The organism is Flavobacterium chilense (genome assembly GCF_001602525.1).
GTDB classification, from domain to species: Bacteria; Bacteroidota; Bacteroidia; order Flavobacteriales; family Flavobacteriaceae; genus Flavobacterium; species Flavobacterium chilense.
In genome coordinates this window covers 57,672-146,025 of the sequence record NZ_LSYT01000012.1, presented here as the reverse complement: position 1 = coordinate 146,025, position 88,354 = coordinate 57,672, and the positions used below count along the sequence as shown (strand labels likewise).

The 88,354-nt window shown below is 32.7% G+C and carries 89 protein-coding genes, 6 tRNA genes and 1 riboswitch; of the genes, 63 read left to right on the top strand and 32 right to left on the bottom strand.

What is annotated here, in order from left to right:
- Positions 1-727 precede the first annotated feature (727 nt).
- From thrS to A4F88_RS23170, 12 genes are all read left to right on the top strand, one after another.
- Entirely contained in the window at positions 728-2,674 is a 1,947-nt protein-coding gene (gene thrS / locus A4F88_RS23225) for a threonine--tRNA ligase (RefSeq protein ID WP_068845241.1), read from the top strand.
- A gap of 22 nt (positions 2,675-2,696) precedes the next feature.
- Entirely contained in the window at positions 2,697-3,248 is a 552-nt protein-coding gene (infC, locus tag A4F88_RS25265) for a translation initiation factor IF-3 (protein WP_073075437.1), read from the top strand.
- A 116-nt stretch (positions 3,249-3,364) separates the two neighbouring features.
- Positions 3,365-3,562, top strand: coding sequence for a 50S ribosomal protein L35 (gene rpmI, locus A4F88_RS23215; RefSeq protein ID WP_007810722.1), 198 nt, complete (start codon positions 3,365-3,367; stop codon positions 3,560-3,562).
- Between the two features lie 101 nt (positions 3,563-3,663).
- The gene (rplT, locus tag A4F88_RS23210; protein WP_008464948.1) at positions 3,664-4,008 is read left to right on the top strand and encodes a 50S ribosomal protein L20; all 345 of its coding nucleotides are present in this window, start codon (positions 3,664-3,666) and stop codon (positions 4,006-4,008) included.
- Between the two features lie 149 nt (positions 4,009-4,157).
- Positions 4,158-4,730 carry a Crp/Fnr family transcriptional regulator gene (locus tag A4F88_RS23205; RefSeq protein ID WP_068845238.1) on the top strand — a complete coding sequence of 191 codons (573 nt, stop codon included), beginning with the start codon at positions 4,158-4,160 and terminating at the stop codon, positions 4,728-4,730.
- A 78-nt stretch (positions 4,731-4,808) separates the two neighbouring features.
- Entirely contained in the window at positions 4,809-5,243 is a 435-nt protein-coding gene (locus A4F88_RS23200) for a carboxymuconolactone decarboxylase family protein (protein ID WP_068845235.1), read from the top strand.
- 151 nt (positions 5,244-5,394) lie between these two features.
- Positions 5,395-7,116: a tetratricopeptide repeat-containing sensor histidine kinase gene (locus A4F88_RS23195; RefSeq protein ID WP_068845233.1), complete on the top strand. Its 1,722-nt coding sequence runs from the start codon at positions 5,395-5,397 to the stop codon at positions 7,114-7,116.
- A 2-nt stretch (positions 7,117-7,118) separates the two neighbouring features.
- Positions 7,119-8,891, top strand: coding sequence for a tetratricopeptide repeat-containing sensor histidine kinase (locus tag A4F88_RS23190; RefSeq protein ID WP_068845231.1), 1,773 nt, complete (start codon positions 7,119-7,121; stop codon positions 8,889-8,891).
- Between the two features lie 95 nt (positions 8,892-8,986).
- Positions 8,987-10,669 carry a tetratricopeptide repeat-containing sensor histidine kinase gene (locus tag A4F88_RS23185; RefSeq protein WP_068845266.1) on the top strand — a complete coding sequence of 561 codons (1,683 nt, stop codon included), beginning with the start codon at positions 8,987-8,989 and terminating at the stop codon, positions 10,667-10,669.
- 10 nt (positions 10,670-10,679) lie between these two features.
- Entirely contained in the window at positions 10,680-11,348 is a 669-nt protein-coding gene (locus A4F88_RS23180; protein ID WP_068845229.1) for a DNA-binding transcriptional response regulator, read from the top strand.
- A gap of 167 nt (positions 11,349-11,515) precedes the next feature.
- Complete coding sequence (locus tag A4F88_RS23175; protein ID WP_162268808.1) at positions 11,516-11,683, top strand: hypothetical protein; 168 nt, start codon at positions 11,516-11,518, stop codon at positions 11,681-11,683.
- A 175-nt stretch (positions 11,684-11,858) separates the two neighbouring features.
- Positions 11,859-12,662 (top strand): endonuclease/exonuclease/phosphatase family protein, encoded by an 804-nt coding sequence (locus A4F88_RS23170; RefSeq protein WP_068845225.1) that lies wholly within the window; start codon positions 11,859-11,861, stop codon positions 12,660-12,662.
- Position 12,663: 1 nt separating this feature from the next.
- Here A4F88_RS23170 and A4F88_RS23165 read toward each other — a convergent pair whose 3' ends face one another.
- The 10 genes from A4F88_RS23165 to tgt all read right to left on the bottom strand — a co-directional run bounded on the left by A4F88_RS23165 (position 12,664) and on the right by tgt (position 22,916).
- The gene (locus A4F88_RS23165) at positions 12,664-13,923 is read right to left on the bottom strand and encodes an asparagine synthetase B (protein WP_068845223.1); all 1,260 of its coding nucleotides are present in this window, start codon (positions 13,921-13,923) and stop codon (positions 12,664-12,666) included.
- 342 nt (positions 13,924-14,265) lie between these two features.
- Entirely contained in the window at positions 14,266-14,931 is a 666-nt protein-coding gene (locus A4F88_RS23160; RefSeq protein WP_068845221.1) for a response regulator transcription factor, read from the bottom strand.
- A 111-nt stretch (positions 14,932-15,042) separates the two neighbouring features.
- The gene (locus tag A4F88_RS23155; RefSeq protein ID WP_068845219.1) at positions 15,043-15,834 is read right to left on the bottom strand and encodes a sensor histidine kinase; all 792 of its coding nucleotides are present in this window, start codon (positions 15,832-15,834) and stop codon (positions 15,043-15,045) included.
- 2 nt (positions 15,835-15,836) lie between these two features.
- Positions 15,837-16,349, bottom strand: coding sequence for a hypothetical protein (locus tag A4F88_RS23150; protein ID WP_245179204.1), 513 nt, complete (start codon positions 16,347-16,349; stop codon positions 15,837-15,839).
- A 135-nt stretch (positions 16,350-16,484) separates the two neighbouring features.
- Positions 16,485-16,850, bottom strand: coding sequence for a hypothetical protein (locus A4F88_RS23145; protein ID WP_068845217.1), 366 nt, complete (start codon positions 16,848-16,850; stop codon positions 16,485-16,487).
- 134 nt (positions 16,851-16,984) lie between these two features.
- Positions 16,985-18,529 carry a replicative DNA helicase gene (gene dnaB / locus A4F88_RS23140; protein ID WP_068845215.1) on the bottom strand — a complete coding sequence of 515 codons (1,545 nt, stop codon included), beginning with the start codon at positions 18,527-18,529 and terminating at the stop codon, positions 16,985-16,987.
- A 140-nt stretch (positions 18,530-18,669) separates the two neighbouring features.
- Positions 18,670-19,623, bottom strand: coding sequence for an acetyl-CoA carboxylase carboxyltransferase subunit alpha (locus tag A4F88_RS23135; protein WP_068845213.1), 954 nt, complete (start codon positions 19,621-19,623; stop codon positions 18,670-18,672).
- 112 nt (positions 19,624-19,735) lie between these two features.
- Positions 19,736-20,623: a DMT family transporter gene (locus A4F88_RS23130; protein WP_068845212.1), complete on the bottom strand. Its 888-nt coding sequence runs from the start codon at positions 20,621-20,623 to the stop codon at positions 19,736-19,738.
- Positions 20,610-21,698 carry an LptF/LptG family permease gene (locus tag A4F88_RS23125; protein ID WP_068845262.1) on the bottom strand — a complete coding sequence of 363 codons (1,089 nt, stop codon included), beginning with the start codon at positions 21,696-21,698 and terminating at the stop codon, positions 20,610-20,612. Before A4F88_RS23125 ends, A4F88_RS23130 begins: the two co-directional genes overlap by 14 nt.
- A gap of 87 nt (positions 21,699-21,785) precedes the next feature.
- Positions 21,786-22,916, bottom strand: a complete 1,131-nt coding sequence (tgt, locus tag A4F88_RS23120) for a tRNA guanosine(34) transglycosylase Tgt (RefSeq protein ID WP_068845210.1) — start codon at positions 22,914-22,916, stop codon at positions 21,786-21,788.
- Between the two features lie 421 nt (positions 22,917-23,337).
- On the opposite strand from tgt, the gene A4F88_RS23115 reads away from it, so the two are divergent.
- From A4F88_RS23115 to A4F88_RS23100, 4 genes are all read left to right on the top strand, one after another.
- Positions 23,338-24,198 (top strand): polysaccharide deacetylase family protein, encoded by an 861-nt coding sequence (locus tag A4F88_RS23115; protein WP_068845208.1) that lies wholly within the window; start codon positions 23,338-23,340, stop codon positions 24,196-24,198.
- Positions 24,199-24,327: 129 nt separating this feature from the next.
- Positions 24,328-24,627, top strand: coding sequence for a hypothetical protein (locus tag A4F88_RS23110; RefSeq protein WP_068845206.1), 300 nt, complete (start codon positions 24,328-24,330; stop codon positions 24,625-24,627).
- 249 nt (positions 24,628-24,876) lie between these two features.
- Positions 24,877-25,725 (top strand): transketolase, encoded by an 849-nt coding sequence (locus tag A4F88_RS23105; protein ID WP_068845204.1) that lies wholly within the window; start codon positions 24,877-24,879, stop codon positions 25,723-25,725.
- Positions 25,726-25,800: 75 nt separating this feature from the next.
- The gene (locus A4F88_RS23100) at positions 25,801-26,754 is read left to right on the top strand and encodes a transketolase family protein (RefSeq protein WP_068845202.1); all 954 of its coding nucleotides are present in this window, start codon (positions 25,801-25,803) and stop codon (positions 26,752-26,754) included.
- A gap of 214 nt (positions 26,755-26,968) precedes the next feature.
- Here the strand turns inward: A4F88_RS23100 and bamM are convergent, their stop codons facing one another.
- Positions 26,969-28,144 (bottom strand): BamM family beta-barrel-assembly machinery protein, encoded by a 1,176-nt coding sequence (bamM, locus tag A4F88_RS23095; RefSeq protein WP_068845200.1) that lies wholly within the window; start codon positions 28,142-28,144, stop codon positions 26,969-26,971.
- Positions 28,145-28,223: 79 nt separating this feature from the next.
- Between bamM and A4F88_RS23090 the strand changes: the two genes are divergently transcribed.
- Complete coding sequence (locus A4F88_RS23090; protein WP_068845198.1) at positions 28,224-28,613, top strand: RNA-binding S4 domain-containing protein; 390 nt, start codon at positions 28,224-28,226, stop codon at positions 28,611-28,613.
- Between the two features lie 154 nt (positions 28,614-28,767).
- Positions 28,768-29,268 carry a phosphoribosyltransferase domain-containing protein gene (locus A4F88_RS23085; protein ID WP_068845196.1) on the top strand — a complete coding sequence of 167 codons (501 nt, stop codon included), beginning with the start codon at positions 28,768-28,770 and terminating at the stop codon, positions 29,266-29,268.
- On the opposite strand, the gene A4F88_RS23080 is transcribed toward A4F88_RS23085, so the two are convergent.
- A complete protein-coding gene (locus tag A4F88_RS23080) occupies positions 29,260-29,778 on the bottom strand; it encodes a shikimate kinase (RefSeq protein WP_068845194.1) in 519 nt (172 codons plus the stop codon). The two genes, A4F88_RS23085 and A4F88_RS23080, sit on opposite strands and share 9 nt — an antisense overlap.
- 127 nt (positions 29,779-29,905) lie before the next feature.
- Between A4F88_RS23080 and A4F88_RS23075 the strand changes: the two genes are divergently transcribed.
- The 7 genes from A4F88_RS23075 (at position 29,906) to A4F88_RS23045 (ending at position 31,326) form a co-directional block, all read left to right on the top strand.
- Positions 29,906-29,978 (top strand) — tRNA-Lys (locus A4F88_RS23075).
- A 40-nt stretch (positions 29,979-30,018) separates the two neighbouring features.
- Positions 30,019-30,091 (top strand) — tRNA-Lys (locus A4F88_RS23070).
- A gap of 45 nt (positions 30,092-30,136) precedes the next feature.
- Positions 30,137-30,219: transfer RNA gene (locus A4F88_RS23065), tRNA-Leu, on the top strand.
- Between the two features lie 147 nt (positions 30,220-30,366).
- A tRNA-Lys gene (locus A4F88_RS23060) sits at positions 30,367-30,439 on the top strand.
- Between the two features lie 41 nt (positions 30,440-30,480).
- A tRNA-Leu gene (locus A4F88_RS23055) sits at positions 30,481-30,563 on the top strand.
- Between the two features lie 44 nt (positions 30,564-30,607).
- A tRNA-Arg gene (locus A4F88_RS23050) sits at positions 30,608-30,681 on the top strand.
- Between the two features lie 180 nt (positions 30,682-30,861).
- Positions 30,862-31,326: a GNAT family N-acetyltransferase gene (locus A4F88_RS23045; protein WP_068845192.1), complete on the top strand. Its 465-nt coding sequence runs from the start codon at positions 30,862-30,864 to the stop codon at positions 31,324-31,326.
- A gap of 41 nt (positions 31,327-31,367) precedes the next feature.
- On the opposite strand, the gene A4F88_RS23040 is transcribed toward A4F88_RS23045, so the two are convergent.
- The 3 genes from A4F88_RS23040 to A4F88_RS23030 form a co-directional block, all read right to left on the bottom strand.
- Positions 31,368-32,066 carry a hypothetical protein gene (locus A4F88_RS23040; RefSeq protein ID WP_068845190.1) on the bottom strand — a complete coding sequence of 233 codons (699 nt, stop codon included), beginning with the start codon at positions 32,064-32,066 and terminating at the stop codon, positions 31,368-31,370.
- A gap of 2 nt (positions 32,067-32,068) precedes the next feature.
- Positions 32,069-33,055 carry a hypothetical protein gene (locus A4F88_RS23035; protein WP_068845188.1) on the bottom strand — a complete coding sequence of 329 codons (987 nt, stop codon included), beginning with the start codon at positions 33,053-33,055 and terminating at the stop codon, positions 32,069-32,071.
- Positions 33,056-33,173: 118 nt separating this feature from the next.
- Complete coding sequence (locus A4F88_RS23030) at positions 33,174-34,496, bottom strand: serine hydrolase domain-containing protein (RefSeq protein ID WP_068845186.1); 1,323 nt, start codon at positions 34,494-34,496, stop codon at positions 33,174-33,176.
- Between the two features lie 211 nt (positions 34,497-34,707).
- On the opposite strand from A4F88_RS23030, the gene A4F88_RS23025 reads away from it, so the two are divergent.
- The 14 genes from A4F88_RS23025 (at position 34,708) to A4F88_RS22960 (ending at position 48,692) form a co-directional block, all read left to right on the top strand.
- Positions 34,708-35,463 carry a response regulator transcription factor gene (locus A4F88_RS23025; protein ID WP_082815836.1) on the top strand — a complete coding sequence of 252 codons (756 nt, stop codon included), beginning with the start codon at positions 34,708-34,710 and terminating at the stop codon, positions 35,461-35,463.
- A gap of 123 nt (positions 35,464-35,586) precedes the next feature.
- The gene (locus tag A4F88_RS23020) at positions 35,587-36,300 is read left to right on the top strand and encodes a hypothetical protein (RefSeq protein ID WP_068845182.1); all 714 of its coding nucleotides are present in this window, start codon (positions 35,587-35,589) and stop codon (positions 36,298-36,300) included.
- A 46-nt stretch (positions 36,301-36,346) separates the two neighbouring features.
- Positions 36,347-37,087, top strand: coding sequence for a hypothetical protein (locus A4F88_RS23015; RefSeq protein WP_073075438.1), 741 nt, complete (start codon positions 36,347-36,349; stop codon positions 37,085-37,087).
- 43 nt (positions 37,088-37,130) lie between these two features.
- A complete protein-coding gene (locus tag A4F88_RS23010) occupies positions 37,131-37,862 on the top strand; it encodes a hypothetical protein (RefSeq protein WP_068845178.1) in 732 nt (243 codons plus the stop codon).
- Positions 37,863-37,896: 34 nt separating this feature from the next.
- Positions 37,897-38,220, top strand: a complete 324-nt coding sequence (locus tag A4F88_RS23005; protein ID WP_068845176.1) for a carbohydrate-binding module family 14 protein — start codon at positions 37,897-37,899, stop codon at positions 38,218-38,220.
- Between the two features lie 100 nt (positions 38,221-38,320).
- Positions 38,321-41,080, top strand: a complete 2,760-nt coding sequence (locus A4F88_RS23000; protein ID WP_068845174.1) for a TonB-dependent receptor — start codon at positions 38,321-38,323, stop codon at positions 41,078-41,080.
- Between the two features lie 230 nt (positions 41,081-41,310).
- Positions 41,311-41,811, top strand: a complete 501-nt coding sequence (locus A4F88_RS22995; RefSeq protein WP_245179203.1) for a tetratricopeptide repeat protein — start codon at positions 41,311-41,313, stop codon at positions 41,809-41,811.
- Between the two features lie 130 nt (positions 41,812-41,941).
- A complete protein-coding gene (locus A4F88_RS22990; protein ID WP_068845172.1) occupies positions 41,942-42,901 on the top strand; it encodes an ion channel in 960 nt (319 codons plus the stop codon).
- A gap of 74 nt (positions 42,902-42,975) precedes the next feature.
- Complete coding sequence (locus tag A4F88_RS22985) at positions 42,976-43,875, top strand: MerR family transcriptional regulator (protein ID WP_068845170.1); 900 nt, start codon at positions 42,976-42,978, stop codon at positions 43,873-43,875.
- A gap of 37 nt (positions 43,876-43,912) precedes the next feature.
- Positions 43,913-45,379 (top strand): phytoene desaturase family protein, encoded by a 1,467-nt coding sequence (locus A4F88_RS22980; protein WP_068845168.1) that lies wholly within the window; start codon positions 43,913-43,915, stop codon positions 45,377-45,379.
- A gap of 3 nt (positions 45,380-45,382) precedes the next feature.
- A complete protein-coding gene (locus A4F88_RS22975) occupies positions 45,383-46,225 on the top strand; it encodes a phytoene/squalene synthase family protein (RefSeq protein ID WP_068845166.1) in 843 nt (280 codons plus the stop codon).
- A gap of 61 nt (positions 46,226-46,286) precedes the next feature.
- Positions 46,287-46,727: a sterol desaturase family protein gene (locus A4F88_RS22970; RefSeq protein WP_068845164.1), complete on the top strand. Its 441-nt coding sequence runs from the start codon at positions 46,287-46,289 to the stop codon at positions 46,725-46,727.
- A gap of 138 nt (positions 46,728-46,865) precedes the next feature.
- Complete coding sequence (locus A4F88_RS22965; protein ID WP_068845162.1) at positions 46,866-47,327, top strand: SRPBCC family protein; 462 nt, start codon at positions 46,866-46,868, stop codon at positions 47,325-47,327.
- 72 nt (positions 47,328-47,399) lie between these two features.
- Positions 47,400-48,692 (top strand): cryptochrome/photolyase family protein, encoded by a 1,293-nt coding sequence (locus A4F88_RS22960; protein ID WP_068845160.1) that lies wholly within the window; start codon positions 47,400-47,402, stop codon positions 48,690-48,692.
- Between the two features lie 282 nt (positions 48,693-48,974).
- Here A4F88_RS22960 and A4F88_RS22955 read toward each other — a convergent pair whose 3' ends face one another.
- Positions 48,975-50,279: an ABC1 kinase family protein gene (locus A4F88_RS22955; RefSeq protein ID WP_068845158.1), complete on the bottom strand. Its 1,305-nt coding sequence runs from the start codon at positions 50,277-50,279 to the stop codon at positions 48,975-48,977.
- The gene (locus A4F88_RS22950) at positions 50,276-50,938 is read right to left on the bottom strand and encodes a TetR family transcriptional regulator C-terminal domain-containing protein (protein WP_068845156.1); all 663 of its coding nucleotides are present in this window, start codon (positions 50,936-50,938) and stop codon (positions 50,276-50,278) included. The genes A4F88_RS22955 and A4F88_RS22950 overlap by 4 nt, the downstream gene beginning before the upstream one ends.
- 98 nt (positions 50,939-51,036) lie before the next feature.
- Between A4F88_RS22950 and A4F88_RS22945 the strand changes: the two genes are divergently transcribed.
- Positions 51,037-51,948 carry a TIGR01777 family oxidoreductase gene (locus tag A4F88_RS22945; RefSeq protein WP_068845154.1) on the top strand — a complete coding sequence of 304 codons (912 nt, stop codon included), beginning with the start codon at positions 51,037-51,039 and terminating at the stop codon, positions 51,946-51,948.
- 2 nt (positions 51,949-51,950) lie between these two features.
- Here the strand turns inward: A4F88_RS22945 and A4F88_RS22940 are convergent, their stop codons facing one another.
- The 4 genes from A4F88_RS22940 to A4F88_RS22925 form a co-directional block, all read right to left on the bottom strand.
- Entirely contained in the window at positions 51,951-52,520 is a 570-nt protein-coding gene (locus A4F88_RS22940) for a YceI family protein (RefSeq protein ID WP_068845152.1), read from the bottom strand.
- A gap of 261 nt (positions 52,521-52,781) precedes the next feature.
- The gene (locus A4F88_RS22935; RefSeq protein WP_068845150.1) at positions 52,782-53,177 is read right to left on the bottom strand and encodes a VOC family protein; all 396 of its coding nucleotides are present in this window, start codon (positions 53,175-53,177) and stop codon (positions 52,782-52,784) included.
- A 29-nt stretch (positions 53,178-53,206) separates the two neighbouring features.
- Positions 53,207-53,755, bottom strand: coding sequence for an acyl-CoA thioesterase (locus A4F88_RS22930; RefSeq protein WP_068845148.1), 549 nt, complete (start codon positions 53,753-53,755; stop codon positions 53,207-53,209).
- A gap of 30 nt (positions 53,756-53,785) precedes the next feature.
- A complete protein-coding gene (locus A4F88_RS22925; RefSeq protein WP_068845257.1) occupies positions 53,786-55,159 on the bottom strand; it encodes a DNA recombination protein RmuC in 1,374 nt (457 codons plus the stop codon).
- A gap of 180 nt (positions 55,160-55,339) precedes the next feature.
- Here A4F88_RS22925 and A4F88_RS22920 point away from each other — a divergent pair, with 180 nt between their 5' ends.
- From A4F88_RS22920 to A4F88_RS22900, 5 genes are read left to right on the top strand one after another with little or no spacing between them, the layout of a single operon-like run.
- Positions 55,340-56,215, top strand: a complete 876-nt coding sequence (locus A4F88_RS22920) for a protease complex subunit PrcB family protein (RefSeq protein WP_068845146.1) — start codon at positions 55,340-55,342, stop codon at positions 56,213-56,215.
- A 7-nt stretch (positions 56,216-56,222) separates the two neighbouring features.
- Positions 56,223-56,624 (top strand): hypothetical protein, encoded by a 402-nt coding sequence (locus A4F88_RS22915; RefSeq protein ID WP_068845144.1) that lies wholly within the window; start codon positions 56,223-56,225, stop codon positions 56,622-56,624.
- 51 nt (positions 56,625-56,675) lie between these two features.
- A complete protein-coding gene (locus A4F88_RS22910) occupies positions 56,676-57,227 on the top strand; it encodes an RNA polymerase sigma factor (protein ID WP_068845143.1) in 552 nt (183 codons plus the stop codon).
- The gene (locus A4F88_RS22905; protein WP_068845141.1) at positions 57,224-59,218 is read left to right on the top strand and encodes a hypothetical protein; all 1,995 of its coding nucleotides are present in this window, start codon (positions 57,224-57,226) and stop codon (positions 59,216-59,218) included. The genes A4F88_RS22910 and A4F88_RS22905 overlap by 4 nt, the downstream gene beginning before the upstream one ends.
- Positions 59,219-59,269: 51 nt before the next feature.
- Positions 59,270-59,791 carry a MepB family protein gene (locus A4F88_RS22900; protein ID WP_068845139.1) on the top strand — a complete coding sequence of 174 codons (522 nt, stop codon included), beginning with the start codon at positions 59,270-59,272 and terminating at the stop codon, positions 59,789-59,791.
- 63 nt (positions 59,792-59,854) lie between these two features.
- Here the strand turns inward: A4F88_RS22900 and A4F88_RS22895 are convergent, their stop codons facing one another.
- From A4F88_RS22895 to A4F88_RS22885, 3 genes are all read right to left on the bottom strand, one after another.
- Entirely contained in the window at positions 59,855-63,292 is a 3,438-nt protein-coding gene (locus tag A4F88_RS22895; protein ID WP_068845137.1) for a T9SS type A sorting domain-containing protein, read from the bottom strand.
- A 301-nt stretch (positions 63,293-63,593) separates the two neighbouring features.
- Positions 63,594-64,346 carry an SDR family NAD(P)-dependent oxidoreductase gene (locus tag A4F88_RS22890; protein ID WP_068845135.1) on the bottom strand — a complete coding sequence of 251 codons (753 nt, stop codon included), beginning with the start codon at positions 64,344-64,346 and terminating at the stop codon, positions 63,594-63,596.
- Positions 64,347-64,510: 164 nt separating this feature from the next.
- Positions 64,511-64,879, bottom strand: coding sequence for a hypothetical protein (locus tag A4F88_RS22885; protein WP_068845133.1), 369 nt, complete (start codon positions 64,877-64,879; stop codon positions 64,511-64,513).
- Between the two features lie 242 nt (positions 64,880-65,121).
- Between A4F88_RS22885 and A4F88_RS22880 the strand changes: the two genes are divergently transcribed.
- The 3 genes from A4F88_RS22880 to A4F88_RS22870 all read left to right on the top strand — a co-directional run bounded on the left by A4F88_RS22880 (position 65,122) and on the right by A4F88_RS22870 (position 66,496).
- Positions 65,122-65,331: a hypothetical protein gene (locus A4F88_RS22880; protein ID WP_068845131.1), complete on the top strand. Its 210-nt coding sequence runs from the start codon at positions 65,122-65,124 to the stop codon at positions 65,329-65,331.
- A gap of 71 nt (positions 65,332-65,402) precedes the next feature.
- Positions 65,403-65,984, top strand: coding sequence for a pseudouridine synthase (locus tag A4F88_RS22875; protein ID WP_068845128.1), 582 nt, complete (start codon positions 65,403-65,405; stop codon positions 65,982-65,984).
- A 53-nt stretch (positions 65,985-66,037) separates the two neighbouring features.
- Positions 66,038-66,496: a tRNA (cytidine(34)-2'-O)-methyltransferase gene (locus A4F88_RS22870; RefSeq protein WP_068845125.1), complete on the top strand. Its 459-nt coding sequence runs from the start codon at positions 66,038-66,040 to the stop codon at positions 66,494-66,496.
- Between the two features lie 130 nt (positions 66,497-66,626).
- Here A4F88_RS22870 and A4F88_RS22865 read toward each other — a convergent pair whose 3' ends face one another.
- The 4 genes from A4F88_RS22865 to A4F88_RS22850 form a co-directional block, all read right to left on the bottom strand.
- Positions 66,627-67,403 (bottom strand): ABC transporter ATP-binding protein, encoded by a 777-nt coding sequence (locus A4F88_RS22865; protein WP_068845123.1) that lies wholly within the window; start codon positions 67,401-67,403, stop codon positions 66,627-66,629.
- 96 nt (positions 67,404-67,499) lie between these two features.
- Positions 67,500-67,913 carry a GxxExxY protein gene (locus A4F88_RS22860; protein ID WP_068845119.1) on the bottom strand — a complete coding sequence of 138 codons (414 nt, stop codon included), beginning with the start codon at positions 67,911-67,913 and terminating at the stop codon, positions 67,500-67,502.
- Positions 67,914-67,988: 75 nt separating this feature from the next.
- The gene (locus A4F88_RS22855) at positions 67,989-69,017 is read right to left on the bottom strand and encodes an iron ABC transporter permease (protein WP_068845117.1); all 1,029 of its coding nucleotides are present in this window, start codon (positions 69,015-69,017) and stop codon (positions 67,989-67,991) included.
- Between the two features lie 5 nt (positions 69,018-69,022).
- On the bottom strand, positions 69,023-70,165 hold the full coding sequence (locus tag A4F88_RS22850; protein WP_068845114.1) for an ABC transporter substrate-binding protein: 1,143 nt from the start codon (positions 70,163-70,165) through the stop codon (positions 69,023-69,025).
- A gap of 174 nt (positions 70,166-70,339) precedes the next feature.
- Between A4F88_RS22850 and A4F88_RS25260 the strand changes: the two genes are divergently transcribed.
- From A4F88_RS25260 to A4F88_RS22810, 8 genes are all read left to right on the top strand, one after another.
- Complete coding sequence (locus A4F88_RS25260) at positions 70,340-70,702, top strand: C1orf53 family protein (protein WP_073075439.1); 363 nt, start codon at positions 70,340-70,342, stop codon at positions 70,700-70,702.
- 149 nt (positions 70,703-70,851) lie between these two features.
- Positions 70,852-71,361 carry a bifunctional adenosylcobinamide kinase/adenosylcobinamide-phosphate guanylyltransferase gene (cobU, locus tag A4F88_RS22840; protein ID WP_068845110.1) on the top strand — a complete coding sequence of 170 codons (510 nt, stop codon included), beginning with the start codon at positions 70,852-70,854 and terminating at the stop codon, positions 71,359-71,361.
- A 160-nt stretch (positions 71,362-71,521) separates the two neighbouring features.
- Positions 71,522-73,201 (top strand): nicotinate-nucleotide--dimethylbenzimidazole phosphoribosyltransferase, encoded by a 1,680-nt coding sequence (gene cobT, locus A4F88_RS25255; protein ID WP_073075440.1) that lies wholly within the window; start codon positions 71,522-71,524, stop codon positions 73,199-73,201.
- A 42-nt stretch (positions 73,202-73,243) separates the two neighbouring features.
- Positions 73,244-73,681, top strand: coding sequence for an IS200/IS605 family transposase (gene tnpA / locus A4F88_RS22830; RefSeq protein ID WP_068845108.1), 438 nt, complete (start codon positions 73,244-73,246; stop codon positions 73,679-73,681).
- Between the two features lie 194 nt (positions 73,682-73,875).
- Entirely contained in the window at positions 73,876-74,673 is a 798-nt protein-coding gene (locus tag A4F88_RS22825; protein ID WP_068845106.1) for an adenosylcobinamide-GDP ribazoletransferase, read from the top strand.
- Entirely contained in the window at positions 74,658-75,194 is a 537-nt protein-coding gene (gene cobC, locus A4F88_RS22820) for an alpha-ribazole phosphatase (protein ID WP_068845104.1), read from the top strand. The genes A4F88_RS22825 and cobC overlap by 16 nt, the downstream gene beginning before the upstream one ends.
- 68 nt (positions 75,195-75,262) lie before the next feature.
- Positions 75,263-75,472: riboswitch (cobalamin riboswitch) on the top strand.
- A 27-nt stretch (positions 75,473-75,499) separates the two neighbouring features.
- Positions 75,500-77,353 carry a TonB-dependent receptor plug domain-containing protein gene (locus A4F88_RS22815; protein ID WP_068845252.1) on the top strand — a complete coding sequence of 618 codons (1,854 nt, stop codon included), beginning with the start codon at positions 75,500-75,502 and terminating at the stop codon, positions 77,351-77,353.
- 1 nt (position 77,354) lies between these two features.
- Positions 77,355-78,392, top strand: a complete 1,038-nt coding sequence (locus A4F88_RS22810; protein WP_245179201.1) for a YncE family protein — start codon at positions 77,355-77,357, stop codon at positions 78,390-78,392.
- Between the two features lie 85 nt (positions 78,393-78,477).
- Here A4F88_RS22810 and A4F88_RS22805 read toward each other — a convergent pair whose 3' ends face one another.
- A complete protein-coding gene (locus A4F88_RS22805; protein ID WP_068845102.1) occupies positions 78,478-79,950 on the bottom strand; it encodes a S41 family peptidase in 1,473 nt (490 codons plus the stop codon).
- A gap of 161 nt (positions 79,951-80,111) precedes the next feature.
- On the opposite strand from A4F88_RS22805, the gene A4F88_RS22800 reads away from it, so the two are divergent.
- The 6 genes from A4F88_RS22800 (at position 80,112) to yiaA (ending at position 83,473) form a co-directional block, all read left to right on the top strand.
- Positions 80,112-80,621 carry an RNA polymerase sigma factor gene (locus tag A4F88_RS22800; protein ID WP_068845099.1) on the top strand — a complete coding sequence of 170 codons (510 nt, stop codon included), beginning with the start codon at positions 80,112-80,114 and terminating at the stop codon, positions 80,619-80,621.
- A complete protein-coding gene (locus tag A4F88_RS22795; protein WP_068845098.1) occupies positions 80,608-81,066 on the top strand; it encodes a hypothetical protein in 459 nt (152 codons plus the stop codon). The genes A4F88_RS22800 and A4F88_RS22795 overlap by 14 nt, the downstream gene beginning before the upstream one ends.
- 16 nt (positions 81,067-81,082) lie before the next feature.
- A complete protein-coding gene (locus tag A4F88_RS22790) occupies positions 81,083-81,610 on the top strand; it encodes a DUF4252 domain-containing protein (RefSeq protein WP_068845096.1) in 528 nt (175 codons plus the stop codon).
- Between the two features lies 1 nt (position 81,611).
- Positions 81,612-82,151 (top strand): DUF4252 domain-containing protein, encoded by a 540-nt coding sequence (locus A4F88_RS22785; RefSeq protein ID WP_068845094.1) that lies wholly within the window; start codon positions 81,612-81,614, stop codon positions 82,149-82,151.
- A 237-nt stretch (positions 82,152-82,388) separates the two neighbouring features.
- Positions 82,389-83,063, top strand: a complete 675-nt coding sequence (locus A4F88_RS22780; RefSeq protein ID WP_068845091.1) for a TIGR02117 family protein — start codon at positions 82,389-82,391, stop codon at positions 83,061-83,063.
- 11 nt (positions 83,064-83,074) lie between these two features.
- The gene (gene yiaA / locus A4F88_RS22775; RefSeq protein WP_068845090.1) at positions 83,075-83,473 is read left to right on the top strand and encodes an inner membrane protein YiaA; all 399 of its coding nucleotides are present in this window, start codon (positions 83,075-83,077) and stop codon (positions 83,471-83,473) included.
- A gap of 99 nt (positions 83,474-83,572) precedes the next feature.
- On the opposite strand, the gene carB is transcribed toward yiaA, so the two are convergent.
- Both carB and rpmH read right to left on the bottom strand, forming a co-directional pair.
- On the bottom strand, positions 83,573-86,428 hold the full coding sequence (carB, locus tag A4F88_RS22770) for a carbamoyl-phosphate synthase large subunit (protein WP_068845087.1): 2,856 nt from the start codon (positions 86,426-86,428) through the stop codon (positions 83,573-83,575).
- A gap of 145 nt (positions 86,429-86,573) precedes the next feature.
- Positions 86,574-86,735 (bottom strand): 50S ribosomal protein L34, encoded by a 162-nt coding sequence (rpmH, locus tag A4F88_RS22765; protein WP_008464848.1) that lies wholly within the window; start codon positions 86,733-86,735, stop codon positions 86,574-86,576.
- 166 nt (positions 86,736-86,901) lie between these two features.
- On the opposite strand from rpmH, the gene A4F88_RS22760 reads away from it, so the two are divergent.
- Positions 86,902-87,417 carry a hypothetical protein gene (locus A4F88_RS22760; RefSeq protein WP_068845085.1) on the top strand — a complete coding sequence of 172 codons (516 nt, stop codon included), beginning with the start codon at positions 86,902-86,904 and terminating at the stop codon, positions 87,415-87,417.
- A gap of 252 nt (positions 87,418-87,669) precedes the next feature.
- Here A4F88_RS22760 and A4F88_RS22755 read toward each other — a convergent pair whose 3' ends face one another.
- Positions 87,670-88,329 carry an alpha/beta hydrolase family protein gene (locus tag A4F88_RS22755; protein ID WP_068845082.1) on the bottom strand — a complete coding sequence of 220 codons (660 nt, stop codon included), beginning with the start codon at positions 88,327-88,329 and terminating at the stop codon, positions 87,670-87,672.
- Positions 88,330-88,354: the final 25 nt, after the last annotated feature.

Sequence of the window (88,354 nt, the reverse complement as noted above, 5' to 3'; positions counted from 1 at the left end):
TTTTTTTTCGAAATTTTATTTCCGTTTGATTAAAACATCTTGCCAGTATATCAGTGAACTTATTCGTTGTTGCGGGTGCAAAAGTAGCACCTTTATTCAGTTCTACAATACCTTTCCCAAACTATTTTTACTCTTTTTTAAAACTTTTTCTTAACACTCTGATAACACCAAACTTAGCATAACAACTTTTTTAACAATTCTCAGAATTTTCCGTAGTCAAGTGGATTTGTTCTAATTTCATACCAGTAAAACCTGCCAGTTTTAGCAAATTTGCATCTTTTAACTCTCTTTATCCAGATCTCTATACCTTATATATAAGTAAGACTCGTCACCTTTTTAGATGATTGAAAGCATAAATCCTTCAAACGAGACGCTTTTAAACATTAAATTGATTCGAATACTTGATAAAACGCTCATAAAAACATACCAACCCAATCTAGACAATAATAAAAATCCTTTTCTAACAAGGCTTGACACAGGTTCAAAACAGATAACAGGAGTAAACGCCTAATTAAGCAACCTGAATTCCTAAAAAGCTTTAACTTCTTATTCAGGTAAAGATTCTACACTTGATATATTATATAGACATAAAAGCAAATTTCACAGTTTTAACAAGAGTTCACAAACCACAACAAGTTTATACATATATATAACTATGTAAAGTTGTACTTATATATTGTATGTATTTTTGTAATACGCTATATTTGCATTCACAAAATTATAAACAATGATCAAGATTACTTTACCCGATGGGTCAATTAGAGAGTTCGCTTCGGGCGTAACTCCAATGGAGGTCGCTAAAAACATTAGCGAAGGTTTTGCACGAAATGTTATTTCTGCATCTTTTAATGGCACAACTATTGAAACCGAAACTCCATTGACGACCGATGGTAATCTTATACTATATACATGGAATGATGCTGAAGGTAAAAAAGCTTTCTGGCATTCGACTTCGCACGTAATGGCTCAAGCTCTTGAAGAATTGTACCCAGGAATCAAATTAACTCTTGGACCTGCAATTGCTAATGGGTTTTATTATGATGTGGATTTTGAAGATCAAAAGATCTCTGAGGCTGATTTTAAAAAAATCGAAGATCGTGTTCTTGAAATTTCAAGAGGAAAACATGAATTTAAAATGCGTCCGGTTAGCAAAGCTGATGCATTAGAAATGTATAAAGACAATGTTTACAAAACTGAATTGATTTCTAACCTTGAAGACGGAACAATTACTTTTTGCGACCATTCTACTTTTACTGATTTATGCCGTGGTGGTCATATTCCGAATACAGGAATTATTAAGGCCATGAAAGTGATGAGTGTTGCCGGTGCTTATTGGAGAGGTGATGAGAAAAACAAACAGCTAACACGTGTTTATGGAACTTCTTTCCCTAAACAGAAGGATTTAACTGAATATCTTGAACTTCTTGAAGAAGCCAAACGTCGTGATCACCGCAAATTAGGAAAAGAACTTGAGTTGTTTGCTTTCTCTCAGAAAGTAGGACAAGGATTGCCACTATGGTTACCAAAAGGCGCTGCACTTAGAGATCGTTTAGAACAATTTTTAAAGAGAGCTCAAAAGAAAGCAGGTTACGAACAAGTTGTTACTCCTCATATTGGTCAAAAAGAACTTTATGTTACTTCTGGGCATTATGCTAAATATGGTGCAGATAGTTTTCAGCCTATACATACTCCTGCTGAAGGTGAAGAGTTTTTATTAAAACCTATGAACTGCCCTCACCACTGCGAGATCTATAACGTTAGACCTTGGTCATACAAAGACTTACCTAAGCGTTATGCTGAATTCGGCACTGTATACAGATACGAACAATCTGGTGAATTACATGGCTTGACTCGTGTTAGAGGTTTCACTCAGGATGATGCACATATCTTTTGTACTCCGGAGCAACTAGATGAAGAATTCAAAAAAGTAATTGATCTGGTACTTTATGTATTTGGCTCATTAGGTTTTGAAAACTTTACAGCTCAAATTTCATTGAGAGACCAGGAAAACAGAGACAAGTACATTGGTACTGATGAAAATTGGGAAAAAGCTGAAAACGCGATTATTAACGCTGCCAAAGACAAAGGTCTAAATACTGTTGTAGAATATGGCGAAGCTGCATTCTACGGTCCTAAGCTTGACTTCATGGTTAAGGATGCTTTAGGAAGACAATGGCAATTAGGTACAATTCAGGTAGATTACAACTTACCTGAGCGTTTTGAACTAACATACAAAGGTGCTGATAACGAATTACACCGACCAGTAATGATTCACAGAGCTCCTTTTGGATCTATGGAACGTTTTATAGCAATTTTACTTGAGCATACAGCAGGAAATTTCCCACTTTGGCTAATGCCTGAACAAGCTATTATCTTGTCTTTGAGCGAGAAATACGAAAATTATGCTAAAAAAGTTTTAGATTTGCTAGAAAATCACGAAATTCGCGCCCTAATTGATAATCGAAACGAAACAATTGGCAAGAAAATCAGAGATGCGGAAATGCAAAAAATCCCATTTATGCTGATTGTAGGCGAAGAAGAAGAGAAAAACGGTACAATTTCTATTCGTCGCCATGGACAAGAAGGAAAAGGTAATATCACCGTTTCTATTGAAGAGTTTGCTTCGATTGTAAACGAAGAAATAAAAAAGACATTAAAAGTTTTTACAGTTTAACTTAAATTATAAAGTCATAGCAATAAGAAGCAACAGAGGTTTTCAACCTCGAGTAGAAAAAAAAGATGCACACAGAATAAATAACAATATTCGTGGTGTACAAGAAGTAAGATTAGTAGGCGAGAACATCGAACCAGGTGTATTTAAGCTTGCAGAAGCTTTACGCCTAGCAGATCAATTCGAATTGGATTTGGTTGAAATTTCACCAAATGCCGAGCCGCCGGTTTGTAAAATCATGGATTACAAGAAATTTGTTTACGAGCAAAAGAAACGTGATAAGGTTTTAAAAGCAAAATCTACACAAGTTGTAGTAAAAGAAATTAGATTTGGTCCTCAGACGGATGAGCATGATTACGAATTTAAAAGAAAAAATGCTGAGAAGTTCCTAAAGGAAGGTGCTAAATTAAAAGCATTCGTTTTCTTTAAAGGACGTTCTATCATTTATAAGGATCAAGGACAAATTCTATTGTTACGTTTGGCTACAGACTTAGAAGAACATGGTAAAGTAGAAGCGATGCCTGTTTTAGAAGGTAAGAGAATGATTATGTTCATTGCGCCAAAGAAAAAGAAATAAGCCTTAAAGTCGAAAGTCATAAAGCCGAAAGTCAAAGAAGACTTTCAAACTTTAGACTTTTAAACTTTCAGACTCAAAATATAAGTAAGTAAGAATAAATTAAAACACTAGGAAAAATGCCTAAAATGAAAACTAAATCTAGCGCTAAGAAACGTTTTAAAGTTACTGGTTCTGGAAAGATTAAAAGAAAGCATGCTTTTAAAAGTCACATCTTGACTAAAAAATCTAAAAAACGTAAATTAGCTTTGACACACTCAGCGCTAGTTCACTCAACAGATATGAAAAGCATCAAACAACAATTAAGAATTATCTAATAATTCTTTAGGTTAAAAAATTATTTATATAACCTTGGAGTACGGCTTGTAAGTTCCTTTGATTTAATTCAGGACGCCTGCTACAAAAACACATTAAAATTATGCCAAGATCGGTAAATTCAGTTGCTAAAAGAGCAAGAAGAAAAAAAATAATGAAGCAAGCCAAAGGTTTCTTTGGTAGACGTAAAAACGTTTGGACAGTTGCTAAGAATGCGGTAGAGAAAGCGATGAGCTACGCTTACCGTGACAGAAAACAGAACAAAAGAAATTTCCGTTCATTATGGATTCAACGTATCAACGCTGGAGCTAGATTAGAAGGAATGTCTTATTCTCAATTCATGGGGAAAGTTAAAGCTAACGGAATCGAATTGAACCGTAAAGTTCTTGCAGATTTAGCTATGAACCACCCAGAAGCTTTCAAAGCAATACTTAATAAAGTAAAATAAACGTTTTATAAACTCAATTTAGATTTACTTACTTATCATAAAAAGACCATTCGTTTAAACGAATGGTCTTTTGCTTTTGAACCAATTTGTAATCTCCTCTTATTTAGAAATTAATTTTTTAAAACTACATTTGTACCAAAGACACATCAATGTACAACACGCTTTTTCGACATATAGAGAAATTTGTATTATTAGAACCTTCTGAAATTGACATTTTAGAATCCTGTTTAAGTTTGTCTAATATCAAAAAGAAAGAACATGTATTAAAAGAAGGACAGATTTGTAATACCATGTACTTTATCTCAAAAGGATGTATGCGACAATACATTATCAACTCTAAAGGAACTGAGCAAACACTTCAGTTTGGAATTGAGAACTGGTGGATTACCGATTACCTGAGTTACCATAATCATGTCCCGTCACATTTCTATATTCAGGCTGTTGAAAACACAGAAGTTATCGCGATCGACAAATCTGTTCTTGAATCTGTATTAATTCAGATTCCTAAGCTGGAACGCTATTTTAGAATTGTTTCTCAAAAATCATTTGGCGCAGCACAAATGCGGATCAAATTTTTGTTTACCATGTCGGCAGAAGAAAGATATCATCATTTTAACGATCTCAATCCTGAATTTGTACAGCGTGTTCCGCAATACATGCTTGCCTCCTATCTTGATTTCTCAGCAGAATTTATGAGCAAAATCCGGGCAGGAAAACTATAAACTGATTTCTTGAAGTAGTTCAAGTTTTTTAAAGCAGATATCCCTGAACTTTGTATCAAACTTTAAAAAACAATCAAAATGAAATCAAGAATCGTGATCCCAACAGTTGCTCCGGAAGCATATCAGGCTTTAATGAATTTAGAGAAATATATTTCTACTACTTCATTAACTCCAGTTCATAAAGAACTTATTAAAATTCGTGCATCTCAAATAAATGGCTGTGCTTACTGCATCAACATGCATACAACTGATGGCAGAAAATATGGTATATCAGAACAAAAAATATATCTGTTAAATGCCTGGCGTGAAGCCGATATTTATACCGAAGAAGAAAAAGCAATTTTAGCCTTAACAGAACAGGTAACATTAATTAGCAACCATGTTTCTGATGAAGTATATCAAAATGCAGCAAATCTCTTTGACGAAAAATATCTTGCCGAAATTATACTATTGATCATTACTATAAATTCATGGAACAGACTTGCGATAGCAACTGGCATGAGAGCAGTATAATCTATAAAAACATATTAAAAACTATTTATGAAAAACCCTCTGAACCGAGGGTTTTTCTTGTATTTATCAACAAGAAACAATCAAGAAATAAATAAACAAAATACGGTATTTACATTCTTTTTTTTATGCTAAAATTCTTTATTTTTGGTTTATGATACTACCAAGAATACATTTATCCCTATATATAGTTTTTATCTTTCTATTGCTTTTATCGTGTCAAAAAAAAGATATCCAAACAGTAAAATACAAAAACAGCAATATTCAAATTGACAAGTTCATTAGTAAAGCAAATCGTTTTTATGATAACAACGAATTAGATAGTGCTTTTTTATACTACAACAAAGCAAAGTTTATTTGTAGCCCTGTAAGAAATACTGAAACTTATGTACATGCTTTAAATCAAATGGCATATATTCAACAAAATCAAGGAGATTTTGTTGGTAGTGAATCTACAGCTATAGAAGTTATTTCATATTTAAAATACATCAAAAATCCTGAGCATGTCTGGAATACCTACATTATTCTAGGGATTAATTATTTGAATACCTATGATTTTAAGAATGCTCTACTTTATTTCAACAAAGCTTTAGTTTTAAAAACACCCGAATGGAAAAAAGTTACAGCGAAAAGTAACATTGCTTTAGTCTATATTGAACAACAGAAGTACAACAGAGCAATTCAGGTATTCGATAATTTATTGGCTCATGAAGACATCAAAAAAAATCCTGAAGATTATGCTCAAGCACTCGATAACTTAGGATTTTGCTATTATAAAATCGGAGATGTAAAAGCAGAAGCTTATCTTCAGAAAGCTCTAAATATAAGACTTCAGACAAATGATAATACAGGTCAGGCCAAAAGTCATCTGCACCTTGCCTATTTGCAAAAAGATAAAAATCCTTCATTATCAAAAAAACACCTAATACTTAGCTATGAAAAATATACTTTAGTTAATCATATTGATGGGCGTTTGACTTCTTTAAAACAATTAATAGAAGATAGTTCAGGTAAAGAATTAAAAAAATATTCTGTGAGGTATGTAGAGTTGATAGATAGTATTTTTGAAATCAGACAAAAGGCAAAAAATCAGTTTGCAAAAATGAAGTATGATTCTAAGAAAGAGAAAGATGAAAATTTAATACTAAAAACTTACAGAGCACAAAACGAATTACAATTAGAAAAACAAAAAAACCGAAATATTGTTTCGTACATTCTCATTTTTCTGAGTTTAAGCTTAATTTTAGTTCTTTATTTTTATCTCACTTCAAGAGGAAATAGAGAAAAAATTGAAGCTACTTATCAAAGTGAAACACGAATCTCAAAAAAGTTACATGATGAACTTGCTAACGATATTTATCACACTATGGCCTTTGCAGAAAACAAAAATCTTTCTGTAATAGAAAACAAGGAGCAATTACTAAATAATCTGGATACCATATATTCAAGAACCCGGGATATTTCAAAGGAAAATAGTCCAATTATTACAGATGAAAACTATTGTCTTTACTTAAAAGATATGATAATAAGATTTAATACTGCGCAAATTTCTGTTTTAGCAACAAACATTGATGGTATTAACTGGAACCAAATTGACACAAACAAAAAAATAACAGTTTACAGAGTACTACAGGAACTACTTGTAAACATGAAGAAACACAGTAATTCTTCTTTGGTTAATATAGACTTCGTAAAAACAGACAGGAATGTAATTATCAATTACATCGACAATGGGAAAGGTATTGACATTAACAACATAACTTTAAAAAATGGACTTTATAATATCGAAAACAGAGTTTTAAGTATTAAAGGTACAATCGATATTGACTCTGCTCCCGGAAAAGGATTTAAAGCTTTTTTTAAATTCCCTGTATAGTTATGAAAAGACCATTATATTTTTTTCATAATAAAGTACTTTTAAAATACCTCATAATACTATTACTGTTATTATTAGGAAGTGCACTGTTTCTATTTAATTTTTACAAAAGCGAAAATCTTTTGAAAAAAGATAAAAAAGATGCATCCTATGAAATTAACAGACTTACAGATATTGGCGACGTTTTTTACGACCACTTTCAATATGATAGTGCTTTTTATTATTACAATAAAGCACAATTAATTTGTGATCCTAAAATCAATTCTACTGAATATGTTTACACATTATCAAGTATAGCCGAGTTGCAACAGGAACAAGGTAATTATATTGCCAGCGAAGCAACAGTTACAGAAACATTGCCTTATTTAAAATATATAAAAGACCCTAAGTACTCCTGGAATATATATAATACACAAGGAATAAATTATACCAATAATGAGGATTATAATAATGCCATTCGCTATTTCAGGAAAGCTATTCAATTAAAGGTAAGTTCCTGGAGAAAATCTATGTCTTTAAACAATCTTGCAGTTGCCTATATACATCAGAAAGAATACAAAAAAGCGCAACAATTACTGGAAATATTAGCGTCACAAAAGAACATTTCAAAATTTGATGCCGAAAACAATATTGAATATGCTTACACTATAGATAATTTAGGATATTGCTATTATAAATTAGGTGATTCGAGAGCACTGAATTCTTTTAATGAAGGATTAAAAATAAGAGCACAGCTTAAAAGCACAGATGGACTTACAGCAAATTACATCCATCTTTCATTCTTTTTTCAAAAAAACAATCCAGTATTAGCAAAAGATTATGCCCTTAAAGGATATGAAACGGCAAGAAAAATCAAATCAGTATCCGGACAAATTAATACTTTAAATCTTGTAATTAAATCCAGTGAAGGAAACGTTTTAAAAAAACATATACTGCGGTACATTCATCTCATTGATAGTTCAGACAATGCAAGAAAAAAAACAAAGAATCAATTTGCAGATATCAAATATGCTTTTAACAAAGATAAAGAAGAGAATTTACAGCTTAGAGCACAAAAAGCACAAAACGAATTAAAACTCGAAAGACAAACTACACAAACAATTATTTGCTATATTATAATTGCATGCATAATTATATTAATTACATCACTTTGTTTTTATCTAATCTCAAAAAGTGAAAAAGAAAAAAAAGAAGCTGTCTATAAAAGTGAAATACGAATATCTAAAAAATTACATGATGAACTCGCTAATGATGTATATCAAACTTTGACTTTGGCTAAAAATAAGGACCTTGGAGTAAATGAAAACAAAGAGCAATTATTAAATAATTTACAGATCATATACTCAAGAACCAGAAACATTTCAAAAGAAAATAGTGAAATTCCAACTAATGAAAATTATATAATTGCCTTAAAAGATTTGATTTCGGGATTTCAAACTCAAAATAATACTACTATTCTAAATGGTATAGAAAGTATTTCGTGGAACAAAATTGATAAGAACAAAAAGATAACGATTTACCGAATAATACAAGAGTTACTCGTTAACATGAAAAAACACAGTGAAGCGAATCTGGTGATTATTGCTTTCAGAAAAACCGATAAAACTGTAATCATTAATTATACCGATAATGGAAAAGGAATTGACCTTACATATTTTGCATTTCGAAGTGGGTTACAAAATATAGAATATAGAATTCTCGCAATTAAAGGAAGTGTTGATATTAGTTCTGCAATTGGTAAAGGATTTAAAGTATTTATAGAATTTCCTGTATAGTTATGAAAAAAATAACATACATATCAAAGAATAGAATCCTTTTTAAATACATCTTATTAGTACTGACACTCTTACTAATAGTTATGATGTTTCTTTTGAAATTAAAAAAAAACAAAACAAGCTTAGTAGCAAAAAGAGACAACTATACTATTCAAATTAAGGAATACAGAGATAAAGCAGATAATTTTTATTTTGAAAGCAATTACGACAGTTCCTTTTATTATTATAAAAAAGGTTTATCAATATGTAACCCTGAGATAAACTGCGTTGACTATGTATATTTCTTATCTAGCGTTGCAGATCTTTACACCATATACAGCAATTATATAGAGAGCGAAGCAATTTTAACACAAACACTCCCTTATTTACATAAAATTAAAGAACCAATATATGCCAGAAATGTCTATACTTACATAGCCTTTAATTATTATAACACCTACGATTATAATAATGCCATTTATTATCACCGAAAAGCATTAAAATTGCCCGGCACTCCATATAAAAAAGCAATTATACTTGTTAATGTAGCTATTGTTTATGTTCAACAAAAAAGATATCAGGAAGCTATCGATTTATTACAGCCCTTAGCAGTGAGAAAAGTAGTTTATAAAAGGGAACCAGCGGAAAGCGATAAATTATATGCTCAAATTTTAGACAATCTTGGATTTTGTTACTTTAATCTCAATAAACCAAATGCTTTAAAGTATTTTAGAAAAAGTTTGGGACTAAATACAAGATTAAAGGATGAGTTTCCTATCATACATAATTATAAAAATCTGGCACTATATTATGAAAAGTACAATCATTACTTAGCTATAAACTATGCAAAAAAATCATATGCCCAAGCCTGCAAAATAAATTCTGCATCTAATAAAGCTAATTGTCTTGGTTTATTAATAAAGTTATGCGAAGGAAAAGAATTAAAAAATTATTCACAGGACTATGTAAAAATAATTGACAGCATTATTATTGGGAGGAAAAAATCTAAAAATCAATTTAGTACTATAAAATATTTTTCTAAACAGGATAAAAACGAGAATCTCCAACTTAAAGCTGAAAAAGCTGAAAATGATTTACAAATAGAAAGACAAGTAAATCAAAATATTATTCTTTCGATAATTATAGCTTTAATTTTGGGAGTAATTGGTTTTATTTATTTCTATTTAACGCTTAAAACAAAAAAAGAAAAAAAAGAAGTTATATATAAAAAGGAAACAGAATTATCCGGCAAACTTCGTGACAAGCTTGCAGATGATGTTTATAGAATAATCACTTTTGCCAGAAACAGTAATCTTGAATCAAGCGAAAATAAAACATATTTGCTAAATATTTTAGACAACATTTATTCACAAACCAGAAATATCTCTAAAGAAAACAGCAAAATTATAACAAATGAAAATTATCTAAACGAACTAAAAGAAATGATATCAGGTTTTAAAACTCAAAACCTGAATTTAATAATAAATGGTTTAGATGCTATTAGCTGGAACAAAATAGATAAAAACAAAAAAATAATTCTATATAGGACTGTATATGAACTATTTCAGACCATGAAAAAACACCATAACGCAACTTTAATTATACTTTCATTTAAAATAATCAATAAGAACATTGAGATTACTTACGTTGATAACGGAGCAGGAATTCATAATAATATGATCTTTTTAAAAAATAGTCTCCAAAATGTGGAAAACCGTATTAAAACAATAAACGGAACTCTTAATTTTGACCTTAATATTGAAAAAGGCTATAAATTAAGTTTCACTTTTCCTGTATAAATAAGACAATATGTTTAAAAAAGTTTTAGTTGCCGAAGATCTGGACAGCATCAGCATTGCTGTTATTCAAGTACTTGAAGACTTGAAAGTACCAGTAATTGATCATGTTAAATATTGCGACGATGGATTATTGAAAATTAAAAAAGGATTAGTTGACAATGAACCCTATGATTTATTAATTAGCGATTTATCTTTTAAATCAGATCATCGAAAAGTAAATCTAACCTGTGGAGAAGATCTTATAGAAGCAGTAAATAAAGTCCAGCCTCAATTAAAAAAGGTCATTTTTTCGATAGAAGATAAATCTTATCGTATAAAATCTCTTTTTTCTGATTTGAAAGTTAATGCTTATGTCTCTAAAGGAAGAAACAGTATTAATGAATTACGAAAAGCAGTTGAAAGAACTTACAATAACGAAGAAAAAATACTTTCTTCTGATCTTGCTTTTAGCTTTAACGACAAAACTTTGATCGAAATTGAATCTTATGATATTTCAATTTTAAAATTATTAGCGCAAGGTTACATTTTAGAAAACATTTCGAGTGAGTTTAAAGCTTCTTCTATAACTCCAAACGGAACAAGCAGCATCGAAAAAAGGATTAATAAACTAAAAATATATTTTAAAGCGAACAATAATGTGCATTTAATTGCGATTGCAAAAGATTTTGGGTTAGTTTAATATTTAGATCATTTTACGGTTTCCCGTAAGGAATTGCCTTATTATAGATTTATGTTTGTATAGAATCTATTAACCAGCTAATGAAATCCAATAACAAAATTAGTTCTGAGAAAAATTTAGCCCAAAAAATTTTTTCCAAAATTAATACAACCAATAATAAAATTATCATGAAAACAATGTTGCTATGCATTTTTCTTTCCTTAAGCTTTGCTTTTGTTTCAGAAAAAACCGGATGGCTTGAAGTTGACTGGAAGATTATTTTTATTCCGGCACTTCTTGTCCTGCAAATCATAATTATAGGAACTGCTTTAAAGAACAGATATAAAAAGCATTAATTCTTTTTTTACTTATACATCACTCCAATAGAAATAAAAAAGACAACTATTGTCTTATTATCTCTACTGTTTTTATATTTTAAATACAGTAAAAATATGCCGTTAAATAAAAATAGAAAGTAGCCTGACAATTGCTGAATTCTAAAATACTTATATTTGAATTTTTAAACACAGCATGAAATACATTTTAAGTTTTACCCTTCTTTTTTTCACCTTACTTTCTTTCTCACAAACTAAAATCCTCTCCTGGAATTTAGAAAACTTTGGAAAATCAAAATCTGATACTGAATTAAGTTTTATCGCAAATACGATACTTGATTATGATATTATTGCTATTCAGGAAGTTGTTGCCGGATATGGCGGTGCACAGGCTGTAGCAAAACTTGCTTCGGTTTTAAATACAAAAGGATCGAAATGGGACTATTCTGTAAGTGATCCCACAAGTGGTACCAGCCATAAAACTGAACGATATGCTTTTATTTGGAAAACCAGTAAAGTAAAACTAAAAGGTAATACCTGGCTTGAAAAAAAATATCATCTGGAAATAGATCGCGAACCCTATTTTGCAACATTCGAAATCAATAAAAAAACGATAACTCTTGTAAACTTTCATGCTATTACTAAAAAGAAACAGCCAGAAACAGAGATAAAATATTTTAAATTCCTGCCTCAGGAATATCCCAATTTAAACTTAGTTTTTATGGGCGATTTTAATTGTCCGCAATCTCATACAGTATTTAATCCGATAAAGAAAATGGGATACAACCCTATTTTACAAAATCAGAAAACTACTTTAAAAAAACAATGTAAAGGAACAGATTGTTTTGCTTCTGAATTTGATAATATTTTTTATCAATCAGACTCTTTAAAACATATAGATTCGGGAATCATTTCGTTTCATACAAAGTTCAATTCTTTAGAAGAAGCACGAAAAATATCAGACCATATTCCAATCTGGTTTCAATTTTCTTTAAATTAAACTATGTTTTAAGTTTTTTCTTTCTTGCAGCAGGAAACAATACATTGTTCAGAATTAAACGATATCCTGGTGAATTTGGATGTAAATCCAAAACCGTTGGCGGATCCCCTACCTGATGTTGAAAATCTTCAGGATCATGTCCGCCAAAAAACGTGAACATTCCTTTTCCTTTTTCTCCATGAATATATCTGGACTCACCGTTTAGTTCGCATGTTCCCATTATCAATACATTACTCTTGATTAGGTTTGTATCAAATGAAGTGGTTTGCCCCATAAAACCTTTAACTAATTGTGTATGATTCTGGCATAGCATACTTGGAATTGGGTCCCATTTTGCAGAAAACTCCATCAAGGTAAAATAATCTTTTTCCATGGGAACTTTACGTTTTCCTGTCATATCAATATCTGAGAACTCATATACTTCAGGTCTGCGCTCCAATGTAAAGTCTTTAAAAGCAAATGAATTTCCGTAATTCAATTTAGATTGATAATTAGATTCGCTTGCATCTCCATCAAACATGGCTTCACAAATATCGACTCCATCTGCTGCTAGTGCGATATCAAAACTATCTGTTGCAGAACACATTGCAAACATAAATCCGCCTCCAATAACAAAATCCCTGATTTTTTTAGCTACTGCCCCTTTTTCCTGCGAAACTTTTGCATAACCTAATTTTGCAGCCAAAGCTTCGGCATCTCTTTTTTGCTCTATGTACCAGGGTGTATTTTTGTAAGCCGAATAAAATTTACCATATTGTCCTGTAAAATCTTCGTGATGTAAATGCAACCAATCATAAAGAAGTAATTGATCACTAAGAACTTCTTCGTCATAAATGGGTGTAAAAGGAATTTCAGCATAAGTGAGTACTAATGTCACAGCATCATCCCAGGGTTGTTTGCCTTTTGGAGTATAAACTGCAATTTTAGGTGCTTTTTCAAGAATAACTGATTCCATATTTTGTGAAGGGCTTGAAATTTCATTCAAAATTGAAGCTTCTTCACTATCTGAAATAATTTCAAAACTCACGCCTCTAATTTTACATTCTTTACGAATTTCATCCGCATCAGGAAGCAAGAATGAGCCTCCACGATAATTAAGCAGCCAACTCGCTTTATAATCTTTGCTCAAACACCAATAAGTTATTCCGTAAGCTTTAAGATGATTTTGCTGAGTTGTTTCATCCATAGGAAGAAGAATGAAAGAAGCCTTTGCTGTTAATGAAAGTAGAAAGATGAAAATATAAACCAGATACTTGTTCATTATAAAATTTATTTTAGTAAAGATATAAAGGAACCTTTAAAAAACACAATAGAAGCTTCTGTTTTATAACAGTATAAATGTTAAATAAAATCTGATCTTATCTACCAAATCTTATCAGTAAAATCAGGTATAAACACGTATCTCACAAATGCAATAAATACCTACATTTGTCCTCCCAGATCATCGAACTAATCAATGAAAAACCAAAGCCATGAAGTTTAATGATAGCAATAACCAGCCAAAGGGACTTAATATGATGCAAAAGATAGCTTTATGTGTACTTGTACTAACTATTATTTTGTACTATGTATTATCAATACAATTTTTAACCAGTTAAAAATTTTAAATTGTTAAAACCGCAATTTCATTCTGAATTGCATACACCACTAATCCGGCAATATTTCGGGACTCTGTTTTAAGCAACAGATTATTACGATGCCCTTCAACAGTTCTGGGGCTTAAATAAAGATGTTCAGCAATTTCTAAAGTTGTTTTTTGCTGACAAATAAGTTGAAGAATTTCTATTTCGCGTGGAGAAAGAAAACCTGTTTCTAAATTCCCTTTTGAATTTTTAGCCGAAATAATGGTTTCCTGTATAGTTTGAAGGACATTCTGATTATAATGAAATCCTTTTTTTTCGACCTGATTGATTGTATAAATCAGATCTTTAGGAGTTGTATTTTTTATTAAGTAGGCCACCGCTCCTACCTGAATCATATTTGCAATAAACGATTTTGTATCGTAACTTGTTAATGCTATGATTTTTATTTCCGGAAATGATTTCCGTATAATTTTGGTAGCCTCGACACCATTCAAAACCGGCATCTTCAAATCCATAATGATTATATCCGGTTTGATTTCATCATTATTTAAATGAGTCAGAAGTTCTTCTCCATTTGAAGCTTCGAAAAGAATATCCATATTATCTTCTCTTTGCAATAAAAAAGATATTCCTTTCCGGAATAAGACTTCGTCATCGACTAAAGCAATTTTAATAGCGGCATTCATTTGTTTTATTTTTGGTCGTTTGGTTCGCCGAAATTACAAAATATGAAATGAAAAATAGCCGAAGAACGTTATTATATTGATCAAAAAGTGGTTTTATTGTTCAATTTTAACTTAAAAAGTAAAAATAACAGCAACACCTTGCCCAATTTCAGAGTTAATTTCAAGGTTTCCATTTAAAAAAGAAATACGGCTATCAATGTTTTTCATTCCAAGTCCTTTTTGATTTTCAGCATTTTTGCTATCAAAACCAACTCCATTATCTTTATAATAACACACTTTTGAGTTTTCTTCATCTTTAAAATTAACCCAGATTTCAGTTGCTTTTCCGTGGCGTAGTGAATTATTCATCAATTCCTGTAAAACTCTAAAAACATGCAAATGGCGATCTATATCTTTCCCATCAAAATCAATCTCGTTTTTATAATGCACTTTTACAGATTTGCTACTTTCAAACTCATCACATAATTCTTCGACACCAGCATTCAATCCAAATTTTTCAAAAACCGGAGGCAATAAATTATGGGCAATTTTTCTTGAATTTTCTAAAGCCTTTGCGGTCAGGTTAATAATATTCCCGGTAATCTCATTTGTTTCTGCTTCTGTTAAATTTGGGGCAGAAAGCAAATGTGTGTTTAATGAAACAATATTGAGTTTAGAACTAATATCGTCGTGCAAATCCTGAGCAATTCTTTTACGTTCTTCTTCTTGTGCAACCAAAACTGCATGCAGCTGCTCTTTTTGGAGATAAATTTCCAGATCTCTTTTTTCAACTTCTTTCTGAATAATTTTCTTTCTGGAGAAATAAAAGAAAGCGACCAGAAATACTGCCACAATCATAAAAAAACATGATGTGTATAAAATTATGGCTACGATTTCTTTTTCATAAACTTTACTTACATCCATTTCTAATTATTTATTTTCTTGTTAGAACTAAAACTCACTTTCCATTCATACAAAACAAATAGTTGATTAACAACCACAAAAAAAGCATTTAGGTTCCATGTTAGAAATTTAAATTCATTACTTAAACCAATAGTCAGATTACCTACAAAAAATAAAACGGTACTGGCTAGTAAATAAACAATCAGGCCAACTGTAATATAATAGTACTTTTTAGTACCTATTAACATATTGTACAAATAGATCAGGGCGAAAAATACCACCAATAATGATGTTATGGTAATTTCGAGTAAGTTAAATTTAAAAAACAACTGGGGTTCAAGTAGATACTGAACAGCCAATACGGATAAACCTGCAAAAATTGAAATAGTTACTGTTTTTTTTTGCAAAGGATTCTGCAAAAGATTTCTATAAAAAAATCCTAATAAAACAAATTGACCAACAAAATACAAATGAACCAAATAAAGATTATTTTGTTTAAAGAAAACCAGAACTTCCATTGCAAACTGTACAATCACTAATAAAAAAAGGTAATAATTGTAAGTCTGAAAGGCTTTTCCAAATTTGGAAAAGCCTCTTGAATATAATATAAAGTTGACTATTAAAATTAAATAACCTAGGTATGTAAAAAATAGATACAACATTTAATTCTGTTAAAGTGGGCTTTCAGGATCTCCGTTTGGAGGACATGGACGAGTAGCATCATAAGCTACTTCATCGTTTTCTAATTCGTTTCCTGGTTTAAAAACATCTCTGTAAATACCTGTTTCCTTATCTAATTTAGTACCAACGAATAATAAAACCTGCTCACCGGCATTATTAATACCTTTGTAAGCACGAACAGCATCAATATCCTGATCTAATACCAGTTTTAATGTTTGCAAAGGAATCAAATAAGCATTTGTCCTGTTTTTTCTGTTTTCTTCATTTTCAACTGGAGCTTTACGGTATTTATCTACCCATACTTTAGCTTCTTTTAGAGCGACTTCAACACTCCCTAATTTTGTTTCTTTAGACATAATTTAAATTTGTTTTTGGGTTAAAGGTTGACAATATTGTTTCCAATAATTGTTTAGCTAAACTACAGAATTTTATAAAGAAAACACTACTTTTTAAACATAAAAAAAACCTCATAAGAGGTTTAATTGTTTTATTAAAACGGAACGTCACTGTCGTCATCGTCATCATTTAAATTACTGCCAAAGGCTTCATTAGCAGAAGGTAAATTATTTGTTATGAATGGATTATCATCATGATTCATTTTTGACGGCAAATCGTCATAGCTTCCCGAAAATTCATCAAGATTATCAAATTTTCCTAAATGTCCTAAAAATTTCAAACGAATGTTTTCAATACCACCATTACGATGCTTTGCGATCATAATTTCAGCCTGACCTGCAGTTGGAGAAGCCTCTTCATCATCCCATTCCTCAATTTTATAATATTCCGGTCGGTATAAAAACGAAACGATATCGGCATCCTGCTCAATTGCTCCAGATTCACGAAGATCCGAAAGTAAAGGTCTTTTACTTGATCCACGCGTCTCCACGGCACGCGATAGCTGCGAAAGTGCAATTACCGGAACATTAAGTTCTTTTGCTAAAGCCTTTAAGTTTCGGGAAATAGTCGAGATTTCCTGTTCACGATTTCCTCCGCCTTTAGCATTTCCTCCGGCAGTCATTAACTGTAAATAATCAATAATGATGATTTTAATACCATGCTGGGATGCCAAACGACGGCATTTTGCTCTTAAATCAAAAATAGAAAGTGACGGCGTATCATCAATATACAAAGGAGCTTTTTCTAAGTCTTTTACTTTGGTACTCAACATTGTCCATTCATGCGGTTCTAATTTACCTGTACGTAATTTCTCTGATGACAATCCTGTTTCCGACGAAATTAACCTCGTAATCAACTGAACCGAAGCCATCTCTAATGAGAACAATGCTACTCCATGTCCAAATTGGATTGCGATATTTCTGGCCATCGAAAGTACAAACGCCGTTTTTCCCATCGCAGGTCTCGCTGCGATAATAATTAAATCACTCGGCTGCCATCCAGAAGTTAGTTTATCTAAATTAGTAAAACCCGTTTCTACACCACTTAATCCCTCTTTTTTAGAAATTTCTTCAATTTTCTTTTTAGCTTGTAACACTAAACTCTGAGCGGTTTCAGAACTACGCTTGATATTTCCCTGAGTAACTTCGTATAATTTTGATTCAGCTTGGTCTAATAACTCAAAAACATCTGTAGTTTCATCATATGCCTCTTCAATAATTTCCGAAGAAATTCTAATCAAACTTCTTTGAATGAATTTTTGCAGAATAATACGCGAGTGAAACTCGATATGTGCAGAAGAAGCAATTTTTTGTGTAAGCTGAATTAAATAAAAATCTCCACCTGCTATTTCAAGCTTTCCGTTTTTCTTTAACTGACTCGAAACTGTCAATAAATCTATTGGCTGTGTTTCGGTAAAAAGCTGTAAAATCGCTTCAAAAATATGTTTGTGAGCATCTTTATAAAAAGCATCAGCCTGTAAAATATCAATTACATCATCTACCCCTTTTTTATCAATCATCATCGCACCCAAAACTGCCTCTTCTAAATCGATAACTTGCGGAGGGAGTTTACCTTTTTCAAGATTAATAATACTGGTTTTATCTACCTTTTTAGGGTTTACATTTTTGAAATTTTCCATACAGCGAAAGTAACAAAATTTAAAAAAAAATTGTTATCTAGTTATAACTATTAATTGTTTATAAATAAGTTTTATTTGTTCATAACCAAAAAAAAATCCGAAACGGTAAGGCTTCGGATTTTAATTCATATTGTAAGAATTTACTCTTTATACTCACCCATATTACTGTATTTGTCCATTCTTTGGGCAATCAGGTCAGCTGTTGATAAGTCTTTCAATTCATTATATCCTTTAGTAATGTATTCAGCAACCGTTTTAAAAGTAGTTTCGCGGTCATAGTGCGCTCCTCCTAGTGGTTCCGGTATAACATCATCAACTAATTTTTGTTTTTTCATATCTGATGAAGTCAATTTTAATGCATCGGCAGCACGTTCTTTGTACTCCCAGCTTTTCCATAAAATTGAAGAACATGATTCTGGCGAGATTACAGAATACCAGGTATTTTCCAGCATGTATACTTTATCACCAACACCAATTCCTAAAGCTCCTCCAGAAGCTCCTTCACCAACAATAATCGTAATAATTGGCACTTTTAAACGAACCATTTCAAAAATGTTTCTGGCAATTGCTTCACCTTGTCCTCTTTCTTCTGCTTCAAGTCCAGGATATGCACCCGGAGTATCTACAAGGGTTAAAACCGGAATCCCGAATTTTTCTGCCATTTTCATTAAACGCAAAGCTTTACGGTATCCTTCAGGGTTTGCCATACCAAAATTACGATATTGACGTGTTTTTGTATTAAACCCTTTTTGCTGACCAACAATCATAAACGACTGACCGTTTATTTTTCCTAATCCGCCAACCATAGCTTTATCATCTTTAAAGCTTCTGTCTCCGTGAAGTTCTAAAAAAGTATCTCCACAAATCGCTCTGATATAATCCAGCGTATAAGGTCTGTTTGGATGTCTTGACAGCTGAACACGTTGCCATGCCGTAAGGTTTTTGTATATTTCTTTTTTAGTTTGCTCTAATTTCTTGTTGATTTCCTTGCAGGTAGGTGTTACATCAACATCAGATTCTTTTCCAATTATAACACATTTTTGTAATTGTTCTTCAAGTTCTTTTATTGGAAGCTCAAAATCTAAATATTCCATGGATTTTTGAATTTTGTTTGTAAATCGAACCGCAAATATAAAAATATTATATCATTGGTATGATTAAATCGTATTTAAAATGTAAAAATGTAATTTAAAAATAAGGAAATTATTACACTTCCTTCTTGTTTTTATAGTGTTTAAAAACGCCATTCAGGATAACTGTAATTACAATTATTAAGGCGCCAATATAAAATTCAGTGCTCATTTTTTCTTTTCCGCCCAAAATAAAATAAGCCAGCATAATTCCATAAACAGGCTCTAAATTAGTCGTTAACATTACCGTATAAGGTGTTAGCTTTTGCATGACTTTTACCGAAGCAGTAAAAGCATAAGCTGTACAAACTGATGCCAAAACCAATAGTAAAATCCAGTTATTTAATGACATTGTAAAAAAATCTGCAGTGAACTTTCCTTGTATTAAAAAATAAATAGAAATAAAGAAAACTCCTGCTCCAAACTCATAAAATGTAATTACTGAGGGATCATGTTCTGTAATTAATTTCCCATTCATTAAGGTAAATAAAACCCCCAGAATGATTGCTGCCAGCGCATAATACATCCCATGCAGGTATTTAACTTCGACCTGCATAATCAGCGCTAAACCGGCAATGATGACCAACCCGAAGAAAACTTCGTACCACAATATTTTTCTTCCATAAAAAAGTGGTTCTAACAAAGAAGCAAAAAAAGCTCCTAATGAAAATATAGAAAGTGTTATAGACACATTAGAAACATGAATCGCCCGAAAAAAGAAAATCCAGTGAAGTGCAATTAGTAATCCAACAAAAATTAATTTGGCAAAAGATGTTGCTGATATTATAAAAGATTGTTTTTTATAAACTATAAAAGCTGCCAGAAAAACACCTGCAAGAAGCATTCTGAACCAAACCAAATTTTCGGCGTCTATTGTTATTAAAGCGCCAAGAATTGCCGTAAATCCCCATATAAAAACAATTAAATGAAGATTTAAGTAACTTTTTAAATTATCGTTTCGCATTGCGTAATAAGTAAACTGCCAGAATTCCAAAAACAATATTTGGAAACCAAACAGCTAATAAAGGTGAGAATGTAGATTTTTCGGCAAGTGTACCGAATATTTTATCAAAAAACACAAATGAAAAGGCAATAGCAATACCAATGGCAAGATTAGTTCCCATACCACCACGACGTTTCATAGCCGAAACTGCTACCGCAATAATTGTTAGAATAAAAGCAGAAACCGGTACGCTGTACTTTTTATAAAGTACCACTAAATACGTATTGATATTTCCTGAACCTCTCTTGCGTTCTTTATCAATGAAATCAATCAATTTTCCAAGTGGAAGCGTTTCTGCAATATAAACCACTGGTGTTAAATCAGCCAATTCGAATTTGAAAGGAATATTCTTTTCAGGTACTTTTTCTATTTTATCATTGAGTTCCCCAAGCGTTCTTTTATTGTAATCATACAATATGTATGTTTTCTTTTTAGGATCCCATTTTATACGGCTGGCAGTAATTTTATACGTCAACTTTTCTCCTTCAAAATGTTCCAGCGTAAAATTAAAAGCCGTTTTAGACTCTTCATTAAAACTGTTTACAAAAATAAAATCGTTGTCGTTAATTTGTCTGTATACATTGGTATTGTTACCAAGCATCTCTGCTTTTCCATTACCTTTTAAATAAGTATACCTAAAATTATTGAATCCTTCGCTGGCGGCAGGAACAATAAAGAACCCCATTAAAAGCACAAATACAGAAACGATACTCGCACCAATAATATAGGGACGTAAAAATCGTGTAAATGAAATTCCGGAACTTAAAACTGCAATAATCTCTGTATTATTAGCCAGTTTTGAGGTAAACCAAATTACCGATAAAAATAAAAATATCGGAAACAAAGAGTTCGCAAAGTAAACGGTAAAATTATAATAATAGATTGCAATTGCAGTAAAAGGAATCTTATTTTCCAGCATTTTATTCACTTTTTCAGAAACGTCGATTACAATTCCAATCGGAATAAATAATAAAATCATCACCGAAAAAGTGGCTAAATATCTTTTTAAAATATACTTATCTATTATCGTCAGCATATATAAATTTGTTTGTTTTGTTTCAGGTTCCAAGTTTCAGGTTCTGCTGAGAACTTGAAACTTGGAACCTCAAACTTGAAACTATTTTTAAAGTCTTTGACTCATATTTTTAACCATCATTTCTTTCCATGGTCTAAAATCGCCTGCTAAGATATGTTTTCTAGCCTCACGAACCAACCACATATAGAATCCAAGGTTATGAATTGTAGCAATTTGTTTTCCTAAATACTCATTGGCTGCAAATAAATGACGCAGATAAGCTTTTGTATATTCTGTATCTACAAAAGTATGCCCCATCTCGTCGATTGGAGAAAAATCAGCTTCCCATTTTTTATTCTTGATATTGATCGTTCCGTTTGCAGTAAACAACATACCATTTCTGGCATTACGGGTTGGCATCACACAATCGAACATATCAATTCCTAATGCAATATTTTCTAATATATTTATAGGAGTTCCCACTCCCATTAAATAACGAGGTTTATCTTCAGGCAGGATCTCGCAAACCACTTCAGTCATGGCGTACATTTCTTCAGCAGGTTCCCCTACTGATAATCCACCAATTGCATTTCCTTGTTGACCTGCATTAGCAATATATTCAGCTGACTGACGACGCAAATCTTTATAAGTACTTCCCTGAACAATTGGAAAAAACGTTTGTTCATAGCCATATTTATAAGGAACTTTATCCAAATGATTAATACAACGATCTAACCAGCGGTGTGTCATGTGCATTGAACGCTGTGCATATCGGTAATCACAAGGATATGGTGTACACTCATCAAAAGCCATAATAATATCAGCCCCAATAGTACGCTGAATTTCCATTACATTTTCTGGCGTAAAAAAGTGATACGATCCGTCAATATGCGACTTAAACTTTACTCCTTCTTCTTTAATTTTTCGATTGCTCGAAAGAGAATATACCTGATATCCTCCAGAATCAGTCAAAATATTACGATCCCAATTCATGAATTTATGCAATCCACCTGCTTTTTCAAGAATTTCAGTCTGTGGACGTAAATATAAATGATAGGTATTTCCAAGAATAATATCCGGATTAATATCATTCTTTAACTCGCGTTGGTGTACACCTTTTACAGATGCTACCGTTCCAACAGGCATAAAAATAGGCGTTTCGATTACGCCGTGATCTGTATTAATACTTCCCGCTCTTGCTTTAGATTGCGGATCTTTTTGTAATAAATCAAACTTCATCTGTGTCTTTTTTCAGTCGGCAAAGATAAGCTAATTTCAGGAAAACTAATTAGATAATTTGTCAATTAGAAAATTAGATCATAACCCAAAAGCCTAATACAAAAAACTCATAACTCATAACTTTTTTTGGGCGTTTCCCAAGGGCCGGGCTATCCACTGTATTCCCGATCAACAAAAACTACGGCTAAAAGCCTTGTTTTTCTAAATCGGGAGATGCCGCTTCTATCCCTAACGCAAAAAAGACATGACATTTACACTAGAAATTTTTAATTTTGAATACATCAATTAGAATTTCAAAAAGAAACTGGAACATTTACAGGTTAAACAAAATCGAAGCCCGCACAAAGCAAAATCATCTCAGTAATAAAAATTCCGTTTAGATTCGTAAAAATCCACATTACATTAACACAAACAAAAAGACATGACCTTAGCTCAAAAACTCGGATATCCTGAAAACACTAAACTACTAATGATTCATGCCGATGATGCCGGATTATCACATTCCGAAAATCAAGCTACTATAAAAGCGCTCCAAAACGGATCTGTTAACTCTTATAGTATAATGGTACCTTGTCCGTGGTTTTTTGAAATGGCAACATTTGCAAAAAACAATCCAAATTATGATTGCGGAATTCATTTAACACTGACTTGTGAATGGGAAAATTATAAATTCGGTCCTGTTTTGCCCCTTTCTGAAGTTTCAAGTTTAACAGATCACAACGGTCATTTCTATAAAACCAGAAAAGATTTCAAAAACAATGCAAAACCATCCGAGATCAAAAAAGAACTAACTGCTCAAATCGAAAGAGCTTTACAATTTGGTATTCAGCCTACGCACCTTGATTCTCACATGTGCAGTGTTGGTGTAACTCCCGAAATTTTAGAAATCTATAAAGAACTTGGAAAAACCTATAAACTGCCTGTTTTTATCAACAAAGAATTCGTTAAATCAATTAGCTTATCTGATGAAAAATACAACTTTGAAGATACGCTTTTAGCTGATAATCTTTTGATTGGAAATTTTACTGATTTCGAAAAAGGAGAACTACAAAATGCCTACTCCAAAGCCTTAGATCATATTCAGCCGGGATTTAATGTTTTTTTACTTCATCCTGCTTTTGATGATTTTGAAATGCAGGGCATCACAGTCAATCATCCCAATTTTGGTTCAGCATGGCGTCAAATTGATTTTGATTTTTTTACAAGTGACGAATGTAAATTAAAACTCAAAGAAAACAACATTCAATTAGTTACATGGAAAGAAATTGGACAATCAGAATAATTTGTTAATTAGAAAATGAGATGATTTTCTTTTTTAATGTGAATACTATAACATACTGATTTAAAAAACATAACAATTAAAAAATAATGATTTTGTAACTTTACGTAACACTTAAAAAAAGACAAAATCATGATAAACTCAGAAGATAAAAATCCGGCAAAGGAAGATCAAATTAAAAAAAATCTCGAAGAATTAGATTATCCGTCAAATGAAGATATTTATAATCAGGAAGACAAACTCGAAGATATCGATCCAGAAGACATTTCAACTGATAAAATTATCAATCAGGACAATCACGAATGGAAGCAAAACAGCGATAAACTTGGAAATGATTTAGATGTTCCGGGTTCTGAACTTGATGATGATCAGGAAGAAATTGGCTCTGAAGATGAAGAAAACAATTATTACAGCGAAGGCGATACGAATTAACCCTTTTCTCAAATTTCTTCACTTTTTTGCCACAGATTAAATAGGTTAAATTGATTTTAAAAATCATTATAAACTGTTTAATCCGTGGCAAAATTTTTATATGTAATTATCAATTTCCAGCACTTCTTTCAATTTTAATAAAAAAAGTGCAAAAAAATTTAACAATTGAAACCAACTAAAGCAAAAAATCATTTGTCTCCCCACAAAATATCAGTTACTTTTGCCTCAGTTTAAAATTTTACATATAAAATGAAGCCTAACACACAACAATTAAGCGATTTAACGATCCAAGTAAGAAGAGATATTCTTAGAATGGTACATGCTGTAAACTCTGGACACCCAGGTGGTTCATTAGGTTGTACTGAATTTTTGGTAACACTATATCAAAATATTATGGACCGCAAAGAAGGTTTTGATATGGACGGAATTGGAGAAGATTTATTTTTCCTTTCAAATGGACATATTTCCCCTGTCTTTTACAGCGTTTTAGCACGCAGCGGTTATTTTCCAGTTTCAGAATTGGCTACCTTTAGATTATTAAATTCTCGTTTACAAGGACACCCAACAACTCACGAAGGTTTACCTGGAGTTCGCATTGCTTCTGGTTCATTAGGACAAGGTTTATCTGTAGCTCTTGGAGCAGCACAAGCTAAAAAATTAAACAATGATAACCATATAATTTATAGCTTACACGGAGACGGAGAATTACAGGAAGGTCAAAACTGGGAAGCCATCATGTATGCTTCTGCAAAAAAAGTTGACAATATTATTGCAACTATTGACCTTAACGGAAAACAAATCGACGGAACAACTGACGAAGTTTTACCAATGGGAAGCATTCGTGCGAAATTTGAAGCTTTTGACTGGGACGTTCTTGAAATCAAAGAAGGTAACAATATTGATGCTATTCTTGCTGGTTTAACTGATGCAAAATCAAGAACAGGAAAAGGAAAACCGGTTTGTATTTTATTACACACAGAAATGGGTAATGGCGTTGACTTCATGATGCATACACATGCCTGGCATGGTAAAGCGCCAAACAATGATCAGTTAGCAAGTGCTTTGGCTCAAAACATTTCAACTTTAGCAGACTATTAAAAATAAGCTTTAAGCAGCAAGCATTAAGCTTTAAGCCTATTGCCTGCAGCCTATTGCATATAGCAAAAAAACAAAATGAAAAAATACGAAAATACAGGAAGTAAAGATACTCGTTCTGGTTTTGGAGCGGGAATGACTGAACTAGGTCAAAAAAACGAAAACGTTGTGGCATTATGTGCCGATTTAATTGGATCATTAAAATTTGATGATTTCAAAAAAAATCACCCGGAACGTTTTTTCCAAATTGGAATCGCAGAAGCTAACATGATTGGAATTGCAGCTGGTTTAACAATTGGAGGAAAAATTCCGTTTACAGGAACTTTCGCTAACTTCTCAACAGGAAGAGTTTATGACCAAATTCGTCAGTCTGTTGCTTACTCAGATAAAAACGTAAAAATCTGTGCTTCTCACGCTGGTTTAACACTAGGAGAAGACGGTGCAACTCACCAGATCTTAGAAGACATCGGATTAATGAAAATGTTACCTGGAATGACTGTAATCAATACTTGCGATTACAACCAGACTAAAGCAGCTACTATAGCTTTAGCAGAACACCACGGTCCAGCTTACCTACGTTTCGGACGTCCGGTTGTAGCTAACTTTACTCCTGCTGACGAACCATTCGTAATTGGAAAAGCAATTTTATTAAACGAAGGAAATGATGTTACAATTATAGCTACAGGACACTTAGTTTGGGAAGCTCTTATTGCTGCTGAAGCTCTTGAAGCAAAAGGAATTTCTGCTGAAGTAATCAACATTCACACTATTAAACCACTTGACGAAGAAGCTATTCTAAAATCATTGGCAAAAACAGGATGTGTTGTAACTGCAGAAGAGCACAACATTCTTGGAGGTCTTGGAGAAAGCGTTTCGAGAGTACTTGCTTTACACCACCCGGCTCCACAAGAATTTGTAGCTGTAAACGATAGTTTTGGTGAATCTGGAACTCCTGAGCAATTAATGGATAAATACAAATTGAACAATCAGGCAATTGTTGAAGCTGTAGAAAGAGTAATCAAAAGAAAATAATTTTCAGATCCTCTTACTTATTATATACAAAACCTCGAAAAATGATTTTCGAGGTTTTTTTATACCTAAATTATATTTAGAGAAAATCGCAATTGCATCACTCTATATTTCATTTAAACTTTTAAGCTCCCTATTTCTTGCAATTAAAAAAGCCCATAAAAAAACCTCGAAAAGTGATTTTCGAGGTTTTTTATTATTTCTATATTCGTGAATTTTAATTCTGTTTTATCGGATATGTTTTATCCAGATGAATTCTTAATCTTGGAACATCTGTATAATCAGCTTCTATATATTTTCTAACATTAGTAGCCGATTCCGGTTTACTTGGATCTGTTAAATCACCTGTTGGTCTTCTAGGAATTCCTCTAGGCTCAGTTTCATCTGTATTTGGAGTTAGAGGATTATCCGAAACCGGGCTCCAAGGATAATATTTACTAATCCCGTAATTAACTCCGTTTATAATTCCAATTTGATCTGTTGGTTTTGTTACTTCAAATCGGGTTGTAAAACCATCTCCATCATCATCAAAATCTACAAAGTCTGCTATTCCGTCACCATCCGTATCATCAATCAAATTAGCCGGTGGGTTTGGATATTTAGTTTTGTCTCTAAAATCATACAAATAACCATCGCCATTAATGTCTTCTAAATAATCAGGAACACCATCACCTAAAAACACTCTTCCTCCCGTAGTACTGGAAATAGAATATTCATTATCCATTCTCTGAAGATCAAATAATTTAAAACTAAATATTATTGGCGAATAAGCAGGAATAGTTCCTTTTGCTGCCTCATAATACCCTAATCCAGAAGGCAGAAACATTACTCCGGCACCATAATCACTATAAGTAATTACACCACTATTAGGATCTGTTTTAGAAGTACCTGCTTTAAATTTAGGAAATATCTCTGACCATCCTTGTATTACCGTACTTTCATTAGCATAAGGAAATAAATTATAAGATCCCGGATATCCGTAAGATGAATCGAAAACAGTATTATTTAACAAAGTACCTTTATAAGAAGCTACAATTTTATCTGTATTAGTAGGCGAATCGCCAGAACCTTTTCTTAAAGTTAAGTAATATACCTTATAAGTAATATCATCACTATAAACATCTCTGGATGCTAAAGGATAAGTCGTTTGATCCCAAATCGAAGTCTGAGTACCGCCAGCAGGGATTTTTTCAAACGTCACATCAAAATCAGCAGTAACTTCTTTAATATAATTAGTCTTTAAATATTTAATAATAGAATCATTATCCGCTTTATATTGTACAGCGTAATCTCTTAAAGGAACAGTTACTACATCATCATCTCCACTTTTATTACAAGAAACCAAAGAAATACCTGCAAGCAATAAAATAAAATAATATTTAAATTTATTCATTATTGTTAATTTTTTAAGTGCGCAAGATACAATATTGATTTATTTTTGTAAAGAATTTAACTTTGATTTTAGAAAAATTATGAGAATAGATAAATACCTCTGGTGCGTACGTTATTATAAAACCAGAAACATGGTAACTGAGGCTTGCAAAAAAAATCATGTTACTGTAAATGGACAGGTTGCAAAACCATCTAAAGAGGTTTTTCCTACTGACAAAATCACCTTTAGAAAAGATCAGATCACACAAATTATAACTGTACTCGATATTCCTGAAAATCGTGTAGGAGCAAAACTGGTTGACATATACAGGAAAAACGAAACTCCTCCGGAAGCATATGCTCATTTAGAATTATTAAAATTATCGAAAGAGCATTATCGTAAAAGCGGAACCGGAAGACCAACCAAAAAAGACCGAAGAGATATCGATGAATACGGTAATGATATTATTGATGAAGATGAGGAAGTTTAATTCCCATTTTTTTTTCACCCCTAGAGCCTTAACTTAAAAATAAAACCTCAGCATTAAAATTTCGAATTAAAAAATCTTAAATTCCTTTTCAAAATTGGAATTTGGATTTTTAGCATTGGAGTTTAAAATTTGTATTTTAGCAAAAAAATAAATCATGAGCAAAAACATCATCTTAACGAATCAGGAAATCGAACACAAAATAAAACGTATCGCATATCAGATATATGAGACATTTGTGGATGAGGAAGAAGTTGTAATCGCAGGAATCGCTTCAAACGGATCTGTTTTTGCCGAAAAAATTGCTTTAGCACTCAGCAACATCTCTACATTAAAAGTATCGCTTTGCGAAGTTAAGGTTAACAAACAAAATCCACAATCGCCAATACAGACTTCGCTAACACCTGAAGAATACAAAAACAAAGGTTTAGTACTTGTCGATGATGTTTTAAATTCAGGCACAACCTTAATATATGCTGTTCGTCATTTCTTAGACGTTCCGTTAAAGAAATTCAAAACAGCAGTACTTGTAGACAGAAATCACAAAAAATATCCTGTAAAAGCTGATTTTAAAGGAATCTCTCTGTCTACATCATTATTAGAACATGTGCAGGTTGTTTTTGATGATAATGGGGACAATTACGCTTTTTTAAGCTAGAATCTCTAAAATATCCTGAACCGTTTCTTCGACAGTTTTATTATCGACTGACACTTTATGTTGCGCATGGTTATAATAAAAACTTCTGTCGAATAAATGTTTTGCGATAAACTCTTTCATCTCCTCTTCATTCATATTCGCAATTAAAGGGCGCTTACTCTTATTATGAACTAATCTGCTGAATAAAGTTTCGATTGACGCTTTTAAATATATAGAAACAACATCATCTCGCTTTAATAATTCATGATTATTGGCATAACAAGGTGTTCCTCCACCTAATCCTATGATGTTTTTTTCTGAAGATTGAAGTAATTCTACAAACATTTCGTGTTCTAATTTCCTAAAATAGATCTCTCCATGTTGTTCAAAAATCTCATTTATCGATAAATTTGCCTTTTTTTCGATGCATTTGTCTAAATCCAAAAACGGAATTTCTGTAATTTTTGATAAGTTTTGGGCAATTGTTGACTTTCCGCAGCCCATATATCCTAATAATATTATATTTTTCATTTTAATAATAACCTATAAACTAAGGCGTTGTAAATTTTGATTAAAAAAAGACAAATTTATAATAAATAAGCTTGGAAATAATAAAAAAAACTCCTTATATTTGCACCCGCATTCAAGGAAAGAATATGACTCGATAGCTCAGTCGGTAGAGCACATCACTTTTAATGATGGGGTCCTGGGTTCGAGCCCCAGTCGGGTCACAAATTTTGTGATTTAACAAATACTTTTCTTGATAGCAATGACTCGATAGCTCAGTCGGTAGAGCACATCACTTTTAATGATGGGGTCCTGGGTTCGAGCCCCAGTCGGGTCACAAAAAGGTCGAGTATTAATTTACTTGACCTTTTTTTTTATTTTAGGCCATGTGGAGAAACGGTAGACTCGCCATCTTGAGGGGGTGGTGCTCGAAAGGGCGTGAGGGTTCAAATCCCTCCATGGTCACAAAAAAGGTAAAATACATCAAATGTATTTTACCTTTTTTTTACTGGTACTCACTACTTTAAATATTTATTAAATTTTACTTAAGAAAAGGTATTGTTATATCAAAAATAACTTCTTATATTTGCACCCGCGTTCAGGAAATGCAATGACTCGATAGCTCAGTCGGTAGAGCACATCACTTTTAATGATGGGGTCCTGGGTTCGAGCCCCAGTCGGGTCACAAAAGGTCGGGTATTAATTTACTTGGCCTTTTTTATTTTAGGCCATGTGGAGAAACGGTAGACTCGCCATCTTGAGGGGGTGGTGCCTGAAAGGGCGTGAGGGTTCAAATCCCTCCATGGTCACATAACAAACCATTCTGTCGAATGGACTTTGTTTTATAAAGAATGGACGCATAGCTCAGCTGGATAGAGCACCTGCCTTCTAAGCAGGCGGTCGAAGGTTCGAATCCTTCTGTGTTCACAAAAGGCAAAATACATTTTGATGTGTTTTGCTTTTTTTGTTTCTCATCTTCTCTACTTTATTTAGTATTTTTATTTTTTCATTGACATCCAAAAAAACACGCTATTTCGCCTTTAAGATTACGAGGTTTAATCGCAAAAACACTTTATATTTACTTTATCAGAATAAACCATTTTAGATATGAGTACCAATATTACATTCCGACTTGCAACAATTGAAGATTTACCTGAAATTATAAACATGCTGGCAGATGATACTTATGGATCTGTCAGAGAAAATAAAAGTATTCAGGCTTTTGATAAATACCTTAATGCGTTTAAAAAAATCCAGGAAGATCCAAACCAGGAGCTTACGGTTGGTGAAATGAACGGAAACAAAGTAGCCACTTTTCAGTTAACCTTTATCCAATATCTAAATTTTGAAGGAAACTTAAGAGCACAAGTAGAAGCTGTAAGAACACATTCTGATTATCGAGGTCAGGGAATAGGCACTCAGGCTTTAAATTATGCCATTAACAGAGCAAAAGAAAAAGGTTGTCAAATCATTCAGCTAACATCTGACAAAAGAAGACTAAAAGCCATTAAATTCTATGAAAAACTTGGTTTCAAAGCCAGTCATGAAGGTTTCAAATTAAAACTGGACTGACCAGAATATTTTCAAAGCCAATTTCAATTTCACCAGAAACCCTAATCCTGTTTAAATGACTTCAAAGTTCCATCATCATTAAATTCTATGGAATATCTTTCTCTGCTTCCATTAATATTGGATGGATACCAACGCATCTTATTATCCCAAATAGAAACATAAGCACTTGTAAGAGGTTTTGCGCCTTCTACTCCTTCTGCTTTCTTATTGTAAATAGCAGCGACTTTGGCAACATTCACAAATTTGATTGTATTGAGTGGCACTAAACGTTTTTGAACATTATCTCTAACGGATAGTTGAAGAGGTTTTGGCTCAGACCATTTTCCATCTTTATAATCGTATATATCAACATATTTAGGATTTTCAGGATGCTGAAGCATAACATTGATAAGTCCGTCATTATAAAAATATAATGTTGAGTAAATAAAAATCTCTTTTCCGGCATATTGCGGTAATTTCCTCAAAGCTTCTTCTGCTTTTTCTAATGTAGCAGTATCGGTTAGAAGATCGACACTTTTACCTTCAGTATGCGTATGAGCTACAGAGTGTGTCTCAAGCACTGTTTTCACGATTTGCTGAACATCACCCTGAGTATTTACCTCAATTTCAGGATTAGACTTTTGTGTTTCCTGACTCACCACTGTATCATTAGCTTTAAAAGTCTCGTTGATACTTTTAGAAACCTGCTCACAACTTAAAAAAAGCGAACTGCAGATCAACATTATAATTGTTTTTTTCATGACTAGTGTATATTTTTTAAATCACTGGCAAAGACGATTTGATTTGGATTTTCGGGTAAATAAAAAATCTCTATTTGTTCTTGTTTGGTAAGATCCAATTCAAGAAGTCCAACCACTTTTTTCAGGCTATTACGATGCACCTGATGTTTATTGTCAGTGTATTCGAGTTCAAAACGAATCTCAGGCTGTTCATTAATATAGGTTCCGGTCTGGGTTGCTTTAATTAGTTTTGCCCAGGTTTTTATTCCTTTAAATTTAATCAAAATCGAATTATCACTTAATCCTGTAAATTTTCTGAAAATAAATCTTAAAAAATATCGATAAAACAACAACACAAGCGGACATACTATTAACGGATGCCCAAAACTCATAAAACGCCACCCCATTCCATGACTTTCGGTTTGATACGAATATAAATAATACCCAATTACAGCAACAACAAGAACAAGCCAGGCAAAAATCCTTAAAAAAAGAGTCATTATATTTATCCTCGCATTTGTAGTTGCAACAACAAGATAAGGAGCCTCTTTCATATTCCTGTTAAGAATAAGTTTTATTTTTTTTCCAGCCTCAAAACGGCGCTCATGAGGTTTAACATCTGTAATAGTTGTTTTATGAGTAATTACAGAATCAGCCAGATTTGCAAACTCCAATTCAAGTTCATAAGTATTGAATTGTGCTTTGGGGTTAGAAATTTTTACAGCATTTAAAATTTTTGCTTCCCTTGGTATTCCTTTTATCTTTATTTGTTCAAGGTTTCTCTTTGTTATAAAAATATTTAAAATCCATTTTTTTAAATAACCAGTTAAAAGAATTAGCCAAAAAACAATAGACACCAAAACAATACTTAATGCCAGCCAGGGATTTTTATACTTTAGATCGTTTACATCAAATTCGCTGCTAATAGCGTAATACATAAACATAGGAAAAGGAATTGCAAAAAAGAACATGTAAATCGTCCAGAAAGTAATAACAAAATTTTTTTTCATTCCTTTTTAATAATTTGGGGTTACTAATTAAAAAACGTTTTAATCTCAGAAAATATTATCTTTTTCTCAAGCTGTAAAAAAATAAAAGTTCCTGAATAGGTTGAATTTCAAAAACCACCTAATGTGCCAATAGATATTTTGCAACAGCATCATATGCAGGCAACGAATAAGGATCGTTTGCCGAATTACCCGCAACAGGGTTAGACGCAAAACGGGCAATAACCATATCTGCTTTAGGATCTATGTAAACAACTTGTCCATGAACACCACGTGCACAAAAAGCGCCATGCTCGTTATGAGTTATCCACCACATGTTTCGATAACTCCAGCCTTTCAAAAGTGCATAACCTGCTTTTTCAAATGCTTTTTTATTTCCTCCTTTTTTAATATCATCAATAGCCGACTTAGGAATTATTTGCTCATCTCCCACTCTGCCATTATTTAAAATCAACTGTCCAAAACGTGCCAGATCACGCAAGCCAAGATTAAAACCTCCGCCGGCAAAAGGCGTTCCTATAGCATCGACCGAAATATAACCATCTTGCTCTGCTCCTATTTTTTTCCATATTTTTTCAGACAAAACTTCAGCAATGGTTTTTCTGGTAACTCTGGCAATAATCCATCCTAAAACATCTGAATTAACGGTTTTATAACCAAAACTTTCCCCATGAATTCCTTTTTTCTGAACCGTTGGCAAATACTCGTAATATGTTTTTGGACCAACATAATCTTTGGGTTTTGGCAACGGATTACCCGCAGCAGAAAACTTCCATATTTCGGCATTAGGATCAGCATAATCTTCACTAAACTGTAAAGCAGTTGTCATATCCATAACCTGTCTTACAGTTGCGTCTCCAAATGCAGCATTTTTAAGTTCCGGAATATAATATGAAACTGTTTTTGTTGTATCTATTAATCCTTCTTTAGCCAATACAATACCAAGAGTTCCTGTAAAAGATTTTGTTACAGACATTGCGGCATGTTGTCCGTCTGGCGTTAAAGCTCCAAAATACTTTTCGTACACAATTTTTCCATGATGCATAATAACAACTCCATCTGCATATACTTTTTGTAAAGATTCTTCCCAGGTAATTGCTTTAGTTTCTCCCAGTGGCACAAACTTAATTTTATCAATAGCCTTGTCTTCTTTTACAGCTAGCGGAATTGAATTTCCAAGACCACGAGAGACATTTATAGTAGGCATAAACTGGCGCATGTGCGCAACACTCCATCGAAGTGCCGGAAACTGAAAAAAACTTCCATCATCAAAGCGAAGAATACGATCAGCAGGTGGCGGAGAACCAATCATCCAGCCCATTTTTACAGGATCGCTTTGTACCGCATCTAAATATTTTGCTTTTTCCTGAGCATTTGAGTAATTACTCCACAGAAAGATTAAGCCGAAAAATAATAAAGAAGAGTAAAAATAGACTTGTTTCATATTATCTTAAATTATTTATTATGAATAACAGAAAATCAAACTTGAGATAGTATCATATTTTTAATTAAAAAATTTCATTAATTAAAACACAAGATTTCACGCTAAGTTAAGAATACTTTAATAAATTTTCTTTTGAAATTATAAAACTTAAAATATTCAAACACCATTTTTAGATCTACAGATTTAATATTCAGAATATCCCAAAAAAAATATGCTAAAAAAAGCTTTTAGACTAGGGGATATGAGTCTTTTTTTACACATACTAATTATACATAAAAAAGAGAGCTTCATTTTATTTTTTATTAACCAAAATCTAATATTAGTATTGAAAAAAAAACTTAACATATTAATTGTAGATAATCATCCAATTATTATCTCAGCGTATAAAAAAATTCTGCAAAAAAAATATTCAAATTTTGTGCATATAGACATTTGCGATTTCTATGATCTGGTAATAGATAAATTAAAATCAAAATGCTTTCATGCGATATTTATTGATTTAGAATTAGCTACCTCAGAGAAGACATTTAGTAATTCAATAGATTTTTTATGTGATACGATCAAAAAAAAATTTCCAGCTTTAAAAATCATCTTAACAATGTCTGAAAATAAATCGTTATTATCGAATGTTTTAAAATGTTCCTATGATGCCATTTTAATTAAAAGAGACATTAAAAAAAATATAGTACTAAATTCACTGAGCACTGTTTTAACGTATCAAAAATTCTATAGTACAACAGTATTAAAGTTAAAATCTAAAATAATAAACCCAGAACTTCCTCTTGATGAATTAGATTTAAAAATTTTGCAAAACCTTGCGTTAGGTATCAGAACCAAAAATCTAACAAGAATAATTCCTTTATCCCTCAGCGCTATAGAAAAGAGAAAAAATAGAATTAAAACATTACTTGATGCAGACACTAACGAAACCTTATTAAAAAAAGCACGAATCAATGGACTGATATAAATCTCCAATAAATTAACAAGTTAATTTCTACGGTTTAACCGTAGCTCTCTTATTTTCTAATAGTTTAAATTTGTAAGAATATTCAATATTACCTATTTCTAATATTCTTGCTGAAATTTAATTATGAAAAAATATCTGCCTTTAACCTTCCTGTTTTTTATTTATATCACTGTCTGCTCCTGTCATAAAAAAAGCACTATTATAACACTTAAGAATGATTCTTCTATTAGTACAATACTTCACCAGGACAATTCTAATAAACCTACTTTATTATTAATCAAAAATGATCAATGTGGTGCATGCAAAATTTTCTACAACTATGTGCATAAAAACTTTGATTCGGTAATTCTTCCTAAGTTACCAGATGGCACTCATGTTTATCAAATTAGCATTAATGACTTTAACAATCAAAATATGTGGCTATTCCATATATCAAATAGTTATGCTTTTCCTACGGTTCTGTATATTGATAAAAACAATAACATAAAAGGCATACATAAAGGTGCCGATTTGTATTCATTTACTGACTTCTTGAATACATTAAAAAATCCAGATAAAACCTCCAATTCAAATGATTTGAAAAAACAATCAACTCTCTTAAAGGGATATGTGGCTTTGATAGAAGATCATGCCATACCTAAACCACTTTTTAATGAGATCTCAAAAATAAATCATCAAAAACCTGAATTTATGGGTGCACTTCTGGAAGCATATTTCTACAAATACGAAAAAATTCATCCTGAAAGAGTTACCTATATCAAAGAACTGTTACAGAAAAGCCTAAAAACCTCTAATCAATTCTATGACATACATCAAAAATTGATTAACGATTTATAATAAAATTACATCGTAAAACCATTAATGATTTTAATCTTATAAAAAAATGAATCTATATAACTACCACATAACAGTATTTGTTCTTACCACTTTTCTGTTGTTTTCAATTCCACTCAAAGCCCAGATTATTGTCGATGGGGATCTTAAGGAATGGGGAGACACCAAAAACATGCGATATGACAACGAAAACAATCTCTACTATTCTTTCAAAAAAGACAATCAGTTTTTATATTTAGCTATACTAAAAAATAAATATCCTTTTAAATTTCATATTGCTGGTGTACAGATTTTTTTTGCTGAAAAAAAAGCTGATACAACAGGTCTACAACTTTTATTTGCAAATAATTTTAAAGACCCTGTAAGTCAAAAAAATAAATTATACAGTCATGATTTTTTTACAGTAAAAAACCTTAACAATATTGCTAGTCAAAATTTGACAACTTACAACGAAACAGGGATTTTGATAGAATGGAAAGTTACGGATATTCGGTACAAAGTTATTGTTAATGAAACAATAGACGATAGAGCCACACCTCCTAATCCTAATGTTTTTACTGCCGAAATTCAGATTCCACTTCAATATCTGCAAAAATACTCCCTAAACCAAACCCTTCATTTTGGCATTGCATGTCGTTGTTCCGGTTATAAACTTCCTGCTTTTACGATCTCTCAACTATTACAAACCTATCAAAATCCTAAAAATGATTTTCAAAAAGAGCGACTAGATGAATTTACACCAACATCCTTTTTTGGAACTGTTGATTTAAAAAATTGCGCTAAAAGTTAATTTATAACTTACAAAAAAACTATTATCACAAATCTCTTAAAATATGAAATCCCACAACCATTTTATCCTGTTCTTAAGTTTTGTCATTATTCTTTCCCTCCCAATTACAACAAAGGCTCAGGTTGTTGTAGATGGCAATCTGAACGAATGGGGAGACTCTAAAAATATGCAATATGACAATGAAAACAACCTGTATTATGCTTTTAAAAAAGACAACCAGTTTTTGTATCTGGCGATATTAAAAAACAAGTATCCTTTTAAATTTCATGGTGGTGGGGTACAAATCTTCTTCGGAGAAAAAAAAGCCGATACAACAGGTTTACAATTGTTTTTTGCCTATAACTTTAAAGATCCTGTAACTCAAAAATATCAAAAATACAGTCGTGATTTTTTTACTGTAAAAAATCTCAATAATACTAAAGAGCAAAAGTTAGCCACTTACAATGAAACAGGTATTTTATTAGAATGGAACATTACAGATATTGAGTATCTAGTTATTAACAACCATATTATAGATCAAAAAGCCACACCTCCAAACCCAAATATTTTTACAGCCGAAATTCAGATTCCTTTAGAATATCTGCAAAAATACTGCTTAAACCAGACTCTCTATTTTGGGATTGCGCTACGTGGTCCCACTTATAAGTTACCTTCTTTTGGTGTTTCACAGTTAATACAAAGATTTCAAAATCAAGCAAACGATTATCAAAAAGAACAATTAGACCAATTTACGCCCACCTCCTTTTTTGGTTCTGTTAATTTAAACACTTTATAAACCTTATTTTAATTAACCCTTTAAATTTATTATTATGAAAAGAAAAGTATTGGCTTTTTTACTATGTGCTAGTATCACAACTTCTGCACTAGCCTTTCCTGAATGGCATTTTGATGGTTTTCCACCAATTCCATCCCCAGGAGATACCATTTCTCTGAGAGATTGCTATGGATATGAAGGCTATGTTGGTTATGCTATGAACTCCACAAATCCGAGTTTATATTATTTCTGTAATGGTATAACACTGACTGTATATCCACAAGCTTGCCCTAATGATTTAGTATTTAACCCATTGGAACAAACATGTTCATCCAACAGGAGTTTTCTTGACACTTATTATCCTGGTTTTTCTTGGTAATAATTAGCAAAACACAAACAAGATAATACCCTAATTCTAAAATTAGGGTATTTATTTTTTTATATCGTCAAGTTGTATAAAAACAATTTTTTCATTTTTTATGATTAAAAAAACACTATTTCAGGTTCTTATTTTAATTAGTTTTTTACTTGCAAATACTATTTTAAATGCCCAAACTACCCCTACACCAACGCGAAATATAACAGGTATAGTACGTGATTCGCTAAACAAACCTATTACAGGTGCAACTGTTTTATTGATTTCTGCTAAAGATACCTTAAAAGCAACCACAAACACCTTTGGTTTTTATGGTTTCCCAAATGTGCGTTCTGCAGATTTTTTATTGAGTGTAAAAGCATTAGGACATAAGTCTTATAACAGAAAGTACTTTAATAATGATACAAAAACCATTCTTAACATTCCCCCTATTCGGCTGGGAATTCAGGAAGAACAGCTCGAAAATGTGACTATTACCCGCCTGAAAGGCCCAATTATAAAAGGCGATACTACAGAATTTTGGGCAAAAGACTATATTGTTCGGGATTATGCACGTCTAGAAGATTTACTTAGACGAATGGAGGGCGTTACAATTGATCCTGACGGAAGTGTATTTTACAATAATGAATTAGTTACCAAAGCATTATTTAATGGTTCTAAATATTTTTCGGGTTCTGTAAAAGAAGCCATGGAAGAACTGCCTGCCGATATTGTAGAACGCATTCAGATTATCGATATGGACGAATCTGGCGAAAATGTCAAAAAACTGAAAACTGAAAAATCATCTAAAGTCTTAAATATTGTAACAAAAGCGGATAAGTCTGCTGGAAAAATGTATGCCATTACAGCCGAACAAGGTTCACAATCCAGAACCAAAGCAATAACTTCTATTAAAACAATAGACGGCTCTAATCAGTCTTCTACAAAAGCAGGCTATCAACAGGAACCTTTGGGAATTCGGAGTACAACAATTCCGGGATCCTTGGCAAAACAAAACAGAACCTTCATAAACAGTCCCGCAAATATTTCTGGCGGAGAACTAAAAAATATGAATGCCGGAATTGGAAAAAGATTTCAATTCAGGCAAATCAATTTTTTTAATGAATTTGAATATACTCAAACAATCAATCAAAACAACACTAAAACCATTGGAGAAAGCTATTATGAACAGGGAACGTTGTATAAAAAAACAATAAAAGAATCCTCTGGTAAAAATCATATTTTAAGCTTAAATTCTGATTTTAATGCTTCATTTAAAGAAAAATCAAGTTTGTTTGGCTATTTGAAAATAGCCTCAGACTTGGGAAAAGTAAACTTGTCAGGTCAAAACCTGCAATCTGGCATACTTAACAATTTTGAAAACTCGCAATCAGATAAAAACAATAACAATTTAAACTATAACTTTTATACTCGGTATATAAATAACATTAGCAGTAAAACAACATTAATTACTTCTCTAACGAGTTCTTATAATGGGAACAAATCATATGGCAATTCGATCATTACCACTTATAAAGACACTTTAAATATTGCTGTTGCAGATAGCATACTCCATCAATTGGAAAAACTAAACAGCCGTTCATTTACAAATTCTATACAAAACGAATTGAACTGGAATTACAATCAAAAGTTAAAATTCAAAACAAGTCTTTCTTTCTTGAGTCAGGTCAATTCGACCAACAATAAATCATTTGTAAACGAAGACGATAGAATTAACTTTAATCCGAAACTAAGTTTTTTTCAAAACCAAAAAACATACAATATTCCTGTTTTATTTCAGACAGAATATAGTTTTAAAAATGGAATTACCTTATCGCCCATGTTCACAATGACAAATAAATGGTTAAATGGAGAAATTGGATTAGAAAAAGACAAGGTAAACCGCTATGACCTATTGCCATCAACATCATTCAAAATAATTTATAACACTGCTAAATTTGGCAATCTGCAAATAACATTATCTCAATATTTTAACCAGCCTGCACTAAATACTCTCAATCCAATTCCAAATTACATTACCCCGTATAATATTACCATTGGAAATCCTGATTTAAAAAATTCAGAAAATCTAAGTTGGAGCTTAAATTATAATAAATTTTTTAAACGATTACAGCTCAATACATCTATAATGGCTACAACTAATAGTACAAAAAATGGCACCACAAACATTACAAGCTCAGTTATAGATTCTGAGAAAAAAATCATTACAACAACCAATACTTTTACCAATATCGATGGACAAAAATCCAATATGCTAAATTTTAGTATAGGTAAAACATTACCGCCAAACTCTAATTTGCAGTTTAGTGGTTCGATCAGACAGTCCGACAATCCTTATTTTCTGGATACCAAATCTGAAATTAGAAAATCATTTTACCAAAACTGGAAAACAGATTATACATTCAATTATAAAAAATGGTTAGAGCTTACAACTAGTTTAGTATTTACATCTCAAAGCGATCATAATTCAGCCTCTGCGACCAAAACATTCAATCAATTATTCAATGGTGATATCAATTTAAGTTTATATTTTGGAGACACCTGGAATGTCAATTTCTTTTTTCAACAAAACCTAAACCAGGTTTCAAACACCAACGATAAAATGTCTCCTTCTGTTTTAAACATGAATATCGAAAAACGAATTTTTAAACAAAAAAATGGTATTCTAAGCTTTGTGGTAATGGATTTGGCCAAACAAAACTATCTTCTTAATTACAGTAGCACAAACACAGGATATCAACAAACATTTACTAATAAAAATAGTAATTACTTTCTTCTGCAATTTTCCTGGCAGCCACAGGCATGGGGAAAAAGCAAATTTGATAACAATAAAGGAAGAAATGGAAATGGTAGTTTTAAATAATCCACAATAACTATGTCTTTGAAAATATAAGGATTATCATTTTCAAAACACAAAATTAAATTCATAATTTACCTTACTAATAATTACCGAATACAAGTTCTATAAGCTAAAAATATTCATAAATATATTTGCTAACCATTATTTCACAAAAGAACTTCTCCTACAAATCAAAACTTTCTTAAATTCGTTTCAGAATTATTTAACCTACTAACCTAATCCCAAATTGGTTTATGAAAAAATTATTAGTATTATCATTGATTATGATAACTTGCTCAACATGGGCACAATCTGCAACCGGCTATTTTGACAAGGCCATGAAGAAAGCCGAAGCAGGCAATACAAAAGGTGCCATTTCTGATTACACAAAAGCGATCAGCATGAATTCTAAATTTGTTGAAGCATACCAAAATCGAGGTGTTGCAAAACTCAAACTCAACGATCTAAAAGGTGCCCTTGCTGATTTTAGCAAAACTATCGAATTAGACAACATGAATGCCGATGCACTGACCGGACGTGCAAACGTAAATTACAAATTAATGAATTTTAAAGAAACCATTGATGATTGTACCTCATCGATCAGTTTAAACCCAAAAGATTATATCGCTTACAACTTACGCGGTTTAGCCTACAACAAAATAGAGGATAAAAAAAATGCGTGCAAAGACTTCTCTAAAGCTATCGAATTAGGCAGCCAAAGCGCCATCAAAAACAAAGCTACTTTTTGCAAATAAAATCAGAAAAGTAAATCTTCACAAAAGCAATCTGTAAAATAGCCTTTTTGCAGATTGCTTTTTTATTCAAAACAGAAGCTGAATTTCGTTTAAAAGATATGCTTACATTTGCTCTGTAAACCAAACTGTAATGGCGCTTTTAAAAAAAATAAACCACAAGGCTCAAGCCGATAAAAATTCAGGATTTGGCTCAAATGCCAATAGTTATGGCGGCCGATTTGTAAACAAAGACGGAACTCCGAATATAGAAAAAAGAGGCATGCACTTCTTCCGTCGCATTAGTTGGTATCATACAATGATTGACTTACCAAACTGGAAATTCATGCTTATTCTGTTTACTTTTTATATTGCCATCAATTTTATTTTTGCTGTTATTTATTACGCAATCGGAATTGAACATCTCGACGGAATCGAACAATCAGAAAGCGTATTCACACAATTTGGACAAGCCTATTTTTTTAGCGCCCAAACTTTTACAACAGTTGGTTATGGTCATATTAGTCCAACCGGATTTTTAACCAGTGCTTTATCAGCTGCTGAAGCCTTAATTGGTTTATTGAGTTTTGCTATTGCAACAGGTTTATTTTTTGGAAGATTTAGCAAACCAACTGCTTTTTTAAAATTTGCTGATCATGCATTGATTTCACCTTACGGCAAACACAAAGGTTTAATGATACGCTTGGTCCCTTTTAAAAACACCAACTTTACAGATGCTACAGCAAAAATGACCCTCGCATTGAGTCTTGAAGAAAACGGTATCGAAACCAATAAATTTTACAGCCTAGAACTCGAGTTGGATAAAATAAACGCTCTTTCGCTAAGCTGGACTCTCGTTCATCCCATAACAGAAGACAGTCCTTTATATAATTTTACCGAAGAAGATTTCAGGAAAACACATGGTGAAGTATTAGTATTTATAACCACTTTCGACAATATGTACAGCAATACTGTTGCTGCAAGAACCTCCTATTCCTTTGATGAAATTATTTATAATGCCAAATTCGAAACCATGTACAACAGAAGCAAAGATGGCCAAAAAACAATATTACATCTCGATAAATTAAACCATTATCAGTCACTAAACCCTTAGCAATCTATCATTTTACGCTCGCTTTAACGATTTTTTAAGATTTTATTCTATTTTTGTTGACCAAATAGCCAGAAATGATCAACAACATTAAAACTGTTTTCAGTATAAAAGACCTTGAAAACCTGTCAGGAATAAAAGCGCATACCATTCGCATCTGGGAAAAAAGATACAATATTCTGGAACCCATGCGAACTGATACAAACATCAGACTTTATAACTTACAAAACTTACAAAAGCTTTTAAACATAACGCTATTACACGAGTACGGTTATAAAATTTCTAAAATCGCGACTTATCCTGAAGAGAAAATTCCACAATTAGTACACGAAATCATTTCCAAGAAAAATTCTCAAAATTATGCCATCACTTCCTTTAAAATGGCTATGATGAATTTTGATCAGGAAATATTCTTCAACACTTTTGACTGGCTGATTTCAGAGAAATCATTCAAAGAAGTTTTCAAAGATCACTTTCTTCCTTTATTGAAAGAACTGGGTTTGTTATGGCAATCTGAAACCATAACACCTGCAAATGAGCATTTCATGAGTCATTTGATCAAACAGAAAATTTTAATTTACACAGAGAGTCTTCAAATTCTAAAGCCTACAAAAACCAATAGAGTTTTTGTACTTTCATTACCATTAAACGAAATTCATAAGATAGGATTGCTTTATCTGCAATATGAAATTTTATTAAAAGGGTACAAAACCATTTATTTGGGAGAAAGTATGCCAATCGAAAATTTACAGGATTTAACCAAACATTTTGAGAACATCACCTTTGTTTCCTTTATGACGGTTCAGCCAGATCGTAGCGTGATCAATCAATATGTAAAATCGATGGGACAAAAATTACTTCAAAAAAATAATGAAATCTGGTTAATGGGCAATATGATTGAGCACATTGACAGCAAGGCTATCCCTGAAAGAATACGTCTTTTTCATTCGATGGAAGAAACAATTAGTATGCTGTAATAATTTTGTTTAAAGTTTTTGTACATTTGTTAAACAAATGAAAAAAACTGTCGCAATAATAGGATCAGGCTTCTCTTCTTTAGCCGCTTCATGTTACCTCGCAAAACAAGGTTACACTGTAACTGTCTACGAAAAAAATGATACAATAGGCGGACGTGCCAGACAATTTAAAAAAGAGGGTTTTACCTTCGACATGGGACCAAGCTGGTATTGGATGCCTGATGTGTTTGAACGCTTTTTTCAGGATTTCGGCAAAAAACCATCTGATTATTACGAACTCATAAAGCTTAATCCCGCATACAGGGTTTACTTTGGTGTTGATGATTTTATTTCTATTTATGATAATTTAGAAGAAATAAAAAGCACTTTTGAAGCCATTGAAAAAGATAGCGGTAAGAAACTGGAAACGTTCATTACTCAGGCCAAAAGCAATTACGATATAGCAATAAAAGATTTGGTGTATCGACCGGGAGTTTCTCCTCTTGAATTAATTACACCTCAGACGGCTTTAAAACTCAATCAGTTTTTTAGCAATGTGAGTAGCGATATCCGAAAGAAATTCAAAAATCAAAAACTAATTCAGATTCTTGAATTTCCGGTTTTATTTCTTGGAGCAAAACCAACGAAAACGCCTTCGTTTTATAATTTTATGAATTACGCCGATTTTGGCTTAGGAACCTGGCATCCCAAAACAGGCATGTTTGATGTCATTCGCGGTATTAAGGAATTAGCTTTAGAATTAGGCGTTACAATCACAACCAATTCTCCTGTCGAAAAGATTTTAGTCGAAAACAAAACAGCAACCGGAATTGTGCTAAACGGAAAAACAATCAACGCAGATATTGTTTTAAGCGGTGCCGATTATCATCATAGCGAAACGCTACTGGATCTGGAACATCGTGCATATTCTGAGAAATACTGGGCAAGTCGTATTTTCGCTCCTTCTTCGCTCCTCTTTTTTGTTGGGTTTAATAAAAAGATAGAAAACATTTCTCATCATGCTTTATTTTTTGATGTTGATTTCAATCAGCATGCAGCCGATATTTACGACGATCCAAAATGGCCCGAAGCCCCTTTGTTTTATGCCAACTTCCCATCAAAAACAGATTTAACAGCAGCTCCGGAAGGAATGGAAAGCGGTTTTTTCCTTATTCCGTTAGCACCCGGAATACAGGACAGTGAGGAACTTCGTGAGCAATATTTCGAAAAAATAATTCATCGTTTTGAACAACTTACAAAGCAAAAAATTAAAAATAACATTATATTTAAAAGATCATTTTGTAAAAATGACTTTGTAACCGATTATAACGCTTACAAAGGAAATGCTTACGGAATGGCCAATACATTATTACAAACGGCTTTTTTACGGCCAAAATTAAAAAGCAAAAAAGTCCGCAACTTATATTTCACAGGACAATTAACCGTTCCCGGCCCAGGTGTTCCGCCTGCTTTAATTTCAGGAAAATTAGTAGCTGAGTTAATTCAAAAATCTTTTAGATCTTAAAAAATGAAATCACTATTCGACACCGTTTCTTTCAAATGCAGCAAGTTGGTCACCCAAAACTACAGCACCTCATTTTCTTTAGCGGTTAAAATGTTATCGCCAAGTATTCGCGATGCCATTTACAGTATTTATGGTTTTGTGCGTTTTGCTGATGAAATTGTCGATTCTTTTCATCACTACGACAAAGAAGCACTTATCAATGATTTCGAAAAAGAATATTATAAAGCTGTTGAGGCCGGAATTAGTTTAAATCCAATTCTCAACTCTTTTCAGCATACCGTAAAACAATATAACATTACAGATGACTTAGTTCAGGCATTTTTAAAAAGCATGAAACTGGACCTCATCAAATCAACATACAGCTCACAAACCGAGTATGAAGATTATATTTATGGTTCTGCCGATGTAGTGGGTTTAATGTGCCTGAAAGTTTTTGTAAAAGGAAACCAACAAAAATACGAACAGCTCAAAAACGAAGCGATGCGATTAGGATCTGCTTTTCAGAAAGTAAATTTCCTGAGAGATTTAAAAGATGATAATTTGGTTTTAAACCGAAATTATTTTCCGGGAGTAAATCTTAATTCGTTCGATGAAAATGCAAAAACTACTATCATAAACGAAATCGAGGAAGATTTTAGAATGGCGTATCAGGGAATTATAAAATTACCAATCGAAGCTCAATTTGGCGTTTACACAGCATATATCTATTACAAAAAATTGCTCAAAAAATTAAAAAACACACCTTATTACGAGATTGGAAATTCAAGAATCAGGGTTTCAAATTATACCAAAGCCGGACTTTTAGCTCAATCTTTTGTCACTTATAAGCTAAAGCTCGTTTCATAATAACAGGAATGAGTAAATCTTATTTAAACTTCAATTATTACAACAATTCAAAATATACAAAATGATTTCTTTTTTAATCTTTTTAGGTGTTTTCCTCTTCATGGAATGTGTTACCTGGGTCACGCATAAATACATCATGCATGGACTTATGTGGTATTTTCATGCTGATCACCATCAGCCTAAATACGAACATACTTTTGAACGTAACGATATATTCTTTGTCATTTTTGCTACTCCAAGTATTATACTTTTTTACTTTGGTGTTCAGGGCGGATTCAATTATTTATTTTTTATTGCCTGCGGAGTCACCTCTTATGGTGCTTGCTATTTCTTAATACACGATGTTTTAATACATCAGCGATTTAAATGGTTTAAAAACACTAAAAACAAATACCTGATTGGCTTACGAAAAGCACATAAAATCCATCATAAACATTTAGGAAAAGAACATGGAGAATGTTTCGGAATGTTGTTTGTACCATTTAAATATTATAAAATGTAGCAAATTTTGGGCGTTCCCCAAGGGTCGGGTCTTCCGTTCCCGCTTTTTTATATCAGGCAAAAAAGCCTGACACAAAAAGAGCTCCACTACAACCCGTAACGCAAACGTATTTCAAGACCATCTGTAATTATCGATTTCATGAAAGTATATAAAATAGAAACTGTACAACATATTAATGCCAGTATCGAAGAATGCTGGGATTTTTTCTCAAGTCCAAAGAATCTTCAAACCATAACACTTGATAACATGAGTTTTGAAATTCAGGATTTTGATGGTAAACGCATGTATCCCGGACAAGTAATCACTTATACTTTAAAACCTCTTTTGGGCATTAAAATCAATTGGATGACCATTATTACAGTTTCTAAAGAAAATGAATATTTTGTAGACGAACAACGTTTTGGACCTTACGCTTTATGGCATCATAAACATTTTTTTGAACCAACAGAAACTGGTACAAAAATGACCGATGTAGTTCATTACGCTTTACCCTTTGGGTATTTAGGTCAGCTTGCAAATGCCATAATGGTAAAAAATAAACTAAAAGCGATTTTTGACTATCGATTTAATAAAATTGAAGAATTATTCAATTCAAAATAATATTCCTGGCGACAGATGTTAATGTTTTTTTTATCTCTGGCAAAAAAATAATTCACAGCAGCATACAATACAATGACAAAACAAAAAACTACTTTTTTCTGGTTTCGACGGGATTTACGTCTGGATGACAATATAGGATTATTTCATGCCTTGCAATCAGATTTTCCAGTCATTCCGTTATTTATTTTTGATGATGACATCTTAGAAAACCTTCCTAAAAACGATGCAAGAGTTACATTTATTTATGATTCACTTCAAAAAATAAATCAGGAACTTAATACAATTGGTTCTTCGCTATTAATCAAAAAAGGCAACACAACTGAGGTTTGGAAATCATTGATAGAAGAATTTGATATTCAGGAAATCTTCTTTAACAAAGATTACGAGCCTTTTGCGATTCAACGCGATGTAACCATTCAGGGAATTGCTAAACAAAACAATATTCAGACATTTTCATTTAAAGATCATGTCATTTTTGAAGAAAAAGAAATCACAAAAGCCGACGGACTTCCGTACACGATTTACACGCCATATAAAAATAAGTGGCTGGAAAAATATCATCTTTCGGGAGTTTTAGAAACCAACACTAAAGCTTTCTATAATAATTTCATCAAAAATCAATTTACATTTCCGGAATTAAGTGCGATTGGTTTTGAGCCAGGCAAGATAAAAGTACTTCCTCATAACTTAACTCAAATTTCAAATTATAAAGAGACACGCGATTTTCCTGCTCTCGACAGTACCTCCTATTTATCTCCGCATTTACGATTTGGAACAGTAAGTATTCGAAAATTAGTGAATTGGGCCAACCAGAAAAATCAAACCTTTTTAAGTGAACTAATCTGGAGAGAGTTTTTTATTCAAATCCTTTTTAATTTTCCAAACTGTGTCAATCATAATTTCAAATCAGCTTATGACGGAATTCAATGGCGAAACAACGAAGACGACTTTAAACGTTGGTGCACCGGAACAACGGGTTATCCTATGGTCGATGCCGGAATGCGTCAGCTTAACGAAACAGGCTATATGCACAATCGTGTTCGTATGGTTGTCGCCAGTTTTTTATGCAAACACTTACTGATCAACTGGCAATGGGGCGAGGCTTATTTTGCTGAGAAATTACTGGATTTTGAACTGGCATCAAATGTTGGAAACTGGCAATGGGCGGCCGGAACAGGTTGTGATGCTGCGCCTTATTTCAGAGTTTTTAATCCTGAAATTCAACAAAAGAAATTTGACGAAAAAGGAATTTATATCCGCAAATGGATTCCGGAATTTGATTTAGGATATACTGAACCTATGATTGATCATGCATTTGCCCGGGATCGTGCAATTGCAACTTATAAAGCGGGGATTTTGAAGTAGTTTTTTTTTTCAGGTTTCAGGTTTCAGGTTTCAGGTTTCAGGTTTCAGGTTTCAGGTTTCAGGTTTCAGGTTTCAGGTTTCAGGTTTCAGGTTTCAGGTTTCAGGTTTCAGGTTTCAGGTTTCAGGTTTCAGGTTTCAGGTTTCAGGTTTCAGGTTTCAGGTTTCAGGTTTCAGGTTTCTACATAAAAAAATCCAATTCGAAAAATACGAATTGGATTTTTTATTTGTTAAACTTCAGAATTTGCGTTTCACCAAACCTGAAACCAGAAACCAAAACAGCTCCTAATACTTTTTATAATTATCAACGATAATCTTCGCTTTCAAATCAAACATTAAATTATACAAACCAAAGAAAGTACGGTTCATATAAATAAAATGCTTAGAACCGCGATTTCCGTTCATTTTTTTGAGATTAGTATCGTTTGAGAAACGTTCACCCAGTTTGGCAATACTGTCGAAAAAAGTTTCATCGGCAAAATCGAAAGTTTCTTCCTGAAAAGGTTTTGTAAACAGCGACAATAAATCATGAAACATCTCTGTAAAATATTCGATTTCTGAAGGTGAATCGTCTGGACGAAGAATTTCTAATTCGAATAATTTTTCATTGAATTTCGTTGTATCTGTAATGACATTTTTATTGATTAACTCAAAATAGGGTACATAAAATTCTTCTGGAATTTGTTTCATGCATCCAAAATCCAAAGCAATAAGATGATTCTCTTCATCCACCAGAAAATTTCCGGGATGCGGATCAGCATGTACTTTTCGAAGAACATGAATTTGATACATATAAAAATCCCAAAGTGCCTGACCTATTTTATTACTGACTTCACGATCTGTGTTTTTAGCCGTAAACTCTGAAAGGTGAATTCCCGTCATCCAATCCATCGTAATAATTTTCTCTGACGAAAACTCCGGATAATAATTGGGAAAAAGTATGTTTTCGATTTTATTGCATGCTTCAACGACTTCTTTGCTTTGTTTTAGTTCTAACAAATAGTTCGTTTCTTCGATAAGTTTGTCTTCGACTTCTTTAAAATATTTATCAGAATCTTTTCCCTGTAAATTAAACATTCGGATCGCGATAGGTTTTACCAAGGCCAAATCTGATGAAATACTATTGGCAACTCCCGGATACTGAATTTTAACCGCTAATTCTTTACCGTCTTTCTTAGCCAGATGAACTTGCCCAATACTAGCTGCATTGACTGAATTGGCATTAAATTCATCAAAAATTTCATAAGGTGTTTTACCAAAATTAGTTTTGAAAGTTTTTAAAACCAAAGGTGCTGAAAGTGGCGGAACAGAAAATTGTGATAGCGAGAATTTCTCAACGTATGCCTGAGGCAAAAAGTTTTTATCCATGCTAAGCATCTGGGCAACTTTAAGTGCGCTTCCTTTTAGGCTTTTAAGGCCATCATAAATATCCTCGGCATTGTTCTCATTAAGTTTATCACGGCTTAAATCAGGATTAACCATTTTCTCAGCATAATGCTTGACATAATTCACTCCTATTTTTGCACCAGTTTGCACCAATTTACTGGCTCTTTCTATTTTTGATGTTGGTATATAGTCGATCGTTTTCATTGTTTGCTGTATATTTTTTCTTTAAACAGAAATTTTCCAAGATCTATAAGATGATTCATTGGTGCGACATTCATTAATTCAAAAGATGCATTAACTGATTTTTCGATAAAAATATCTGTTTTTTCAAATGCTGCAGATGAATCGTCTACCCAGAATTTTATGGTCAGCATCAATTGCAGCCAGGCACTTTCCTGAATAGCTTTTTCCTGAAATTTCTGAAGTTTTTCCTGTTCTAATCGGTAATCGTCTGTCAGGATTTCAGCAACATATTCTTTAAATGCTTCACGAAGCGAACTTAACTGTACTAAATTTTTAAGAGGATTTCTGTCGAATTTCAATGCCTGAAGAACATAACTTCTGTTGGCAGTCAGAATTTCAAAAAATGTAAAGTAAAAACTCAACATTTTATTTTTCATGTCATACTCCTGATAATCTCCGTTTTTATGCAAAAGATCAATTGTATTGGCAAAAAACAATCTGAATATTTCTTTTTCTAAACCTTCTAATGTTCCAAAAAAAGCGTAAAACTCAGCTTCTGTAAAATCATTTTCTTTTGCAAAATGATAAACCGATTTTGGTTTTTGTCCTTTTTCAAGAACTTCATCCATATATATTGAAACGATCTCATCTCTTGTAATATTCTTTTTTTTAGTTGCCATTTTATTAAAATTTAGAATTTGCCTTAAAGGTAAGCAATGTTTAAGTACCTTTACTTTGCCTTAAACAAAATGCACTGTTAAATATATTATAAACTATCATGGCAAAAAATGTTTTATTAACCGGAGGCACTGGATTCATAGGCAAATATTTGACTGATTTACTCATCGAAAATGGTTTTACAGTATCTATCCTAAGCCGATCTGCAAGAGAAAACACTTCGCTGATTACTTATTATAAATGGAATTTAAAGAGTAATTATATCAATGAAGAGGCTATTCTACAGGCAGATTATATCATTCATTTAGCGGGAGAAGGCATAGTTGAAAAACGATGGACTAAAAAGCGTAAGAGAGTTATTCTGGAAAGCCGCACGCAACCTATAGATCTTATTTTCTCTATTTTAAAAAAGCACAATAAAACTTTAGATGCTTTTATCTCGGCTTCGGCTATTGGAATTTACGGGGCTGTAACCAGTCACAAAATTTGTGATGAAGACACTGTTCCTGCAAATGATTTTTTAGGAACAACTTGTCAGGAATGGGAACTTGCTGTAGACAAAATTGGATCATTGGGCATTAGAACGGTAAAAATGAGAACCGGAATTGTTTTTGGCAAAGATGAAGGTTTTCTAAAAAAAGTTGCTCCAGGTTTTAAAGCGGGTTTTGGAGCCGTTTTAGGAACCGGCAAACAATACTTGCCCTGGATTCATATTGACGATTTATGTGCGATGTATTTAAAGGCAGTTACAGACCAGAAATTACAAGGCCCATATAATGCTGCTATTACAGACAACACTACAAATTCCAGATTCTCCAGAACTTTGGCAAATTTATTCGGATACACCATTTGGCTTCCTAAAGTGCCTTCATTTGTATTAAGAATTATTTTGGGTCAAATGAGTGAAGCAGTTTTAGAAGGCCAAAGAGTTTCATCCGAAAAAATACAAAAAACAGGTTTTGAGTTTGAATTTACTGATCTGGAAAAAGCGCTTGTTAGCTGTTTAAATTAGTTTTACTTTAAAGTCAGGTACATTATTTCCTCGCTACGAACAATTCCAACTAAACTGGTATTGGCTGTTGTAGAAATTTTATTTGCTACTGTGCCCGGTATTGCAATATTAAAATCCGAAACAGAAATTGGATAATTACAAATAATCTGTATGCCTTGAGGAACTCTTTTTATGAGTGCCTTAAAACCGATCATTTTTGATTTTCCGTGCAGGTAAAGCTTTCCATTTACATCATATTCTTTTTCGGCACCGTCCACGTTTTTCAAATCAAATTTTTCGATTTTACCTTTAAAAACTGATTTAGGATATCGGTTGCTTTCCAGGTAATTTTCATTAAAATGAGTTTCCATTAAATCCATTTTAAAATGAAAATCTTTTATAAAAACAGTACAAATTATTGTACTGGTTAGAGGGTCAAGAACTATAGTTCCAAGCTTATTTACCGCTTTTACCTCTTCAAAAAAAGGTACTGAAGCTTCAAAATTTACAATTGCCGTGCTGGTTTTAAATTTATCCTGAGCCAGTATAGAAAATGCGGTAAACAGTAAAATTAATACAGTAATTTTTTTCATAATCGTCAACAATTAACAATTATGTCATTCGCTTTTTTTACTTTAAGAAGAGAATAAAAACTGGACTTAATATATAGGCTAAAAAAAGGAATGGCAATACTCCGTGAAAAAGTGATAACCAAATGTTTCTACTTAAAGTTACGAAATTTTACCGCTTTTAGTTGATCGTTTTATGCTAAATATTTGTGAATGTTTGTATTTGAAAGATGATATCTGAAAAATGTAAAAATGTAGTTTGCAGATTGAGACGGGCACAAAATTTTACCCTTGAACTTCGGTACAAATTTCAATCAGAAAACCATCTAAATCTCTTACATAAGCTACAATTTGTCCCCATGGTTTTTGCGTTGGTTCTTTTACCAAAACAGCACCAAAAGAAAGTGCCTTTTGTACCAGTTCATCTACCTGATCTGTAATAAAACCTATCTCTATAGCAAAAGGTTTTTCTGTTAAATCACTTTCGATAAAACCTTCTTTTAAATTTTGAGCTGCTAACTTCTTTGACGCAAATGAAATGGTGGTTTCACCAGTGCTTAATTCTCCATAATCATTTTCAGGTGTTACAAACTTTCTTGAAAAACCAAATGTATTTTCATAGAACACGACTGACTTTTCTACATCCTCAACATATAGAATTGTATATCCGAATTTTACCATTTTTATTTATTTTTAATAATTCAATTATCTTAACTAATTTCTAAAAGAACATTGTACTGATCTAAATTTGCCAGATCTTCGATCGAATTAACATTTGCAATTTTGGCATGTTCTTCGACTTCTTTTTTTAACTCGATGTGTTTGATGCTTTTTCTAAAACGGCGAACTTCTTCCAGATTTGACAAAATTAGTCCCGGAACTTGTACACTTTTACCATCTTTATCTTTTGCCACCATTGTAAAATAAGACGAATTGCAATGTTTTACCGCACCAGTCTGAATATTCTCTGCTTCGACACGAATACCTACAATCATAGAACTTCTGCCTACATAATTTACCGAAGCTTTCATGGTAACAAGTTCACCAACTTCAATTGGTTTCAAAAAATTTACGGTATCAACAGAAGCGGTTACACAATAGTTTCCGCAAAATTTTGATGCCGATGCAAAAGCAATCTGATCAAGTAATTGTAAAATGTATCCTCCATGAATTTTTCCGCTAAAGTTGGTATGCGACGGCAACATCAATTCTGAAATACTTATTTTGGATGATGAAACGGGTTTAAAATCTGCAGTCATGTTTTGTATGTGGTATTATGTGATTAATTTTTAATTCAGTAATTCATTCTCATCATTATTTGATGCTCTTGCGATAATATTTTCAGGAAGTGATTTCTTAGCCTTTGCGCCCATTTTTTTTAATTTCTCTACACTCGAAATTAAATTCCCTCTGCCATCGACAAGTTTGCTCATCGCATTTTCATATTCGGTTTTAGTGTCTTTTATTTTATTTCCAATTCTCACTAAATCGGTAACAAATCCTTCAAACTTATCATATAATGCTCCGGCTTGTCTGGCGATTTCAAAAGCATTTTCCTGTTGCTTCTGATTGGTCCACATACTATCGATAGTTCGTAATGTAGCTAACAAAGTAGTCGGCGTAACAATTACAATATTCCGGTCAAATGCTTTATTATACAGCGTTGAATCTTCGTTTAATGCAATGGCAAAAGCAGGCTCGATAGGTATAAAAAGCAATACAAAATCCGGACTTTCGATTTGATACAGATCATGATAATTTTTATTTCCGAGTTGTTCTACATGTCTTTTAATAGAATTGACATGTTCTTTTAAAAAATCAATTTTAAGAATATCAGATTCTTCATTGATCCATTTTTCGTATGCTATTAATGAAACTTTAGAATCTATAATCATTTTTTTAGCATCGGGCAGATTAATAACTACATCGGGCAAAACTCTGTTTCCTTCGTTATTGGTAAAGCTTTGCTGTACTTCGTATTCACGTCCTTTTTCTAAACCTGATTTTTCCAGAACACGTTCCAATACCAACTCTCCCCAATTTCCCTGCATTTTATTATCGCCTTTTAAAGCTTTCGTCAGGTTAAGGGTTTCTTTGCTCATTTGGGCATTCATTTCGCTTAAACCTAAAATTTGCTGACGTAATGCTGCGTGATAATCGATGCTTTCTTTGTGCGTTTGTTCAACTTTTTGCTCAAATCCCTGAATTTTATCCTGCAACGGCAACAAGATATTTTTCATGTTTTCGCTGTTTTGTTCCGTAAACTTGGCCGATTTTTCTTCAAGTATCTTATTGGCTAAATTTTCAAATTCTTTGGTAAATTTTTCCTGTAACTCTGTTATTTCGTTTTTTTGTTCTTTATGTCGTTCCCATAAGTTTTCAAAATCAACTTCTTTTTTTGAAAGCTGAATAGCCAGACTGTCTTTCTCTGTCCTGATATTCTCTTTTTCTGTATTTATAGTATAAAGTTGTCTTTCGAAATTTTTTCTTTCGTTGTCAAACTGTTCTTTCTGCAATTGCAATTGAGTGGTATTGGCTTTCAATCGTTCCTCCAAACCTATTCTTTCAGACTGAGATCGAACCGAAAACAATTGCTTACCTATATATATCCCAATAAATAGTGCCACAAAAGAAGCTAACAAATACGGAAGAAAATCAAACATAACTGGAATTTTTAATGTAGTAAAAATAAACAATAAGACGCAGTGGATAATTTTAAAAAGTATTTTTTTCTGAATTAGTATTCATTCTAAACTAAAAGACATAGTAAAAAAAAATATTTTTTTACGCAACCATTTCAAAAAGAAGTCATCTACTAGAATATAACCTATTAAAAATTTATCATGAAAAAATTAATGTTAAGCTTGTTTATAGCTTTTGGATTCAGCGCCTGCTCTCTTAATAATGACGATTTAAATGTAGATTGCGGAGCCAGCGAAGACAAGCTTTATACAGGAATTCCACTTTTATGCTCATACAATGTTAATACTTTACCTACCAATCCAACTGCACTTTTAGTAGGTTCTGAGGAAAAAATGAAAACTTATTTTACAAAACGTGAAAATAGTTGTCCAAACAGTACAGATACTCCTATCGATTTCTCTAAAGAAATCTTGGTTGGTGTTTTCGCAGGTTTAAAAACAACAAACGGATATTCTATTAAGATAACAACTATCCTGGAAAACAAATGCGAAATTCTGATTAACTATTATGAAAAAGCACCTCAGCCAGGTGAAACTATTGTTTCGGCACCAAGTTATCCTTCTGATTTTATCTTAATTCCAAGAACTTCAAAAGCAATTCTGTTTAATAAAGTTACAGAAAGCACAGATAATATTGTAGTAGGTACCTTTAACAAGCAATGTACTGGAGCTGATTGTCAGAAATTCTTCCAGATTAATGATTTCAACATTTTAAAATTTCAGAATGTAGTTGCCGGTGGTTATGACTTTAATCAATACAGATACAATGCAACAACTAAAAAAGGTGACTACACGCTTTTCCTTAAAAACGTTCCTGCTGAAATTTTAGGTCTTAAAGGACAAACTAAAGTTTACGGAACTCCGGATGCAGTAGATCACGGTGGTGTATATTTTGAACTTCGTCAGGGAACAAGTGTTACTAAAGTTTCTATAGACAATGTTGATACCAGTGATCAAAGTGCTGAAGTAAAAGCATTCAAAAAAGCAATTCAGGATAAAATTACTAGTCTTAAATAATCAAATTATGAAAAAACATTTCTTATTGTTTATTGTAGTGTCCTGCCTTTTTTCAACGGCTTACGCACTAGAATCAACCACTATGAACTCAGGTTCTATTGTTAATACATGGATTTGGGAAAAATCGATTGGAGGTGCAAATAATCCTTACACAGCAACTCCAAAAACTATTGGATTTAACAAAAAGATAGTTTTTACGCCAAACGGAAGAGTAATCACATACAAAAATGATGTAGAAATTAGAAATAGTACTTATCAGATAGAAAAAGGAATAGGCTTTTTTGATCAGGCAGAACATGACTTAATTACTTTCGAAGGCAAGACTTATGTCATAGAAAACCTTGACAATCAAAACCTAACAATTGTGAGCAATAACCAGGATGCAGCTCGTACTATTTATAAAAGATAGTTTTATAAGCTTATAAGAACTATTTTTGCAAAACTAACCAATACCACATTTTTGAAAGACGATTTAGAAAAGTACATCAAGCTGTGCATAAAAAATGACAGAGAGGGACAACTGAAAATTTATCAGTTGTTCTCTCCTGTTTTATATGGTATTTGCTTAAAGTATATGAAAAATGAGGATGATGCTAAAGATGTATTTCAGGAAGCATTTGTCATTGTTTTTCAGAAAATCAGCCAATACAAGTTTGAAGGAAGCTTTGAAGGCTGGCTAAAACGTATTTTTATTAATAAACTTATTGAAACTCTGAATAAAAAGAAAAAGGAAAGTTTCTTTTTGGATGTTTTTGATCCGGATACTGATTTTGTCGAAGAAGAAGAACTGGATATTATTCCGATCGAGCAGGAAAAACTGTTAGAATATATTCGGGATTTACCTGATCAGTATCGAACGGTTTTCAACTTATATGTTTTCGAAAAAATGAAACACAAGGAAATAGCTGAATTATTAAAAATCTCTGAAGGAACATCCAAATCTAATTTAAATAGGGCCAAGCACATTTTGCAAAAAAAAATACTGAGCATAAAAAATTTTAAAATAGCATGAAAAAGCAAAATATAGAAGATATTTTTTCATCAATGGAAGACTTTTCGAGTGTTCCGCCTCCTGAATTATGGGGGCAGATTGAAGAAAAATTAGACAAACCTAAAAAGAAAAAGAGAGCTATTCTTTGGTGGTCGGCTGCTGCATGCTTATTATTAGGATTAATGCTTCCTACTGCTTTATATTTTAATTCTACTTCTGGTATCAAAACCATACACAATGGTACTGGCGAAACTAATAGTGTTGTTCTGGATGATAATAAAGATTCAAATAGAACAATCGCTCCTAAAGATCAAAATTCCGGACAAAGTAAACCAGAAGATTCATCAAATAATACTGAAACTAATTCTTCTATAAACCATAATACAGATCCAATTAATAGCTCTCAAAAAAATCAAAAAACGGCAGTCGCTCAATCTGATGATGAAACAAAAACAAACTCTGATGTTTTAGCTCCAAAATCAAATATTGAAAAAAGAAATATCAATCATCCTGTAACTGAAAAAAATGTTGCTTCAGCTAAAGAAAAAACATCCAATTCAAATCAATCTGATTCTTTCAATCCAGCTTCAAAAAATCAGTTATTAAATGCTGATAAAAAAGTTACTAATCAGGCTGTCGCTGAAAAAACATCTAATACTGGTAATTCAAACGGATTTAATACAGACTCAAAAAAACAGATTTTAAATGCTGATAAAAAAGCTCCTAATCAGGCTGTCGCTGAAAAAACATATAATACAGTCAATTCAAACGGATTTAATACTGATTCAAAAAACCAGGTTCTAAATACTAATAAAAAAGCGGCTAATCAGGTTGTAGCTGAAAAAACATATAATATTAGCAATTCAAACGGATTCAATTTGAATCAAAAAAATCAGGTTTTAAGTGCTGATAAAAAAGCCACTAATAAGATTTTAGCCGAAAAAACATTCAATGCAGGTAAAACAAATGCTTTTAATTCAAATCTGAAAAATCAGGTATCGAGTTCGATTTTTGAAAATCAGGTAAGTTCTAAAAACAATAAAAGCATTGCTTCTAATACTTCAAATTCCTTTTTAAATGGAAATGAAAAACCAATAAATGAAAGCACATTAAAACAGAAAAGTGAAAATATAATATTGCCTAGTAAAGAACTACTTGCCAGCAATCAAAAAAACAATTCAAAATTTAAAGATGTTTTAAGCAAACAGGATTCAGTTCAGTTGGCAGAACTTCAGAATTTAGAAAAGGGGATTATAACTCCGGAAGTAAAAAAGGAGAATGACAATAAAAAAGTTTCTAAAGGCGAAAAATGGGCTGTCGAAGTTTTTGCCGGAGTTGCAAGTTCTGAAAATTATAAAAACGATAAGACTTTTGGCAACACAAACGACTCTAAACAAAGCAGTACATATGGTGTAAAAACTAAATATAAAATCAACAAAAAATGGGCTGTAGGTTCTGGTCTTAAAATAAATGAATTGGGGCAAAGTGTTGCAAATGTTTCTTATTTAAGTGCAAAAAACAGTTCTTTTTTAAGCTCCAGCGATTATTTTAATCAAAACCCAACAGCATCAGCTGCACCAATTACTGCAAATGACGGTTATGTATTCGTACCAAGTACTACTGCTAATGCATTAAAACAAAACGGTATTCAAAGTAATAATATAGAAAGCGGAAACCTGGATCAAAGTTTACGATATATTGAGATGCCTCTGGAAGTTTCTTATTCTATTTTTAACCGAAACAAAGCAAGCATCAATCTAAATACAGGTGGTTTTGTAGGTAAGCTGATTTCTAACAATGTAGCTATAGATGGCAATTATATTGGTCAGAACGTAAATGCGAATGATTATGTTTATGGTTCTACATTAAGTAGTACATTACAATATCGTGTGTACAAAAAAACAAATATTTTTGTTGAACCGGCTATGAATTATTATATCAATCCTTTAAGCAATCAGTCTTTCAATCAGTTTCAATGGGGATTAAATTTTGGTTTGAACGTTTCTTTTTAAGATTCTTTTTGTGCTAATTTTACAAAAATATCTTTTAAGAAATCTCATTAAATGACGACCATAAACAAATGGAATACTACAGAATCATTGCCAAAAGACCTGATTCTTGCCAAAGAATTAATTTATGATTCCTGCAACTTTAAGGGTACAGAACCTCAACCGGAATCAGAAAGTGCAGATTATGATGCTTACCGATTTGTTTTAAACGAAAAATACATTTGCTACCGAAAGTCCAAAATTACACCAACCAAAACTGGTCAGTTTGTAACTTTATGGAAACGAAATAAAAACGGAAACATCGAACCTTTTGATTTTTCGGATGCAATTGATTTTGTCATAATCAGTACCCGAAAAAATGATTGGTTTGGACAATTTATTTTCCCGAAAAGTATTTTACTGGAAAAAGGTATTTTTTCTACTTCGGCAAAAGAAGGGAAAAGAGCTCTAAGAGTTTATCCTCCCTGGGATGAAACCACAAACAAACAGGCTCAAAAAACACAACAATGGCAACTACATTATTTTTATAAAATAAACACTGAGGCAGATTTAAATAGATTTAAAATGTTATTTTAAAATCTTCAGAAAATGAAAAAAGGCAGTCAAAATTGACTGCCTTTTTAATAGATTTTATTCTCTTTATTTTTTTATGATTTTACCTTTGTAAACCACTTTATTATTTTCGGTTAAAGTATAAACATAAATTCCGGATCTTAAATAATTTACCGGGATTGCTGTTGTACTCAAGTCCTGTGTTGCATTTACTTCGACAGGATTACCAACTAAATGTCCAGAAATGTCATAAAATCTTAATTTTAGATTTCTGTCTGTAGTAGTTTTAACTGAAACATTTACTACATCTGTTACAGGATTAGGGAATGCCTGAACAAAATATCCATTTTTGGTTTCAAAATCCGGTGTCGAAAGTACACCTTGTTTCAGGTTGAAACGAGCGATAACAGGTCCATGATCTGAAGTTGTACTGATATAGTCTACAATATCAGCTCTGGGATCATAAACTGCTGTTGAGTTATCAATATACTGATCAAACAATTCATTAGAAATCATAATATGATCTAAGAAACTTGGCGGATTAAAATTAAAATAACTAGTAGCACCTGCCTGGCTTATTCCTAAAGTAAGAGCTTTATAATTGCTTGTATCTGTAACAAAGTTCTCGTAAGTTGAAGGATTGTTAGTACCAAAAACAGAAATCTTTACATCATCATTATAATCTCCTAAAATAATCAAATTATCATTTGGATAATATGCATCTAAACTGTCTTTAAAAACCTGATTATCATATTTACGTCTGGTATATGTTGTACCATCAGATCCGTTGTTTGCACGAGCATGTACATCTACAATCTTTATTTCATTTTTAACTCCATTAAGATTTGTTTCTAAAGTTACAACATATGGCAAACGTCCGGAAGAGAAAAAGCCTGTACTTGGTCTTTTCGGCGGATTGCTTGCAGGTAACGGATAATTAGCTAAAGTTTTTGTTCCTGCAACTAATTCATCATAAAACTCCTTGAACATTACACGGGTTTTTTTCAACGTGACAGTCTGAGTATTATAAATTACAACTAGTTTTTGAGGTGGGAAACTAGGATCTGAAGTTGGGTCCCATGAATATGACCAAATTGGAGAAACAGTCTTATCGAATGTTTTGCCGTTTATATTTAATTTTTGAATTAAGGCATCAACCGCTGCTTCGCTTGAAACTTCCTGAACTGCATATACATCGGCGTCCATTTTATTCATCACTTTAGCAGCATTTTCAATTTGAAGTGCATTGTCCAAAGGTCCGTTGGTAGAATTATCCGAACCAAAAAAATCTAAATTATAGGTTACAACATCAAAAGTCTCGGTTTTTGGTAAAGAAGACCCTGTAAAAGAACCAATTTGTTTGTTTAATGAAGTTCCTGTAACTGTTAAGTTACCTGAAATTTTTAATTCTTTAGTTATTGGAGCAAATTTTGCATACAGTGTTTTTCCTGCTAAAGCATCTGCAGCAGAAACGACCAAACTTGATACAAACGAAATATTATCCGCAGATATTTTGTACGAAGCCGAAGCTGTAATGGTAATATCTCCATGCCCCTCTGCTTTAAAATTAAAAGACTGAGAATCAGAAACGACATTTAGATTAACAACTCCAAAATCTAAAACAGGGTTTGAGTCTACATAGCCCACTGCATCTGTTACTTCAAAATCATCAAATGACCATTCTGAAGCATTATTGGTTCCACCAGCTGTAGTTTCGTAAACCCATGCTAAGTAAGTATGATTAGTTTTATAAGCTGTTAGTTTAATATATTGAGATTGTACATAAGTACCTGTAGTTGTTGGAAATTTACCATCAATTTCTGTCCAGGTCGCCGTGCTTGGACTACTTACTCCATCATAATCTGTAGAAACCATTAATTTTAAACCAGGTCCTGCATAAAATTTACGAGAGTAAAAAGACAACAAAGGAAGTTCACCAAAACTATCTAAACGTAATTTAGGCGAAATTAACCAATCTTTACTTGGGCCGTTATCTAAATACCCGTTCATCAAAACTGCTCCGGCACCAGAATTTACGTTACGTGTTATAGTTGTATAAGTCCATTTGTTTAATGGACCGTCTACGTTGTACTGCGACCAGCCGCTGTTTGTTAAAACATTTGCATCATTAAAGCCTTGCACAAAAGGGTTGATTCCGTTTCCTGTTACAGAAACTGTTTTGGTAGCTATTCCTGTAGATTCATGTGTTATTTGTCCAGAAAAAACAGCAACAGCATTTGGTGAGAATTTCACATAAACTGTTGGAGTTGCATTCGAAGCAAAATCTGCCGGGACAAATGTCAATGATGACGCAAATACATTATTATCTTTAGAAATAGTAAAATTTGATGGAGCAGTTACTACTACATCATTTGTAAGATTTTCAGCTCCAATTTGATAACTTTTATTTACAGCATCCTGATAATTTGGCTCAGAATTACCCAAATCTAATGAAGTAATTGTGGTAGTTATTGATGCAGGAGCAACGCTTAAAGTAGTAACATCTACTTTATTTATTGTTGTTTGCAGGTTGTCATAAAGATCTTCTGAAACAGAAAAAACAGAATATGCAGTATTCAAAGTTAATCCTGTAAATGTTTTCGAATAATCTAAAGATGAATCAGTTATATCCAAGAAACCAGATTGTAATGCTGCAGTTCCTGAAGCATTCTGTCCCGCTTTTATTTGAGCAACTGTTGGTTCAGCACTTCCTCCAGGAAGCAAGACAAAGTAAGTTTTCCCATTTTCATTTATTTTATTAATAAAATCAAACCCTGAAGATAAAATATTGTTTGTTTTAGGATAACCTACAACAGTTACTGGAGCAGTATTATCACTTCTAATATCAATATTATCAATTGCAAAAGAAGGACGAGAACCTCCGCCAGAAACTTGTCTTGATATCCAGCGTAATTGAACAACAGGTTGATTATCACAAGCAGCAGGAAGAACTAATTTTTTATGTTCGCTTTGTGACTTAGAAGTTTCATCTGTTCGTGTCGTTGTATTATTCTGAAAAAGAGTTCCTGATAATGTTACAAACTCTCCTGTTTCACCAACTCTATATTGCAGAGCCATCTCATTAATACGATTAGACCCACTAACACCATATGGGTTACGAATTACCAATACATCATATTGAACTTTTACTTGAGTACTTCCTGTTGTATTTAAAGCAAGAGCAATTGCCTGATCAAGAAAGCTGCCTCCATTTAAAAACCCTATTTTACCAGTATAATTATATATACCTCCGGAAGTAGAAGTTGATGAACCACTTGCGATTAAGCTTTGATCTGATTTAACTGTACCAGATGTTGTAAAAGATGATGGTGTTGGTAAACTTGAACTAGTAGGAGTAGTTGCATTCCAGCCTTGTATTCCGCTAGGATAAGTCGTTGCCAAACCGTTAAAATTTTGTTCGTATGGCAAGGATTGCCCCGTTGGCATTGTCTGCGCACTTAGTGCGAAGCAATAAAAAAAACCTAAAAAAGTCATTAAATGACGAAAAGAGTAGTTGTTTTTCATGTGTTTAAAAAATAGAGTTTTTAGAAGTCAAATTTATATCCTTTAAAGTTAACAGAATATTGTGAAACCTTAAACTTATTGTTTCCCATTTTAATAAACATCTTTTAATAAAATTCAACTTATTTACAAATAAATTACACATTTAGTAGATAAACACTGACTTTATCTCATTATGTATTATTAATAAAAATTATTCTAAATTAAAATTTTAATCAGACAAAACCTTCTTTTAGTTGATAAAAAACAATAAAAAAGCCATCTTTTTGAGATGACTTTTGATTAATTATGTCTAAAAAAAGTTTTAAATAGCAGTATAACCACCATCTGCAATAATATAACTTCCGGTAGTGAATGAGGATTTTTCGGAGCTTAAAAATACGACCAAATCGGCAACTTCTTCGGGAGTTCCCAAACGATTCATAGGTGCTTTTGCTGCAACGGCATTCATCATATCTTTATTTAAATTGTCTTTTAATAAAGCTGTTTCTATATACCCTGGACCTACTGCATTACAACGAATATTTTTTAATGCATATTCTGTCGCAATATTTTTGGTTAATCCTACAACACCATGTTTTGATGCTGTATATGCAGGACTGTTTGGCGCTGCCACTTGTCCGTGTATAGAAGCAATATTTACAATGCTCCCACCGCCATTTTTTTCCATTTGCTCTAGCTGATAACGACAAGCATAAAATACACCGCTTAAATTTAAGGCAATAACACGATCCCAGGCTTCAGGTTCATATTCTCCGGTGGGTTTTGCTGGTCCGCCCATTCCTGCATTGTTACAGGCTATATCAAGTCGGCCGTATTTTGAGACAGTTGCTTCAACCATTCGCTTGTTATCACTTGCGATTGAGGAATCTCCTTTTACAAAAAAAGCCTCACCACCAAAATCTTTTATAACTTTTACGGTTGCTTCACCGTGTTCTGCATTAATATCTGAAACTATTACCTTAGCTCCTTCCCGAGCATAAGCTTCTGCAACGGCACGCCCAATTCCTGAACCTCCACCAGATACAAAAGCTACTTTGTTTTCTAAAAGTGACATATTCTTAAGTTTTAAATTTGTCTCTACAATTTACGAAGATACTGGCAGATAACAGTCACAAATAGAGGCTTTAGAAAAACATTAACGCTGTTTGCCAATGATATGTTATTTTGATAAAAAACACCTAAAATCAGCAAAAAAATTTCTATTTAAAAGAAAAAGATCTATTCATCTAATTTCATGTTTCCGCGATCTTCATGGCTTTCAGGATTAGAATTAGGATAACGATTAGGGGTGATATCTGAGTTTCGGTCTTTGTTTTCAACTGTCTTTTTAGCCTCTTCTTCTGTCGCAACTCCCCGATTAGCATTTACATTTTTTGGATCTATCTTATCCTTAACCTTTTTAATATCTTCGTTTTCATTTCGTGCTCTCTCTACGATTTTTTTATTTCCATCAGAGTCCGTCACTACTTCTTTTTTCAGATTAGGGTCAACTGCTTTTTCGTCATGCGAAATATTTTTACCTTTAGATTCATCTCTATTTTTTTGTACTCCATTTATCTTTTTAGAGCCTAAATTATTAGTTTCCATAATTTTATATTTTAGTGTTACTATTATAATATTACGAATTTCAAGTCAAAAAATTAAGCGCTTTAACATAGCATTGTGTTTAATAATTGAATTTATTCTCCCTTTAAAACATAAAGAACCTCGTCATTTTCAAAGTATTAATCTTTTATTATTGTAAATTAGAAGACAAAATCACATTCTTATAAATACTTCTGGAATTCAGAAAAAGATGTGTTTATAAAAATCTTTTAAAGCAAAAAACGATGAACTTTTTCAAGATCAAAACCAGTTGGACAAATGCCGAATTTATTATTATTAAACTTTGCATTGCTTCTGCTTATATTATAATTGGAAGTTATTTTCATGATTATATTAAAGATTACTATACTCCATTGTTCATTCTTTTTGGCATAACTGTAATCTGGTTTGTGTATTTATGGTTAAAGAAAATGAAGGCAGGTAAACAGGAATAGCTATTATTCCTTTAAATTTCTTTTTTAATTACAGCTGAAACAAAACTATCTTTGCAGTCAAAACATACGGCATGCATCAACACTTTATTCTTTTTAAACCTTACGGTTATCTAAGCCAATTTATTTATGAATTAAAAAGAAAGAAAAAGCTTTTGGGTGAATTATATAATTTTCCTGAAGGAACGATGGCAATTGGGCGATTAGACGAGGATTCTGAGGGATTACTTCTACTCACTACAGACGGAAAAGTAAGCGAACAAATAAGAAGCAAAAAAGTAGACAAAGAATATTATGTTCAGGTAGATGGGGTTATTACACCAGAAGCGATTGAGCAATTACAAAAAGGTGTTGAAATTGGCTTTGATGGCGGTAAATACAAAACCAAACCTTGCACATCTTTTATTGTTACCGAAATTCCGGATTTTGGACCAAGAGCAAAAAAAATACGTGACGAACGTCACGGACCAACTTCATGGGCTTCGATAACAGTAAATGAAGGTAAATTTCGTCAGGTTCGAAAAATGACAGCTGCAGTTGGTTTTCCTACTTTACGGTTAGTTCGTGTTCGTATAGGAAATGTATATTTGCAAAACTTAAAAGCAGGAGAAGTGCTTGAAGTTCCCGATTTTAAATTAGAGAATGAGTCCATTTGAAGATAAGTCAATTAGATAATCACTCAATCCTTATAACCCTTAACTTAAAAACAATGTTAAACGTTGTTCTCGTAGAACCAGAAATTCCTAACAATACCGGAAATATCGGAAGATTGTGCGTTGGTACTGAAAGCAGATTACACTTAATTCATCCTTTTGGATTTGTGATAAATGATAAAAATTTAAAGCGTTCCGGATTGGATTATTGGGTACATCTTGATGTGACCGAATATCAAAATATTGAAGAATGGATCCAGCAAATTCCGGATCAGTCTCGTGTTTTCCTGATGAGTTCACATGCAGAAAAATCATATTTGGAAACTGATTTTCAGGATGGAGACTGGTTGGTTTTCGGAAAAGAAAGTGTTGGCTTAAGCAAAGAAGTTTTGGCGCGTTTTGAAAATCATTTAACGATTCCGATGTCTAAATTAATCCGAAGTTTTAATATCGCGAATTCTGTTGCTTTTGTCGTTGGTGAAGCCAAGAGACAGATTGGATTAAAGAAATTTTAATCGTTTATTTGTTTTAATCAAAAGGTTCTATGAAAACGGATGCCCTAGCCCTGATGGAAGCGGCATCCTTTTGTGTTGGGGTTCAACACAAAAGATATAGCGAACAGCAGGATTAAGCTCCTGAGAAAAATTAAGTCACAATAAACCTTCCTTTTTCAGCATCAAAAGTAATATGTTCATCTTTGAACAGCGTTGTAAAACTTCCGTTTGAGATTAAGTTACATGGCTCATCCTGAACAACTAAATCTGGTGTCATGATAATCATTTCGTCACTTAGCTGAATTGCCAGATCAATATCATGAGTCGAAAATAAAATACACTTTTGAGTTTCCTGTGTTAGCTTTTTCAACAATTTAAACAATGAAACTTTATGCAATAAATCAAGATGTGTTGTGGGTTCATCCAGAATAATCAACGGTGTGTCTTGTGCTAAAGCTCTTGCTATCAAAACTTTTTGTAATTGTCCGTCGCTAATTTCAAAGTGCTTTTTTTGAGCCAGGTGCTCAATTTGAGTCAATCGTAAAGCTTCTTGAACTTTATCAATATCAGTTGGTGTTAAAGTACCAATCCAATTGGTATATGGCTGCCGACCCAACGCCACCAATTCAAAAACAGAAAGATTACTTGGTGGTAATTTTTCTGTTAAAACCAAACTTAAATTTTGGGCTAAATCTGAAGGTTTATAAGTAGATATATTTTTATCATTCAAAAAAACATTTCCTGCTAAAGGTTCCTGAATTCCTGTGATCGTTCGCAACAAAGTCGATTTCCCAATTCCGTTTGCTCCAATTAATGAGATAAGTTTTCCTGAATTCAGGTTCAAATTTAAATGCTCAGCAATAATCACAGTCGCTTTCTTGGACTTGTAACCAATAGTTAAGTTTGAGGTCTTTAAAATAGTTGTCATCTTGGTGTATTTTTTAAACACATAGAAACATAGGTTTCTTTGTCTTATAAAAAAGAAGTTTTAAAATTTACTCGTAAATCAAACATAGTTGCAACGCTAGTATTTGGGCAGCAATCTAAAATATTCATTCACAAATGTTTTTTGACCTTCTTTAAAAATATTAAAACAATTAAAATTAATTATAATCCCTTTTGGTGCTTTTAAAAGCTTCATATAAGTTAGAAGTTGAGCCTGATGTACAGAATTTATTTCAGAAACTGTTTTCAATTCTACTACCAAACAATTCTCTACAAATAAATCACACCTAAAATCTGCAACTAATTCTTTCTCTTTATATAATATTGGGACTTTCATCTCTGTGAAAAAATTTAATTTTCTTTGTGAGAGTTCTTCTTTCAAACATTGATGATAAACAGTCTCAAGTAATCCTTTCCCAATTATTTTATGAACTTCAATAGAAGCTCCTAAAACTTCATAAGTTAATTCGTCTAAGTATTTTTGAGTAATCATTCGTTTATTAATTGAAATATAAGGCTATGTTTCTATGTGTTTAAAAAACTAAGCTACTACTTTTTATGTAAGTTTTTACTGAAAATTTCTTTTTCGCATTAACAAATAAACTACAACTGGTGCTCCAATGATAGACGTGATGGCATTAATAGGCAATGTAGTATCTAATCCCGGTAATTGAGACGCTATATCACAAAATAACATAATAATACCGCCATAAAAAAACGTGCTCCAATATAAAACTGCGTGATTGCTCGTCTGAAAAGTCAGCTTGGCAATATGCGGAACCGCAAGACCAATAAACGCTATCGGACCTGCAAAAGCAGTTACACTTCCTGCCAGAATACTGGTTGCGAATATGATAATTAATCTGGCTTTTTTGTAATTCAATCCCATGCTTCTGGCATAATTTTCTCCCAGAAGCAACGCATTTAGAGGTTTTATACTACTGGCGCTTAACAGCAAGCCAAAACTTACACAAATTGCTAAAATAGCTATCGATGTCCAGGAAAGGTTTCCAAGACTTCCTAATGACCAAAAGGTGAATTTTTGCAATTGTTCTGCCGAGCTAAAATAAGTTAAAACCCCAACTATGGCGCTTGTAAAACTCGCAAACATAAGTCCTACGATTAAGATTGCCATTGTGTTTCTTAATTTTTGGGCTACAACCAACACCAGCATTAAAACCGAAATACTCCCTAATGTCGAAGCAAACACAATTCCGTATGGCGACAATAAAACAGAATTTAAAAATGAAGGCAACAAACCAGCACCAAGAATAACAATGGCAACAGCCAATATTGCTCCGGAACTTAAACCCAAAACATCAGGTCCTGCCAACGGATTTCTAAATAAAGTCTGCATGAGTAAACCACTTACAGAAAGTCCAATTCCAACCAAAAAAGCTGTGATTGCTTTTGGCAAACGATAATTTATGATAATATATTCCCAAGTCGATTTACTGGCCTGACCACCTGTTAAACTAGTATAAACTTCTTTGAACGGAATGGTAACAGATCCCAGACTAATGTCCAGAAAAAATATAAACAAAAGTGCCAGTCCAAGTATTGAAAACAGGATTATATTTCGCTTTTTATTTACCAATGCGCTTAATTTAATTTAGATGCAAAAGTAAATTCGTAGCTTGGTAATAAATCAGGATGAAATATTTTGATATAATCTTTCAAAACTAAATCCGGACGGCTTGGTGCCAATTCATAATAAACAGTTCCTCCGGTAGCTCCAAATTTACCTTCAAAAGTATATACGTTTTTAGAAGTAAAAGCATCAAATTGAGTATAATGCGGATTACTTTTACTTAATTCGTCCAAGGTTTTAAACGAACCTCCTGCAATCCAGAAATTAGCTGTTTTTGCTTTTACCAGCACTTTTTCAAAAGATAATCCCTCGCTTCCTGTTCCTTTTAAATCTGCCCATAAATAATTGGCCTGAGCATCTTTCATAAACTGGGCAACCCAACTATTTCCTTTTGCAACATACCAGACATCCTGATACATAGAACCATATAAAACGGTTGAAGTAGCAGGTTTATCGGCTACTAATTTCTTTGCCTGATTGTAACTCAAAACAATTTTATCAAACAATTCTTTGGCTTTATCTTCTTTTCCAAATAAAGCGCCATAAAGCTTAATCCATTCTGCTTTTCCTAGTGGAGATTGCTCCATCCAGTCAGCCTGAATAAAGACATTAAGTCCGCTTTTTTTCAGATTATCCAACATCTGATTGTTATTGTCTACACCAAAAGTAACAATAAGATCCGGAGACAATTCGATCAGTTGTTCGATGTTTAATTTCTCGTTTTCACCCACATTTTTAACAGAACCCTTATCAATTAAAGCCCTGGTTTTTTCAGAGGAAACATAATCAGTATGCGGAAAACCTACTAACTTATCTTCGACTCCTAACATTTCAAGAAAAGGAATATTCGTTGTTGAAGTTACCACGATAGATTCTAAGGGAACTTTTATGGTTGTATAAGATTGTAGGCTGTCCGGAACTTTAGCTTCTTTTTCTTTTAGAACATAAGTGAATTTTGTATTGGCATTTGGCCACGGATCTGAAACTGTTACTACAGAATATCCTTCGTGTTTTACAATAGAAAGCCCGGAAGCATATTCGATACTATTCTTGGCAACTTGAGATGTTGCAATCTCTGCAGTTTCATTCTTTTTACAGCCAACAAGAACAAAAAAGGGTACAATAAAAATCAATTTGGGTAATAAATTTTTCATATATCAGGTTATCTTATTTTTTAAGGAATAGTTTTTGCATTCTGCATTTTCACTGGTAATCTGAATCAGTCTGATTTTCTGATCTGGATTTTCGCAGTGACAAAGGTAAGTCAATTTCTATTTTTTTTGTCTACCTTTATTCTTACAAAAGACAATAAATACCATCTTTGCCCCATGAATAGCATAAAAACAAAAGTTTGCTCAAGTTGTGAATCTTCTTTTAGTTGTGGAGATATTTCTGCCGAAAGTAAATGTTGGTGTAATGACTTCCCTCCTATTTTTAACCTTTCAGAAGGAGGAGATTGCCTTTGTCCAGTTTGCTTTAAAGAAGCCTGTGAAGACAAAATTGATGCTTATGTCGAAACTATCACCCCTGAAAAAGCCACAAAAAATAAAGCGATATCTTTACCCCAACAAGAAAAACTAATAGAGGGAATTGATTATTATCTCGAAAATGGCAACTATGTTTTTAAATCCTGGTTTCATCTTAAAAGAGGAAATTGCTGCGGGAATGATTGCCGCCATTGTCCTTATTAATTTAGAAAACTAAATTTCTTAAAACACAATTGACGTTTGCGTTAGGGATAGTAGCGGTATCCTTTTATTTTTTTCTTTAAAAAATAAAAGATATAGCGGATAGCCCGACCGAAGGGAACGCCATAATAATTAACAATTAACGATTCATAATGATTTACTTAATTACGGGAGGCGAACGATCAGGAAAAAGCAGTTATGCCCAAAATTTAGCGTTACAGCTTTCGAATGCTCCTATTTATGTTGCAACAGCCAGAAAATGGGATGATGATTTTCAAACCAGAATCGACCGTCACCAAAAGGAACGCGACGAACGCTGGACAAATATTGAAGAAGAAAAATATTTAAGTAAAATTGATTTTAGCGAAAAAACAGCTTTGATTGACTGTGTGACGCTTTGGTTAACCAACTTTTTTATTGACCATAAAAACGATGTCGATTTAAGTTTGGAAGAAGCTAAAAAAGAATTCCTTTATATCGCTGATCAGAAAAATACTAATCTGATTATTGTAACGAACGAAATTGGAATGGGCGTGCATGCAGAAACTCATATTGGCAGAAAATTTACCGAATTGCAAGGATGGATGAATCAGTTTTTGGCATCGAATGCAGATGAAGTGGTTTTAATGGTTTCTGGAATTCCGGTAAAGATAAAAGGTTAGCAATGGCAAAAATCAATGGCAATATCAATAAAAATTCCAAATTTTTAAATTCCAAATACCAACACTATACTTTACCTTTACTTAAATATTAAATTTTCAAATTGAAATTGATTTTTGTAATTGATATTGAAACTTGGAATTTAAAAAACGGAATTTAACAATGAGCTATTTAGATGATATTTTAAAATCGCGCCGTGACACCCGACATTTTACCACTGATAAAGTTCCTGACGAAGTCATTGAAAAAGCGTTGCAAGCCGGACATTGGGCACCATCTGTTGGATTAACAGATGCTACAAGATATTTTATCATTAAATCTGCTGAGGTTAAAACGGCTGTAAAAAACCTGTTTTTAGATTATAATAAAAAAGCCGAAGAACTAACAGATAATCCCGAACAAAAAGAGCATTACAGATCGCTCAAGTTAGAAGCAATCGAAGAAGCTCCAATCGGACTTATTATTGCCTATGACAGATCTGTGCTGAATCAATTTACGATTGGAACCGTTGGCAGTAATGAAGCTGTCAAATTTAGTTCGGTTTGTGCTGCACAAAACATTTGGCTTTCGCTGACAGAACAAGGTTACGGTATGGGTTGGGTTTCGATTTTAAATTATTATCAGTTTAAAAAGATTCTGGATTTACCCGAAAACATCGAACCGCTGGGATATTTTTGTATCGGAAAACCGGCAACGAATTATAACAATCAACCGATGTTGCAACAATTGCACTGGAGACAAAAATCAGAAACCCCTGATTGTACTGAAATAAAAAATGTCAGCCTAAATCAGATTTCAGATTTTCCTTTAAAAACTCCAACTGAAGTCAAGCCCAAAAATGATTTCAGTTCACTTTTGCAGGACAAAATCGATTCTAAAACTAAACCTATTGGTGCTTTAGGAACTTTAGAAACATTGGCATTTCAAATCGCAACAGTTTTTGAAACTTTAAATCCTAAAATAACCCTTCCAAACATTGTAGTTTTTGCAGCTGATCATGGCATTGCAAATCATGGTGTAAGTGCTTATCCGCAAGATGTTACCCGACAAATGGTGGGTAATTTTCTTGAAGGCGGTGCAGCAATAAATGTATTCTGTAAACAAAACAACATACAATTATCTATTGTAGATGCCGGCGTTAATTATGATTTTCCAACAAATGCGAATCTGATTCATGCTAAAATTGCCAAAGGAACTCAATCTTTTTTACATATTCCCGCAATGAGCGAGTCAGAATTGGAATTGTGTTTCGAAAAAGGAAAATCGATTGTTGACACGATCGCCAAAATGGGCTCTAATTGCATTGGATTTGGTGAAATGGGAATTGGAAATACTTCTACGGCTTCGGTTTTAATGAGTCTTTTAACTGATTTGTCTATTGAAGATTGTGTTGGAAAAGGCACAGGAGTTGAAAACGAAAAATTACTTCAAAAACAGGAATTACTCAAAAAAGCTATTGAAAATTATTCCGGTCAAGCCGAATTAAAACAGCAACTTGCCTATTTTGGTGGTTTTGAAATTCTACAAATGGCTGGCGGAATGCTGACTGCTTTCGATTATAAAATGATCATCTTAGTTGATGGTTTTATTTGCAGTGTGGCTTTTTTAATCGCTTCAAAAATGAATTCTGACATCATAAAAAATGCTGTTTTTTGCCATTGTTCGGCTGAAAAAGCACATCAAAAACTTTTGAATTACCTGAATGCAAAACCTATTTTAAATCTGGATTTACGTTTGGGTGAAGGAACCGGCTGTGCAGTGGCTTTCCCTATTTTAAAATCGGCTGAAGCATTTTTGAATGATATGGCCAGTTTTGAAAGTGCCGGAGTTAGCAGGAAATAAAAAAAGTTGAAGTTTTGAGTATTCAGTCAAAAAATATTATATATGCCATTAGTAAAAGTTTATATCCATTTTGTTTGGAGTACAAAAAACAGATTCCCATTTTTAGATTCAATAGAATTAAGAGAAAAAGTTTGGAATCACATTAGAGAGAATGCGAAGGAAAAAGGTATTTATGTTGATTTTATAAGTGGATATTCAGATCACTGTCATTGTATCATTTCTTTAGGAGTAGATCAAAATATTCAAAAAATAATGCAATTACTAAAAGGAGAATCTTCTTTTTGGATCAATAAAAACAAATTGACAAAACAAAAATTTGAATGGCAGGATGAATATTTTGCTGTGTCAGTTTCGGAATCTTTAATTGATAAAGTTCGAGATTATGTTAAAAATCAAGAAGTTCATCATAAGAAAAAAACTTTTCAGGAAGAGTATGATGAAATTATTAGCAAATTTGGGTTTCAAAAAGACAATCAATAATAGAATTTGGCTAAAGCCTTTCTAACTTAATTTCTTTTATGTCCCCAGATAAATCTGGGGGCTATTCAAAAAACAGCAATATAAATAATAAAAATTTACACACAATACAGATTTGAATTGCCAACATCTTTAGATGTTGGTCTATATATTGATAATCAAGATGGCTTTAGCCAAATAACCCTACATCTCTTTACATGAAAAAAGAACTCCATATCTTCTTTACCTGTTTAATGTTTTACACTAGAATTCCGTGTCCAAAAAGCATCACACACCATCCTGATTATTTAAACAAAGCTACTCGCTATTTTCCTTTCATTGGATGGATTGTGGGGAGTATTTCTTTTCTAGCATTTTTTCTTTTTTCATTTTTTCTATCAATAGAAACAGCAGTTATTTTTGCCTTTATAGCTTCAATTCTAACAACCGGAGCTTTTCATGAAGATGGTTTTGCAGATGTTTGTGACGGATTTGGCGGAGGCTGGACCAAAGAAAAAATCCTGATGATTATGAAAGATAGTGCCATTGGTGCTTATGGAGCAATTGGATTGGTTTTACTTTTTTTATTGAAATTCAAATTGCTTTCGGAGTCTGTTTCACTTTTTAAAACAGATAACTCTATTGCATTTTTTCAGGTTTATCTTTTATTCATTTCTGCACATGCTTTAAGTCGTCTGGCTGCCATTTCAATTATTTTTACGCATCAATATTCCAGAGATGATGCTTCAGGCAAAAGTAAACCAATTGCTAAAAATCATACCTGGAAAGAAATTTCAGGTTCATTTTTCTTCGGATTAATGCCACTCTTCGCTTTCTCTTATTTTCAGTATAAATTCCTTTTTGCTTTGATTCCGGTATTTATAATGCGTTATTTTTTAGCCCACTATTTTCAAAAATGGATAGATGGCTACACAGGAGATTGCCTTGGTGCAACACAACAGGTTTGTGAAGTGGTTTATTATTTAAGCATTCTCTTGATATGGAAATTTATCTAGTCCGTCATACCGAAACGATTTGCGAAAAAGGGATTTGCTACGGACAAGCAGATGTTGATTTAGCTGAACCATTTGGCTCTGTTTTCGAGAATATTGTTTCTCAATTACCATCAGAAGCGGTGCTTTTTTCGAGCCCTTCAAAACGTTGTACAATTTTAGCCCAATACATTCAAAATGCTATAAAGCTTGCATTATTTGAAAAAGATTCCCGTTTGATGGAAATGAATTTTGGGGATTGGGAATTGAAAAACTGGAACGATATTTCTCCTGAGCAACTCAATCCGTGGATGGAAGATTTTGTAAACATTAGTGTTTCAAATGGTGAATCGTTTGTTGAATTACATCAAAGAGTGGGCGATTTTCTGGCTGAACTTGTCTCGAAAAACATTACTAAACCTATTATCATAATAGCCCATGCCGGAGTGATTAGAAGTATTCTATGTCATCAGACTTCGTTACCCTTAAAAGATGCCTTTAACAACAAAGTAGATTTTGGTCAAGTCATTAAAATTAAACTATAAAAGCCTATTTTGTTTCGAATTTGTTTTAAAAAGTCAAACAAATTTGAAAATTCGACAATTTTAACTTTATCTTTGCACGAAATTAAGGTTGTGTTTATTTCAAAACACATTAAAAGGGAATCAAGGAATTAACAAAAAACTTGAGCTGTACCCGCAACTGTAAGCTTTGTTCTGAAAAGAATGCTTGTTGTTACTACAAAACCACTGCTCGCCAAGACGAATGGGAAGGTAAACAACAAGACGCAAGCCAGGAGACCTGCCTTTGTAACAAATATCGAGCTCTCGGGAAAAAGAGTGTAGAAATTATGACTTTAAAAAAACTTTTTGCTTTTTCTTTCCTGTTATTGTGCCAGATTATTTTGGCGCAGAACGATTCTATTAATAAATTGAAAGAAGTTGTAGTTTCAGATGCCAATCTGAAAAAATACTCCGGTTCTCAATCGGTATTAAAACTCAATGACTCCATTATCAATAAGAATGAGACTTTACTGACTGATTTATTAAATTTTAATTCCACTATTTATTTTAAAGAATACGGACGCGGAATGCTTTCTACAGTTGCCTTTAGAGGTACAACGGCATCGCAAACAGCAGTAATCTGGAATGGAATAAATATCAACTCTCAAATGAACGGAAGTACTGATTTTAACACGATTTCAGGTTCTGATTATAATTCTGTCAGTGTAAAAGCCGGCGGAGGAAGTGTCATTTATGGTAGCGGTGCTGTTGGAGGAACTGTTCACCTGAATAATGATCTTGGCTTTTACAAGAGGTTCGAAAACAATTTGAGATTAGATTACGGAAGTTTCAATACCATTGGAATCAATTATAAAACTAATATTTCGAACGAAAAATGGAGCGCACAAATTGGTTTTTCTAAAAATAGTTCAACAAACGATTATAAATATTTAAACCAATACAACTGGAAGGGCGAACAACGCTGGAATCAAAACGGACAGTACGACATTATTACAATGAGTGCCAATGTTGGCTATAAATTCGACTCAAAAAACAGTTTAAAATTGTACTCTCAAACTTCAAATACCGATAGAAACACATCATTGATCTCAGAAACCGAAACTAAAACCCGATATGTAAATGGTTTTAATCGAAATTTACTGGAATACGATGGCGATTTTGGCAAATTTAGCACCAACCTCAAAACGGCTTATATCTTCGAAAATTACCAGTATTACCCAAATAATGCCGTTAATTTTTTTACATATGGAAAAACAGAAAGCCTGATTACAAAAGCAGATTTAGGATATAAGTTTTCTAAATCCATACAAGTAAATGCCATCTTAGACTACAACAGAACAAAAGGATATGGAAGTGGTTTTGGTGATCATGTCAGAGAAATTAGCTCAGCTACCTTATTAGTCAAACAAGATGTTTCAACAGATTGGAAAAATGAATTTGGCATTCGAAAAGAGTTCACAGATAATTATCAATCACCTGTTTTATTCTCCTTGGGATCTTCATACCAATTCAGCAAATTATACAATCTAAAATTAAATTTATCCCGAAATTTCAGAATTCCAACTTTTAATGATTTGTACTGGGAACAAGGCGGAAATCCTGATTTAAAACCTGAAAGCTCTTATCAGGCAGAGATTGGCAACGTTTTTACATTCAGGAACATTTCACTTACACAAACCTTTTATTATATGAAAATAAAAGATTTATTGCAGTGGGTTCCTGGCAGTAACGGAATTTGGTCACCAAAAAACACAGACAATGTTAATAGTTATGGCGCTGAGACTTTATTGAGCTGGAAAAAACATTTTGGTAAAAATTACTTTGCCGCAAATGCCACTTATGCCTACACTGTTTCTAAAGATGAAGCCACTAAAAAGCAACTCTTTTTTGTGCCTTTTCATAAAGCAACTGCATCTTTTTCCTATTCAAGAAACCAAATTTCTGCTTATTATCAATTTATGTATAATGGTTTTGTTTACACTACAGGAGATAATAATCCAACAGAAATTGTAAATGATTATAATGTTTCGAACATCGGAATTGATTATGATTTTAAATTTCTGGATGCTTTCAAGCTTGGATTTCAGGTTTTAAATCTTTTCAATAAAGAATATGAAAGTCTGGAATACAGACCTATGCCGGGTCGTAATTTTAATATGTATTTAACCTTAAAATTTTAATATGATGAAATTTAGTAAATTATTTTTAATAGTACTTAGCGTCTCGTTATTCGTTTCGTGTTCAAATGACGATAACAACGATACCCCAAAAGGAGTTTATGACAAAGGCTTTTTTATTTTGAATGAAGGAACTACACAAGCTACTGTTTCATTTTCAAGTAATGACCTTAGTACTTTTACTAAAGACGTTTATTCTACTGTAAACGGAAATGATATCCTTGGAAAATTTGCACAAAACATCTTTTTTAACGGAGACAATGCCTATATTATTTCTGGTGGAGCCAATAATATTACGGTAGTTAACCGATATACTTTTAAATTAATTACAAAAATCGAAACTGGTTTAAAAAACCCAAGATACGGAGTTGTAAAAGATGAAAAAGCTTATGTTACAAATGCAAACACTTATTCATACGAAAATGCAGCAACAGGAGATACAGATGATTATGTTGCAGTAATTAACCTTGCAACCAATACTTTGGAATCTAAAATTGACTTAAACTCTACCGCGAACAGAGTTGTGTTAAAAGATGGAAAACTTTACATCACTGATTCTTACAATGATAAATTATTAGTTGTAGATATTGCAACGAAAAAACTGGATGCTCCTGTACAAATTGGTCTTAACGCTGATTGTATTGAAGAAGACAATGGGGTTTTATACATTTTAAAAGGAGGTTTTGGGAATTCTAGTGAACTTGTAAAAGTAAAAATAGCAGACAAAACAACTAGTAAAATTACTTTTCCTGAAAGTTTAAATGGTGCCGGATTTATGGATCTTGAAGACAGTAAAATTTACTATACAGTAGGAAGTTCTGTTTACATGATAAACACTAACGCTACAGCTGCATCAACAACTGCAATTGTGACTACGCCTGCAACTTACATATACGGATTTGCAGTTAACAACGGTCGCATTTATGTTGCCCAAGGAAACTTTAAAACAGATGGTAAAGCTTACATTTACAATTTAGCCGGTGCATTACAAAAAGAATTAACTACTGGTATTGGAAGTAACGGTTTTTACTTTAATGATTAATCATCATTTATTTTTTTAGAATTAGTTTTTGGAATATATTTCTAATAAAAAAGGCTTTCATTTCTGAAAGCCTTTTTTATTGGTTTTATTTTAATGCTCTTAAAAGTCCTTCAGGAGCTTTCTCGAGATACATTTGATTTCTTATTCCATTCATTGCTTTAACATCTGTAAAACCTTTTAAAGCCACTCCTCTTTCTTCTTCTGTCTTTTTAGTAGTCACACCTGTAATTTTACTTAAAACCACATTTAACAATGGTTCTGACGGATCTCCTAAAACACCTAAATTACTGATACGCTCTAATTGCTCATAAGTTGGTTTTAAACCATCTGTATATTCACCAAAATCAGCCGAATTTACAATTTTTAAAACCAAAGGCTGCATAGCATATTTATGGTTTAAGTTTCTATTTGCTTTTCCAAAAGTGGGAGAATCATATAAAGTAACAGAACCAACGTTTTTACCTACAGTAGTTTCCCCTACCTGAATTACCGAAATATAAGGTGCTAATCCGTTTATTACTAATTCACTTGCAGAAGCTGTACCACTAGTTGTAATGATATATACCTTAGTCATGTTTAAACTATTAATCGCAGCTCCGTCCATTTTATCAACGAATCTGTTATTCAATGATTCCGGATCTTCACTCTCATAGTATTGATTAATTTTTGCATTCCATTTTTCTTTAGCAAAAATTTTATTCGTAAACTGACCTGTAATCATACTAGCCAAACGGGTTGCTGTTTGTATAGAACCTCCTCCATTATATCTTAAATCCAAAACAAAATCCGTAATCCCCTGTGCTTTTAAATCAGCAAAGGCCGCATTAAGCTGCGCATCATAATTAGCATAAAAACCATTGTACATCAAATAGCCAATTTTATGACTTCCGGATGTTATTACTTTATTGATAAAAACAGGATTTTCATCTAAAGTAGTTTTCACTAATGAAACCGATTTGCCATTAGATACAAAATTAGTTCCATCGTAAGTCACCATATTAAGAGTATAACTATCAGCCGCTAAAAGCGATTGATAATTTGAAACCGTAAGTTGTGTTCCGTTGATCGCGCTAAAAAGATCCCCACGTTTGATGTCTTTTTTTGAAGCATCAGAATTTGGAATGATATAACGCACATACCCCACTAAATCGGTACTGCTTCCTGGTTTATAACTCAGTCTGAAATCTACTCCGTTATTTTTAGAAGTTCCCTGAAGTTCCTGTTCTAAAACAGTATAATCATCAACAATCCAGCTAAAACGATCAATAGCCTGTCCTTTAGGAAATTTACTGATAGGTTTATTCAATAAATCCTGAAATAAATCTTCAGGTTTAGAATATCCTCTCAAAAAAGAGTTTAATGCTTCCTGATTACTAAAACGATTATCGGCCAAATTAGGCACATCGGCTTGCCACAAATAAAATTGATTTAAACCTTTCCAGATAAAATCATTAACCTGCAAAGCTGCCGGAGACTCCACATCGTCCTGATCCTCACAAGATTGCAAAGAAAAAGCAAGTAAAAATAATAACAGTACACTCTTTAATATTGTTTTCATATAGTAGGTATCTATGTAGTACTAACGTAAAAATAGTATCTTTAGTTTTAAGTATAATGATTTTAAACTATTTTTTTTATAAAAAAAATTATAATCTGATGTAACAAATAAAATCATGTCTCGTCTGGACTATATAAGCTAACGAATAACCACCGAATTTTATGAATCAGAATGTGTTTATAGAATTAACAAATCCTTTTAAAGACAAAGTTTTTCGTCTGGCAAAACGATTGTTAACCAGTACCGAAGAGGCTGAAGATGCTACTCAGGAAGTAATGGTTAAATTATGGAACAAGAAAGAGAATTTAGACTCTTACAATAGCGTCGAAGCATTGGCCATGACCATGACTAAAAATTATTGTCTGGATCAGTTAAAGTCGAAAAGAGCAGGAAATCTTAAAATTGTTCATAATAATTATACCGATCGCGAAGCGGCATTAGATAAAAAACTGGAAGATTCGGATAGCTTAGAATGGGTAGGAAAAATTATAGGTCAATTGCCTGAACAATTACAAATATTAATTCAGTTACGCGATGTTGAACAATATGAATTTGATGAAATTGCGAAAATTGTCAACATGAATGAAACGGCTATTCGGGTAGCACTTTCAAGAGCGAGAAAAAAAATACGAGAAACAATGCTTAATACACACCGTTATGGAATTCAATAAAATAGAAGATATATTAGAAAAATACTTTCAGGGAGAAACAAGTATTGCTGAAGAAAAACAATTAAAAGAATATTTTTCTTCTCCAAATGTTGCGCAGCATTTAGAACAATACAAACCTATGTTTGGTTATTTCTCTCAGGTAAAAGAACAAAAGTCGACGCAGGAAATACCACTAAAAACTAAAAAACGAAATGTAGCGTGGTTATCAATTGCAGCTTCAGCAGTTGTTTTACTAGGAGTTGGAACCTACTTTTATGTGAGCGAAAAAAATACAACTCCGGTTGTAGCGCAATCTGAACTAGGAACCTATGATGATCCGGAAGAAGCTCTTGCAGCAACGCAAAAAGCTTTAGCTTTATTATCAAGCAATGTTAATGTAGGGATTGAAAGTGTCCACTACATTAAAGAATACGAACAATCAAAAAACAAAATTTTTAAACAATAATCTAAATTCAATCAAAATGAAAAATTTCATCATAACACTAGTTTTCGCATTCGTAAGCCACGCTTTTTATGCTCAGGGAGCATTTGACAAATTTGATGGTCAGGACGATGTAACCTCAGTAATTGTAAACAAAAAAATGTTTGATTTAATGAGTAAAGTAAAAGTTGATGCTTCTGACAAAGAAACGCAACAGTATATTAATCTGATTAAAAAATTAGACTACTTAAAAGTGTTTACCACTAAAAATGCTAAAATTGAAGCCGACATGAAAGCTTCTGCTGACAAATATGTAAAAACAGCCGGTTTAGAAGAATTAATGAGAGTTAATGACAACGGAAGAAACGTAAGAATATCTGTAAAATCAGGAGCAAGTGACACTCAGGTAAAAGAATTGTTAATGTTCATTGATGGTGCTAAAAGCGACGAAACAGTTTTATTATCTTTAACAGGTAACTTTGATATTAACGAGATTTCAGTACTAACAGACAAGATGCAACTTCCTGGTGGTTCTGATCTAAAAAAAGCCTCTAAAGGCAAAAAATAAGATGAAACTAAACGTTTTTACCTCAGTCCTTTTAGTATTATTAACTCTTGTAAGTTGTAATTCTGAACCTTCATTGCAGAAATATTTTGTAGAAAACAGTAATAATAAAAATTTTATTGCTCTGGATGTTTCTCCCAGTATTTTAAATCTGGATAAAGCCAGGTTGTCTGCAGAGCAAAACGAAGCTTTAAAATCATTCGACAAAATGAATATCTTAGCTTTTAATGCCAATAATCAAAATCAGGCTCAATTTGAAGCAGAAAGAGCCAAGGTTAAAGTGATTTTAAAAAATCCACAGTATCAGGAATTAATGAAGTTTGGCTCAGGTAAAGACGGCGCATCAATAAGCTATGTTGGTTCTGATGACAATATCAATGAATTTGTAATTTTTGCCAACAAAAAAGAAACAGGTTTTGCAGTCGTTCGTGTATTAGGAAAAAATATGAATCCAAACAATATTATGACCTTAATGTCTGTTTTGAAAGAGTCAAAAATTGACATGGAACAATTAAAACCATTGCAACAGATGCTTAAAAAATAACATCTGTCTTACTTTAAAAATGAAAAAGCTCCAATTATGGAGCTTTTTTTATTTTATCATTATACCTCAAAAATAAATGCACAATTATATATTACGAATTATTTGAAAGATTATACTGTATAATAGTTTATTGCAATTTATTTTGATGTGAACGTAATTTAATTATATTTGCAATCAACCAATTAAGTTTATTAATTTAAAACTTACTAATTAACCAACCAAAAAAGAACCGTCTCATTGAAAAAAGCGCTTAAAATTATACTTAAAATATTTTTGGTATTTTTTGGACTTATTGCCATTTATCTTCTTGCTGTATTTTCACTTCCCAAAATAACTGTTGATCAGGAACCTGACACAAAACCCGAAGTCGAAATTTATATCCTCACCAATGGCGTTCATACTGATATTGTAATGCCTGTAAAAAACAATCAGATGGACTGGAGCCAAAAGGTGAAGTTTGAAAACACAAAAGCTTCAGATTCTACTTTTAAATATTTAGCAATGGGCTGGGGAGATAAAGGTTTTTATCTCGAAACTCCTGAATGGTCTGACTTAAAAGCTTCGGTTGCATTCAAAGCAGCTTCCGGTCTTAGTACTACAGCAATTCATGCAACCTATTATAAACACCTAAAAGAAGGTGCTGATTGCAAAAAAATAATGATTAGTACAGCACAATACGATCGCTTGATAAAATATATTTCTGAGAGCTTTCAACACGATGCTTCCGGGAATTTCTTACCTATAAAAACGAACGCAAATTATGGCAAAACCGATGCTTTTTATGAAGCTAATGGTAGCTATAGTGTGTTTCATACCTGCAATACATGGGCAAATACCGCCTTAAAAGCCAGCGGACAAAAATGTTGTTACTGGACCGCTACAGATTCAGGAATTTTTTCAAAATATAAATAAATTAAATAAACATGGTACAAAAAACATCGAATGCCTTTATAGCGGCATCTTGGGTAGCTCTTGGAGCAGGAACGGTAGGTTTTATAGTTGGACTTGCAAGAGCAGAAATGCTATTAAATGAAAAAGGATACTATTTCACTGTTTTAATGTTTGGTCTTTTTGCTGTTGTTTCACTACAAAAAAGTGTTAGAGACAGACTTGAAAAACTGCCTGTAACAGACATCTATTACGGAATTTGCTGGTTCGGAACCCTTTTATCGATTGTATTATTAGTAGTCGGACTTTGGAATGCTACTATTTTACCAAGCGAAAAAGGTTTTTATGCTTTTGCGTTTTTATTAGCCTTATTTGGCGCTATCTCTGTTCAAAAAAATACAAGAGACAATATGTCGTTCAGTCAAAATGAATAATTTCAAACTATTATATTAACCAAAAACCAACTTCCAAAATTTAGTTAACCAAAAAAGGCTCCAAAAATTGGAGCCTTTTTATTTATAAAGAATTTGAGATTATTTACTCAAATACATTTTTCTTCTTGAGTACAATTCGTAGAACTGATCGTCTTTTAAATCATCTATAAACAAGATACTTTCTCCTGTTGATTTCATTTCAGGTCCTAATGCTTTGTTTACATTATGGAATTTACTGAAAGAGAAAACAGGTTGTTTGATTGCATATCCTTTCAATTGTGGGTTAAAGTCAAAATCAGTTACTTTATTATGACCTAACATTACTTTTGTAGCGTAGTTTACGTAAGGTTCTCCGTAAGCTTTTGCAATAAATGGTACTGTTCTGGATGCTCTAGGGTTTGCTTCGATAATGTAAACTGTATCATCTTTTATCGCAAACTGAATATTGATTAAACCAACAGTTTTTAAAGCTCTTGCAATTTTCACTGTATGATCTTTAATTTGTTGCATTACAAATTCTCCCAAGTTAAAAGGAGGTAAAGTAGCATTACTATCTCCCGAGTGAACTCCGCAAGGTTCGATGTGCTCCATAATTCCTATGATATAAACATTACCATCAGCATCACAAATCGCATCAGCTTCAGCTTCGATTGCCCCGGCTAAATAGTGATCCAGAAGTAATTTATTTCCTGGAATTGTTTTCAATAAATTGATAACATGCTCCTCTAGTTCTTTTTTGTTGATTACAATTTTCATTCCCTGACCTCCTAACACATAAGAAGGACGAATTAATAGTGGAAAATCTAACTGATCTGCAAGAGCAGAAGCCTCGTCAGCTGTTTCAGCGATTCCAAATTGCGGGAAAGGAATATGTAATTCTCTTAATAAGTCTGAGAAACGACCTCTGTCTTCGGCTAAATCAAGCGCATCAAAACTGGTTCCGATGATTTTCACACCGTATTTAGACAATTTTTCAGCCAGTTTCAAGGCTGTTTGTCCACCTAACTGCACAATAACACCTTCCGGTTTTTCATGCTGAATGATATCGTAAATATGTTCCCAGAAAACAGGCTCAAAGTATAATTTATCAGCTGTATCAAAATCAGTCGAAACCGTTTCAGGATTACAGTTGATCATGATAGTTTCGTAACCACATTCTTTAGCAGCCAAAACTCCGTGCACACAAGAATAATCGAACTCAATTCCCTGTCCAATTCTGTTTGGTCCGGAACCTAAAACTACAATCTTCTTTTTATCTGTTACAACACTTTCGTTATCTACATAACGCTCACCGTTTGCTTTTTCAATTTCTGCCTCAAAAGTCGAATAGTAATAAGGTGTTTTTGCTTTAAATTCAGCAGCACAAGTATCTACTAATTTAAACACACGGTTAATATTCAAATCCATACGTAAAGTATGTACTTCGCTTTCTAAGCAGTTTACCATGTGAGCAATTTGTCTGTCGGCAAAACCTTTTTGTTTCGCTTCAAGCAATAAATCTTTTGGAAGATCAGTAATCTTATAGTTAGAAATTTCTTTCTCTAAAGTATAAAGCTCTTCGTATTGTTTTAAGAACCACATATCAATTTTTGTGATTTCATGAATACGACTCAACGGAATTCCCATTGCGATAGCATCATAAATTACAAAAACACGATCCCAACTCGCAAAAGTTAGTTTCTCGATAATTTGTTCATAGTTTTTATATCCTTTTCCGTCAGCACCAATTCCGTTTCTCTTGATTTCCAAAGATTGAGTTGCTTTGTGCAATGCTTCCTGGAACGAACGTCCAATTCCCATTACCTCACCAACAGATTTCATCTGAAGTCCTAAAGTCCTGTCAGCACCTTCAAATTTATCAAAGTTCCAACGTGGTATTTTCACGATTACATAATCAAGAGTTGGTTCAAAAAGAGCCGAAGTTGATTTTGTAATTTGGTTTTGCAATTCATCTAAGTTGTATCCTAAAGCCAGTTTAGAAGCAATTTTAGCAATTGGATATCCGGTAGCTTTTGATGCTAAAGCAGAAGAACGAGATACACGAGGGTTAATCTCGATGGCAACAATATCTTCTTTTTCGTCTGGCGAAACTGCAAATTGTACATTACAGCCTCCTGCAAAATTTCCGATACTACGCATCATTAAGATTGCATAATCACGTAATTTTTGGAATGTTGTGTCTGATAATGTCATCGCTGGTGCAACTGTAATCGAATCTCCGGTATGAATTCCCATTGGATCCATATTTTCAATCGAACAAATGATTACAACATTATCATTTTTATCTCTTAAAAGCTCTAACTCATATTCTTTCCATCCCATTAAAGCTTTATCAATTAAAACTTCGTGAATTGGAGAAGCTTCAAGTCCGCGTGTTAAAAGCTCATCAAAATCTTCTTTTTTGTAAACCACAGCTGCTCCTGTTCCTCCAAGTGTAAATGAAGGACGAATTACTAACGGGAAACCAAATTCCTGAGCAATTTCTTTTCCTTCTAAATATGAAGTAGCTGTTTTTGCAGGTGCAGTTGGTACATTAATTCTTTCAAGAAGTTGTTTAAACTGCTCTCTGTCTTCTGTAATATTAATAGCGTTTACATCAACTCCAATTAATCTTACTCCGAAATCCTGCCAGATTCCTTTTTCTTCAGCTTCCAAACACAAGTTCAAAGCTGTTTGCCCTCCCATTGTTGGCAAAACAGCATCAATTTGTGGATGTTCCTTCAGAATTTCAATAATCGATTTTGTCGTTAGTGGTTTCAAATAAACATGATCGGCCATAGTTGGGTCGGTCATGATAGTCGCTGGATTTGAGTTTATCAAGATAACTTCAATCCCTTCTTCACGAATAGAACGTGCAGACTGAGATCCTGCATAATCGAATTCGCAAGCTTGACCAATAACAATAGGTCCCGAACCTATTATTAAAACGGATTTAATTGATGTGTCTTTAGGCATTGTATATGTATTGTGTAGTTATATAAGTACTTTAAAAAACATCCCTAGTATGCTATAAACTAGAATGTTGAGAAAATTTTTACCGACAAGGTATAAAAAAAGGCGATACTAAAAAAGTAACGCCTTATTTATGTTTATAGAAACATTATTTTTTGTGTCTAGGCTCGCTAGAAACAGTTAATTTATGTCTTCCTTTTGCTCTTCTACGCGCTAGAACTTTTCTTCCATTCGCAGAAGCCATTCTGTCCATAAATCCGTGCTTATTTCTTCTTTTTCTTTTCGATGGTTGAAATGTTCTTTTGCTCATTGCTTTGTATCTTTAAAATGGTATCTAATATCTCTTTTCTGTTTTTGAATATCGTTATTCCAAAACCGAGTGCAAATATACAAAGACTTTTTTTTCTGGCAAGTACTTTAATAAAAATATTTTTAATTCATTTTACTATATTTGCAATCACAAATATACATCTATTATGTTTCACAAAAATATTAAACTTATTTTAGCCGGACTTCTTGTAGTTGCTGGCATCTGGCAATTTACTGAAAGTAATATCGGGAACGGAATCTTCCTTATTTTATTGACGGCTATTCCAATTTTTCTTTACTTTAAAAACGAATTTATCCTTTTAGCCTTCCTTAAATTAAGAAAACAAGACTTTGAAGGCGCTAAAAAATGGCTCGCATATATCAAGAACCCTGAAGCTGCATTAGTAAGAAAACAACAAGGGTATTTTAATTACCTTCACGGTATCATGCTTTCTCAAACTAATATTAACCAGGCTGAGAAACATTTCAAAAAAGCAATCGAGCTTGGGCTATCAATGGATATGGATTTAGCAGTAGCAAAATTAAACCTTGCCGGAGTTGCAATGTCACGCCGAAGAAAACTTGAAGCAACTAATTTACTGAACGAAGCTAAAAAGTTAGACAAACAAGGAATGTTAAAAGAGCAGATCTCAATGATGAAAGAACAAATGAAGAAAATCTAATCTTCAAATTCTCAATATTTAAAATCCCAAATTCCAAAAGAGTTTGGGATTTTTTATTTTTAATCCGGAGCTATTTCCTGCTATCCGCTTGTATCTTTTATGGCGAAACCCGCCATAAAAGGATACCGCTCCTATCAGGGCTAAGGCTTTAGATTTCAAAAAAAACATTTAGCTATTTAATCGATCAGACTGAGCGAAGTTGTAACCTTTTAAACCCAAAAGCCTTTGACTTTTTTCCGGGCAGTATTAATATTAATCCTCTAATATAATAGAAGGTAAATTCTCATTCAGCCATTTGTACTTATTCAGGATCATGATATGAGTTCCTCCTTTTACCACAATGCAACTGTTAATATATTTTATAGGAAAAACATCATCTTTATCTCCATGAATATGAATTACCTTCTCATCAATCTGATTTCGGTTCCATAAAATAACAGACTCGACAGCCCATTGGAGATAGTTAAGATCACGTACAGCCAGAAACTTCTCGTATAATTTAATTCTTTTGTTGACTTTCTCCCCAAAAGAATATTTAGCGAGATTCTCAATATTCAAAATCAACTTCATCGGAATCAGTTTGTAAGCCTTTGTAGTTTTTCCAATTTTCATTCTTCTTGGAAATTCGGCATTACTTCTGACACTCGAAATAATAATTACTTTTCGGGCTTTGATATGTTTTGAAATCTCCTGCACCAAAATACCACCAAAAGACACACCAATTAAAACCGGATTTTCGTGTTTGATTTTCTTTGAAATTCTCAGTGCATAATCAGACAATGATTCTTTTGGCTGCGGAATTTCCCATTCCAGCAAACACATTTCAAAAACAGATTCATCTAATTTGATTCGCTCAAAAATAGCCGGACTAGCCGCCAGGCCAGGCATAAAATATACAGGAATTTTACTCATTTGGCAGAAGAAGAATTAAGATTAC

Coding starts and splice junctions, on each gene's coding strand:
- thrS (WP_068845241.1), top strand. CDS start 728: ATGATCAAGATTACTTTACCCGATGGGTCAATTAGAGAGTTCGCTTCG.
- rpmI (WP_007810722.1), top strand. CDS start 3,365: ATGCCTAAAATGAAAACTAAATCTAGCGCTAAGAAACGTTTTAAAGTT.
- rplT (WP_008464948.1), top strand. CDS start 3,664: ATGCCAAGATCGGTAAATTCAGTTGCTAAAAGAGCAAGAAGAAAAAAA.
- A4F88_RS23205 (WP_068845238.1), top strand. CDS start 4,158: ATGTACAACACGCTTTTTCGACATATAGAGAAATTTGTATTATTAGAA.
- A4F88_RS23200 (WP_068845235.1), top strand. CDS start 4,809: ATGAAATCAAGAATCGTGATCCCAACAGTTGCTCCGGAAGCATATCAG.
- A4F88_RS23195 (WP_068845233.1), top strand. CDS start 5,395: ATGATACTACCAAGAATACATTTATCCCTATATATAGTTTTTATCTTT.
- A4F88_RS23190 (WP_068845231.1), top strand. CDS start 7,119: ATGAAAAGACCATTATATTTTTTTCATAATAAAGTACTTTTAAAATAC.
- A4F88_RS23180 (WP_068845229.1), top strand. CDS start 10,680: ATGTTTAAAAAAGTTTTAGTTGCCGAAGATCTGGACAGCATCAGCATT.
- A4F88_RS23175 (WP_162268808.1), top strand. CDS start 11,516: ATGAAAACAATGTTGCTATGCATTTTTCTTTCCTTAAGCTTTGCTTTT.
- A4F88_RS23170 (WP_068845225.1), top strand. CDS start 11,859: ATGAAATACATTTTAAGTTTTACCCTTCTTTTTTTCACCTTACTTTCT.
- A4F88_RS23165 (WP_068845223.1), bottom strand. CDS start 13,923: ATGAACAAGTATCTGGTTTATATTTTCATCTTTCTACTTTCATTAACA.
- A4F88_RS23160 (WP_068845221.1), bottom strand. CDS start 14,931: ATGAATGCCGCTATTAAAATTGCTTTAGTCGATGACGAAGTCTTATTC.
- A4F88_RS23155 (WP_068845219.1), bottom strand. CDS start 15,834: ATGGATGTAAGTAAAGTTTATGAAAAAGAAATCGTAGCCATAATTTTA.
- A4F88_RS23145 (WP_068845217.1), bottom strand. CDS start 16,850: ATGTCTAAAGAAACAAAATTAGGGAGTGTTGAAGTCGCTCTAAAAGAA.
- dnaB (WP_068845215.1), bottom strand. CDS start 18,529: ATGGAAAATTTCAAAAATGTAAACCCTAAAAAGGTAGATAAAACCAGT.
- A4F88_RS23135 (WP_068845213.1), bottom strand. CDS start 19,623: ATGGAATATTTAGATTTTGAGCTTCCAATAAAAGAACTTGAAGAACAA.
- A4F88_RS23130 (WP_068845212.1), bottom strand. CDS start 20,623: ATGCGAAACGATAATTTAAAAAGTTACTTAAATCTTCATTTAATTGTT.
- A4F88_RS23125 (WP_068845262.1), bottom strand. CDS start 21,698: ATGCTGACGATAATAGATAAGTATATTTTAAAAAGATATTTAGCCACT.
- tgt (WP_068845210.1), bottom strand. CDS start 22,916: ATGAAGTTTGATTTATTACAAAAAGATCCGCAATCTAAAGCAAGAGCG.
- A4F88_RS23115 (WP_068845208.1), top strand. CDS start 23,338: ATGACCTTAGCTCAAAAACTCGGATATCCTGAAAACACTAAACTACTA.
- A4F88_RS23110 (WP_068845206.1), top strand. CDS start 24,328: ATGATAAACTCAGAAGATAAAAATCCGGCAAAGGAAGATCAAATTAAA.
- A4F88_RS23105 (WP_068845204.1), top strand. CDS start 24,877: ATGAAGCCTAACACACAACAATTAAGCGATTTAACGATCCAAGTAAGA.
- A4F88_RS23100 (WP_068845202.1), top strand. CDS start 25,801: ATGAAAAAATACGAAAATACAGGAAGTAAAGATACTCGTTCTGGTTTT.
- bamM (WP_068845200.1), bottom strand. CDS start 28,144: ATGAATAAATTTAAATATTATTTTATTTTATTGCTTGCAGGTATTTCT.
- A4F88_RS23090 (WP_068845198.1), top strand. CDS start 28,224: ATGAGAATAGATAAATACCTCTGGTGCGTACGTTATTATAAAACCAGA.
- A4F88_RS23085 (WP_068845196.1), top strand. CDS start 28,768: ATGAGCAAAAACATCATCTTAACGAATCAGGAAATCGAACACAAAATA.
- A4F88_RS23080 (WP_068845194.1), bottom strand. CDS start 29,778: ATGAAAAATATAATATTATTAGGATATATGGGCTGCGGAAAGTCAACA.
- A4F88_RS23045 (WP_068845192.1), top strand. CDS start 30,862: ATGAGTACCAATATTACATTCCGACTTGCAACAATTGAAGATTTACCT.
- A4F88_RS23040 (WP_068845190.1), bottom strand. CDS start 32,066: ATGAAAAAAACAATTATAATGTTGATCTGCAGTTCGCTTTTTTTAAGT.
- A4F88_RS23035 (WP_068845188.1), bottom strand. CDS start 33,055: ATGAAAAAAAATTTTGTTATTACTTTCTGGACGATTTACATGTTCTTT.
- A4F88_RS23030 (WP_068845186.1), bottom strand. CDS start 34,496: ATGAAACAAGTCTATTTTTACTCTTCTTTATTATTTTTCGGCTTAATC.
- A4F88_RS23025 (WP_082815836.1), top strand. CDS start 34,708: ATGCTAAAAAAAGCTTTTAGACTAGGGGATATGAGTCTTTTTTTACAC.
- A4F88_RS23020 (WP_068845182.1), top strand. CDS start 35,587: ATGAAAAAATATCTGCCTTTAACCTTCCTGTTTTTTATTTATATCACT.
- A4F88_RS23015 (WP_073075438.1), top strand. CDS start 36,347: ATGAATCTATATAACTACCACATAACAGTATTTGTTCTTACCACTTTT.
- A4F88_RS23010 (WP_068845178.1), top strand. CDS start 37,131: ATGAAATCCCACAACCATTTTATCCTGTTCTTAAGTTTTGTCATTATT.
- A4F88_RS23005 (WP_068845176.1), top strand. CDS start 37,897: ATGAAAAGAAAAGTATTGGCTTTTTTACTATGTGCTAGTATCACAACT.
- A4F88_RS23000 (WP_068845174.1), top strand. CDS start 38,321: ATGATTAAAAAAACACTATTTCAGGTTCTTATTTTAATTAGTTTTTTA.
- A4F88_RS22995 (WP_245179203.1), top strand. CDS start 41,311: ATGAAAAAATTATTAGTATTATCATTGATTATGATAACTTGCTCAACA.
- A4F88_RS22990 (WP_068845172.1), top strand. CDS start 41,942: ATGGCGCTTTTAAAAAAAATAAACCACAAGGCTCAAGCCGATAAAAAT.
- A4F88_RS22985 (WP_068845170.1), top strand. CDS start 42,976: ATGATCAACAACATTAAAACTGTTTTCAGTATAAAAGACCTTGAAAAC.
- A4F88_RS22980 (WP_068845168.1), top strand. CDS start 43,913: ATGAAAAAAACTGTCGCAATAATAGGATCAGGCTTCTCTTCTTTAGCC.
- A4F88_RS22975 (WP_068845166.1), top strand. CDS start 45,383: ATGAAATCACTATTCGACACCGTTTCTTTCAAATGCAGCAAGTTGGTC.
- A4F88_RS22970 (WP_068845164.1), top strand. CDS start 46,287: ATGATTTCTTTTTTAATCTTTTTAGGTGTTTTCCTCTTCATGGAATGT.
- A4F88_RS22965 (WP_068845162.1), top strand. CDS start 46,866: ATGAAAGTATATAAAATAGAAACTGTACAACATATTAATGCCAGTATC.
- A4F88_RS22960 (WP_068845160.1), top strand. CDS start 47,400: ATGACAAAACAAAAAACTACTTTTTTCTGGTTTCGACGGGATTTACGT.
- A4F88_RS22955 (WP_068845158.1), bottom strand. CDS start 50,279: ATGAAAACGATCGACTATATACCAACATCAAAAATAGAAAGAGCCAGT.
- A4F88_RS22950 (WP_068845156.1), bottom strand. CDS start 50,938: ATGGCAACTAAAAAAAAGAATATTACAAGAGATGAGATCGTTTCAATA.
- A4F88_RS22945 (WP_068845154.1), top strand. CDS start 51,037: ATGGCAAAAAATGTTTTATTAACCGGAGGCACTGGATTCATAGGCAAA.
- A4F88_RS22940 (WP_068845152.1), bottom strand. CDS start 52,520: ATGAAAAAAATTACTGTATTAATTTTACTGTTTACCGCATTTTCTATA.
- A4F88_RS22935 (WP_068845150.1), bottom strand. CDS start 53,177: ATGGTAAAATTCGGATATACAATTCTATATGTTGAGGATGTAGAAAAG.
- A4F88_RS22930 (WP_068845148.1), bottom strand. CDS start 53,755: ATGACTGCAGATTTTAAACCCGTTTCATCATCCAAAATAAGTATTTCA.
- A4F88_RS22925 (WP_068845257.1), bottom strand. CDS start 55,159: ATGTTTGATTTTCTTCCGTATTTGTTAGCTTCTTTTGTGGCACTATTT.
- A4F88_RS22920 (WP_068845146.1), top strand. CDS start 55,340: ATGAAAAAATTAATGTTAAGCTTGTTTATAGCTTTTGGATTCAGCGCC.
- A4F88_RS22915 (WP_068845144.1), top strand. CDS start 56,223: ATGAAAAAACATTTCTTATTGTTTATTGTAGTGTCCTGCCTTTTTTCA.
- A4F88_RS22905 (WP_068845141.1), top strand. CDS start 57,224: ATGAAAAAGCAAAATATAGAAGATATTTTTTCATCAATGGAAGACTTT.
- A4F88_RS22900 (WP_068845139.1), top strand. CDS start 59,270: ATGACGACCATAAACAAATGGAATACTACAGAATCATTGCCAAAAGAC.
- A4F88_RS22895 (WP_068845137.1), bottom strand. CDS start 63,292: ATGAAAAACAACTACTCTTTTCGTCATTTAATGACTTTTTTAGGTTTT.
- A4F88_RS22890 (WP_068845135.1), bottom strand. CDS start 64,346: ATGTCACTTTTAGAAAACAAAGTAGCTTTTGTATCTGGTGGAGGTTCA.
- A4F88_RS22885 (WP_068845133.1), bottom strand. CDS start 64,879: ATGGAAACTAATAATTTAGGCTCTAAAAAGATAAATGGAGTACAAAAA.
- A4F88_RS22880 (WP_068845131.1), top strand. CDS start 65,122: ATGAACTTTTTCAAGATCAAAACCAGTTGGACAAATGCCGAATTTATT.
- A4F88_RS22875 (WP_068845128.1), top strand. CDS start 65,403: ATGCATCAACACTTTATTCTTTTTAAACCTTACGGTTATCTAAGCCAA.
- A4F88_RS22870 (WP_068845125.1), top strand. CDS start 66,038: ATGTTAAACGTTGTTCTCGTAGAACCAGAAATTCCTAACAATACCGGA.
- A4F88_RS22865 (WP_068845123.1), bottom strand. CDS start 67,403: ATGACAACTATTTTAAAGACCTCAAACTTAACTATTGGTTACAAGTCC.
- A4F88_RS22860 (WP_068845119.1), bottom strand. CDS start 67,913: ATGATTACTCAAAAATACTTAGACGAATTAACTTATGAAGTTTTAGGA.
- A4F88_RS22850 (WP_068845114.1), bottom strand. CDS start 70,165: ATGAAAAATTTATTACCCAAATTGATTTTTATTGTACCCTTTTTTGTT.
- A4F88_RS25260 (WP_073075439.1), top strand. CDS start 70,340: ATGAATAGCATAAAAACAAAAGTTTGCTCAAGTTGTGAATCTTCTTTT.
- cobU (WP_068845110.1), top strand. CDS start 70,852: ATGATTTACTTAATTACGGGAGGCGAACGATCAGGAAAAAGCAGTTAT.
- cobT (WP_073075440.1), top strand. CDS start 71,522: ATGAGCTATTTAGATGATATTTTAAAATCGCGCCGTGACACCCGACAT.
- tnpA (WP_068845108.1), top strand. CDS start 73,244: ATGCCATTAGTAAAAGTTTATATCCATTTTGTTTGGAGTACAAAAAAC.
- A4F88_RS22825 (WP_068845106.1), top strand. CDS start 73,876: ATGAAAAAAGAACTCCATATCTTCTTTACCTGTTTAATGTTTTACACT.
- cobC (WP_068845104.1), top strand. CDS start 74,658: ATGGAAATTTATCTAGTCCGTCATACCGAAACGATTTGCGAAAAAGGG.
- A4F88_RS22815 (WP_068845252.1), top strand. CDS start 75,500: ATGACTTTAAAAAAACTTTTTGCTTTTTCTTTCCTGTTATTGTGCCAG.
- A4F88_RS22810 (WP_245179201.1), top strand. CDS start 77,355: ATGATGAAATTTAGTAAATTATTTTTAATAGTACTTAGCGTCTCGTTA.
- A4F88_RS22805 (WP_068845102.1), bottom strand. CDS start 79,950: ATGAAAACAATATTAAAGAGTGTACTGTTATTATTTTTACTTGCTTTT.
- A4F88_RS22800 (WP_068845099.1), top strand. CDS start 80,112: ATGAATCAGAATGTGTTTATAGAATTAACAAATCCTTTTAAAGACAAA.
- A4F88_RS22795 (WP_068845098.1), top strand. CDS start 80,608: ATGGAATTCAATAAAATAGAAGATATATTAGAAAAATACTTTCAGGGA.
- A4F88_RS22790 (WP_068845096.1), top strand. CDS start 81,083: ATGAAAAATTTCATCATAACACTAGTTTTCGCATTCGTAAGCCACGCT.
- A4F88_RS22785 (WP_068845094.1), top strand. CDS start 81,612: ATGAAACTAAACGTTTTTACCTCAGTCCTTTTAGTATTATTAACTCTT.
- yiaA (WP_068845090.1), top strand. CDS start 83,075: ATGGTACAAAAAACATCGAATGCCTTTATAGCGGCATCTTGGGTAGCT.
- carB (WP_068845087.1), bottom strand. CDS start 86,428: ATGCCTAAAGACACATCAATTAAATCCGTTTTAATAATAGGTTCGGGA.
- rpmH (WP_008464848.1), bottom strand. CDS start 86,735: ATGAGCAAAAGAACATTTCAACCATCGAAAAGAAAAAGAAGAAATAAG.
- A4F88_RS22760 (WP_068845085.1), top strand. CDS start 86,902: ATGTTTCACAAAAATATTAAACTTATTTTAGCCGGACTTCTTGTAGTT.
- A4F88_RS22755 (WP_068845082.1), bottom strand. CDS start 88,329: ATGAGTAAAATTCCTGTATATTTTATGCCTGGCCTGGCGGCTAGTCCG.